General features: G+C 52.0%; 103 protein-coding genes, 3 rRNA genes and 1 pseudogene (2 of these 107 running past the window's edge). 66 read left to right on the forward strand and 41 right to left on the reverse strand.

Features of this window, described 5'->3' with window-relative positions; all coding sequences use genetic code 11:
* The 4 genes from REH51_RS15455 to REH51_RS15470 all read left to right on the forward strand — a co-directional run.
* On the forward strand, positions 1-307 hold the final stretch of the coding sequence (locus tag REH51_RS15455) for a beta-ketoacyl-ACP synthase III (RefSeq protein WP_009722738.1). 815 nt of this gene lie to the left of the window's left edge; only the last 307 of its 1122 coding nucleotides appear in the window; the start codon falls outside the window, past its left edge; its stop codon occupies positions 305-307.
* Positions 308-383: 76 nt separating this feature from the next.
* Positions 384-1184 carry an MlaA family lipoprotein gene (locus tag REH51_RS15460; protein ID WP_498936246.1) on the forward strand — a complete coding sequence of 267 codons (801 nt, stop codon included), beginning with the start codon at positions 384-386 and terminating at the stop codon, positions 1182-1184.
* An 8-nt stretch (positions 1185-1192) separates the two neighbouring features.
* Positions 1193-2386, forward strand: coding sequence for a PP2C family protein-serine/threonine phosphatase (locus REH51_RS15465; protein ID WP_009722740.1), 1194 nt, complete (start codon positions 1193-1195; stop codon positions 2384-2386).
* Entirely contained in the window at positions 2376-2891 is a 516-nt protein-coding gene (locus tag REH51_RS15470) for an STAS domain-containing protein (RefSeq protein WP_009722741.1), read from the forward strand. Before REH51_RS15465 ends, REH51_RS15470 begins: the two co-directional genes overlap by 11 nt.
* Positions 2892-3028: 137 nt before the next feature.
* On the opposite strand, the gene tal is transcribed toward REH51_RS15470, so the two are convergent.
* A complete protein-coding gene (gene tal, locus REH51_RS15475) occupies positions 3029-3967 on the reverse strand; it encodes a transaldolase (RefSeq protein ID WP_009722742.1) in 939 nt (312 codons plus the stop codon).
* A gap of 192 nt (positions 3968-4159) precedes the next feature.
* Between tal and REH51_RS15480 the strand changes: the two genes are divergently transcribed.
* From REH51_RS15480 to REH51_RS15520, 9 genes are all read left to right on the forward strand, one after another.
* Positions 4160-5353, forward strand: coding sequence for a Bcr/CflA family multidrug efflux MFS transporter (locus tag REH51_RS15480; protein WP_009722743.1), 1194 nt, complete (start codon positions 4160-4162; stop codon positions 5351-5353).
* Positions 5354-5432: 79 nt separating this feature from the next.
* Positions 5433-6164, forward strand: a complete 732-nt coding sequence (locus REH51_RS15485) for a sulfite exporter TauE/SafE family protein (RefSeq protein WP_009722744.1) — start codon at positions 5433-5435, stop codon at positions 6162-6164.
* Positions 6165-6293: 129 nt separating this feature from the next.
* Positions 6294-7307 (forward strand): substrate-binding domain-containing protein, encoded by a 1014-nt coding sequence (locus REH51_RS15490; protein ID WP_009722745.1) that lies wholly within the window; start codon positions 6294-6296, stop codon positions 7305-7307.
* Positions 7308-7458: 151 nt separating this feature from the next.
* Positions 7459-8709: a phosphate ABC transporter permease subunit PstC gene (gene pstC / locus REH51_RS15495; protein WP_009722746.1), complete on the forward strand. Its 1251-nt coding sequence runs from the start codon at positions 7459-7461 to the stop codon at positions 8707-8709.
* A gap of 18 nt (positions 8710-8727) precedes the next feature.
* Positions 8728-9894, forward strand: coding sequence for a phosphate ABC transporter permease PstA (gene pstA / locus REH51_RS15500; protein WP_498936248.1), 1167 nt, complete (start codon positions 8728-8730; stop codon positions 9892-9894).
* A gap of 26 nt (positions 9895-9920) precedes the next feature.
* Positions 9921-10760: a phosphate ABC transporter ATP-binding protein PstB gene (pstB, locus tag REH51_RS15505; protein ID WP_009722748.1), complete on the forward strand. Its 840-nt coding sequence runs from the start codon at positions 9921-9923 to the stop codon at positions 10758-10760.
* Positions 10761-10881: 121 nt separating this feature from the next.
* Positions 10882-11928: an ArsJ-associated glyceraldehyde-3-phosphate dehydrogenase gene (locus tag REH51_RS15510; protein WP_009722749.1), complete on the forward strand. Its 1047-nt coding sequence runs from the start codon at positions 10882-10884 to the stop codon at positions 11926-11928.
* Between the two features lie 10 nt (positions 11929-11938).
* Positions 11939-13150 carry an organoarsenical effux MFS transporter ArsJ gene (gene arsJ / locus REH51_RS15515; protein ID WP_498937761.1) on the forward strand — a complete coding sequence of 404 codons (1212 nt, stop codon included), beginning with the start codon at positions 11939-11941 and terminating at the stop codon, positions 13148-13150.
* Positions 13147-14307: an MFS transporter gene (locus REH51_RS15520; RefSeq protein WP_009722751.1), complete on the forward strand. Its 1161-nt coding sequence runs from the start codon at positions 13147-13149 to the stop codon at positions 14305-14307. Before arsJ ends, REH51_RS15520 begins: the two co-directional genes overlap by 4 nt.
* On the opposite strand, the gene REH51_RS15525 is transcribed toward REH51_RS15520, so the two are convergent.
* Genes REH51_RS15525 through arsH form a run of 5 tightly spaced genes read right to left on the reverse strand, consistent with a single transcriptional unit; the run spans position 14272 to position 17527 of the window.
* The gene (locus tag REH51_RS15525) at positions 14272-14580 is read right to left on the reverse strand and encodes a CC/Se motif family (seleno)protein (RefSeq protein ID WP_009722752.1); all 309 of its coding nucleotides are present in this window, start codon (positions 14578-14580) and stop codon (positions 14272-14274) included. The genes REH51_RS15520 and REH51_RS15525 overlap by 36 nt on opposite strands.
* Positions 14581-14607: 27 nt before the next feature.
* Entirely contained in the window at positions 14608-15015 is a 408-nt protein-coding gene (gene arsC / locus REH51_RS15530) for an arsenate reductase (glutaredoxin) (RefSeq protein WP_009722754.1), read from the reverse strand.
* A 19-nt stretch (positions 15016-15034) separates the two neighbouring features.
* On the reverse strand, positions 15035-15709 hold the full coding sequence (locus tag REH51_RS15535) for an NADPH-dependent FMN reductase (protein ID WP_009722755.1): 675 nt from the start codon (positions 15707-15709) through the stop codon (positions 15035-15037).
* A 15-nt stretch (positions 15710-15724) separates the two neighbouring features.
* Entirely contained in the window at positions 15725-16792 is a 1068-nt protein-coding gene (arsB, locus tag REH51_RS15540; protein ID WP_498936250.1) for an ACR3 family arsenite efflux transporter, read from the reverse strand.
* Between the two features lie 15 nt (positions 16793-16807).
* A complete protein-coding gene (gene arsH / locus REH51_RS15545) occupies positions 16808-17527 on the reverse strand; it encodes an arsenical resistance protein ArsH (RefSeq protein WP_009722757.1) in 720 nt (239 codons plus the stop codon).
* 154 nt (positions 17528-17681) lie between these two features.
* Here arsH and REH51_RS15550 point away from each other — a divergent pair, with 154 nt between their 5' ends.
* Both REH51_RS15550 and REH51_RS15555 read left to right on the forward strand, forming a co-directional pair.
* A complete protein-coding gene (locus tag REH51_RS15550) occupies positions 17682-18107 on the forward strand; it encodes an arsenate reductase ArsC (protein ID WP_498936252.1) in 426 nt (141 codons plus the stop codon).
* 8 nt (positions 18108-18115) lie between these two features.
* Entirely contained in the window at positions 18116-19798 is a 1683-nt protein-coding gene (locus REH51_RS15555; protein ID WP_498936254.1) for a methyl-accepting chemotaxis protein, read from the forward strand.
* Between the two features lie 33 nt (positions 19799-19831).
* On the opposite strand, the gene REH51_RS15560 is transcribed toward REH51_RS15555, so the two are convergent.
* Positions 19832-21019, reverse strand: coding sequence for an acetyl-CoA C-acyltransferase (locus REH51_RS15560; protein WP_498936256.1), 1188 nt, complete (start codon positions 21017-21019; stop codon positions 19832-19834).
* Between the two features lie 128 nt (positions 21020-21147).
* Here REH51_RS15560 and REH51_RS15565 point away from each other — a divergent pair, with 128 nt between their 5' ends.
* The 8 genes from REH51_RS15565 to rlmM all read left to right on the forward strand — a co-directional run bounded on the left by REH51_RS15565 (position 21148) and on the right by rlmM (position 33548).
* Entirely contained in the window at positions 21148-21711 is a 564-nt protein-coding gene (locus REH51_RS15565; RefSeq protein ID WP_009722761.1) for a TetR/AcrR family transcriptional regulator, read from the forward strand.
* 191 nt (positions 21712-21902) lie between these two features.
* Positions 21903-23573 (forward strand): AMP-binding protein, encoded by a 1671-nt coding sequence (locus tag REH51_RS15570; RefSeq protein ID WP_498936257.1) that lies wholly within the window; start codon positions 21903-21905, stop codon positions 23571-23573.
* Between the two features lie 16 nt (positions 23574-23589).
* Positions 23590-24357 carry an SDR family NAD(P)-dependent oxidoreductase gene (locus REH51_RS15575; RefSeq protein ID WP_009722763.1) on the forward strand — a complete coding sequence of 256 codons (768 nt, stop codon included), beginning with the start codon at positions 23590-23592 and terminating at the stop codon, positions 24355-24357.
* A gap of 253 nt (positions 24358-24610) precedes the next feature.
* Positions 24611-26416: an acyl-CoA dehydrogenase C-terminal domain-containing protein gene (locus tag REH51_RS15580; protein WP_498936259.1), complete on the forward strand. Its 1806-nt coding sequence runs from the start codon at positions 24611-24613 to the stop codon at positions 26414-26416.
* 679 nt (positions 26417-27095) lie between these two features.
* Positions 27096-28628: ribosomal RNA gene (locus REH51_RS15585) — 16S ribosomal RNA — on the forward strand.
* A 321-nt stretch (positions 28629-28949) separates the two neighbouring features.
* A 23S ribosomal RNA gene (locus tag REH51_RS15590) occupies positions 28950-31842 on the forward strand.
* A gap of 144 nt (positions 31843-31986) precedes the next feature.
* Positions 31987-32102: ribosomal RNA gene (gene rrf, locus REH51_RS15595) — 5S ribosomal RNA — on the forward strand.
* Together the 16S, 23S and 5S rRNA genes form the textbook arrangement of a ribosomal RNA operon.
* Before the next feature lie 378 nt (positions 32103-32480).
* Entirely contained in the window at positions 32481-33548 is a 1068-nt protein-coding gene (rlmM, locus tag REH51_RS15600) for a 23S rRNA (cytidine(2498)-2'-O)-methyltransferase RlmM (protein ID WP_009724919.1), read from the forward strand.
* A 27-nt stretch (positions 33549-33575) separates the two neighbouring features.
* On the opposite strand, the gene REH51_RS15605 is transcribed toward rlmM, so the two are convergent.
* Positions 33576-33863, reverse strand: coding sequence for an antibiotic biosynthesis monooxygenase family protein (locus tag REH51_RS15605; protein ID WP_009724920.1), 288 nt, complete (start codon positions 33861-33863; stop codon positions 33576-33578).
* Between the two features lie 28 nt (positions 33864-33891).
* Between REH51_RS15605 and tusA the strand changes: the two genes are divergently transcribed.
* Positions 33892-34143, forward strand: coding sequence for a sulfurtransferase TusA (tusA, locus tag REH51_RS15610; protein ID WP_009724921.1), 252 nt, complete (start codon positions 33892-33894; stop codon positions 34141-34143).
* Positions 34144-34218: 75 nt separating this feature from the next.
* Here tusA and REH51_RS15615 read toward each other — a convergent pair whose 3' ends face one another.
* The 3 genes from REH51_RS15615 to REH51_RS15625 form a co-directional block, all read right to left on the reverse strand.
* Complete coding sequence (locus tag REH51_RS15615; RefSeq protein WP_009724922.1) at positions 34219-34929, reverse strand: hypothetical protein; 711 nt, start codon at positions 34927-34929, stop codon at positions 34219-34221.
* Between the two features lie 112 nt (positions 34930-35041).
* On the reverse strand, positions 35042-36040 hold the full coding sequence (locus tag REH51_RS15620; RefSeq protein ID WP_498936261.1) for a DUF3080 family protein: 999 nt from the start codon (positions 36038-36040) through the stop codon (positions 35042-35044).
* A 3-nt stretch (positions 36041-36043) separates the two neighbouring features.
* On the reverse strand, positions 36044-37462 hold the full coding sequence (locus tag REH51_RS15625; RefSeq protein WP_498936263.1) for an MATE family efflux transporter: 1419 nt from the start codon (positions 37460-37462) through the stop codon (positions 36044-36046).
* Between the two features lie 164 nt (positions 37463-37626).
* On the opposite strand from REH51_RS15625, the gene REH51_RS15630 reads away from it, so the two are divergent.
* Positions 37627-38211 carry an elongation factor P hydroxylase gene (locus REH51_RS15630; RefSeq protein ID WP_009724925.1) on the forward strand — a complete coding sequence of 195 codons (585 nt, stop codon included), beginning with the start codon at positions 37627-37629 and terminating at the stop codon, positions 38209-38211.
* On the opposite strand, the gene REH51_RS15635 is transcribed toward REH51_RS15630, so the two are convergent.
* Together REH51_RS15635 and REH51_RS15640 are read right to left on the reverse strand one after the other, a co-directional pair.
* On the reverse strand, positions 38208-38687 hold the full coding sequence (locus REH51_RS15635; RefSeq protein ID WP_009724926.1) for a hypothetical protein: 480 nt from the start codon (positions 38685-38687) through the stop codon (positions 38208-38210). The genes REH51_RS15630 and REH51_RS15635 overlap by 4 nt on opposite strands.
* A 12-nt stretch (positions 38688-38699) precedes the next feature.
* Entirely contained in the window at positions 38700-39551 is an 852-nt protein-coding gene (locus tag REH51_RS15640) for a TatD family hydrolase (protein ID WP_009724927.1), read from the reverse strand.
* A 269-nt stretch (positions 39552-39820) separates the two neighbouring features.
* On the opposite strand from REH51_RS15640, the gene REH51_RS15645 reads away from it, so the two are divergent.
* The 5 genes from REH51_RS15645 to REH51_RS15665 all read left to right on the forward strand — a co-directional run bounded on the left by REH51_RS15645 (position 39821) and on the right by REH51_RS15665 (position 46738).
* Entirely contained in the window at positions 39821-41053 is a 1233-nt protein-coding gene (locus tag REH51_RS15645) for an ABC transporter substrate-binding protein (protein WP_009724928.1), read from the forward strand.
* A 44-nt stretch (positions 41054-41097) separates the two neighbouring features.
* On the forward strand, positions 41098-42654 hold the full coding sequence (locus REH51_RS15650) for a fatty acyl-CoA synthetase (protein WP_009724929.1): 1557 nt from the start codon (positions 41098-41100) through the stop codon (positions 42652-42654).
* Between the two features lie 2 nt (positions 42655-42656).
* The gene (locus tag REH51_RS15655) at positions 42657-43799 is read left to right on the forward strand and encodes an acyl-CoA dehydrogenase family protein (protein ID WP_009724930.1); all 1143 of its coding nucleotides are present in this window, start codon (positions 42657-42659) and stop codon (positions 43797-43799) included.
* Positions 43800-43862: 63 nt separating this feature from the next.
* Entirely contained in the window at positions 43863-45050 is a 1188-nt protein-coding gene (gene bktB, locus REH51_RS15660; RefSeq protein ID WP_498936265.1) for a beta-ketothiolase BktB, read from the forward strand.
* 35 nt (positions 45051-45085) lie between these two features.
* Positions 45086-46738, forward strand: coding sequence for a fatty acid--CoA ligase (locus REH51_RS15665; RefSeq protein WP_498936267.1), 1653 nt, complete (start codon positions 45086-45088; stop codon positions 46736-46738).
* 3 nt (positions 46739-46741) lie between these two features.
* On the opposite strand, the gene REH51_RS15670 is transcribed toward REH51_RS15665, so the two are convergent.
* The gene (locus REH51_RS15670) at positions 46742-47755 is read right to left on the reverse strand and encodes an AraC family transcriptional regulator (protein WP_009724933.1); all 1014 of its coding nucleotides are present in this window, start codon (positions 47753-47755) and stop codon (positions 46742-46744) included.
* Between the two features lie 153 nt (positions 47756-47908).
* Between REH51_RS15670 and REH51_RS15675 the strand changes: the two genes are divergently transcribed.
* Positions 47909-49828, forward strand: a complete 1920-nt coding sequence (locus REH51_RS15675; protein WP_009724934.1) for an ATP-binding cassette domain-containing protein — start codon at positions 47909-47911, stop codon at positions 49826-49828.
* A 52-nt stretch (positions 49829-49880) separates the two neighbouring features.
* On the opposite strand, the gene REH51_RS15680 is transcribed toward REH51_RS15675, so the two are convergent.
* Positions 49881-50333, reverse strand: a complete 453-nt coding sequence (locus tag REH51_RS15680) for a universal stress protein (protein WP_009724935.1) — start codon at positions 50331-50333, stop codon at positions 49881-49883.
* 131 nt (positions 50334-50464) lie between these two features.
* Between REH51_RS15680 and REH51_RS15685 the strand changes: the two genes are divergently transcribed.
* Entirely contained in the window at positions 50465-51004 is a 540-nt protein-coding gene (locus REH51_RS15685; protein ID WP_009724936.1) for a preprotein translocase subunit YajC, read from the forward strand.
* A gap of 8 nt (positions 51005-51012) precedes the next feature.
* On the opposite strand, the gene slyA is transcribed toward REH51_RS15685, so the two are convergent.
* Positions 51013-51465 (reverse strand): transcriptional regulator SlyA, encoded by a 453-nt coding sequence (slyA, locus tag REH51_RS15690; RefSeq protein WP_009724937.1) that lies wholly within the window; start codon positions 51463-51465, stop codon positions 51013-51015.
* Positions 51466-51536: 71 nt separating this feature from the next.
* Positions 51537-52694, reverse strand: coding sequence for a DUF5924 family protein (locus tag REH51_RS15695; RefSeq protein ID WP_498936269.1), 1158 nt, complete (start codon positions 52692-52694; stop codon positions 51537-51539).
* A 271-nt stretch (positions 52695-52965) separates the two neighbouring features.
* Here REH51_RS15695 and fadB point away from each other — a divergent pair, with 271 nt between their 5' ends.
* Both fadB and fadA read left to right on the forward strand, forming a co-directional pair.
* The gene (gene fadB / locus REH51_RS15700) at positions 52966-55140 is read left to right on the forward strand and encodes a fatty acid oxidation complex subunit alpha FadB (RefSeq protein WP_498936271.1); all 2175 of its coding nucleotides are present in this window, start codon (positions 52966-52968) and stop codon (positions 55138-55140) included.
* Positions 55141-55163: 23 nt separating this feature from the next.
* Complete coding sequence (gene fadA, locus REH51_RS15705) at positions 55164-56342, forward strand: acetyl-CoA C-acyltransferase FadA (RefSeq protein ID WP_009724940.1); 1179 nt, start codon at positions 55164-55166, stop codon at positions 56340-56342.
* A 58-nt stretch (positions 56343-56400) separates the two neighbouring features.
* Here the strand turns inward: fadA and REH51_RS15710 are convergent, their stop codons facing one another.
* Positions 56401-57489, reverse strand: a complete 1089-nt coding sequence (locus REH51_RS15710) for a histone deacetylase family protein (protein ID WP_498936273.1) — start codon at positions 57487-57489, stop codon at positions 56401-56403.
* Between the two features lie 149 nt (positions 57490-57638).
* Positions 57639-58100 (reverse strand): flavodoxin family protein, encoded by a 462-nt coding sequence (locus tag REH51_RS15715; protein ID WP_009724942.1) that lies wholly within the window; start codon positions 58098-58100, stop codon positions 57639-57641.
* A gap of 72 nt (positions 58101-58172) precedes the next feature.
* Here REH51_RS15715 and REH51_RS15720 point away from each other — a divergent pair, with 72 nt between their 5' ends.
* The 11 genes from REH51_RS15720 to REH51_RS15770 all read left to right on the forward strand — a co-directional run bounded on the left by REH51_RS15720 (position 58173) and on the right by REH51_RS15770 (position 67186).
* On the forward strand, positions 58173-58547 hold the full coding sequence (locus tag REH51_RS15720; RefSeq protein WP_009724943.1) for a thiol-disulfide oxidoreductase DCC family protein: 375 nt from the start codon (positions 58173-58175) through the stop codon (positions 58545-58547).
* Between the two features lie 28 nt (positions 58548-58575).
* On the forward strand, positions 58576-59130 hold the full coding sequence (locus REH51_RS15725) for a hypothetical protein (protein ID WP_498936275.1): 555 nt from the start codon (positions 58576-58578) through the stop codon (positions 59128-59130).
* A gap of 69 nt (positions 59131-59199) precedes the next feature.
* On the forward strand, positions 59200-59676 hold the full coding sequence (locus REH51_RS15730) for a YbhB/YbcL family Raf kinase inhibitor-like protein (RefSeq protein ID WP_009724945.1): 477 nt from the start codon (positions 59200-59202) through the stop codon (positions 59674-59676).
* A gap of 88 nt (positions 59677-59764) precedes the next feature.
* Positions 59765-60106, forward strand: coding sequence for a zinc ribbon domain-containing protein YjdM (locus REH51_RS15735; protein WP_009724946.1), 342 nt, complete (start codon positions 59765-59767; stop codon positions 60104-60106).
* Between the two features lie 290 nt (positions 60107-60396).
* Complete coding sequence (locus REH51_RS15740; protein ID WP_009724947.1) at positions 60397-60855, forward strand: SUF system Fe-S cluster assembly regulator; 459 nt, start codon at positions 60397-60399, stop codon at positions 60853-60855.
* A 62-nt stretch (positions 60856-60917) separates the two neighbouring features.
* A complete protein-coding gene (gene sufB, locus REH51_RS15745) occupies positions 60918-62360 on the forward strand; it encodes a Fe-S cluster assembly protein SufB (RefSeq protein WP_498936277.1) in 1443 nt (480 codons plus the stop codon).
* Between the two features lie 73 nt (positions 62361-62433).
* Positions 62434-63183, forward strand: a complete 750-nt coding sequence (gene sufC, locus REH51_RS15750) for a Fe-S cluster assembly ATPase SufC (protein ID WP_009724949.1) — start codon at positions 62434-62436, stop codon at positions 63181-63183.
* Positions 63180-64520, forward strand: coding sequence for a Fe-S cluster assembly protein SufD (sufD, locus tag REH51_RS15755; protein WP_009724950.1), 1341 nt, complete (start codon positions 63180-63182; stop codon positions 64518-64520). The genes sufC and sufD overlap by 4 nt, the downstream gene beginning before the upstream one ends.
* Before the next feature lie 31 nt (positions 64521-64551).
* Positions 64552-65817: an aminotransferase class V-fold PLP-dependent enzyme gene (locus REH51_RS15760; protein WP_009724951.1), complete on the forward strand. Its 1266-nt coding sequence runs from the start codon at positions 64552-64554 to the stop codon at positions 65815-65817.
* A 22-nt stretch (positions 65818-65839) separates the two neighbouring features.
* The gene (gene sufT / locus REH51_RS15765) at positions 65840-66409 is read left to right on the forward strand and encodes a putative Fe-S cluster assembly protein SufT (RefSeq protein ID WP_009724952.1); all 570 of its coding nucleotides are present in this window, start codon (positions 65840-65842) and stop codon (positions 66407-66409) included.
* A gap of 18 nt (positions 66410-66427) precedes the next feature.
* Positions 66428-67186: a SanA/YdcF family protein gene (locus tag REH51_RS15770; RefSeq protein WP_009724953.1), complete on the forward strand. Its 759-nt coding sequence runs from the start codon at positions 66428-66430 to the stop codon at positions 67184-67186.
* Between the two features lie 19 nt (positions 67187-67205).
* Here the strand turns inward: REH51_RS15770 and REH51_RS15775 are convergent, their stop codons facing one another.
* The 4 genes from REH51_RS15775 to REH51_RS15790 all read right to left on the reverse strand — a co-directional run bounded on the left by REH51_RS15775 (position 67206) and on the right by REH51_RS15790 (position 70272).
* A complete protein-coding gene (locus REH51_RS15775; RefSeq protein WP_498936279.1) occupies positions 67206-67652 on the reverse strand; it encodes a hypothetical protein in 447 nt (148 codons plus the stop codon).
* Between the two features lie 87 nt (positions 67653-67739).
* A complete protein-coding gene (gene rimK, locus REH51_RS15780) occupies positions 67740-68648 on the reverse strand; it encodes a 30S ribosomal protein S6--L-glutamate ligase (RefSeq protein ID WP_009724955.1) in 909 nt (302 codons plus the stop codon).
* Between the two features lie 40 nt (positions 68649-68688).
* Positions 68689-69129, reverse strand: a complete 441-nt coding sequence (locus REH51_RS15785; RefSeq protein ID WP_009724956.1) for an ATP-dependent zinc protease family protein — start codon at positions 69127-69129, stop codon at positions 68689-68691.
* Between the two features lie 90 nt (positions 69130-69219).
* Positions 69220-70272: a DUF3549 family protein gene (locus REH51_RS15790; RefSeq protein WP_009724957.1), complete on the reverse strand. Its 1053-nt coding sequence runs from the start codon at positions 70270-70272 to the stop codon at positions 69220-69222.
* A gap of 285 nt (positions 70273-70557) precedes the next feature.
* Between REH51_RS15790 and REH51_RS15795 the strand changes: the two genes are divergently transcribed.
* Positions 70558-70890, forward strand: a complete 333-nt coding sequence (locus REH51_RS15795; RefSeq protein ID WP_009724958.1) for a YqcC family protein — start codon at positions 70558-70560, stop codon at positions 70888-70890.
* Between the two features lie 135 nt (positions 70891-71025).
* Here the strand turns inward: REH51_RS15795 and REH51_RS15800 are convergent, their stop codons facing one another.
* The 8 genes from REH51_RS15800 to REH51_RS15835 form a co-directional block, all read right to left on the reverse strand.
* Complete coding sequence (locus REH51_RS15800) at positions 71026-71652, reverse strand: OmpW/AlkL family protein (protein WP_009724959.1); 627 nt, start codon at positions 71650-71652, stop codon at positions 71026-71028.
* A gap of 280 nt (positions 71653-71932) precedes the next feature.
* Positions 71933-73423, reverse strand: a complete 1491-nt coding sequence (gene putP / locus REH51_RS15805; RefSeq protein WP_009724960.1) for a sodium/proline symporter PutP — start codon at positions 73421-73423, stop codon at positions 71933-71935.
* A gap of 147 nt (positions 73424-73570) precedes the next feature.
* Entirely contained in the window at positions 73571-77236 is a 3666-nt protein-coding gene (putA, locus tag REH51_RS15810) for a bifunctional proline dehydrogenase/L-glutamate gamma-semialdehyde dehydrogenase PutA (protein WP_498936281.1), read from the reverse strand.
* Positions 77237-77397: 161 nt separating this feature from the next.
* The gene (putP, locus tag REH51_RS15815) at positions 77398-78891 is read right to left on the reverse strand and encodes a sodium/proline symporter PutP (RefSeq protein ID WP_009724962.1); all 1494 of its coding nucleotides are present in this window, start codon (positions 78889-78891) and stop codon (positions 77398-77400) included.
* Between the two features lie 161 nt (positions 78892-79052).
* Positions 79053-82244 carry a bifunctional proline dehydrogenase/L-glutamate gamma-semialdehyde dehydrogenase PutA gene (gene putA, locus REH51_RS15820; protein ID WP_498936283.1) on the reverse strand — a complete coding sequence of 1064 codons (3192 nt, stop codon included), beginning with the start codon at positions 82242-82244 and terminating at the stop codon, positions 79053-79055.
* Between the two features lie 248 nt (positions 82245-82492).
* Positions 82493-83374: an AraC family transcriptional regulator gene (locus REH51_RS15825; RefSeq protein WP_009724964.1), complete on the reverse strand. Its 882-nt coding sequence runs from the start codon at positions 83372-83374 to the stop codon at positions 82493-82495.
* A 26-nt stretch (positions 83375-83400) separates the two neighbouring features.
* The gene (locus tag REH51_RS15830; RefSeq protein ID WP_009724965.1) at positions 83401-83760 is read right to left on the reverse strand and encodes a hypothetical protein; all 360 of its coding nucleotides are present in this window, start codon (positions 83758-83760) and stop codon (positions 83401-83403) included.
* Positions 83761-84043: 283 nt separating this feature from the next.
* A complete protein-coding gene (locus tag REH51_RS15835; protein ID WP_009724966.1) occupies positions 84044-84451 on the reverse strand; it encodes a CBS domain-containing protein in 408 nt (135 codons plus the stop codon).
* Positions 84452-84643: 192 nt separating this feature from the next.
* Here REH51_RS15835 and REH51_RS15840 point away from each other — a divergent pair, with 192 nt between their 5' ends.
* The 8 genes from REH51_RS15840 (at position 84644) to REH51_RS15875 (ending at position 90982) form a co-directional block, all read left to right on the forward strand.
* Positions 84644-85189: a YqaE/Pmp3 family membrane protein gene (locus tag REH51_RS15840; protein WP_009724967.1), complete on the forward strand. Its 546-nt coding sequence runs from the start codon at positions 84644-84646 to the stop codon at positions 85187-85189.
* Positions 85190-85274: 85 nt separating this feature from the next.
* On the forward strand, positions 85275-86144 hold the full coding sequence (locus REH51_RS15845) for a carboxylate/amino acid/amine transporter (protein ID WP_498936285.1): 870 nt from the start codon (positions 85275-85277) through the stop codon (positions 86142-86144).
* A gap of 200 nt (positions 86145-86344) precedes the next feature.
* Positions 86345-87223: an NAD(+) kinase gene (locus tag REH51_RS15850; RefSeq protein ID WP_143759807.1), complete on the forward strand. Its 879-nt coding sequence runs from the start codon at positions 86345-86347 to the stop codon at positions 87221-87223.
* Between the two features lies 1 nt (position 87224).
* Complete coding sequence (locus REH51_RS15855; protein WP_498936286.1) at positions 87225-88211, forward strand: metallophosphoesterase; 987 nt, start codon at positions 87225-87227, stop codon at positions 88209-88211.
* A gap of 207 nt (positions 88212-88418) precedes the next feature.
* Complete coding sequence (locus REH51_RS15860) at positions 88419-89270, forward strand: rhomboid family intramembrane serine protease (RefSeq protein WP_498936288.1); 852 nt, start codon at positions 88419-88421, stop codon at positions 89268-89270.
* Between the two features lie 11 nt (positions 89271-89281).
* Entirely contained in the window at positions 89282-89566 is a 285-nt protein-coding gene (locus tag REH51_RS15865; RefSeq protein ID WP_009724972.1) for a YeaC family protein, read from the forward strand.
* On the forward strand, positions 89550-90416 hold the full coding sequence (locus tag REH51_RS15870) for a DUF2797 domain-containing protein (RefSeq protein ID WP_498936290.1): 867 nt from the start codon (positions 89550-89552) through the stop codon (positions 90414-90416). The genes REH51_RS15865 and REH51_RS15870 overlap by 17 nt, the downstream gene beginning before the upstream one ends.
* 140 nt (positions 90417-90556) lie before the next feature.
* The gene (locus REH51_RS15875) at positions 90557-90982 is read left to right on the forward strand and encodes a HemJ family protein (RefSeq protein ID WP_009724974.1); all 426 of its coding nucleotides are present in this window, start codon (positions 90557-90559) and stop codon (positions 90980-90982) included.
* A 40-nt stretch (positions 90983-91022) separates the two neighbouring features.
* Here the strand turns inward: REH51_RS15875 and REH51_RS15880 are convergent, their stop codons facing one another.
* Complete coding sequence (locus tag REH51_RS15880) at positions 91023-91490, reverse strand: DUF2231 domain-containing protein (RefSeq protein ID WP_009724975.1); 468 nt, start codon at positions 91488-91490, stop codon at positions 91023-91025.
* An 85-nt stretch (positions 91491-91575) separates the two neighbouring features.
* Between REH51_RS15880 and coxB the strand changes: the two genes are divergently transcribed.
* From coxB to REH51_RS15900, 4 genes are read left to right on the forward strand one after another with little or no spacing between them, the layout of a single operon-like run.
* Complete coding sequence (coxB, locus tag REH51_RS15885) at positions 91576-92643, forward strand: cytochrome c oxidase subunit II (protein ID WP_009724976.1); 1068 nt, start codon at positions 91576-91578, stop codon at positions 92641-92643.
* Positions 92640-95165 (forward strand): cytochrome c oxidase subunit I, encoded by a 2526-nt coding sequence (gene ctaD, locus REH51_RS15890; protein WP_498936292.1) that lies wholly within the window; start codon positions 92640-92642, stop codon positions 95163-95165. The genes coxB and ctaD overlap by 4 nt, the downstream gene beginning before the upstream one ends.
* Positions 95165-95521, forward strand: coding sequence for a hypothetical protein (locus REH51_RS15895; RefSeq protein WP_498936294.1), 357 nt, complete (start codon positions 95165-95167; stop codon positions 95519-95521). Before ctaD ends, REH51_RS15895 begins: the two co-directional genes overlap by 1 nt.
* 23 nt (positions 95522-95544) lie before the next feature.
* Positions 95545-97743, forward strand: a complete 2199-nt coding sequence (locus tag REH51_RS15900) for a heavy metal translocating P-type ATPase (protein ID WP_009724979.1) — start codon at positions 95545-95547, stop codon at positions 97741-97743.
* Between the two features lie 8 nt (positions 97744-97751).
* Here REH51_RS15900 and REH51_RS15905 read toward each other — a convergent pair whose 3' ends face one another.
* From REH51_RS15905 to REH51_RS15920, 4 genes are all read right to left on the reverse strand, one after another.
* Positions 97752-98048, reverse strand: coding sequence for a winged helix-turn-helix domain-containing protein (locus REH51_RS15905; RefSeq protein ID WP_009724980.1), 297 nt, complete (start codon positions 98046-98048; stop codon positions 97752-97754).
* 43 nt (positions 98049-98091) lie between these two features.
* Entirely contained in the window at positions 98092-99168 is a 1077-nt protein-coding gene (locus tag REH51_RS15910) for a PA0069 family radical SAM protein (RefSeq protein ID WP_009724981.1), read from the reverse strand.
* Between the two features lie 86 nt (positions 99169-99254).
* Entirely contained in the window at positions 99255-100874 is a 1620-nt protein-coding gene (locus REH51_RS15915) for a methyl-accepting chemotaxis protein (RefSeq protein WP_498936296.1), read from the reverse strand.
* 135 nt (positions 100875-101009) lie between these two features.
* Positions 101010-102464, reverse strand: a complete 1455-nt coding sequence (locus tag REH51_RS15920) for a uracil-xanthine permease family protein (protein ID WP_009724983.1) — start codon at positions 102462-102464, stop codon at positions 101010-101012.
* Positions 102465-102991: 527 nt separating this feature from the next.
* Between REH51_RS15920 and uraH the strand changes: the two genes are divergently transcribed.
* The 8 genes from uraH (at position 102992) to REH51_RS15960 (ending at position 111933) form a co-directional block, all read left to right on the forward strand.
* Positions 102992-103345, forward strand: a complete 354-nt coding sequence (gene uraH / locus REH51_RS15925) for a hydroxyisourate hydrolase (RefSeq protein ID WP_009724984.1) — start codon at positions 102992-102994, stop codon at positions 103343-103345.
* Between the two features lie 92 nt (positions 103346-103437).
* The gene (locus REH51_RS15930; RefSeq protein ID WP_498936298.1) at positions 103438-104637 is read left to right on the forward strand and encodes a urate hydroxylase PuuD; all 1200 of its coding nucleotides are present in this window, start codon (positions 103438-103440) and stop codon (positions 104635-104637) included.
* Positions 104638-104819: 182 nt separating this feature from the next.
* Entirely contained in the window at positions 104820-105617 is a 798-nt protein-coding gene (locus tag REH51_RS15935; RefSeq protein ID WP_009724987.1) for an IclR family transcriptional regulator, read from the forward strand.
* 352 nt (positions 105618-105969) lie between these two features.
* The gene (gcl, locus tag REH51_RS15940; RefSeq protein WP_009724988.1) at positions 105970-107757 is read left to right on the forward strand and encodes a glyoxylate carboligase; all 1788 of its coding nucleotides are present in this window, start codon (positions 105970-105972) and stop codon (positions 107755-107757) included.
* 68 nt (positions 107758-107825) lie between these two features.
* The gene (gene hyi / locus REH51_RS15945; protein WP_009724989.1) at positions 107826-108602 is read left to right on the forward strand and encodes a hydroxypyruvate isomerase; all 777 of its coding nucleotides are present in this window, start codon (positions 107826-107828) and stop codon (positions 108600-108602) included.
* Between the two features lie 109 nt (positions 108603-108711).
* Positions 108712-109596: a 2-hydroxy-3-oxopropionate reductase gene (locus REH51_RS15950; protein WP_498936300.1), complete on the forward strand. Its 885-nt coding sequence runs from the start codon at positions 108712-108714 to the stop codon at positions 109594-109596.
* Positions 109597-109755: 159 nt separating this feature from the next.
* Positions 109756-111078: a glycerate kinase type-2 family protein gene (locus tag REH51_RS15955; RefSeq protein WP_498936302.1), complete on the forward strand. Its 1323-nt coding sequence runs from the start codon at positions 109756-109758 to the stop codon at positions 111076-111078.
* A 123-nt stretch (positions 111079-111201) separates the two neighbouring features.
* Positions 111202-111933 (forward strand): GntR family transcriptional regulator, encoded by a 732-nt coding sequence (locus tag REH51_RS15960; protein ID WP_009724992.1) that lies wholly within the window; start codon positions 111202-111204, stop codon positions 111931-111933.
* 140 nt (positions 111934-112073) lie between these two features.
* On the opposite strand, the gene aceF is transcribed toward REH51_RS15960, so the two are convergent.
* The 5 genes and pseudogenes from aceF to REH51_RS15985 all read right to left on the reverse strand — a co-directional run.
* Positions 112074-113756, reverse strand: a complete 1683-nt coding sequence (gene aceF / locus REH51_RS15965) for a dihydrolipoyllysine-residue acetyltransferase (RefSeq protein ID WP_498936304.1) — start codon at positions 113754-113756, stop codon at positions 112074-112076.
* A 58-nt stretch (positions 113757-113814) separates the two neighbouring features.
* Complete coding sequence (locus REH51_RS15970; RefSeq protein WP_498936306.1) at positions 113815-114012, reverse strand: hypothetical protein; 198 nt, start codon at positions 114010-114012, stop codon at positions 113815-113817.
* The gene (locus REH51_RS15975) at positions 113946-114446 is read right to left on the reverse strand and encodes a transketolase-like TK C-terminal-containing protein (RefSeq protein ID WP_498937763.1); all 501 of its coding nucleotides are present in this window, start codon (positions 114444-114446) and stop codon (positions 113946-113948) included. Before REH51_RS15975 ends, REH51_RS15970 begins: the two co-directional genes overlap by 67 nt.
* A pseudogene (aceE, locus tag REH51_RS15980) lies at positions 114441-114984 on the reverse strand (pyruvate dehydrogenase (acetyl-transferring), homodimeric type); the annotation flags it as partial. The pseudogene aceE and the gene REH51_RS15975, both read right to left, overlap by 6 nt.
* Positions 114963-115343 carry the 3' portion of a hypothetical protein gene (locus REH51_RS15985; protein ID WP_498937775.1) on the reverse strand. 285 nt of this gene lie beyond the right edge of the window, so 381 of the gene's 666 nt are visible here — the last part of the coding sequence; its start codon lies beyond the right edge, outside the window; its stop codon occupies positions 114963-114965. The pseudogene aceE and the gene REH51_RS15985, both read right to left, overlap by 22 nt.

The following is a 115343-nucleotide window of genomic DNA, read 5'->3' on the forward strand; positions in this document are numbered from 1 at the left end:
CATGGTGGCTCAACTGATTTCGAGTCATTTGGCCTCTTTAGAACTCTCTGGAAGTGATTTGAAACGCATGTGGCTGCATCAGGCTAATCAGCATATGAATGACCTGATCGCGCGGAAAGTACTAGGTGTTGAGCCCAGCGAAGCGCAAGCGCCAATTATTCTTGATCGCTATGCTAATACCAGCTCAGCGGGATCGATTATTGCCTTTCACCTGCATCGTGAACAGTTAGAAAGTGGCGATATTGGTGTGATTTGTTCGTTCGGCGCAGGTTACAGCGCCGGTAGTGTTGTTGTACGTCGTCAATAACAGTGCTTTCTGTTCATTGTCTTTAGGCGTGAAATGCGACGAGCTACACGCCACACATGTTGAAAGAGGAACTACCATGCTTGGGTTGTTAGCAAAGCACAAAAGCGCATTTAGTTGGCGCTACAAGGGATTGCCTGTCTTGCTGCTAGCCGTATTAAGCATGAGTGGGTGTGCCAGTTCAGGGGCAAATATTGGCGAACAAGCCCATCCTGAAGATCCTTGGGAAGGGTTTAACCGCCGCGTGTTTGCGTTTAATGACGTGTTAGACCGCTATACGTTAAAGCCAATAGCTAAAGGTTATCAGACGGTTACTCCCGATCCTGTGCAAACTGGGGTAGGTAATTTTTTCTCCAACCTCAGCGACGTGCGTACCGCGTTAAACAGTTTGCTCCAAGGCAAGCCCGCTAATGCGGGGCTTGCCACTTCACGCTTTTTAATCAACTCGACCGTTGGTATAGGCGGGCTGTTAGATTACGCTACGTTGATGGAAATCAATGCCGATAAGGAAGATTTTGGTCAAACACTGGCGGTGTGGGGGGGGGATGAGTCGCGTTATTTGGTATTACCGTTGCTCGGTCCTGGAACATTAAGAGACACCACTGGGTTACCCTTTGATATTGCTGCCCATCCTATTACTTATATGGATGACCATACACTTAGGGCTGGTTTGACGGCACTGGATATTATTCATATTCGCGCAGGGCTACTTGATCAAGAAGCGTTAATTAGTGGCGACCGTTACCGCTTTATTCGTGATGCCTACTTACAACGCCGTCAGTTTGAAATTAATGATGGTGAGCTTGGGGATGACCCATTTGCCATGGACGATTTTGAATTCGACGATACCGACTTTGGTGACGACGATTTCGCCGATTGAGGCTTAATATGGATCATTCCAAGCAGTTGATCGCGGTGATCGATGAGCCGGGGCAAGAGCGTGACGCGCTAGCAGAAGCGATTACGTGTGATGGCTTATGGGTATTTGCAGCGGAAAATATTGACAATTTGCCCGCTGACACCGCGCTTATCGTGGCTCATGCAAGAGCAGTGCCGCGCCAGCAGTGGTCGCAGCTAACCCATCGTTTGCCTACCTTAGTCGTCAGTGATTCTCGTCAGGACGCGGACTTAATCAAAGCCGTTGACGTTGGTTTGGTTGACTATATTGTCCACCCGCTGCGCCACGCAGAATTGTTGCGCCGGATGATTCGCAAAGCCATTGAGCTGCACACATTGGCTCAGGAGCGAGATCGAGACCGAGAGCGGCTGGCTGAATTAAACGAAAGCCTTGAAACGCACTTGGCCTTGCTGAGGATGGATCAACAGAGCGGTGGGCATATTCAGCGACGTTTACTGCCTGTTCATCCCAAAATAATCAACGGTGTGTACTACGATTACTGGTTTGCCCCATCGCTATATTTGTCAGGAGATTTCCTTGACTATCAGCGCTATAACGATCGCTATAGCGCGTTCTACTTTGCCGATGTATCGGGTCATGGTGCGTCATCTGCGTTTGTTACCGTGTTGCTCAAGTATCTGTGTAACCGGTGGCTTAATGAGTGGGATGGTCAATCGCCAGAACGGTTGGCACCCAACTGGTTGGCGGCATTAAACCGAGAATTGCAGGATACTGATATTGGCAAACACGCGACCTTGTTTGTTGGTGTTATTGACCACGAGGCGCGAACACTTCACTATTCGCTCGGTGCACAGCTTCCTATGCCATTGCTAGTGTCTGGTGGTAAGCTAGTGCGTCTGGCAGGGGAAGGAATGCCAGTAGGTCTTTTTCCAGATGTAGAGTATCCTTCGCTCAGCTGTACTTTACCGGCCGATTTTCATTTATGGCTGTGTTCAGACGGTGTATTGGAATGCTTGCCGGGTAAGACGCTCGACACGCGGCTCAAGGAACTTGAGCAATTAGTAAGCGAAAGTGTCACGCTTGAGCAGTTGCGCGACCGGCTAGCCAACACCAACTCCCTCCTTATAGAAGGCGATGCGGATAATGAGGCGAACCAAGACCGCGATGCTTTACCCGACGACCTGACAATCATGATGGTGAGCGGATTTGGTCATGCTGATTGAAGAAGGCCGCATTAAAGCGGCGTTCGACTCCGGTGTTTTTGTTTTAAAATTATGTGGTGACGTGCGCTTAACGCTGTGCGCCACGCTTGATACCCAAGCGCAGCGCCTTGCTGAAACGCCTGGGCTAATGGCAGTGATGATCGACCTGCGCGAAGCAACGAATGTTGATTCGACAGCGTTGGGCTTTCTTGCCAAAGTTGCTATGGCGGTGAAAGGGCGTTTAGAGCATCCACCCACTATCATTGCTGATAATCCAGATGTACGAAAAATGCTGGATGTGATGGGGTTTGCGCGCTTTTTTACGTTGATGGAAGCGCCTTTGCAGCAAGCGTCGAAACTAACAACGGCGCTAGAAGAGTTGCCTGCTGAGCCTGCTGACGAGGAGGGCCTGCGCGAACGTATTTTAGAGGCTCATCGAATTCTGATGCATATGAACGAGCATAACCGCGAGCAGTTTCAACCGCTGGTGGAAATGCTCGAAGCGCAAAACTCAACGATTCACTAATGCGCTTCATCAACATGTAAGTTTAAAGAGCAAAGCATCAACTAAAAAAGGCCCCCTAAGAAAAAATCCTAGAGGGCCTTTTTGATTTTGTTGCCGGTTATTTTTATGTCAATAGGGCAGCGTAGTTAGCAATCGAATTAGTCGCTGCGAAGCTTACTGAGCAGTTCTTCGAGCTTGCGTTGGTCGGCCATAAACTTGCGAATACCTTCTGCCAGTTTGTCCGTCGCCATCTCATCTTCATTCATCGCCCAGCGGAAATCTGCCTGCGATAACGCTTCACTCGGTGCGCTGCTAGCCGCCTGAGGAATGAGCTGTTGCGGCAACTCGCCTTTTAGTTCGTCTAACTCGTTTAGTAGTGCGGGGGATATCGTCAAACGATCACAGCCGGCGAGTGCCTGAATCTCACCCACGTTTCTGAAGCTTGCGCCCATAACGATGGTGGGGTAGCCATGGCCTTTGTAGTAGTCGTAAATGCGCTTAACAGACCGCACGCCTGGATCATTGGCGCCACTAAAATCCGTGTCAGGATCTTTGGCTTTATGCCAGTCGAGAATACGGCCTACGAACGGTGAAATAAGTGTTGCGCCAGCATCTGCACAGGCCTGCGCCTGGGCGAAGCCAAATAACAGAGTTAAGTTAGTGCGAATACCATCGCGTTCAAGTTGGCGAGCGGCTTGGATACCTTCCCATGTCGACGCCATTTTGATCAAAATACGCTCTGGGCCTACTCCATGCTGGGCGTATCGCTCAATCAATGAGTGCGCTTTGGCAATGGTGGCATCACGGTCAAACGATAGTCGGGCACTGACTTCAGTCGAAACGTAGCCAGGTACCAGTTCACTGATTTCGCTACCAATATCGACAGCCACGCGATCTACCGCGTCTTCAAGGTCGGTGCTTTCTTTGGCAATGCTGGCAAGTCGTGCGCGTCGGTCTTCTTGCTGGGCAGCTTGCAAGATAAGCGAGGGGTTGGTTGTGGCATCTTGCGGTTGAAAGCGGCGGATAGCCTCAAGGTCGCCGGTGTCAGCGACAACCGTGGTCATCTCTTTTAATTGAGTTAGTAGGCTAGTGGCCATGCATCGTTCCTTGTTGTCGTTGAGCTAGTTGTCGTTGAGCTAGTTGTCGTTGTGACAGTTGTCATTTGGCTACTTTAGCAAGGGCATTGCGCGACGAACAGTGACCGACAAATGAATTGAAATCGATTATGATTAGCGGCCTATCAATTCAGCGGCATTCTCCGCTGTCTAATGCCTACTTCAAGGATGTTTATGGAACTTAATCCTCGTCGGGTGGCGCTGTTGGTGGCGGCCAATACAGCGCTTGCGCCGTTTGCAATTGATGCTTATTTACCGGCCATGGGGATACTGGCAGAAAACATCAACGCGAGTATTCACCATACTGAACTCTCTATCAGTATGTTTTTATTTGGGTTCGCAATAGGTCAGCTGTGCTTTGGGCCGCTATCGGACAGGGTGGGGCGTAAGCCTGTTTTGCTCAGTGGCTTGGTGGTGTTTATGCTCGCGAGCTTAATGATCACCACCGTCGATAGTTTGACCTCTTTGCTGGTGTGGCGATTTATTCAAGCACTGGGCGGCGGCGCTTGTGTGGTGAACTCAGCGGCGATTGTGCGCGACTGTTTCAGCGGACGTGAAGCCGCTAAAGTCATGTCAACGATGGCTATGATCATGATGCTTGCGCCATTGGTGGCACCTGCCGTGGGTAGTGTCTTGCTGCACATTGCGGGTTGGTGGCTGATATTTGTATTTTTGGCCGCTTACGCAGGGTTTTTGCTTTGGCTGCTAGGTACGCGTTTACCCGAAACACGAGATACTAACTTACCCGCAGCTTCGCCCCGCCAAGTTATACGCAATTACGCCAGTGTGCTACGTCATAAAGAGGGGATGGGCTACATTTGCGCTGTCGCAGCTTCATTCGCTGGGCTGTTTGCTTTTGTAACCGCCTCTCCATTTTTATACCTAGACTACTTCTCGCTATCGCCTAGCGTTTACCCAATGGTATTTGGCGTCAATGTGCTCGTGATTGCGCTGTCTAATCGCGTCAATATTCATTTGCTGCGTAAGCGCTCGCCACAACAGAATTTACGATTGGGGTTAACGATTCAGTTAATTGCAGCGTTGGGGCTGGTTATCGCGACAGCGCTTAATCTGGCGTCGCTATATGTTGTGGTTCCCTTGATCATGCTGTTTACCGGCATGATTGGTTTGATCACGCCTAATGCCATTTCTGCGTTATTGGATCATTTTGGACATATCAGTGCCACGGCAACTGCATTGTTGGGTGGCATCCAGTTTAGTTGTGGGGCAATTGCTGGGGTGCTGGTGGGCTTGTTCCAGGTAGAGCACCTGTGGCCAATGGTGCTCACTATGCTAGGGGCCGCGCTACTAGGTAATATTGGCGTCCGAAAGCTGACAAGAAAGCCCGCGTTCGGTGACTCGTATTGATGGTTGGTATTGATGATTCGTACTGATGACTCGTGCTAATGATGTGTTCCAACTCGAAAGGCTAGGATGATCGGTTTAGATGAATAGCCTACTGGCGTGGGTTAACATGCCACTTGGCGTATGGCTAGCCTGTTCAGCTGTATTGATGCTGGGTGCTTTCGTACAGCGTGCGACAGGTTTCGGTTTGGCGGTGGTAGGGGCGCCGCTACTATTGATGCTAGAGCCGCGCTTGGTGCCGGTTGTTCTCGTACTGTTTGGATTCACTGTTTCGTTGCTGATGGTGCGCCACTACTGGCAAGAAATACGCATGGATGCTATTGGCATTGCATTGATTGGACGCTTGCCGGGGAATGCGCTGGGCATTTGGTTATTGTTAACTGCTCCGTTAGTGGTGCTCGAAAAACTGATCGCCGCTATCGTGTTGTTTGCTGTGATAGTAACGCTGTTTCGTTTTCATCCCCCCGTGAACCGTGTGACGCTGTTCCTGGCAGGCGTGCTGTCAGGAATCTTCGGCACGGTGGCTGCCATCGGTGGCCCTCCCATCGTTTTGCTAATGCATGGTTTTCCACCGGATCGCCTGCGCGGCAATTTAGCCGCTTTCTTTATTTTGACGTCTCTTTTAACGCTCACCACATTAGCGTTCGCAGGCCAAGTGTCCGCTTGGCATTTTAAATTGGCATTGACGTTTCTACCTGCCGTGTTGATCGGTAATGGGCTGGCAGACGCGGTTGCCCACCGGTTGGATAGGCGGTTACTGCAAGGCGCCTCGCTTGGGTTATGTACGTTGGCTGCGTTGGGGCTGTTAATTTAGTACTAGTGTTATGCGGTACCTCGGATTAAAAATTTTTGTGATGTCACGTCGTGTCACAAAGTTGTCATCGAAGCGGTGCAAAGTACGTCTTGCGAAGGCCAAAACCTTACATCGACAGGAGTATTTCGCATGAACCGTATTCTAAAAACGACCGTGATAGCGGCTGCCGTAATGAGCGTTGCCGGTGTTGCCCAGGCTCGTGACCAGATCCGCATCGTAGGTTCCAGTACCGTTTATCCGTTTGCCAGCTACGTTACTGAAGAGTTCGGTGCGACTACCGGTAACCCTACACCTGTGATTGAGTCGACAGGTTCGGGTGGCGGTTTGCGCTTGTTCTGTAATGGTGTAGGTGAAGGCACGCCCGATATCACCAATGCTTCACGTCGTATGAAGCCATCTGAATTTGAGCGCTGTGAAGAGAACGGCGTTACCGATATCACCGAAGCTAAAATCGGTTCTGACGGTATCGTTCTTGGACAATCAGTTGAAAACGACGCAGCAGACTTTACCCTAGAACATATTTTCCTAGCAGTTGCCGCTCAGGTCCCCGTTGATGGTGAGCTGGTTGATAACCCTTACACCAACTGGAGTGAAATCGACGATTCTCTACCGGATCGTGAGATCTCTATCTATGGGCCGCCCACGACCTCTGGAACCCGCGATGCTTTTGAAGAGCTGGTAATGGAAGTTGTCTCTGAAGAGATGGGTGCCTACGGTGACGAAGGTTATACCGAAATCCGCTCAGACGGCGTTTATATCGATGCAGGCGAAAACGATAACTTGATCGTTCAGCGTTTGTCTGAAGATACTAAAGCGTTCGGTATCTTTGGATACTCTTTCTTGACTGAAAACCCGGATACTATCCAGGGCGCGTCTATCAATAGCGTTGAACCAGAAGTTGAAGCTATTAGTTCTGGCGAATACCCGGTTGCTCGCTCACTGTGGTTCTACCTCAAGAACCAGCACGCTGACGAAGTGCCACCAATGTATGACTATGCCAACATGTTTATGGAAGAGCTTATGATTGGTAATGATGGCTATCTAGTTGACATCGGACTAATCCCGCTGCCCGAAGCTGAGCGTGAGCAAGCTCGTCAGCGCGTTGCTGATCGTGCCCAGTTAACTGTTGAAGACCTGAAGTAAGTTAGAACGCTTAATATAAGAGGCCGGTAGCACAAGCTACCGGCCTTTTAGTTTGAGTTGGCTTTAACTTGGCGTTTGTCACATTGCTGTCATGTTTTTACTCCAAAGTGGTCGCCAACACGATTTCATTAGGTGATGCGAGAGAAATTCGATGCAAACTAACCAGCTACTTCTACTCTTTTGCACTGTGCTCTTGCTGCTTGGGCTAGTGGCCTTCTTTATTGGCCGCGCAAAGGCTTCCCGTGTACGCGCGTCAGGTACTGCGATGTATGCGCAGCCAGATCAGTATGCATGGTTTGCTGTCCTCTCAACGGCAGGACCAGCAGTGTTAGTGGGTGCGGTCGGCTCTTTGCTTTTATTACTGCTAGGCGCTGATATTCCCCCGTTGTATTTGTTTGCCGCTAGTCTTGTGGTGGCCGCCGCCGGTCTCGCCGTAGGTGTTGCTCAGGTAAAACCTCAGTTCCACGCGCGCCAAGCCATTGAACGCGTTATCCGGTGGATTCTAGCTGGCGCGGCTCTAATCTCGATTTTCACAACCTTCGGAATACTGTTCTCAATTATTTCAGAAGCTTTACGCTTTTTTCAGATGCATAGCTTCTGGGAGTTCATTACCGGCACAACATGGAATCCAGGTGCGAGCTTTTTAGCATCGGCAGGACGTGGTGACGGCAGTGGTGCAGAGTTTGGTTCAGTGCCGCTATTTGCGGGCACCTTTATGATCACCGCTATTGCGATGTTGGTGGCAGTGCCGGTCGGACTGCTCTCTGCTATTTATATGTCGGAATATGCGCCTGCTAGGGTTCGAACTGTCGCTAAGCCTGTACTTGAAGTGTTAGCGGGCATTCCAACCGTGGTGTATGGCTTCTTTGCTGCCATTACCGTTGCCCCAATTATAGTAAACATTGCGGGGTTCTTTGGTTTAGATGCCTCTTATAACAATGCCGTCGCACCCGGTGTAGTGATGGGAATTATGATTATCCCGTTTATCTCATCACTTTCTGACGACGTCATTAACTCTGTACCAGACAGTATGCGCCAAGGTTCGCTCGCATTGGGTATGACCAAAGGTGAAACCATCCGTGATGTTGTGATACCTGCTGCCTTACCAGGAATTATCTCCGCGTCATTGCTTGGTATGTCACGAGCGCTGGGCGAAACGATGATTGTGGTGATGGCCGCGGGTATGCGACCGAATCTGACAGCTAATCCATTAGAGGACATGACGACGGTGACTGTGCGCATTGTGGCGGCTCTCACTGGTGATCAGGAATTTGAAAGTGCCGAAACGCTCTCAGCGTTTGCCCTGGGCTTGGTGCTGTTCGCGGTGACACTGACGCTCAACCTAGTGTCAGTCTTAATGATTCGCCGCTTCCGTGAAAAATACCGCGTAAATAACCTGTAACGCCGAGGAACTGATTCGATGAGCCATACTTTTGACGAGATCAGCCAGCAGCTTAAGCGGCGTCACCGTAAGTCGGCACGCCTGAAGTGGGTATCCATGGGGGCGCTGGGTTTAGCAGGTCTGTTTTTGGTGCTGTTCTTTGCTGATATGTTGAGTAAAGGGTTGCCCGCTTTTCAGCAGGCGTATATCAATACGGAAATTCGTTATTCAGAAGAAGCTAGCCGCGATGGCCGCCAAGCATTTGATGAAGATTTGATACCGCTGATTAGCCGCACTGTGGTGCGAGTTATCCCGCTTCAACTGCGTAATAACCCTGAGTTGATCGGCACGTCAGAACAGCGCTGGATGTTGGCAAATAGTGAAGTGGACCAATACCTAAAAGGGCATCGAAACCGCCTTAGTGATCAAGAAAAGGCGGAAATTGACGAACGCGTAGCAGCAGGTCAAGTCGATTTACGCTTTAATAAAACGTTCTTCGGCTCTGGTGATTCAAAAATTGCCGAGAATGCTGGTATTTTATCGGCTGGTGTTGGCACGGTGATGACGATGATCGTCACCCTGTTGATTGCGTTTCCCATCGGCGTAATGACCGCGATTTATTTAGAAGAATTTGCGCCAGATAACCGCTTTACCCAAGCGATTGAAATCAATATCAATAACCTAGCCGCAATACCTTCGATTTTATTCGGTTTGTTGGGCTTGGCGATTTTTATCAACTTCTTTGGAGTGCCACGTTCTTCGCCTCTCGCAGGTGGTATGACCTTGGCGCTAATGACACTGCCGGTGATTATTATTTCTACGCGTACGGCGCTGCGCAGCGTGCCGGATTCTATTCGTCATGCGGCGTTTGGGGTAGGGTGTTCACGTTGGCAGGTAGTTCGTGACCATGTTCTTCCCTTGGCGATGCCTGGCATCATGACCGGTTCCATCATCGGTTTGGCACAGGCGATGGGTGAAACAGCTCCTCTGATTATTGTTGGTATGGTGGCATTTATCCCTGATGTGGGGGCCTCATTTACTAATGCTGCAACGGTAATGCCAGCTCAAATATTTACCTGGTCAGGTGAGCCAGAGCAGGCGTTTGTGGAAAAAACCGCCGGCGGTATTTTAGTGCTGCTCACCATACTTATCTCACTCAACGCCTTTGCCGTTGTACTACGTAAGAAATTTGAGCGTCGCTGGTAGGCCAGCACGTCATAGAGGACATTACTATGAACAGCCATGCACCTGTAATGAACCAGCAGAACCTGCCCGACGTGGGGCAGCCTTATACGCGTAATGAAAAGGCTTGCCATGATTTAAGTATCCGCGTTCGCGATTTGAACCTGTGGTACGGCAAAACCCAAGCGTTAAAAGGACTGAATATTGATCTGTTTCAGAAGAATGTGACCGCGCTGATTGGCCCTTCGGGGTGCGGTAAATCGACCTTTTTGCGCTGCCTTAACCGCATGAATGACCTGATTCCTAGCGTTCACACCGAGGGGCTGGTCGAAATGGATGGGCAGGACGTCAATGCTTCTAAGATGGATGAAGTGGCGCTGCGACGTCGCGTTGGCATGGTCTTTCAGAAGCCGAACCCTTTTCCTAAGTCGATCTACGAAAACATTGCCTACGCACCGCGTATGCATGACCTAGTAAGTCGCAAGGCAGATCAGGACGAGCTTGTTGAGAAAGCACTGCGTGATGCAGGCCTGTGGAACGAAGTGAAAGATAAACTTCAGGAGCCAGGTACCTCATTATCCGGTGGCCAGCAGCAGCGTCTGTGTATTGCCCGGGCGATAGCCGTTCAGCCGGACGTTATTTTAATGGATGAACCTACCTCTGCATTGGATCCGATCTCTACAGCAACGATCGAAGATCTGATGGATAAACTGAAAGAGCAGTTCACCATTGTTACCGTGACGCATAATATGCAGCAAGCCGCACGAGTAGCCGACTACACGGCATTTTTCCACTTAGGAGAAATCATCGAGTACAACGATACCAAAGTGATGTTCTCAACCCCTGCACAGAAAAAAACCGAAGACTATATCTCCGGTCGTTACGGTTAACCAAGCACTGCCTGCAGACTAGTTTTTAGCTAATCTGCAGGCAGTTTTTTTAGCCTTTAATATATGTTTTTCCGTATATTAGGGCTAGGTTTTTTGTACTGTTTATCTAGAAGGAGACCCCATGGGATTACGTATCGGTATTAACGGATTTGGTCGTATTGGTCGTCTGGCACTGCGCAGCCTGTGGGCTGAAGTGGAAGCAGGGGTAGTAGAGCTTGTGCGTATTAACGACCCCGGCGGCGATGCAGCAACGTTTGCCCATCTGCTTGAATTTGATTCGGTACACGGCCACTGGTCTCCTGGCAAAGGGGTTGCCGCTTCCGATGATGCGATTGTTTTAGATGGTAAAACGGTTGCGTTTAGCGCCAATAAAGCGATTGCCGACAGTGACTGGTCTGCCTGTGACGTGGTCATCGAGTGCTCGGGTAAAATGAAAGAAACCGCCAAGCTCCAGGCGTACCTTGATCAAGGCGTTGCGCGCGTAGTGGTGAGTGCACCGATTAAAGAAGAGGGCGTGCTGAACGTTGTGGTAGGGGTTAATGATCATCTTTATAACCCCGCTCAGCATCGAATCGTGACTGCCGCTAGCTGCACGACCAACTGTTTGGCACCGGTGGTTAAAGTGATTCAGGAAACCTTTGGTATTCGCCATGGTTCGATGACCACGGTACACGACATTACCAACACTCAAACGATTCTGGATGCGCCGCATAAAGACCTGCGTCGTGCCCGTGCCTGCGGTATGAGCTTGATTCCGACAACAACAGGCTCTGCAAAAGCAATTACTGCCATCTTTCCCGCATTGGAAGGCAAGTTGAATGGTCATGCCATTCGCGTACCGCTGGCCAACGCATCGCTCACCGATATGGTGTTTGAGCTTGAGCGCGCGGTCACGGCGGAAGAAGTTAATCTGGCGCTGAAGGCGGCCGCGGAGGGAGAGCTTGCCGGTATTTTGGGTTATGAAGAGCGCCCGCTGGTATCGATTGATTACCGCACCGACCCGCGCAGCTCCATTATCGATGCGCTTTCTACCATGGTGGTCAACGGCACCCAGCTTAAGCTTTACGCCTGGTATGACAACGAGTGGGGCTACGCTAACCGCACGGCTGAGTTGGCTCTGATGGTAGGTGGTGAGCAGATAGCTAGTGAGCAGGTGGCTCGTGGCTGATTCGCTGAAGATGTTCGCGCGCGTAAAGGCGCTACCTTTCGAGGTGCGTCAATACATGCTGATCACTGGCAACTACTGGGCGTTTACCATTACCGACGGCGCGCTGCGCATGCTGGTGGTGATGTATTTCCATCAGCTAGGTTACTCGCCGCTGCAAATTGCCATGCTGTTTCTGTTCTATGAAGCGTTTGGCGTAGTGACCAACTTGGTAGGTGGCTGGCTTGGTGCGCGGTTAGGCTTGAACCGCACGATGAATGTGGGGTTGGGGCTGCAAATTGTTGCGCTTGCCATGCTGATGGTGCCCGCAGGGATGCTCACGGTTGTTTGGGTGATGGCGGCGCAGGCGCTGTCTGGCATCGCCAAAGACTTAAATAAAATGAGTGCTAAAAGTGCGGTCAAAGTACTGGTGCCTAAAGACAGTGCCAACGCCAATAGCTCTCTCTACCGCTGGGTAGCGATGCTGACTGGCTCTAAAAATGCATTGAAAGGTCTAGGCTTTTTTATCGGTGGGGTGTTGCTAACGCTGATTGGTTTCCGTGGCGCGGTGATTGCTATGGCGGGGATGCTGAGCGCGGTATTACTGGTCTCTTTATGGCGCTTAAAAGCAGACTTAGGGCGCCAAAAAGTAAAGCCTAAGTTTTTGGAGATTTTCTCCAAGTCTCGTGCCATCAACGTGCTTTCAGCGGCGCGCTTTTGCCTGTTTGCTTCTAGGGATGTCTGGTTTGTCGTGGCGTTGCCGGTGTTTTTATATGACCAGCACGGCTGGACTCATTGGACAGTGGGGGGATTACTGGCAGCATGGATTATTGGCTACGGTGGGGTACAAACCCAGGCACCTAAACTTACCCGATTGATTAAAGGGGATGCCCGCGCGCTAACCGCGGGGTGGCCAGCCGCTTTAGCGGTACTAGCGATTTTGTTGGCGTTACTACCGCTGGCGCAGGTAGGTTGGCTGGTGGTCGGGCTTTTAGCGTTTGGTGTGCTGTTTGCGATTAATTCCAGCTGGCATAGTTACCTGATTGTTCATTATGCCCGTGCCGATGGCGTCTCGATGGATGTTGGCTTCTACTATATGGCCAACGCCATGGGGCGTTTGGTTGGAACGCTGCTGTCAGGCTGGTTGTATATGGCTTACGGGCTGAGCGCCTGTCTTTGGGTATCGGCGGCCTTAGTGGCAGCCAGTTCATTGATGGCACTGGCGTTGCCTAGACAAGCCACATGATTCGCTCGCCCAGGTTTGGTTTAACACTCACATTAGGCAGTGCGCAAACCCTCGCCTGGGCTTCTAGCTATTATCTGCCCGCCATTCTTGCAGTGCCGATGGCGCGTGAATTGGGCATTTCAATCAGCTGGGTCTTTGGCGCGTTCTCAGCAGCCCTGCTGCTTACCGCGATGCTCGGGCCTAGCGTTGGTCGATGGATCGACAGGCAGGGCGGGCGAGGCGTGTTGATGGCTTCGAATGGCGTAATGGCGCTAGCACTTGGCATGATGGCCATGTCTCAGGGCATACCCTCGTTAATGCTCGCCTGGCTGGTGACGGGTATTGGGATGGCGATGGGGCTATACGATGCCGCTTTTGCCACCTTAGGCCGGTTGCTGGGGCGTCAAGCCAGGGCATCGATTACTGGTGTCACGCTGGTCGCTGGATTTGCCAGCACAATTGGTTGGCCGCTTACCGCATGGCTAGAAAATGAATGGGGCTGGCGCGTTGCCTGTGCCAGTTGGGCATTGGCGCATTTATTGATAGGTGCTCCTTTGAATTTCCGTCTGCCTAGAGCGGCCAGCAGTGGCGCCTTTAGTGAGGCTGATCAAAATGCGCCGATGCCTGGCCGCCCCCGCTTAACCATGCTGCTATTAGCTTATGTGTTTGCTGCCGGGTGGTTTGTATCGACGGCGATGGCGGCGCATCTTCCCAGGCTATTACAAGAGGGTGGTGCGTCACTTCCAGTCGCGGTTGCGGCAGCTGCACTTGTGGGGCCTGCCCAGGTAGCGGCTCGCATGGGTGAGTTTATACTACTCAGGCACTGTCATCCTTTGGTGGCGGCACGTGTGGCAACCACGCTCCATCCGTTAGGCGCAGCATTGTTAACGGTAGCCGGTATGCCTGCAGCCGGTTTTGCGTTACTGCATGGCGCGGGCAACGGCATGATGACCATTGCTTCCGGTACATTGCCTCTGGCGTTATTTGGTCCTAAAGGGTTCGGGCAGCGGCAAGGGCTTATTATTGCCCCAGCTCGTGCTTCACAAGCGCTCGCGCCGTTGCTGTTTGGCCTGCTAATTGAGCAAAAAGGTGCCGGTGCGCTGTGGTTGACGGCACTGCTAATGCTGGGAGCGACGCTAGTACTATTGATTGTTCGCGTGCCCCGGTTGCAAGGTTGAGCCATCCACATAAAGATGGCGCAGTTTCCACCAGCCTTCAACGCCAATGCGCAGCCCCTGAGCAGCCAGTTCAGGGGTAATATAAATCGAAATACTATCTTGAGTATGATGTTGATAGTGGTGGGCGTCATCTGGATATCGCGCTTCGGCTACCGCTAGATTGGTCAGCCCTCCGCAGCAGCCGTGGCGGGTGGAAAGACGAACAGTGACGACACCGCCTTGTTGTGTGATGAAGTCCACTGCGTTGCTGTCGACATCAATGACATGACTCATTGTTTACCCCGTACCATGGTTCCGGTATTAGCTCGCTGGAAAGTAGATGGTTTCGCCATCCTCTTTGGTAAAGAGTGCAATGGGCTGCTCAAGCAGTTCCAATACCCGTTCGGATGGACGGCATAGTCGTGCGCCTTTGGGGGTAATGACGATAGGGCGATTGATCAGAATCGGGTGCGCTATCATGGCGTCAATAAGTTGATCATCGTCTAGCGAAGGATCATCCAATTTGAGCTCATCATAGGGCGTGCCCTTTTGGCGTAGCAGTTCTCGCGGTGATATCTTCATCATCGCTAGTAGCGCCACTAAGCTCTCTCGGCTGGGCGGTGTTGCTAAGTAGTGAATCACCTCGGGGTCTTCGCCTGACGCTTTTATCATTGCCAGCGTATTGCGCGAAGTACCGCAGTTAGGGTTGTGGTAGATCGTTACTGACATGGTGAGTTATCTCTCTTCCTTAGGTGGAAGGGTCGGTTTTAGGCGTATTACGCTGAGCAGGCGATTTATTAAACGCAGGTGATAGCGTTGCGGGGTCTTGCTCGGCTTTGTGAGCCTTGGCCGCTTCTGCCCACCACGTTAATTGGCCCAACGTGCGCCCAAAATAGCTTTCCCAGCGTTCTTGCTCCTGGGCAAATTGCCCATCGTCGTTCAGCGCTTCCTGGGCTTTGGGTATATGAACCATGGCGGACACTGGCAGGCAGCCAAGCTCAGATAGAAATGCGCGCATGCTAACGGCGGCGCGTGCGCCTCCCCATTGCCCCATGGAGTAAGTCACGATGGCGCTAGGCTTAAACGCAAACAGTGACGCGCCAAAATGATTCAGCAAATGGCTCAGCGCCGGGCTCATGGCGTGGTTATATTCGGGGCTGACCATCACGTAGCCATCGGCTTGTTCAATTTTGCCAGCAAGGGTTTCAAGATCATCGGGAACCGCTGTTTTTGCGTAGGCAAAGTGCGGTTTAAAAGGGCCGTTAAGGTCTACTAACGTTAGCGGGTCTATAACCTCTGCCGTTGTATCGGGTAGCGAGCTAAGTAGGCGTTTGCACGCCTGGGATACCCGCTCGCCTAAGCGAGCAGGGGCGGGCGGCGTAGAGGTTCGAGTTGAACCGAGAAAAACTAAGTAATGTGCCATCCGAGTATCTCTTTATTATGCGTTTTCAGGAAAATGCTGACGCGTTTTGTTGGCAATGCGTACTAGCGCGAGCATAAGTGGTACTTCAACTAAAACACCAACTACCGTGGCTAGCGCGGCGCCTGACTGTAAGCCAAACAGTGCAATGGCAGCTGCGACCGCCAGTTCAAAAAAATTGCTGGCGCCGATCATTGCGCCAGGAGCAGCGATGTTGTGCGGCACACTCCACGCTTTGGCCCAGCCATAGGCGATAAAGAAGATCAAAAACGTTTGAATAATCAGCGGAATGGCGATTAATACGATATGCAGGGGATTATTCAGAATAACGTCGCCTTGGAAGGCAAATAGTAGTACCAGGGTAACGATTAACCCGATGGGCGTGATGGGACCGACGCGCTTCATAAACACGTTGTCGTACCATTCGGCACCGCGCTTGGCGATCAGTGTTTTACGGGTGATGTAGCCAGCCGCAAGTGGAATCACGATGTACAGCACCACGGATAAAATAACCGTGTCCCATGGCACTTGGATATTTGAGATTCCTAGTAACAGCACCACAAGCGGTGCGAAGGCAAACAGCATGATCAAGTCGTTCAAAGCCACTTGAACAAGGGTGTAAGCCGCGTCGCCTCGGGTCAGGTAGCTCCATACAAATACCATCGCGGTGCAAGGTGCTGCCCCTAGTAGTATGGCACCGGCCAGATATTGGCTGGGCAGTTCCTCAGGAATAAATGGCCGAAAAATCACCATGAAAAACAGCCAGGCCAAAGCGAACATCGTGAAGGGTTTAATCAGCCAGTTGACTGTGGTGGTAATAGTCAGTCCCTTTGGCTGGCGGGGCACTCCTGCAATAGCACTGAAGTCAATCTGCGCCATCATGGGAAAAATCATCGCCCAGATTAATACGGCAATCGGAATGGAGACCTGGGCATACTCAAACCGTGATAACACCTCTGGCACGGCAGGGGCGAACTGCCCAAGTGCAATCCCGGCAACAATGGCAATCGCTACCCATACGGAAAGGTAGCGTTCAAACAGCCCCATGTCGGCGCTGGTGGGTGAAGAGTTGCTCTGGGTCGTCATAAAACCACTCCCTGATCAAATAGCGCGTTGATTGACGCGTTTGGAGACTTCTTCGGCACTCTCTTTACGTTCAGAGTAGCGGTCGGTTAGCAGATCGCTACGCTCACGAACCAGCAGGGTGAATTTCACCAGCTCTTCCATGACATCAACAATGCGGTCATAAAAGGGTGAAGGTTTCATGCGGCCGTTGTCATCGAACTCCATAAAAGCCTTAGGCACCGATGACTGGTTAGGAATCGTCACCATACGCATCCAGCGGCCTAAAATGCGCAGCTGATTCACCGTGTTAAACGACTGGGAGCCACCGCACACTTGCATCACGGCAAGGGTTTTACCTTGGGTGGGACGAACACCACCTAGCGCAAGAGGAATCCAGTCTATTTGTGCTTTCATAATGCCGGTCATCGCACCATGGCGCTCAGGTGAGCACCACACCATGCCATCGGCCCACTGTGCCAGTGCACGCAGCTCATCCACTTTAGGATGGCTCGCATCTTCCGCATCAGGCAGAGGTAAGCCACGGGGATCAAAAATTTTTGTACTAGCCCCCATTGCATTGAGTAGCCGAGCGGCCTCTTCAACTGCCAAACGACTGAACGAACGTTCACGTAGTGAGCCGTAGAGCAGCAGAATTTTGGGCGCAGGCTGATCACTAGGGGGAAGCAGCAGCGTTTCTTGATTGGGTGCTTTAAACAGACGGCTGTCCACGTTAGGTAAATCGTTAAGCAATGCCATGGGCGGTGTCCCTTTTGCATCGAAGGAGAGATTAATGTCACTTATGATATATGTTTTTTCGTATATTTCTACCGGTAACCAGCAGACTGCAATAAAGACGTCATCTTGAGGACGTAGATTGTTGAAATTACACTCATCAAGAGGTCGTTTATTTATGCCAAAGCGCCGCGTGCTGTTTCTTTGTAATGCCAATTCTGCACGGTCTCTGATGGGGGAAGCGCTGCTTCGCCAGATGGCAAGTGATCGCTTTGATGCTTTTAGCGCAGGCTCCGAGCCAGATGAACCTCATGCGTTAACGTTAGAGGCGCTGCACAAACAAGGGCTTTCTACTGAAGGATTGCGTAGTAAGTCATTAGATGAGTTTGAAGACGAGTACTTTGATTTTGTCATTGTGCTATGCGACAAGGCGCAACAGGTTTGCAGAGACTGGCAAGGGCGCGCGCGAGAAGTGCTTTTTTGGGATATTCGTGATCCGCGCTTAATCAGTAAGTTAGATGCATATGAGCAAGCGCTATTAGAGATCCGTCGGCGTCTACAGTTGTGGCTGGCCCTACATGCTGACGACCAGTCACGTGGTTGAGAGCTTTTATGCGCATGATTAATAATTTAAGCGTTAAAGCGAGCTGGGCTCTGGTGTTAGTGACCTTCACCTGTCTTATATTGGCGATTGGTGGGTTAGGGTTGTTTGCTAATCACTTTGGTCGTGAGGCATTTACGTCGCTGCAGCAGCGAGATATGAATCAGGTACGTGAGCTTAACGGAGCCTATACTCAGCTGCTGCGAGCCCGCATACAAATGAACCGGGCTGCAGAGCTAATTCGCACCCCATCTTTTGATCGTCCAGAACCTTTGCTAGAAGAAGCAGGAAGTTTATTGAGTGCGGCTTCAGCCCGGGTTAACGATTTCCACTCGAGTTTTGCGGAGGAAGAGCGACTTGAACTCGTGGATCAGTTAGCGAATGATTTCCGCTCGCTGGTTGATAATAATTTAAGTTTGCAAATGATGATGCTGGAAGAGCGCGATGTTCGAGGCTTCCTTTCTGGCGAGTCCCGCGTGGATGAGAGTAGCCAGCAGTTCGTGAGTACTGTCGAAGCTTTCTACGGTTACTCGGTCTCCCGGGGGGCTGGGCTGCTTGATCGCTTTCAAAAAGTATCATCACTCCTGTTTTGGGGAGTGCTTGGCGTTGTTGTGGTGGCAATGCTGGTCATAGCGTTAGTGGTATGGGGCGTGCGTAACAATGTATTGCAGCCTCTGCGTGCAATAACGCAGCACTTTAAACGCATTGCCAAGGGAGATTTATCAACGCCTGTTGAAGCCCATGCCGCTAATGAAATTGGTCTGTTGTTTAGTGAATTGGCGAACATGCAAAATTCGCTGACGTCGACGGTTAACCATCTTAATAACAGCAGTCAGCAGGTTTACACCGATAGCCAGGTAATGGCAGCTCAAAGCCAACAATTGGCAGGTCAAACGGACTCGCAAGTGTCAGCGCTTGTACAAATGGCGGCAAGTCTTGAGCAGTTAACCGCAACCGTAAATCAGAATGCAGAAAGTGCGGCGCATGTGAGTCACGCAACGACGGGTGTTGCCCATAAAGCGCAGCAAGGCGATCAGGTAATTGCCCAGTTCATTGCGACTATGCAGGCCATTAACGAGCACTCCGAAGAAATACAAAGCATCATTTCAATGATTGAAAGCATTGCCTTCCAAACGAATATTCTTGCTTTGAACGCCTCTGTTGAGGCGGCGCGTGCTGGTGAACACGGGCGTGGCTTTGCGGTGGTAGCCAGCGAAGTGCGAGCGTTAGCAACGCGTAGTGCTGATGCTGCACATGAAATTCGGTCACGTATTGAAGCATCTCGTCAGAGTGTTGAAAAGGGGAGTGAGTTATCTCAGCAAGCGGGTGAGCATACGCGCGATATCATGCAGTCGGCTACTCAGGTAGAGCAGTTGATGGCGAGGATCGCCAGCGCGTCTGAGGAGCAGCGGCGTGGTATTGAGGAAGTGAATAGAGCGGTCACGCAAATTGATGTGACAACCCAAGATACGTTGAGGCTGGTCAATCAAGCGGCACAAAGTGCGGAAGGACTAACTCAAGAAGCTCTGCAAATGCGTGAATATGCTGGCCAATTTCGCATGGCTGAGGATCAGCGTAGCAGTAATCTTGATGATGTCAGCGATGCTGCAGAGACACTCAAGTCGTTGGACTGGCAGACATTAGCGACTTCAGAAGCCTATGGCACTAAGGAGGATGGGCGCGCCTTGGCATGACCAGCATGCCAAGGCGGGGAGGAGTTGATTTTATTAATCGATGAGTTCAACGGCCACGGCGGTGGCTTCGCCACCACCAATGCACAAGCTGGCAATACCACGTTTGCCGCCTTTGGTGCGTAAAGCATGGATAAGCGTTGCAATCACCCGTGAACCTGTTGAGCCAATCGGATGCCCTTGGGCACAAGCACCGCCAAATACATTCACCTTATCGTGAGGTAGCCCTAAGTCATCCATGGCCATTAACGTGACGACCGCGAATGCTTCGTTAATCTCAAAGAGATCAACGTCGTTAACGCCCCAGCCAAGCTTTTTCATCAGCTTTTCAATCGCACCTACCGGCGCAATGGTGAATTCGCTTGGATGGCGGGAGTGGGTGGGATGGCCGGGCATTTTGGCTAAAGGCTTCACGCCATGACGCTTAGCGGCTTCATGGCTGGCCAAAATAAGCGCTGATGCGCCGTCGGAAATTGAGCTGGCGTTGGCAGCCGTAATAGTCCCGTCTTTGGCAAACGCTGGGCGCAGCTGGCGAATTTTATCCAGTTTGGCTTGGAAGGGCTGTTCGTCATGTTCGACCAGCGTTTCACCTTGGCGGGTGGTTACTGTTACCGGTGCCATTTCAGCCGCTAAGTGGCCGTTATTGGTGGCGTCCATGGCACGCTCTAGAGAGGCAATGGCAAAGTCGTCCAAGCGCTCGCGCGTGTAGCCACGCTCTGATGCAACATCCTGAGCGAAAACGCCCATCAATTTGCCGGTTTCGGCATCTTCTAAGCCGTCTAGGAACATGTGGTCTTTCAGCTCGCCATGACCTAAACGGTAGCCGCCACGCGCTTTAGTAAGTACGTGTGGGGCATTAGACATTGACTCCATACCGCCTGCAAGCAGGATTTCGCCAGTCCCTGCTTTGATTAAATCGTGGGCTAGCATGGTGGCTTTCATGCCAGAACCACACAGCTTATTGATGGTGGTAGCACCATTGGCATCGGGAATGCCAGCCTGACGCATGGCCTGGCGGGCTGGCCCTTGTTTCACGCCGGCGGGCAGTACACACCCCATGATGCCTTCTTCAATAACGGATGCTTCGATACCTGCTCGCTCTATGGCAGCGCGGATTGCAACGGCCGCAAGTTCGGGAGCCGTCATGCTGGAAAGACTTCCCATCATGCCGCCCATTGGCGTGCGGGTGGCAGATAAAAATACAACCTCGGTGGCATTACTCATTTGTGCGTCTCCTGACGGATTTATTGTGATTATCTTGCTGTGAGCTTAGTGATGCGTTGACCCGTTGGCGGGGCTGTGGTCTTCTCCTAAGTAACCAAGCAAGCGCTAGTGTAAATGACATGAATGTAATGAATGCTTCCCCTCGCCGCAAGGAATTGACACGTTTAGCGGCTCAGCTATTCGTCCAAGAAGGCTTTGACCGCACCACGGTGCGTATGCTGGCGCAAGAAATGGGTATCAAGTCTGGCAGCTTGTTCCATCACTTCAAAGATAAGCAGGAAATCTTAGCTGCTGTAATAGAGGAGGGCACCCAGAATGCTCTCAGTATTGCTAAAGCAGCACTTCAAGAATGCGATGATGATCCTGAGGCGCGTTTGCATGCTATGGCCCGGGCGCACTTAGAGACGCTTTTTGCTGATCGTAACGCCCATGTGGTCGCGCTATTTGAATGGCGACGGTTAGATCCTGATGCGAGTGCCCATTTAAGTCACCTTCGGGACGCCTACGAAGCACTGTGGGTAGACGTTATCGACGATGCGCTGGCAGCGGAGCTTATTCACGGTGACCGCTTTCTGGTGTCGCGGTTTATTTTGGGTGCGTTGAATTGGACAGTTCGCTGGTACGACCCAAGTGGGCCGCGTACTCCCGATGATCTAGCCGATGAACTTGTTGCGATGATTATGGTTCGTTAATACCCCCGCTCGACCAACGTCTAATCCATTTACGACGAGGATTGCTTGCGCTCCCGCGTAAATGCTTTTAGCGTTAGTTTAACTGCAAGGTTTCCGTTAACGTAAACGGACAATAATAAAACGTAAGATCGGAACCCTGGCCTGTCTGTTTGCGTACCACTGCTCACGACTAACAACATAAGAGAGCCATCATGACAGCAACATCAGCGTCACTACCCACATATTCGACCTTCCTGGAAGACTTTACGGTTGACACCATGATTGCCCGGTTGGATGACCATCAGGATGGTTGTTTCAATGCCTTTGAAGCATGCTGCGGTCGTCATGTGCGCCAAGGGCGAGGCGATGTGCTTGCGCTCGTGCAGGAAGACATCAATGGGCAAACCCATACGCTGACGTATGCAGAGTTGGACGAACTGAGTGGCAAGCTTGCAGGTTGGTTTAAGGCCCAAGGGCTTGGTGAAGGGGACCGTATTGCCTGCATGCTGCCGCGCTCAACAGCGCTGTTAGTGGCTGGGCTCGCTACTTGGCGAATTGGTGCGGTTTATCAGCCGTTATTTACTGCTTTCGGTCCTGATGCGGTGGATTATCGACTGGGGCGCGCTGACACCAAGCTAGTGATTACCGATCACGCTAATCGCTTTAAGTTTGATGGGCTAAGTCAGTGCCCACCTGTTTTGGCAGTAGGTGGAGCCACTGGCGAGCATCCTAATGATCATGATTGGCAGACTGCATTGACGTATACGTCAATGAGCGACAAGCCACCTCGTCTTGCCCCTGAAAAACCTTTTCTTCAAATGTTTACTTCGGGCACGGTAGGCAAGCCAAAGGGAGTGGCTGTGCCGCTTTCTGGTATGACCGCGTTTGCTCTCTATATGGAGCTAGCAGTCGATCTTCGTGACGATGACCGCTTTTGGAATATGGCTGACCCAGGCTGGGCATACGGGCTATATTACGCGATCGCTGGACCGCTGCTGCTCGGTGTTACCACGCACTTCTGTGAAGCGGGTTTCAGTGCAGAAGGTGCCTTAGCGTTCATGAAGCGTCACCATATTACTAACTTCGCCGCAGCGCCCACGGCATATCGTTTAATGAAAGCGTCAGGGCTGTTCGATGATGCCCACCAAACCTTAGAGCTTCGCGCGGCGAGTTCGGCAGGCGAGCCACTGAATACAGAAGTAGTGACCTGGGTGGAGAAGTCGTTAGGTTGTCCGGTCATGGATCACTATGGTCAAACAGAAACCGGCATGACCTGTAATAACCATCACTCCCTTGACCACCCTAAACATGTGGGAGCGATGGGGGTGCCAATGCCTGGCTACCGCTTGGCCATTTTGGACGCAGAATATAACGAGCTGCCTCCTGGTGAGCCGGGTGTGCTTGCGGTTGACATTAAAAACTCACCCGCTCATTTCTTCCAGGGATATACCTGGCAAGAAAAAGATCCCTTTGTAAATGGTTACTACCTGACTGGTGACGTGGTTATCCGCAATGATGACGGCTCGTTTCAGTTTGCCGGACGCGATGACGACATTATTACCACTGCAGGCTATCGGGTTGGTCCCACGGATGTTGAAAACAGCGTGATGACGCACCCCGCAGTTGCTGAGTCTGCTGCGGTTGGTCAGCCGGACGAGATCCGCGGTGAAATTATTAAATCTTATATTGTGTTGCGTGATGGGTATGAGGCTAGCGAAGCGCTTGCTGATGAAATTCGCCAACAAGTGCGTGAGCGCCTTTCTACTCATGCGTTTCCCCGGGTTATCGAATTCGTCGATGAGCTGCCAAAAACGCCTAGCGGTAAGATCCAACGCTTCAAACTTCGTGCCCAAGCAACTGAGCAAGTACGCAACGACAAATAATTAAAGGAAAGTTGAAATGCAGGTAAAGGATTGTACGTTTTTGATTACAGGGGCCGCTTCAGGGCTAGGCGCAGCAACCGCAGAGCGTCTAGTAGCTGCTGGTGGCAACGTTGTGCTGTGCGATATGAATAATAGCGTGACAGAACACGCTGAGCGCTTAGGTAAATGTGCAGCGGCCTGTATCGCTGACATTACCTCTGCTGAGCAGATGCAGCAGGCGATTGACGAAGCGGTTTCGATGGGAGGTGAAAGCGGCCTTTCAGGTGTTATTCATTGTGCTGGCGTAGTGAGCGTGGCCAAACTGATTGATCGTAACGGCAATCCCGCAGATCTGGAAAGCTATGCAAAAACGATCAATATCAATCTAGTGGGCACGTTTAATGTGATGCGTTTGGCGGCCGCCGCCATGGCTAAAAATACCCCCAGCGAAAGCGGTGAGCGGGGCGTGATCATTAATACGGCTTCTATAGCGGCATTTGATGGGCAGGTAGGGCAGTGTGCTTACAGTGCTTCGAAAGCCGGCGTTGTAGGAATGAGCTTGCCCGCGGCGAGGGAGCTTTCGCGCCATGCTATTCGCGTTATGGCGATTGCTCCGGGCGTTTTTGAAACACCCATGATGAGTGAGATTCCTGATGAAGCGGCTCAAGCCTTGGCCGCCGCGGTGCCTTTTCCCAAGCGGTTGGGTAAGCCTGATGAGTTTGCCCAGTTGGCTGAGCAGATTATCACTAACCCAATGTTGAACGGCGAAGTGATTCGGCTGGATGGTGGCATTCGAATGCAGTAATTAGGCTGGAAAATAAGTAGAGTCTGATAACCTGCCAGTGCTTTGCTGGCAGGGTTTTTTTGTTTATAAATCAATTTTCTGCCGTAAGGGCGACCAAAGTTGTAGCGGTTTTGGGTGTTATATTCAAACGACCGCTTGACTATGAGGCGGGTGCGCGCTAGTTTTCAAACATGTGTTTGAAAGCGGTTTTTTTGAAACTCAAACCGTATTAAAAACGTGAGCCGCTTTCAGCCCCCTGTTCAGGAGAAGTGACATGCCCAGCTATCAAGCCCCTCTACGTGATATGCGTTTCGTTATGGACGAAATGTTTGATTATCCTAGCCACTATGCAGCGTTGCCGTGTGGCGATGATGCGTCTCCAGACGTCGTGAGTGCGATTCTTGAAGAGGGTGCGCGCTTTGCTCGTGAGGTGCTGCTTCCGCTCAACCAAAGCGGTGATGAAGAGGGGTGCTTGTTAGAAGGTGGCGAAGTGAAAGCGCCGCAAGGTTTTAAAGAGGCCTATCAGCAATATGTTGAAGGTGGCTGGCCAAGCTTGGCAGCAGACCCTGAGCAAGGCGGGCAAGGTCTTCCGCCCTCATTGGCGATGATGCTGTCTGAAATGATCTGCGCAACTAACTTAGCGTGGGGTATGTATCCAGGGCTTTCCCATGGTGCTGCCGATGCGCTTCGGCACCACGGGACTGACGAACAAAAGGAAGCTTACCTTACCAAACTGGTAGAGGGTGTTTGGACGGGCACCATGTGTCTCACCGAGCCGCACTGCGGTACAGACCTAGGATTAATTAAGACCCGCGCAGTGCCTGATGCAAGCGGCGCTTATACCATTACCGGTACCAAAATCTTTATCTCTGCTGGTGACCATGATCTGGCCGAGAATATCGTTCATCTTGTGTTAGCAAAGCTGCCTGACGCTCCTGAGGGCTCGAAAGGTATTTCTCTATTTGTTGTGCCCAAGTTTATGCCTGATGCCCAAGGTAACCCAGGCGACCGTAATGGCGTTACGTGCGGCTCGCTCGAACACAAAATGGGTATTCACGGTAATGCGACCTGCGTGATGAACTTTGACGGAGCGACTGGCTATTTAGTTGGGGCACCTAATAAAGGCTTGGCGTGCATGTTTACCATGATGAACGCCGCACGTCTCGGGGTGGGCATTCAAGGCTTAGGCTTAATTGAAGCCAGTTTCCAAAATTCTCTGAGCTACGCCCGTGACCGCTTGCAAATGCGTGCGCTTTCCGGCCCTCAGGCGCCGGAGAAAGCGGCAGATCCTATTATTGTTCATCCGGATGTGCGCCGCATGTTGCTAACCCAAAAGGCGTTTGCCGAGGGTGGCCGGATGTTAGTGCTATATACCGCTCAAATGCTCGATATCGTTGAGCACGGTAAGCCCGGTGATGAGAAAGAGCAGGCTGAAACCTTGCTTGGTTTATTAACGCCTATCGTGAAAGCGTTTCTCACTGAAGTTGGTTTTGAATGCACCAATGAGGGTGTGCAGATTTTTGGTGGGCACGGCTTCATTAAAGAGTGGGGTATGGAACAGCTGGTGCGTGATGCGCGTATCACCCGCCTTTATGAAGGTACTACCGGTATTCAGGCGTTAGACTTACTTGGCCGAAAGGTGTTGATGAGTCAGGGTGAGTCGCTAAAAGTATTCACCAAAGAAATCCATAAATTCTGCAAGACGAAAGCCGATAACCCTGCGTTAAAAGAGTTTGTTGAGCCGCTAGCAAAGCTGAATGCTGAGTGGGGCGAGCTGACCATGGGCGTAGGCATGAAAGCCATGCAGGATCGTGAAGAAGTAGGGGCGGCTAGCGTCGATTACCTGATGTACTCCGGTTATGTCACCTTGGCGTACCTTTTTGCCCGCGCGGCGAAGCAGTCGTCTGTGGCGTTAGAAGGTGATGATAAGGCGTTTTATGCTGCTAAATTGAACACTGCACGCTTTTATTACCAACGTCTGCTGCCGCGTACTAAAGCGCATGCTCAGATGATTCAGGCGGGTGCGGGAAGTCTTATGGCGATGTCGAGTGAAGACTTTGGTTTAGGTTTTGAAATTTAAGCTTTTGAAATTTAAGCTTTTGAAATTTAAGTACGAGACCTAGCTAAGCAGGAACCGTTATTCTGCAAAAAAGATTCATCTGTAGGTGTAACTGAGCACTCTCTGGTCAGGGGACTGATCGGTGGTTTGCGGCAGGCTTGTTCTATGAACAACGCCTGTCGCTTTTTTTTTAGATTATTTCACAAACCCCCTTGCCAAGTCGGCAGCGAATCCGTAAAGTACGCATCCGCTGCCGGGGACGCACAGCGTTACCAGCGGTGATTGAAGGTGAAAACCTTCGGTTTGTCAGAGAGTTAGAAGAACTCAGCAGCATGCTTCGATGTCTTCCAACCCTTTTTGAAACGAGCCACGCCAGAAAGCATCGTTATCTCGCCTTCTTCGCTCACTCGCTTCACTCACTTAAAACAGTGATTGACAAACACCAGGAAATGCGTAGAATACGCCTTCCTCGCTGAGGCAAACCAGTTCAACGGTTAGCCAGTTTTATCCAGCGAAAACAGCTCTTTAACAATTTGATCAGGTAATTCATGTGGGCGCTTGCCGATGAGGGTGATAAATCACCAAATATCAAGGCAAGCGGTCATGACAATGTAAATTGAAATGAATTCGTTTGAACCTTGAGCCAAGTTTGATGCACTTATGTGACTTTCGAGTGACATGTAAGCATCACAATGATTTTAAACTGAAGAGTTTGATCATGGCTCAGATTGAACGCTGGCGGCAGGCCTAACACATGCAAGTCGAGCGGTAACAGGGGTAGCTTGCTACCCGCTGACGAGCGGCGGACGGGTGAGTAATGCATAGGAATCTGCCCGGTAGTGGGGGATAACCTGGGGAAACCCAGGCTAATACCGCATACGTCCTACGGGAGAAAGGGGGCTCCGGCTCCCGCTATTGGATGAGCCTATGTCGGATTAGCTAGTTGGTGAGGTAATGGCTCACCAAGGCAACGATCCGTAGCTGGTCTGAGAGGATGATCAGCCACATCGGGACTGAGACACGGCCCGAACTCCTACGGGAGGCAGCAGTGGGGAATATTGGACAATGGGGGCAACCCTGATCCAGCCATGCCGCGTGTGTGAAGAAGGCCTTCGGGTTGTAAAGCACTTTCAGCGAGGAAGAACGCCTAGTGGTTAATACCCACTAGGAAAGACATCACTCGCAGAAGAAGCACCGGCTAACTCCGTGCCAGCAGCCGCGGTAATACGGAGGGTGCAAGCGTTAATCGGAATTACTGGGCGTAAAGCGCGCGTAGGTGGCTTGATAAGCCGGTTGTGAAAGCCCCGGGCTCAACCTGGGAACGGCATCCGGAACTGTCAAGCTAGAGTGCAGGAGAGGAAGGTAGAATTCCCGGTGTAGCGGTGAAATGCGTAGAGATCGGGAGGAATACCAGTGGCGAAGGCGGCCTTCTGGACTGACACTGACACTGAGGTGCGAAAGCGTGGGTAGCAAACAGGATTAGATACCCTGGTAGTCCACGCCGTAAACGATGTCGACCAGCCGTTGGGTGCCTAGCGCACTTTGTGGCGAAGTTAACGCGATAAGTCGACCGCCTGGGGAGTACGGCCGCAAGGTTAAAACTCAAATGAATTGACGGGGGCCCGCACAAGCGGTGGAGCATGTGGTTTAATTCGATGCAACGCGAAGAACCTTACCTACTCTTGACATCCTGCGAACTTGTGAGAGATCACTTGGTGCCTTCGGGAACGCAGAGACAGGTGCTGCATGGCTGTCGTCAGCTCGTGTTGTGAAATGTTGGGTTAAGTCCCGTAACGAGCGCAACCCTTGTCCTTATTTGCCAGCGGGTAATGCCGGGAACTCTAAGGAGACTGCCGGTGACAAACCGGAGGAAGGTGGGGACGACGTCAAGTCATCATGGCCCTTACGAGTAGGGCTACACACGTGCTACAATGGCCGGTACAAAGGGTTGCGAGCTCGCGAGAGTCAGCTAATCCCGAAAAGCCGGTCTCAGTCCGGATCGGAGTCTGCAACTCGACTCCGTGAAGTCGGAATCGCTAGTAATCGTGAATCAGAATGTCACGGTGAATACGTTCCCGGGCCTTGTACACACCGCCCGTCACACCATGGGAGTGGACTGCACCAGAAGTGGTTAGCCTAACGCAAGAGGGCGATCACCACGGTGTGGTTCATGACTGGGGTGAAGTCGTAACAAGGTAGCCGTAGGGGAACCTGCGGCTGGATCACCTCCTTAAACGATGCATCATCCTCGCGGTAAGCGCTCACAATGAATTACCTGATCAGAATGCTGTTGATACGCAGTGATAAGCGTTTTCTTCCTATTGAAAGAAGAGAAAAGAGCTTTTTTAAGATCGTCTTTAAAGACCTTTCTTTTCCTTTTAATGTGAAAAAAGCAACCGCTTATCACTGCGCATAGCAGTCGCTCTTTAACAATGTATATCATGCTGACATAAACGCTTCTTTGAAGTGTTTATACGTAATTGTTTTGTGATACGTCTCAAGCGTATCCGGCAATCGTTATCATTGCGAGACACCAGACTCCTTCGGGTTATAGGGTCAAGCAATGAAGCGCACACGGTGGATGCCTAGGCAGCCAGAGGCGATGAAAGACGTGGAAGCCTGCGATAAGGCTCGGCGAGGTGGCAAACAACCTGTGACCCGGGCATTTCTGAATGGGGAAACCCACTCATCATAAGATGAGTATCTTGCGCTGAATATATAGGCGTAAGAGGCGAACCAGGGGAACTGAAACATCTAAGTACCCTGAGGAAAAGAAATCAACCGAGATTCCCCTAGTAGCGGCGAGCGAACGGGGACCAGCCCTTAAGCATGTGACTGATTAGGCGAATGAGCTGGGAAGCTCAGCCGTAGCGGGTGATAGCCCCGTAGTCGAAAATCTGATCATGTGAAATCGAGTAGGTCGGGGCACGAGAAACCTTGACTGAAGACGGGGGGACCATCCTCCAAGGCTAAATACTCCTGGCTGACCGATAGTGAACCAGTACCGTGAGGGAAAGGCGAAAAGAACCCCGGAGAGGGGAGTGAAATAGATCCTGAAACCGTGTGCGTACAAGCAGTAGGAGCAGACTTGTTCTGTGACTGCGTACCTTTTGTATAATGGGTCAGCGACTTATATTCAGTGGCGAGGTTAACCGTTTAGGGGAGCCGTAGGGAAACCGAGTCTTAACTGGGCGACACAGTCGCTGGATATAGACCCGAAACCGAGCGATCTATCCATGAGCAGGGTGAAGGTTGAGTAACATCAACTGGAGGCCCGAACCAGGATCTGTTGAAAAAGATTTGGATGACTTGTGGATCGGAGTGAAAGGCTAATCAAGCTCGGAGATAGCTGGTTCTCCTCGAAAGCTATTTAGGTAGCGCCTCACGTATCACCGCCGGGGGTAGAGCACTGTTTCGGCTAGGGGGTCATCCCGACTTACCAACCCGAGGCAAACTCCGAATACCGGTGAGTGCGAGCGTGGGAGACACACGGCGGGTGCTAACGTCCGTCGTGAAAAGGGAAACAACCCAGACCGTCAGCTAAGGTCCCGAAATCCTGGTTAAGTGGGAAACGATGTGGGAAGGCTCAGACAGCTAGGAGGTTGGCTTAGAAGCAGCCATCCTTTAAAGAAAGCGTAATAGCTCACTAGTCGAGTCGGCCTGCGCGGAAGATGTAACGGGGCTAAACCAGGTACCGAAGCTACGGGTTCACACTTAGGTGTGAGCGGTAGAGGAGCGTCGTGTAAGCCGATGAAGGTGAATTGAGAAGTTCGCTGGAGGTATCACGAGTGCGAATGCTGACATGAGTAACGATAAAGGGAGTGAAAAACTCCCTCGCCGGAAGACCAAGGGTTTCTGTTCGACGCTAATCGGAGCAGAGTGAGTCGGCCCCTAAGGCGAGGCCGAAAGGCGTAGTCGATGGGAAACAGGTCAATATTCCTGTACCGGACATGATTGCGATGGGGGACGGAGAAGGCTAGGTGAGCCAGGCGTTGGTTGTCCTGGTGAAAGTGAGTAGGCTTGCATCTTAGGTAAATCCGGGATGCTCTAAGGCCGAGACACGAAACGAACTGACCACGGTCAGGAAGTCATTGATGCCACGCTTCCAGGAAAAGCCTCTAAGCTTCAGATCATGTGCGACCGTACCCCAAACCGACACAGGTGGTCAGGGTGAGAATCCCAAGGCGCTTGAGAGAACTCGGGTGAAGGAACTAGGCAAAATGGTGCCGTAACTTCGGGAGAAGGCACGCCGGCGTAGGGTGACGAGACTTGCTCTCAGAGCCCGAACCGGTCGAAGATACCAGGTGGCTGCAACTGTTTAGTAAAAACACAGCACTCTGCTAACGCGCAAGCGGACGTATAGGGTGTGACGCCTGCCCGGTGCCGGAAGGTTAAATGATGGTGTTAGCCGCAAGGCGAAGCTCTTGATTGAAGCCCCGGTAAACGGCGGCCGTAACTATAACGGTCCTAAGGTAGCGAAATTCCTTGTCGGGTAAGTTCCGACCTGCACGAATGGCGTAATGATGGCCACGCTGTCTCCACCCGAGACTCAGTGAAATTGAAATCGCCGTGAAGATGCGGTGTACCCGCGGCTAGACGGAAAGACCCCGTGAACCTTTACTATAGCTTCACACTGGACGCTGATGTTGCCTGTGTAGGATAGCTGGGAGGCTTTGAATCTCGGACGCTAGTTCGAGGGGAGCCAACCTTGAAATACCAGCCTGGCATCATTGGCGTTCTCACTCAGGTCCGTTATCCGGATCGAGGACAGTGTGTGGTGGGTAGTTTGACTGGGGCGGTCTCCTCCCAAAGAGTAACGGAGGAGCACGAAGGTACCCTCAGCACGGTCGGACATCGTGCAGTGAGTGCAAGAGCATAAGGGTGCTTGACTGCGAGACAGACACGTCGAGCAGGTGCGAAAGCAGGTTCTAGTGATCCGGTGGTTCTGTATGGAAGGGCCATCGCTCAACGGATAAAAGGTACTCCGGGGATAACAGGCTGATACCGCCCAAGAGTTCACATCGACGGCGGTGTTTGGCACCTCGATGTCGGCTCATCACATCCTGGGGCTGAAGTCGGTCCCAAGGGTATGGCTGTTCGCCATTTAAAGTGGTACGCGAGCTGGGTTTAGAACGTCGTGAGACAGTTCGGTCCCTATCTGCCGTGGGCGTTGGATGTTTGAGAAGGGCTGCTCCTAGTACGAGAGGACCGGAGTGGACGCACCTCTGGTGTTCCGGTTGTCACGCCAGTGGCATTGCCGGGTAGCTATGTGCGGACGGGATAACCGCTGAAAGCATCTAAGCGGGAAGCCCCCTTCAAGATGAGACATCCCTGAGGCCTAGAGCCTCCTGAAGGGCCCAGCGAGACCAGCTGGTTGATAGGCACGGTGTGGAAGCGCTGCAAGGCGTTGAGCTAACGTGTACTAATGGCCCGTGAGGCTTGACCCTATAACACCCAAGGGGTCTGGTCGCAGTGATAACGAAAACCGGATACGCGACTCAAGCCCAACGTGACACACGGAGGGCGTGAGACGAAAGAGACGCCACAAAACATCGATTACACGTTCAGCATGATATACATGACCAGTTACGCCTGACGACCATAGCACGCGTGAACCACCTGATCCCTTGCCGAACTCAGAAGTGAAACCGCTTAGCGCCGATGGTAGTGTGGGGTCTCCCCATGCGAGAGTAGGTCATCGTCAGGCACTTATTGAGAAACCCCGGCCATTTGGTCGGGGTTTTGCTTTTTAGGGGGCTCCCCTGGACCCCGTTTGTCGGGAACAAACGGGAACCGCTTTAGCGGGCCCGAAGGGCGAGTCTCAGGATGAGACGAGTAGAGTAGCGGAGCGCCGCCCGGATCATCGTCAGGCACTTATTAAGAAAAACCCCAGCTTCATTAGAAGCTGGGGTTTTTTGTTGGTTGCTAATAATGTTTTAAGCTAATCAAGTAGATAAATTCTCGCTGCTGTTCTCACTACTTAGAAAGCATTTGAAAGAAAGTGATATGATGCGGCGATTAACGGGGGCATTTTATTCTGAATAGATGTTCACCTATGACATGAAATTACTTTCGAGGTGAAAGGGTGAGTGAAACAGTACCCACGTCGTGGCTTGTCTATTGCCGCCCAGGGTTTGAAAGCGACGCATTGGCTGAAATGCAGTACCATGCCAAGCAGCAAGAAGTAAGTTGTGAACCTGCGCAAGGCGAAGGTTGGGCAAGTTTAACGCGCTTGGATGAAGAGCCAATTAATGAATTGCATCGGAAGGCTGCATTTAAGCGGCTCATTTTTGCTCGTCAAAGTTTAGCGGCTATGCCTGCTCTAACACTGTCTCGAGATGACCGTCTCACCGCCATTTTAGATCAGGTGAAGGCAAGTCGTTGGAGCTTTGAAGAAATTTGGCACGAAACGCCAGATACTAATGATGGCAAAGCATTGGCAGGCTTAATTAAAGCGCTGACTAAACCATTGCAAAGTATGCTAAAAAAAAGGGGTGCTCTGCGCGGGAAAGCCGGTGCACGTCGCTTGCATATTTTCTGGACGGATGGTGATCGTGTTCAGCTTGGCATGAGTTTTCCTGATAATCGAAGTGAACTGATTAATGGTATTCGTCGCCTGCGTTTCCCTTCTCGTGCACCAAGCCGCTCAACACTGAAGCTAGAAGAGGCATGGCATGAGTTTATTCCCCGAGAGGAGTGGGATACACGGCTTGCAGATCATATGCAGGCAGCGGATTTAGGGGCCGCTCCAGGTGGTTGGACTTGGCAGCTAGTCCAGCGCGGCATGTATGTTTATGCGATCGATAATGGACCAATGGACAAGCAGCTAATGGCTACTGGGCAGATAGATCATCTTAAAGAAGATGGATTTACTTGGGAGCCGCCGCAGCGAATGGATTGGCTGGTGTGCGATATCGTCGATAAGCCTGTGCGCGTGCTAGCAATGGTGGAGCGGTGGTTGACTCGAAAATGGTGTCGAGAGGCGATTTTTAATTTAAAGCTACCCATGAAGAAACGCTGGGACGAAGTTACTCGCTGTATTAGTACCCTGGAAGAAGCTTTGGAAACGGCGGGTGTGCGAGCAAAGATTACATGTCGCCACCTCTACCATGATCGGGAAGAAGTGACGGTTCATGTAAGGCTTGCTCACTAATTTAAAGGCAGGGCTAGCGTAAGGAGGTTAACAGCCAGGCTCGTATACACGGATTGTTTCGTCCTCTGTTAATAGAGGTAGTATACGTTGCATGGCCGTTGCACGTGCGTCACTTGAATGCCACTCTTTCCAAGCGCGAAGGTCGCGCCATTTGGTAATCATAAGGCGGCGATCAGTATGGCCGAGTTCAACAAGCGTTTCACCACCGACAAACCCCCGTACACCGAGTGAAACGCGCATAGCTTCGCGGGCAGCTAGTTCATACTCTTCTTCCAGGCCAGGCATAATACGCCGTTCAATGATTACTTTGATCATGCTGTCTGTTTCCTAAACGAGATTGTAGATGACTGATAATACGTATGACCCATGTGCCTTTGATGCATCGTTAGACACAACGGGTTTATATTGCCCCGAACCTATCATGCTAATGCATAACAAGGTGCGTGATATGGCGCCTGGGCAGGTGTTGAAAGTAATAGCGACAGACCCTACAACGACTCGCGATGTGCCAAAATTTTGTCAATTTTTGGGACACCAGTTATTGCTGCAAGATGAGTCTGATGACCACTACGTGTATTTTCTTCGCTTAGCGTAAGTTTCTGCAGCTATGCGAGGCTAGTCATCAATTTAAGCTTAAGTTCTGGCTTTGGATGGATAGCCTCGCAAGTGCTTATTTAAGATCATCCTCGCTGTTTGGAATAACCATCATCGCCAGGGCTTCCAGTGTCGCAGGATCTTCATCTATTATGCGACTAGCGATATGGCGTTGAAAAAAGTAAACCGTACGATGGCGGGAGTGAGCATCATAAAGGCACTTGTCTCCAAGGAGGATGGGGGTCATCGTGGCTCGCTGTTCATCAGCAAGCACTGCTTCGACGCTTCCATCGCTATAGAGACGCCATCCATAGACTTGCTTCATATTCCAAGGTGCATTGGGATGATTCATGCATAAAGCATGAGTACCTAGGGTATCTGGAAGCTGCTGAATCAGCGTAACCTCTCCAGAAGCTTCATACTCGAAGTAACTAGCCGAAGCCGTTAGCTCGTCGTATTTGTGATCAGGAGGAAGGGCGAAAATTTCTTCGGTTTCTGGATCACGATAGCCAATAAACTGGCCATTTTCATGGCTGTCGAGTTCGTGGCAAGCGGCGAGTGTCTCCATCCACGGGACAAGGCCAATAACGTTACCGTTCTCTTGTAGCCCCCAGGCCAAAACAGGCAGGCCGTAATACGTGTCGGGACTCGCAGCGAGCTGGTAGACCATCTCTAACCCATCTAGCTCTGGGGCTAAGCGGATTAAACATTTCTGCGCCTGCTGACGCTGACGCACGGTTTCCAGGTCGATGACCTGGGCAGAGCGGGGTGACAGGGATGCGCCCATAATGTCCCTCCTTGTGCTGCGTGGTCACGACATCGGTAGGTAGCGTTTGCTGCCTACCACTTAGTTCACCAATAGCACAGGTTGCCCAGAAGGTTAAGAGGGTTTGTGATTTTTAATTATCAGCACAGCTAGTAAATTGATTTCGCAACGCTTGGTGTTCTGCTTTTACTCGTTGGAGTTGCTGCCAGGGAGCCTGAGGGTTGTTCAATGATAACCAAGTGTTCTGGTAGTTTTGAACCGCTTCAGGTGGCGTTATTTCATGAGCATTAATCAGTCGATTAATTGCCGTAAGCCATTGGAGGGAGACTTGTTCAACAGGGGAGAGCCATGCTGGGAAATTATCCCGTAAGCATTCGCGAGACGTTAAATATGTTGACTCAAGTGCTTCGTTAGCCTCCGTCAAACGCTGGTGGGCAAGCAACAGTGTTCGTAAGACTTCTGCTGTTAAAGGCCTTTCTTGCAGCGCTTTAAGGTGGTTTTCAAGCGCTGAAGAGTCTTCCTGCCACTGTTGGCTAAATTGGTGTGTCACCATTTGCTCAAGGTAATTAACTGCAATCAGTTGATTGTTAATATTGGGTAGCTCAACGCTGTTTAGGGGGGCGCTCGCTCTGGAAAAGCTTTTTTCCCACTCTTCAGAATCAAAAATGGCATTCCAACTGACAGCCGGTAACTGCTCTGTCTTGAGCTCAGTTAGTTCAGCCAGCCGAGCTTTATTGTCATCACTTAAGCCGTCAGGAATGTCACTGTTCCAGCAAGCGCTCAGGCGTTGCCATAATGCGCGTTCGTAAAGCCAGTGTTGGCTAGGAGGGGCAACGCGGCCCAGCTGATTGTTCCGCGCTGCGATTAGCGACGTTATTTGGCACTCACGTAACGCATAGATATTGAGCATACCCTCTCGGGTTTCTGGAATGTCGAATAGCCGCTCTCGACGTTCAGGAAACTCACCAATATTAGGTGGAGGATGACGCTCAATAGCAGCAATTGAAAGATCGCTGGTAAGCTGTTGGTGATAGTCTACCCAGGACTGCTCAGCACTATTGTTACCACAGCCCGCTAGAACCAAGCTGGCACTGATGCCCAGCCATAAAATATGTTGTGGGTAGGGTGTCATTGATTACTCCTGTTGACTGATCCGCTTTAACCGCCAAGCAAGTAACAGTGCAGCTGTGCTGAGCCCAGCAATAAGGCCTATCCAGTAACCATGTACACCCATCGGGTCAGACATACCACCTATACCGTAAGTTCCTAGCCAGTGGCCACCACCTAAGCCGACAATCCAGTAAGAAAGTACGGTAATGACCATCACGATTCGGGTGTCTTTATAACCACGTAATGCACCAGCTAGGTTGACTTGAAGAGAATCTGATAGCTGGAAAATCACTGCCAGGGATATGATGGTGAGCGCTAGAGCCTGAATCTCAGCATTGGAGGTATACAGCGAAATCACCGGCACCGCTGTAAACCACAGTAATGTACTGTTGATGACGGCGACAATGACGCTGATGACAATACCGTTCCAAGCAACGGTGCGCGCCATGGCTGGACGTTGTTGGCCCAATGTATTACCAACACGTACGGTAAGCGCCATGCTCAATGACATTGGCAACATAAACAAAATAGTCGTGAAGCTAAGCGCGATTTGGTGAGCCCCTACTGTGACCTCTCCAAAGCTGGCAATAAACAGGGCTATCAATGTAAATAACGTAACTTCCACAAAAATGGCCACACCGATGGGTACACCGACCACCACAAGTTCGCGGATACCGGCCAGCTTTGGTGGTGTTAATTTTTGCCAAAGGGAAACGCTGCGGTAAGTGCGTCCTTTACGGGTATAGAGTGCCATTGCAACGGCCATCGTCCACATCGAGAGCGCTGTGGCGATACCACAGCCGAATGCACCTAATGCAGGCAGTTGTTGCAGGCTGCTGGGTATCCCGCCACCTAGTAAATTAACCAGGCCATCACCGCCATAGATAAGCAGATAGTTACTGGGAATATTAACGGCTAGCCCTACCAAACTAATCCATAGTGCTGGCCGGGTATGGTTCATGCCGTCTGAAAAAGCTCTGAGCGCTTGAAATAGGGCGATTCCCGGCATGCCAAAGGCAACGGCAGTAAGATAAGCAGCAGATTCGCGTGCTACGGCTGGGGGCACCTTCATAAGCTCGAATATAGGTGTGACGACTGTCCATAGCAGGGCAGCTGCAATAAACCCAAGCACTAATGCGACCCACAATGCTTGGTGAACGGCTGGGCGAATATCAGCATGTCGCTTGCCGCCCAAAAGGTGCGCCACGATTGGCGTAAGGCCCATTAACGTACCAGTCATAAACAGCATCAGCGGCATCCATAAGCTTGAGCCAACCGAAACGGCAGCTAAGTCGGTGGCGGTGTGTCTGCCGGGCATGATGACGTCGACCACGCTCATGCCCGCTTGTGCCAGCTGAGCGCCGCAAATGGGGAGCGCCAAGGCCATCAGCGTACGGGTTTCTGGCCAATAGATAGATTTGATATTGCTAGTAAAGCCGCCCACGGTATGTTCCCTGTTTAGCAAAGTGACCCAAGAAAAGCGGATAGAGTAGCAGGAGTTGCTGTGCCGTCGGTAGCTGTCAAAGAAGCTGTCGTCTCTTTAGCTTATGGGCAAGGCGCAGGTATACTTTATGAAATGAACAGTTAAATGAATGGCGATGTAGGTATATGGTGACTCAAGAGCAGGAGCGTTGGACGCTCCACGACATAACTGCATTGTTTGATGGTGTGTTTTCAGCGCGTTATCAGACGCGATTGATTAAGGGCGGTGATGAACCCCTATATCGCCCAGCCACATCTGAAACTCCTTACCATCAAGTGATCTTTGCGCGCGGCTTTTTTGCTAGTGCACTGCACGAGATCAGCCACTGGTGCATTGCTGGGGAGAAGCGTCGGCTGCTGGAGGATTACGGTTACTGGTATTTACCTGATGGACGTGACGCCCAGCAGCAGCAGGCATTCGAAAAAGCGGAGATTGCCCCACAGGCGCTGGAACAGTTATTTACCCGCGCCTGCGGGCGCACGTTTCACGTTAGCGTAGATAACTTGGGTGGAGACGTTGAGGTGGATCGTGATGCGTTTGCCAGCAACGTAAATGCCCGGGCAGCACGCTATTTGGAGGAGGGGCTGCCATTGCGTGCCAACGCCTTATTTGTCGCGTTGACACGCTATTATCAGCATCAGGAGACCTTAGCGCAGGCCGTTAAGCAGGGGCAACGAGAACTTGACGTAGCGTTGGTCGAAGCGGTTTAGTCTTTTTCGGTAAGTTGCTTGTGTAGCGTCAGCATGACCTCGATTTCATGTTCAGGCCGCATCGGCTCAAACCCTAGGTCATTAAACGTTTCACTACGTAGGCGGTGCCAATCTCTCGCGCTAATCGCTTCATAAAGCACCTGTGCAGGTGCTAACTCAACAAAAGGATCTAAGCCGTAGGTGTCAAAGAGTCGAGCCAGTGCTGCTTCATCCTCACCGTTATCGCTGGTATACAGCGTAGCCGAGAAGTGATCGGTCTCTAGTTCACGTATGACATCCAACGGGCTGACGCCGAGGCTTTCTAGCTCTTCAATGCTATAAGAACCCATCACGTTCGTGTCTTCACTGATCCAGCTATCGTCAGGCTGAATGAGTGTCTGCTTAATACGCCCATCAGGTAGAGACCAGGCAATAGCCAGCGGCAAGCCGTCATCTTCGCCCGTCTCAATGGCAATAAATCCTGGGTAATCAGCCACGCTTCGCTCCTTTTAAGCTTCCGCATCAAGGCGGAAAAAACGCTGGGCAGTGCGGGTTGTTGCGTTCCCCAGCTCGGTTTCAGTCACGTCATGCCACTGGGCAATCTCTCTTACAATCCATGGTAGCAAGGCTGGCTCGTGACGGCGCCCTTTTAGTTTAGCTGGAAGGTTGCGAGGCAGTAGATAAGGGCAGTCAGTCTCCACCATTAGCCTTTCCAACGGAATATCTTTCACTATTGAACGAAGGTGATGACCTCTGCGCTCATCACAAATCCAGCCGGTTAACCCGATATGAAGATCTAAATCGAGATAGCCGTGCAGCGTATCTCGGTCAGCGGTGAAACAGTGAATAACGGCTTGGCTGATATCATCTCGCCAGCTATGTAGCATTTCACGCATTCGCTGCCCCGCGTCGCGTTCGTGCAAAAATAGCGGTAAGCCACTTTCAGCAGCGAGCGCCAACTGAGCTTCAAACGCTCGCTCTTGCTCGTGAGGCGTTGAAAAATTGCGATTAAAGTCCAGTCCACACTCGCCCACGGCAACCACTTCAGGTTGTTGATGCAGCGCTCTCAATTGGCGCGCCACATCACTATTCCACCCGCTAGCATCGTGAGGGTGAATCCCGGCAGTGGCATATATCCCCGGGGTCTGTTTAGCCAGCTCTACAGCGTGCTCAGCGTGTTCAATATCAGTCCCCGTCACAATAAGGGTAGCCACATTGGCCGCTTTCGCTCTGGCAATGACATCAGCTAAGTCACGCTGAAAACTCTCGTGAGTCAGGTTAGCGCCGATATCCACCAATGGGGCACCAGGGCGAAATTGCAGCGCCTCGGGTAAAAAGCTATCCACAGCACTTGTCGCCAAACGTCACACTCCCAGCGTCAGTTAAAAATTTGGTAACAAACATTACTCGCCAACTATTTAGTCAGCTGTAAAGCGCCATTGTAACGCTGGTGGGTAACAACGACTAATGGTCTATCACGGGTAGGTATCATAATCGAATGGCACGAATTGCAAAAAAACTGGCTCGATAGGGAAACAGTAAAGCGGTTTTTACTTTTAACATGAGGATGAAGCGTGAAATAAATCGGGCTTAAGGCTCTTTTAATAACAACAATAGACAGGTGAAAAACATGCAGCTATCACGTCATTTCGCTATTTCTGCGCTATCGGCAGCGGTCATTGCAGCTGGCTATGCTCCCAGCGTGGCTGCCAATGACGGTATTTCAGATAATGAAATCCGTATTGGTTATCTAGCTGATATGTCAGGGGTTTATCGTGATCCAATAGGCCCATTAGGACAAGATGCCATTGAGATGGCGATTGAAGATATTGGCGGCAGCGTACACGGTGCTCAAGTTGTCGTCTTTAGTGCTGATGATCGTAATAGCCCTGATGTTGGCTCAAGTGTCGTGCGTGAATGGATTGATGAGCGCAATGTCGACATGGTCACTGGCCTAGTGGCTTCATCGGTTACATTAGCAGCAGTAGGATTGTTAGAAGAGGCAGACAAACTTGGCTTAGTGAACGGCGCTGTTTCTTCTAGCGTCACTAACGAACACTGCTCTCCCAACCATATTCACTGGGTTTATGATACCTGGGCTATGTCAAATGGCACGGCAAAAGCAATTACGCAGGAAGGCTATAAAAACTGGTATTTACTGAGTGCCGACTACTCGTTTGGTCATGCACTTGAGGCGGATGTAGAAAGAGTGGTTACCGAAAATGGTGGAACGGTAGTGGGGCGGGCGCGTCACCCCTTCCCGAATAACGATTTTTCCTCTTTTATGCTGCAAGCACAGGCATCGGGCGCCGATGTTATTGCCCTCAATAATGCTGGTGGCGACACCATTAATGCGGTTCAAACGGCAGGCGAATTTGGCATTACTCAAGCCGGACAGATTCTAGCGGGCATGGTGTTGTTCAGTACTGACATACGCAGCATTGGGTTAGAAAATGCCCAAGGGCTGCAGTTCACAAAGGCATGGTATTACGACTTAAATGACGAAACGCGTGCCTGGGCAGAGCGTTTCCGTGAGCGTACCGGCAGCATGCCAACCATGGTGCACGCAGGTCTTTATTCCAGTACCCGCCACTATTTAGAAGCCATTGAGGCAACGGGAACAGACGATACGCAAACCGTTCGCCAGCAGATGGTTGATACCCCCATTAACGACGTGTTTGCGACGGGCGGTTATATCCGTGAGGACGGTCGTATGGTGCATGACATGTACCTCGTTGAAGTGAAAACACCGGAAGAAGCGGCCGATGAGGATGACCTCTTCAGAGTTGTGCGTACCATCCCCGCTGAGGAAGCATTCCGGCCACTGTCTGAAAGCGTCTGTCCACTCGTCAACAATTCGTAAAACGCTGATGCCTTATCAACAACACATAACAATAAGGACTTGGCATGGAACATACACACTTAATTCATCGTAATACGATTGGCGCTGCGTTAAACCGCAGCGCCCGCAAATATTCTCACCAGCTTGCGCTAACGTTTGGTGAGCGAACATGGAGCTATCAGTCGCTTAATGACGCCGCTAACAGCGTGGCCAACGGCTTGTTAGCGGCCGGCCTTTCTCCTGGAGACCGGCTGGCGGTATACGGTAAAAACTCAGATGCTTATGTAATAGCTTGGCTTGCCACCACTAAAGCGGGCTTAGTACATGTGCCTATTAATTTCGCACTAAGTAGTGACGAACTGCGCTATATCCTTGAGCAGTCAGGGGCGAAAGGGCTGCTAAGCGATAGTGCGTTAGCCGACAAAGTGCACGAGGCAACCCAAGGTTTCGGATTAATAGTCAACGGCACTCTTCATGCCGATCAACAAGATAGTCAGTTAGGTAGTTTTGATGTCTTGGCTTGTGTGCGTTCCTTGCTATCAACAAGTGAGCCAGCGGTTGCTCTAGAGGGAAGCAGTCTTGCACAGCTGCTCTATACCTCTGGCACGACGGCAGCACCTAAAGCCGCCATGATGACCCACCAAGCGCTGATGGCGGAATATATGGCCTGTATGGTGGAGTTGGATATCAAGGGAAGTGACGCCATGTTAGCCGCTCTTCCGCTTTACCACTCCGCACAAATGCATGTTTTTTTGATGCCCGCTCTGCTACTGGGTGCTCCCGTTTATCTGCTCGAAGCGCCGTTACCAGATGGCTGCCTGTCGGCGATTGCTGAACAAAAAATCGTATCGTTCTTTGCGCCACCCACGGTGTGGATCAGCTTGCTGCGCCATGCTGACTTTGATCAGTTTGATTTAACCACACTCAAGAAAGCGTACTACGGCGCCTCGATCATGCCGGTGCCTGTTTTGGAAGAAATGCAGCAGCGTTTCTCTGGTGTTGGTTTATATAACTGCTACGGGCAGAGTGAAATTGCCCCCTTGGCAACGGTATTACGCCCAGAAGAGCACGCTGAGCGTCCCGCGTCGGCGGGACGGCCGATACTCACGGTAGAAACGCGCATTGTTGATTTAGAAATGAACGATGTTGCCCCTGGTGAACATGGTGAGATTATCCATCGCTCGCCGCAGCTAATGACGGGCTACTGGGATAAGCCTGAGATGACCTACGAGTCCTTCCAGGGCGGCTGGTTTCATTCTGGCGATGTGGGCTACTTCGATGAAGCAGGCTACTTATACGTCGTGGACCGGATTAAAGACGTTATTAATACGGGGGGAGTGCTGGTCGCCAGTCGTGAAGTGGAAGAGGCGCTGTTTAAGCACTCAGCCATTTCGGAAGTAGCGGTGGTGGGGCTGCCAGACGAAAAGTGGATTGAAGCGATTACCGCCGTTGTGGTGGTGAAAGAGGGGCAAACGGTGAGTGAGGATGAACTCATCCATCATGCAAAAAGCTTGATCGCACCCTATAAAGTTCCTAAACGCATAGTGTTTGCAGAGGCACTGCCAAAAAGTACTGCCGGTAAAATTCTTAAGCGTCACCTGCGCCAAGACCTAAAGGAGTGAGCATGGACGAGCAAACACAGTCGCTATTTCATGACATGATCAGCCGCTGCTTAGCGCAGGAAGTGGCGCCTTTCTATGAGCACTGGGAAGCGGCCGGTGAAATACCGCGCTCCTTATGGTTAGCGCTTGGAGCCGCCGGTCTACTGGGGATTGACCTTGATGAGACCTATGGCGGTTCAGGAGCCGATATTGCCATTACCCAGCTGGCACTGGAGGAGATTTCTCGGCAGGGGTTTGGTGGGCTGGCCAGCGCTTACAATATTCACGCTAATATCGTGATGCCTTACCTGCAAAATTTAGGCACTGATGAGCAGCGCGAAACATGGCTACCCCGCATGGCAAGTGGGGAGTGGCTGGGGGCGATTGCCATGAGCGAGCCTCATGCGGGCAGCGACTTAGCAGCGATGAAAACCCGCGCCACCAAAACAGCCGCTGGATGGTTACTAAGCGGTAGCAAGCTGTTTATTACCAATGGCCAAGTAGCAGATCTCGTTATTGTCTGTGCAAAAACAGACCCCAGTGCAGGTGCAAAAGGGGTCTCGCTGTTTTTGGTCGACACGTCCCTTACCGGTTTTTCCCGTGGTAAACCCATTAAGAAAATCGGCCAACATGCCAGCGATACGGCAGAACTGGCGTTTGATCAGTTGCAACTGCCTAGCAGTGCCTTGTTAGGAGAAGAGGGCGCTGGGTTTCGCTATCTCATGCAAGAGCTTCCCCGGGAACGCTTAGGCGTAGGTGCCCAAGCACTTGGCGCGGTAGAGGGCGCTTTGGCATTAACGCTTGATTACGTCACCCAGCGTCACGCATTTGGCCAGCGCGTGGCCGATTTTCAAAATACCCGCTTTACGCTGGCTGAGATCAAGGCCCAGCTGGATGTCGCGCGGGCCTACTTTGATCAGTGCGTTAATAAGTATCGCCAGGGCACGATGACAAGTACCGATGCCGCGATACTTAAATTACAGCTCAGCGAGCTGCAGTGTCGCGCTGTTGATCGGTGCCTTCAGTTGTTTGGCGGTTATGGCTACACCCATGAATATCCGATTTCACGGTTCTACTTAGATGCGCGGGTGCAAACGATTTACGCCGGTAGTTCTGAGATTATGAAAGAAGTGGTCGCACGCTCGCTGTTGGGCAAAGTGGCTTAAGCCCTTTTCTTAAGCCCTTTTCTTAAGCCCTTATCCACTGTGCGTCATTACTAAGGAGAGACTATGCAACTGGATAGCGTTGTTATTGTAAGCGGTGCTCGCACCGCCATTGGTGGGTTTGGTGGGTCGCTCTCATCTTTCGCGCCCCATGAGTTAGGCACTATCACTGCCCAGGAAGCATTGCGCCGTGCGGGCATTGCTGGCGCTGATATCGACCACTCTGTGTATGGCCATATTATTACCACTAGCCCAGAAGATGCCTATCTTGCCCGTCATATCGCGTTGAGTGCGGGAGTGCCGAAAGAAGCGGGTGCCTTTAATGTTAACCGGTTATGTGGTTCTGGCGTGCAGGCGGTTATATCGGCGGCGCAGCAAATCGCTCTGGGCGACAGCCGCTTAGCACTAGCGGGTGGGGCTGAGTCGATGTCGCGAGGTGCTTATCTACTGCCGCCCCAAGCACGCAATGGGATACGCCTAGGCGATGCCAATATCCAGGATCTTACCCTTGGCATTCTTAGTGATCCATTTGGCAGCGGGCATATGGGGATGACCGCTGAAAATATCGCCAAGCAGTATGGCTTAAGCCGCGAGCAGCTAGATCAGTTTGCGGTGGATAGCCATCGTAAGGCGGCAAAAGCGATTGCAGAAGGGCGTTTTGACGAGCAAATCGTGCCTGTTGAAGTGACAAAAGGAAAACAGACGGTTTCCTTTGCCCGTGATGAGCATGTGCGTGAAGGCGTTGAGTTAAGTGATTTAGCACGGCTTAAGCCGGCCTTTAAAAAAGAAGGAATAGTAACGGCAGGAAACGCCTCTGGGATCAACGATGGCGCAGCGACCTTGGTGCTGGCGCATGCCGATGAAGCACAGCAGCGCAATTTAACGGTTAGGGCGCGACTTCGCGGGGCAGCCACCGCCGGTGTGGAGCCTTCGGTAATGGGGTTAGGACCAATCCCCGCGGTGAAACGCTGCCTCCAACAGGCAGGGCTGACGATCAATGATATTGATGTGATTGAGTCCAATGAAGCGTTCGCGGCACAAGCGATGGCCGTTGCCGATACGCTGGGCTTCCCATTGGAAAAACTGAACCCGAATGGTGGCGCCGTGGCGCTTGGTCATCCGGTAGGAGCGACCGGTGCCATCTTGATCCTAAAAGCCTTACACGAATTGGAGCGACGTCAGGGCCGCTATGGTTTGATCACGCTGTGTATTGGCGGTGGGCAGGGCATTGCGCTGTTAATAGAACGCGAATAACAACCGGTTTCCCAATAACAATCGAGGTGTGTTTTATGTCTACGATAACGCCAAAAATACTTCCTTCTACGCCGTCTGCGACTAGCTCGCCTCTGTTAATCAGAGAATTGCTGGAGTCAGGTGTTCGAATGGCGGGAAATAACCAGATTGTTTATCGAGACCAGAGCCGTCATGACTATCGACGTTTTCGTGAGCGGGTACACCAGCTTGCCCATGCGCTAACGGCACAGGGCGTTCAGGCGGGTGATGTGGTGGCAGTCTTGGACTGGGACAGCCATCGCTACTTAGAGTGCTTTTTTGCCATTCCCATGATTGGTGCCGTGCTGCATACCGTCAACGTACGTTTGGCGTCTGAGCAAATTCACTACACGATGGAGCACGCTGAAGATGTCTTTGTGCTAGTGCATGAGGATTTCGTGCCGTTACTGGAGCCACTCGCTGATCAACTACCCAACATACGCGGTTACCTACTTTGCCAAGAAACACAAAGCACCGTCAGCACGTCGCTTCCGCTAGTTGGTGAGTTTGAGGCGTTGCTAAGTGAGCAGCCAACTCATTACGAGTTTCCTGTTTTTGATGAGAATGCGGTGGCCACGCTGTTCTACACCACGGGCACCACCGGTAATCCGAAAGGGGTGTTTTTTCCCCACCGCCAATTAGTTCTGCACACACTAGGTGAAGCCAGTACCTTCCAAGCACCGGGGTTTGAGCTGCTCAACCGTGACAAGGTATACATGCCCATCACGCCGATGTTCCATGTGCATGCGTGGGGCGTGCCTTACCCCGCCACGTTGATGGGAGCGACCCAGGTATACCCTGGCCGCTATGAGCCGGAAATGTTGGTCAAACTGCTGGTGAATGAAAAGGTCGATTTCTCCCACTGCGTGCCAACGCTGTTAAATATGGTGGTGAGCGCTGACGCTATCGCATCGAAAAAAATTGATTTAACCGGTTGGAAGGTGCTTGTGGGCGGCAGTGCGCTAACCCAAGCCCTGGCTAGCCGTGCTTGGTCACTCGGCATTGATACACGTAGTGCCTACGGCATGTCAGAAACCTGCCCGCTGCTAACGGCCGATATTTTACCTCAGGATGTTGCTGAGGCCGATTTTGAAACGCAGCTTCCTTGGCGGTGTAAGGCTGGTTTGCCCGTGCCCCTGGTGAAGTTGCAGGTGGTTGATGCTAATGGAGAACCGCTACCCCATGATGGCGTCAGCGTGGGCGAAGTGCGTGCCCAGGCGCCCTGGCTAACTCAGGCATACTACAAGGAAGAAAAACGCAGTGAAGAGCTTTGGCGGGATGGGTGGCTACATACCGGTGATGTTGGCTCGATTGATGAGCATGGTTTCTTGGCCATTAGCGATCGTATTAAAGATGTCATCAAAACCGGCGGTGAGTGGCTCTCTTCACTTGAGCTGGAAAGCTATATTAGCCAATGCCCAGGTGTCGCTGAAGTGGCGGTGATCGGCGTCGCGGATGATAAATGGGGCGAGCGGCCAGCGGCGCTCGTCGTACCCAGCGATTTAAATAACCCGCCCACTGCAGAGAAGGTACAAGCATTTATGGAGCAGTTCGTAGAACAGGGCAGCATCAACCGCTGGGGCATTCCATCGTTGATTCGCTTCGTAGATGAAATTCCTAAAACCAGTGTCGGTAAGCTGGATAAAAAGCGCATTCGCACTGAGATCTGAACGCTAACGTTTAAGTCCCGCCGTTTGCGCCTTGCGGTAGGCGGCGGGCGAGTTTCCTGTCCATTGTTTAAACGCTCGGCTAAGGCAGGCAAGGTCTTCGAAGCCGAGTTTTTCTGCAATTGCCGTCAGTGGTTGTGTGCTGCGAGTGAGTGCTTGAATGGCATAGTCGCGACGGTATTCGTCTTTAACCGCCTGGAAATGGGTGCCTTCGAGTTTCAAGTGTCTTGAGAGTGTACGCACGGACATATGTAACGCATCTGCCACATGCTGAACAGTGCATGAGGCGGGCAAGTGGCGGCTTAGGTGTTCGCGAACGCGGTGAGTCACTAAACGATCTTCAAAAGAGACGTAGAACCAGTCAGCCGGTGCGCGTTGTAAAAATGCGCCAAGATGCTGTTTAGTCTGTCGTATAGGGTGGTTTAGAAACGCCTTATCAAAGTAAACAGCTGTTTGTGGTTGATCGAATCTTACTTTGCCGGGATAGAAGTAGAGATAGTCAGCGCTGTGAGCGGGTTGGGCATAGCCGCACTCCATTAAAATAGGTGGGATTTTGCGAGCGATCATCCATGAGGAAATGCCGTGAAACAGCTTCAGCATCAGCTCATGAATCAATATTCTGCTACCTTGAGGCGGGGCGCGTTCTTCCAGCGCCACTCGGGCGAATCCGCCTTCAATAGTAAAACCGTAGCCAAAATCATCTAATAGAATTCGAAAAAATTGCGTATAGCGGTGAAGAGCAACGTGCAGTGTAGGCGCATCTAGCAAGCTTAAGCACAACAGCTTTAGCGTTCCACAGCGTAGCGGCCTGGAGAAAAAGCACGGTGTCTCATCATCTAGCTCAAGGGCGAGTAGGCGGTAAAGCTCGGCAAACTGCTCAACAGTGACTCGCCCATTCGGTGCGCTAAGCAGAAAGGGGGAAATTCCAGCAAGTTCCAAGTAGCGAACAGGAGAATGCTCAGTAGCGGGTAAGCCACACAAGAGTTCGTTCACAAAGTGCATTGAGACGGTAACGGTCACGATGTCAGCCCTAAACGAGTAGCTTGGCACTACCTTGTTATTATCACGTGATGATGGGACGTTAGCACGATGTGTCGTTTGGCTCTATAAGGGCTCTCCTTAACGTGAGTGCATGCGTTACACTGTGCGCCTCATGATGAAGGAGGACACTGCGTGACCTTGTTACGACTCGAACAGCTGCAACTCGCTTACGGCACCCAAGTACTGCTTAACCGCGCCGACCTAACGGTTGAAAAAGGCGAGCGGCTGGCGCTGGTCGGGCGCAACGGCACCGGTAAATCAACGCTATTAAAACTAGTGGCGGGCGATATTCATGCCGATGACGGCTCTATTTGGCGAGCGCCGGGCTTGAAAATTGGCGTACTGTCTCAGGAGTTGCCTGAATCCTCAGGCATGACGATTTTTGACATGGTTGCTCAGGGGCTGCCCGAAGCGGGGGAGCTGCTATCCGAATACCAGCACCTAATCAATGACCCTGACCCCGATATGAACCGCATGGCCAAGTTGCAAACCCGCATCGAAGCCATCGACGGCTGGTCTTTCCATCAGAGCATTGATGTCGTACTCACTCGTTTAGGGTTACCCCCTGAAGCTGAAATGAGTGCGCTTTCTGGTGGCTGGCGCCGTCGTGTTGCACTGGCACGAGCACTAGTTTCAGAGCCTGACTTACTGCTCCTTGACGAGCCCACCAACCATCTTGATCTAGACACGATTGCTTGGTTGGAAGAGCAACTGCTGGCCTTTAATGGCGCGGTATTACTGATTACCCACGACCGTGCTTTCTTATCTAAGCTGGCCACCACGATTCTTGAGCTAGACCGAGGTAAGCTTGGCCGTTATCCCGGTAACTATGCAGAGTATCAAGAGCGAAAGCAGCATGAGCTGGAAGTAGAAGCCCGTGAACATGCGCTTTTCGATAAAAAGCTCGCCCAGGAAGAAGTCTGGATTCGTCAAGGCGTCAAGGCACGGCGTACCCGCAACGAAGGCCGTGTGCGAGAACTTGAACAGATGCGTTTGGAGCGCAGCCAGCGCCGTGAACGTCAGGGCACTGCTAATCTCAACGTTGACAGCGGCGAACGTACTGGTAAGCGGGTAGTCGAGCTGAAAGGCGTAACACAGCGCTTCGGCAATGATGTCATTCTGCGTGATGTGAACCTTGAAGTGATGCGTGGCGACCGTATTGGCTTCCTAGGTCGCAACGGTGCCGGTAAAACAACGCTGCTGAAAATCTTGCTAGGCGAGCTTGCCCCTACGGAAGGTAGTGCTCAGTTGGGTACCAATTTGAAGGTCGCTTACTTCGATCAGCTACGCGCTGGCTTGGAACTGGAAAAAACTGTCTACGACAACGTCGCCCAGGGCAGCGATCGGGTAACCGTTGGCGGAAAAGATCGCCACGTGATGAGTTACCTTCAGGATTTTCTATTCACACCTGACCGTGTTCGACAGCCGGTGAAAGCGCTTTCCGGCGGAGAGTCCAACCGTCTGTTGTTAGCCAAGCTGTTTACCCAGCCTGCCAACGTACTGGTGTTGGATGAGCCTACCAACGACTTGGACATGGAAACCCTTGAGCTGCTTGAAGAGCTGCTGTTGGACTTTGACGGCACGCTGCTACTGGTCTCTCACGACCGGACATTTATGGATAACGTCGTGACCAGCATGCTGGCCTTTGAGGGTGAGGGCTATGTGCGTGAATACGTGGGTGGCTACACGGATTGGATTCGCCAAGGAGGTAAACTGCCGCCAGCACCTTGGGAAGGTGCCGCTCGCCAGAACACTGAACCGACTAGCGTTGTGGTTGAAAAAACGCCAGAGAAGCCGGTTGTAGAGCCCGCTAAGAAAACCGTTAAGCTCTCTTATAAAGTGCAGCGAGAGTTAGACGCGTTACCTGCACAGATTGAGCGCCTTGAGAGTGAGGTAGAGGCGTTAGAGCAAGAGATTGGCGATCCTGCCTTCTATCAGCAAGAAGCCAGTGCCGTCACTGCTAAGTTGCAAGCGTTAGAAAATGTACAGCAAACGCTTGAGACGGCAATGGAGCGTTGGATGGAGCTTGAAGCAATGGCCAACGGTGACTGACATCAGCATCGAATGAGTAAAGGCACCCGGCTGGGTGCCCTTTACTCACGGCTTACTCGTCGCTCTGTTCACCTTTTTTGCCGACCCTAACGGCCAAAACGTCACACTGCGCGCCGTGAAGTACGCCGGTAGAGGTAGAGCCAAGTAGCAGGGCAAAGCCATGACGCCCATGCGAGCCAACAACGATTAGATCGACGTTGTGTTCTTCTGCGAAGCGGTGAATCTCGGTGTCTGGCATACCGACCACGACATGTTGATCCGCAGGTTCGACATGAGGGATGGCAATTTCAGCCAGCCGCTTTTTTGCGTGGTCATCCAGTTGGTCTTGAATGCTGGTGAGATCCATTGGAATGTCGCCGCCGTAAGCGAAGCCCAATGGTTCGAGGGTGTGCATAATAGAAATTTTGGCATCGTTGTTGCGCTCAGCAATCGCGACTGCGCGCTCTAAGATTTTATGGGAGTCTTTAGTTAGATCAACGGCTACTAATATGTGGTGATAGCTCATGGCTAATCTCCTTATTGATAATTAACAAAGAAAACGCTTTGTTAGATGACCTTTACTTTAGGCTGCAAGCGCAATCTTAACAACGATCTATGTCATGCTTTTTTAAGTTAAAGAATAGGAGAGACGCCGGGATGGAATGGTTAATTATTATTTTTATTTTAATGTTTGTTATTGCTCCGGTGATGTGGCTGAAGCCTAGCCCCCAGCAAAAGCGCCAAATGGCGCTGCGTTCAAGTGCCAAGAAGCAAGGGGTAACGGTCAAGATGGAGAAGCCGCCCCTGCATCATTTCCGAGGCACGATGCCCGCCTATCGTTGGTATTTTTCCCAGCAGGCGCCAGGTCCCGATTTTGTGCTAGTTCGTGAATCGAACGCAAGTGAGGCGCTGGAGCTTTATCATGCCGGGTGGCGTTGGCGTATTGCGCCATTACGGCCACTGCCAGAAATCGCAAGCGCCTCTTTGAAAGCCTTGCTAGAGCGCCTTCCACAAGATGCTTTGGTGATCGAGTCGAATTCTACGGCGTTAACACTATGGTGGTGGGAGTCACAAACTGCCGAGCGTTTCTCGACCTACGGAGACGATTTTCAGACGCTAAAAGAAACGCTTAGTGGGTTGTCAGACCGCCCTGCTGTAAAGCCGCTAAATGGGACCGGCGAAACAGCAGGGCATTAATGGAAGTCTTATGCCGGGGGGCCGTCTTGGTCTCTTGACTGAATCGCCATGCCATTGGACTCTATCAGCGCCAGCCACTTGTCTAACTGGTCTAAATCACTCTCACTTAGGCCAGCCAACATCTCTTTGCGCGCCACCTGGACAACGCTGTCAATTTGTTCAAGTAGGGGCATTGCCGCCGGCGTTAGATAAAGCCGCTTGCTACGGCGATCATTATCGCAGGCCCGTCGCTCAACTAGCCCTTGTGCCTCGAGTTGCCCTAGGGTTCTTACTAAAGACGGCGCCTCTACGCCAATCGCCCTAGCTAAATCACACTGTGGGTTGCCTTCACCTAACTTCCATAGATGGTAAAGCGTCACCCAGCGCGTTTGTGTTAACCCTAAGGGGGCAAGCCTTCGGTCCAGAATAGAACGCCACAGGTGGGGCAGGCGTGCAATGCGAAAACCAATTGTTGAAGCCATAGTAAACAGCTACCGAAAAGTGTAAGTAGGCGAATTGTCATAAGCTGCGCCGCTGAATGCAAGGCGTTATGTTATTCGTCCGTTGATGAATCGTTTTCAGAGCTGTCGTTTCCAGGTATAAAGCGGCGCAAATTTAGCGCACTCAAGCCGTTCGGTTGGATCTTGCTGTCCGCTATCGTGGCTTTTTCCAGATCGTCCGAAACAGTAAACCGGATCAGCCCTAGCCGTTGTCCGCTATCCGTCATAATGTCGATACGCCACTCTCCCGACGGCGCTTCAGGAAAATTCTGCTTATGGCTCCATGCCCGGTAGCCCTGTTCCCGTCCACCGTTGATAGCAAGTTCTACTTCGTCTAACAATTCACCGTTGTGGTGCCATACATGATGAATTGTCTCGCTTAATCCACGCGGTGCACGAATAGCGGTGTAAACGTAAAGGCCTTTAGAGCGAATCGCATCTGGCGTAAGTGCCATTGTCCCGTGAGGTGCGCGGCTTTGAATATCAAGAGCCGGGGAAAGTGCGCTGTTTGTCATCCACAAACTGGCTGGGGGCACCCATATTTTGCCGAGCCAGGCTGCATACGCCAACATGATAGTGAGAGCAAAAAAAGCGAACCAGCGTGTTAATGAACGTTTTTTAAGCAAGTGCCAAAAACTGGGCAGTGCAACAAATATGGTAATCACCAGCGCAAGGATTAGGCTTTGGCCAGTCGTCAGTTGAAGCATGATAGGCAGAATCACCAATACCACTAAAAAGACACACTGGGCATGAAAGATAAAATAGAGGCTTTGCCAGCGCTCGGCGAGCTTGTAATAGAGTGGATCTACGATCGACAGTATTGCCATTGTTATCACTAACAATGCAAACAGCGTCTGCCCACTATTCCACACGGTTGTAACCAGGATAAATGGCAACGTAAAGAACAGTGTTTCCTGGTGAATCATTTGGGCGATAAAGGTGGTGACCCCACGGGGCAGTGTGGGGTGGCCGCGTTTAGCAAGCCAACGTCCTATGAAGCTCTCAGTGAGTAGTAGCAGCCAGGCAAAAAGAAGTCCCAACGCTAACGCGGCTCCTAGCCATTGTTGGCGATCCACCAGAAAAAAGCTGCCCAGCCCAGCGCCAAACGCGATAGGTGGCCACAGCCAGCTCCAGGGTTTTAGACGCTCGACGGTACGTTCAACCCGTGCTTGTAGTGCCGTGATACGAGTGGGAGTAAAGAAACTACCCATGGCGATGTTGGCTCATAAATGAAAACAGCATGATCGTTGGATTAATCGGGAAAGTCGATGCGTTCTCTATCTTGTCTATAAAAAGCGCAAAAAATGTGCGCCTGTTGTAAGTTGATTTGTGTAAGTGCACTTGAGAGATAAGCGCATTAGCCAAAAGTCAGGGCTTGACGTTCCTCACTATCTCAACCAAGCTTACGCAATCAAACGACCGTATGAAATGCGTGGCGGGTCCGATTAAAGGTGCCAGCCCGAACTTGTGGAGAGAGCGCGGATGATCTATCAAGGCAATGCCATCACGGTGGAGCGTCGTGACACCCAAGGTGGCAATGACATCGCTAAGCTCACTTTCGATCTGAAAGATGAGTCCGTTAATAAGCTGTCCAGTGCTGTTGTGGCAGAGTTGGGCGAGGCAGTAAAAGCGCTTCAAGCTGAAAGCGGCCTACAGGGGTTGATGATTAGCAGTGGCAAAGATGCATTTATTGTCGGCGCTGACATCACCGAGTTTCACAGCCTTTTTGACAAAGGCGAAGAGTATCTCGTCGAGATGAACCTTAAGGTTCACGACATCTTCAATGCGATTGAAGATCTGCCTTTCCCAACCGTGACGGCCATTAATGGCCTGGCCCTTGGTGGCGGCTGTGAAGTCCTGTTGACCACCGATTTCCGGGTAATGAGTGAGAAAGCCAAAATCGGCTTACCTGAAACCAAGCTAGGCATTCTGCCAGGCTGGGGTGGTTGTGTACGTTTACCTCGCTTGATTGGCGCAGATAACGCGATTGAATGGATTGCTGGCGGTACTGAAAACCGTGCTAATGCGGCACTTAAAGTCGGCGCAGTCGATGCTGTTGTTACTCACGAGCTTCTTGAAGAAGCCGCATTGGATATTCTAGACCGTGCCAATGCCGGTGAGTTGGATTACCAAGCGCGTCGCGAAGAGAAGAAATCACCGCTTAATCTCAACGCCATTGAGCAAATGATGGCGTTTGAAACCGCCAAAGGGTTTGTAGCTGGCAAGGCCGGCCCTCACTACCCCGCGCCGGTAGAGTCGATCAAGGTGATTCAGAAAGGCGCTGGCGAGACGCGTGCCCGTGCCCAGGCGATTGAAGCGAAAGCATTTGCCAAGCTAGCACTCAGCAGTGTTGCCTTTAACTTGGTTGGCCTGTTCCTTAACGACCAAGTCGTGAAGAAAAAAGGTAGCAAGTACGAGAAGCAGTCGCAGCCAGTTAAGCAGACCGCCGTGCTGGGCGCAGGCATCATGGGTGGTGGTATCGCCTACCAGAGTGCCAGCAAAGGTACGCCCATTGTTATGAAAGATATCAATGAGGAAGCCATTGAGCTGGGCCTGAAAGAAGCGCGTAAGCTGTTCTCCAAGCAGGTAGAGCGTAAAAAGCTGACGACCGAGCAGATGGCCGAAAAGCTGACCAACATTCGCCCCACGCTCTCTTACGGTGATTTCGGCAACGTCGACCTAGTGGTCGAGGCGGTGGTTGAAAATCCCAAGGTCAAAGACGCCGTACTGACCGAAGTCGAAGGCATGGTGAGTGAAAGCACCATCCTTACCTCTAACACCTCGACGATTTCTATTAATCGCTTGGCTAAGAATCTTAAGCGTCCTGAAAACTTCTGCGGTATGCACTTTTTTAACCCTGTGCACCGTATGCCGTTAGTGGAGGTTATTCGTGGCGAGAAGACCTCAGATGCGGCGGGGGCAGCAACAGTTGCCTACGCACGTGCGATGGGCAAAACCCCGATCGTTGTGAATGACTGCCCCGGCTTTTTGGTTAACCGCGTATTGTTCCCTTACTTCGGCGGCTTTAGCTTCCTGGTAGAGCAGGGCGCTGATTTCCAGCGCGTTGACAAAGTGATGGAAAAGTTTGGCTGGCCTATGGGGCCTGCGTATCTGCTGGACGTAGTCGGTCTTGATACTGCGGTACACGCTAACGAAGTGATGGCAGAAGGCTTCCCGGATCGCATGGCGCGTGACGGCAAAACCGCTATTCAGGTGATGTACGACAATAAGCGTCTGGGCCAGAAGAACGATAAAGGCTTCTATGCCTATGAAGAAGATAAGAAAGGCAAACCTAAGAAAGTTACCGACGAGCAAGCCTACGCGCTGGTGAAAGACGTCGTGAAAGAGCAGAAAGAGTTTTCTGATGAAGACATTATCGCTCGCATGATGGTACCGCTTTGTCTGGAAACTGTTCGTTGCCTTGAAGATGGCATCGTGGAACCCCCAGCTGAAGCCGATATGGCATTAATCTACGGCATCGGTTTCCCTCCCTTCCGCGGTGGCGCGCTGCGCTACATTGACGCGATGGGTGTTGCCGAATTCGTGAAGCTAGCCGAAAACCTTGCGGAAGAGTTAGGCCCGCTTTACGCGCCCACTGAGAAACTGCGTCAGATGGCTCAAAATAACGAGCAATTTTATTCTGGCACTCAGGCCTAACCACCACGCATAGGAGATAGAAGATGAGTTTGAACCCAAGAGATATCGTGGTGGTTGACGGTGTACGTACCGCCATGGCGAAAGCTAAAAATGGCGCGTTTCGTAATGTGCGCGCTGAGAATTTGTCAGCAGCTGTCATGCAGGCGCTGTTTGATCGTAACGCTAATCTAGATCCGTCCGAAGTTGATGATGTAATCTGGGGGTGTGTTAACCAGACCCTTGAGCAGTCCATGAACATCGCGCGTAATGCGGCGATCATGACCGGCATTCCCCGCTCGGTGCCTGCGCAAACCGTTAACCGTCTGTGCGGCTCCTCAATGACGGCACTGCATATTGCGGCGGCTAACATTAAAGCGGGTATGGGCGACTTTTACGTGATCGGTGGGGTAGAGCACATGGAGCACGTGCCCATGGCTCACGGTGTTGATGTTAACCCAGCCGCCAGCAAATACGCCGCGAAAGCTGCCATGATGATGGGGTTGACTGCTGAACTGCTGGGCAAAATGCACGGTATTTCCCGTGAAGACCAGGATAAGTTTGGCGTGCGTTCCCACCAGCGTGCCCAGGCTGCGATGGAGAAAGGCTACTTCGATAACGAAATCATTGGCGTTGAAGGCCACGATCAGCGCGGCTTTAAAATTCTGTTCAAAAACGATGAAGTGATTCGTCCTGAGGCGAGCCTTGAGTCGATGGCCAGCCTTAAGCCGGTGTTTGATCCTCGCAACGGTACCGTTACCGCTGGCACGTCGTCTGCATTGTCGGTAGGCGCTTCAGCAATGGCCGTTATGAGCTACGAGCGCGCCCAAGCGTTAGGGCTTGAGCCGATTGCGAAAGTGCTTTCAACGGGTGTAGCAGGCTGTGATGCCTCTATTATGGGTTACGGCCCGGTGCCTGCGTCTAAAAAAGCCCTGAAAGCCGCTGGCTTATCGGCAGCAGATATTCAAACCGTTGAGCTCAACGAAGCGTTTGCTGCGCAAGGCTTGCCTGTCTTGAAAGATCTTGGCTTCCTAGATGCCATGGATGAAAAAGTGAACCTACACGGCGGTGCCATTGCGCTAGGCCACCCGCTGGGCTGTTCGGGTTCGCGGATCTGTACAACACTGCTTAACGTTATGCAGCAGCGCGATACCACCCTCGGCCTTGCCACTATGTGTATCGGTATGGGGCAAGGGGTAGCGACCGTGTTTGAACGACTCAAATAAACACAGCGCTTACCGACAAAACGGCACCCCCGCGGTGCCGTTTTTTATGGCAGTGCTGTTAACTGGTTGGAAACGCACTGCGATGAAAGTCAGCCGCCGCTTGGACTTCTGCGATACCGCAAGTATCAGGCACTGGGATGGTGTTTCCCGCAAGTACTGCAAGCACCGCTCGGGTGCCGTTGGCCAGTGATTCCAGGTTATAGCCGCCCTCTAAAACAAACACTAAACGGCCCTCGCAGTGTTGTTCAGCTAGCTGTTGTAAGAACCCCGTCAGGGCACCAAAGCCCTCATAAGAAACGTTGAGCGCTAAATCATGCCAATGTGGGTCAAAGCCTGCTGAGACTAAAATAATATCCGGCTTAAACCAATGGGCAGCAGGCGCCAAAATGTCACGAAACGCCTTGAGATACGCCTCATCGCCGGCGCCAGCGGGGAGTGGGACATTGATGGTAGTTCCTTCACCCAAACCCGCGCCGACTTCTTCTAAATGACCTGAGCCTGGGTAGAAAGGTGCGGCGCGGTGTATGTCAAAAAACATCACGTCGGGGTCGGCCCAAAAGATATCCTGTGTGCCGTTACCGTGGTGTGCGTCCCAATCAATAATTAGTACTCTTTCGCAGCCTAAGGCGCTGCGCGCATGGGCGGCAGCTACTGCAACATTGTTGAATAAGCAAAACCCACGGGCGCGAACGGGTTCCGCATGATGGCCAGGCGGCCTAATAAGTGCAAACGCACTTTGGGTGCGTTTATCCATGACGGCTTCTACGGCGGCAATAGCCGTGCCTGCGGCGACTTCTGCCGCGTCAATGCTACCTGGTGACACCGCTGTGTTATCCACATCCAACCATGCATTTTTTCCGCGCAGGCTAAAGATGTCGCTGAGATAAGAGGTGGTGTGTACACGGGCTAACTGATCGTGTGTCGCGGCCTTGCCTCCTTCAATCTGCAGACCATCAATCGGTGCTTTCTCAAGCAGTTGTTGGATTGCTTGTAACCGACCAGGGTGCTCGGGGTATTTCCACGGAATAGGTAGCCCTGCCAACAAGTGTCGAATGCGTTTATCAATTCGCTCGGGTAAAAAATCCGCGTCGATATTAGGCTCGTGGTCAAGTACGCGATCGTCATAAAAAGCGATGACTTTATGCATAATGGCTACCTGAAATACATGCGTTGGGTTATGGCAAGGCGACGGGTGGAGTGGGCAGGTGCCTCTATGGAATACCGGCGCGACATGCTTCTTTATAGTAAGGCAGGCTTAACAGCGTTATACAATTTGATTTTTCACGACTACTCACATCAGATGATGCCTGCTTCCAGGCTAGCGGCTATGGACAGCCCTAGCTCCTCACATTGGTCGATGAACCCTGTTTGGAAATCACCCCTGCAGATAAGTGGGTCTTGCACCAATCTCCAGCGCAATCCCTTGGTGATACACTCAATTGCTCGGCGAGTGCCGGTTCCGTCGTGGCCAGCTCGAATATAAAAGGCAAAAGGCAGTCCCTCGTTTTTATCCAGGCATGGGTAATAGCACCGGTCGAAGACATCCTTCATCAGGCCTGCCATATATCCTAAATTTTCAGTCGTCCCCAAAATGATGGCATCGGCGGCGTTAATGTCTTCGGGGTGTGTTTCGAGTGGGGGGAGAGAGAACACTTCCACATTCTCTATGTCGGGGTGAGAAGCGCCATTGATAACGGCTTCGAGCATTTTTTGAGTGTTCTTAGAAGGTGCGTGAGCAATGATGAGTAGACGTTTCATGAAAAAGCCTGCTGAGTTGCGTCGCCTAGAGGAAGTGCCACACTATTAAGTACAGCCTTAACGAGAGCCTATATGTCTGATAACACCCCAATCAACGTCTTTTACGATGCGGTTTGCCCTGGCTGCCGCAAAGATCGTCGTCGTTTTGAGCGTTGGGCTGGCAGGCATGGTCATTCCATTGTGTGGTGCGATGTCACTGAGCATCAGCAGCTATTACGAGACAAAGGAGTGGCGCCAGAAGCCGCTTTACGCTCGCTGCATATCGAAAAAGTCGATGGCACTGTTATCGAAGGCATTGATGCCTATCGTGTGTTGATAGCGCGTATTCCATTTCTGGCGCCTATTGCATGGCTGATTGGCCTGCCAGGCATTAAAAACGCGTTACGCTGGTATTATGACCGTTGGGTAAAGCAACGTCTTAAGCGGGAAGGGCGTTGGTCTGAATAGATGTGGACATCGATATAGGGAATTTATCATGAAGCAACGAGCTCCTTGGCTACTGTGGGCAGGCGCAATGGGTGTCATATTAGCTGGATGCGCCGGTCAGCCAACCGCCTCTCAAACACCGGATAACACCGCTCAAGCGGTGTCGCCTAGCATGGCTCAGGTATCCCCAGGAGCGCAGTCTGGTAACGTTACTAACCGCCAGGTAACCGACTGGGTGCCGCCACTGTTAACTAGCCCAGAAGAGAAGGCGGCCTACTATGTTAGCCGATTAGCAGACAGGCGTTTTGTTTCGCAATATGGAGGGCAAGACAATCCGCGCGTTTGGTATATTGCGGCAGAGCGGCTAGGCGAAATTGGCTTGCCCGCCGTCCCTTTGCTGTTTGCGCGTCTAAATACGACCGATGACTATGAGTTGATGTTAGCCCTGTATGCCCTTCAGCTGGCCACTCAAGATCCGCTTTTAATGGCGAGAACGCGAGGTGACTATATACAGTTGCCCACAGTGTTAGATTCGGCTGCGAATGCAGGCAATGTAAGCATTGCAAATGAGTGGTGGCAGCGGCATTCCGCTAAACTGAATTAATGTTGACTTCTTATCGCTATTCGACAAGGCTAAAAATGTTTTTTTGTTTTGTCCCTATAGGAGAGCAGCATGGCATTTGCACTATCCTCTATGCATGTGACTAGCAGCGCGTTTCTCAACCATCAATCTATTCCTACTAAGCACACCGGCGAAGGCGAAGATGTTTCGCCTGCCTTAACCTGGGAAGGTGTGCCAAAAGGCACCAAGGGATTTGCAGTAATTTGTCACGACCCTGATGCACCATTGGTAAAAGAAGGAAGTTACGGGTTTGTCCACTGGGTGCTCTATAACCTTCCTGGTGATATTCAGGAGCTGGCTGAAAAGACGCCGTTAGGTACGACGGGAGTAAATGACAAAGGAAGTAATGGTTATTGTGGACCGATGCCGCCAGAAGGACATGGCAACCATCTTTACTATTTTTGGGTGTTAGCGTTGGATCATCAAACCTCACTACCTGAAGGGTTAACGCTTCAAGAGTTGCTCAATGAAGTTGAGCCACACCTGCTGGGTATGAACCGACTAGTAGGCATCTATCAGCGTGGTTAAGACACCAATTCTGGACATTTTGCAGAACCCGTGTAGGCTCCATCGCTTTCTAAATCCTGTGAATTAGATTGATGTGATGGAGCCTGTTATGAGTGATCTACCCAATTGTCCTGCCTGTGCCTCTGAATTTACCTACGATGATGGTATCCAGTATGTCTGCCCGGAATGCGGCAACGAATGGTCAAAAGTAGCAGAAGAGGGCGCTGAAGAGGCTGGCTCTGGGATTCGTGATGCTAACGGTAATATGCTGGCTGACGGCGATAGCGTTACCGTCATAAAAGACCTCAAAGTCAAAGGCAGCTCATTGGTGGTTAAAGTAGGCACCAAAGTTAAAAATATCCGTTTAGTGGATGGCGATCACGATATTGATTGTAAAATCGACGGTATTGGTCCCATGAAGCTTAAATCGGAGTTTGTCAAAAAAGCATAGCGATTCAAAGAAATAGCGCACCTTCACCACAATGTACTGCTCTGTCTATGTCTAGTCCCAAAAGCCTGCGAAATTCTCGCAGGCTTTTTTCGTTAAGCACTTTGAGAGTTTTGTTGATAGTTTTTTCAAATGATAATGATTGTTGTTTTTGATGCTATCAGAGCCGAACGTGCTGTTATTTTGCATAAATTGATAACGATTTTGCTCTAGGGCTTCACATCAAATTTATACAGGACTAAAATGGTACCAATTAACGGGTAAGCCAACTGTAACGGCGAACGGGAGTCAACATGCTCAAGCTTTCTCGGCTGACAGATTATGCCGCTGTAGTGATGGCGCAAATTGCTCGCCATCCACAGGCGTCACATGCGGCGGCTGATTTGGCTGAAGCGGTGCAGCTGCCTCACCCCACTGTCAGTAAGACGCTGAAGATGCTGGTAAAAGCTGGGCTTCTGGAGTCGCAGCGTGGTGTTCAGGGTGGTTATCGCTTGGCGCGACCGGCATCACACATTACCGCAGCCGATATTATTGCTGCTATTGAGGGGCCAGTAGCGATGACTGAATGCAGCCAAGCTGAAGGCGAGTGTGATTTAGCAGCTACTTGCGGTGTCGCGGACAACTGGCAGCGCGTATCGCTGGCGATTCGCACGCTACTTGAAAGCGTCACGCTGGCCCATTTGGCCGACACGACCCCTATCAAATTACCCGTACAGTTACCGATTCAAAGCATCAGCCTGGCATCAGCTTAGGCAGTGCTATCCCTATTGACGGCGAGCTAACCTCGCCACCCAACTGCCCGGAGGGTATCACCATGGCAAGCGAAGAAATGGAACAGTTGGTTCGTCGCGAATATAAAGATGGTTTTGTAACCGATATAGAAAGCGACACCCTGCCACCTGGCTTGGATGAAAACACCATCGCCTTTATCTCTAATAAGAAAGGTGAGCCGGAATGGATGCTGGAGTGGCGCCTAGATGCCTATCGTCAGTGGTTGAAAATGAAAGAGCCGTCCTGGGCGCATCTTGATTATCCGCCAATTGATTATCAATCAATCTCTTATTTCAGTGCGCCAAAGCGCCCTGAAGATCGCCCTCAGAGTCTGGATGAAGTTGATCCTAAGCTTCTCGAAACATATGAAAAGCTTGGTATTCCTTTGCATGAGCGTGCAGCGCTTGCAGGCGTGGCGGTTGATGCCGTATTTGACTCAGTATCGGTGACGACCACCTTTAAAAAGGAGCTGGGCGAAGCAGGCGTTATTTTCTGCTCGATTTCTGAAGCAATCCGCGATTATCCAGAACTCATCAAGCAGTATTTAGGTACCGTCGTTCCCGTTGCTGACAACTATTTCGCCGCGTTGAACTCGGCAGTATTCACTGATGGTTCATTTGTATTTGTTCCTGAGGGCGTGACTTGCCCAATGGAGCTATCGACCTATTTCCGTATTAACGCGGCTAACACAGGTCAGTTCGAGCGTACCTTGATTATCTGTGAGAGCCGTGCCCAGGTGTCTTATTTGGAAGGTTGTACGGCGCCAATGCGTGATGAAAATCAGCTTCACGCAGCAGTCGTAGAACTCGTTGCCCTGGACGACGCCTACATTAAGTACTCCACCGTGCAGAACTGGTATCCCGGTGATGAAAACGGTAAAGGCGGTATTTACAACTTCGTTACCAAGCGTGGCGACTGTCGTGGTGATCGTTCACGCATTAGCTGGACTCAGGTAGAAACCGGCTCAGCGATTACCTGGAAATACCCTTCCTGTGTACTGCGTGGCAAAGACAGCATCGGGGAGTTCTACTCCGTGGCGGTTACCAACGGCCGTCAGCAGGCCGACACCGGTACCAAAATGATCCACATTGGTGAAGGTACTCGCTCCTATATTGTTTCCAAAGGCATTTCAGCGGGTAAGAGCGATCAATCCTACCGTGGTCTGGTTAAAATTGGCCCCCGTGCCAAAGGGGCGCGTAATTTTACCCAGTGTGACTCGTTGCTAATTGGCGATAAGTGCGGTGCGCACACGTTCCCCTACCAAGAAATCGGTAACAGCACCGCCACGATTGAGCATGAAGCCACCACGTCTAAGATCGGTGAAGATCAGCTGTTCTACTGCCAAAGCCGCGGGATTTCTGAAGAAGATGCGGTCAGCATGATTGTTAACGGCTTCTGTAAAGACGTTTTCCAAGACCTGCCGATGGAGTTCGCGGTAGAAGCCGAAGCGCTTCTGAGCGTGACGTTGGAAGGGGCGGTGGGCTAATAGCTCCGACACTTTACAATTTATCTTATTGGCGTCGCGCCAGCGATTCGCAAGCATTTAAAAGGTTATCACTATGTTGCAAGTTAACGATTTACACGTCACCGTCGACGGCAAAGAAATTTTGAAAGGCTTAACGCTTACCATCAAAGCAGGTGAAGTGCATGCCATCATGGGCCCCAACGGCGCGGGTAAATCTACCTTGTCGGCCGTTATCGCCGGTAAAGATGGTTACGAGGTGACCCAAGGCAGCATTACCTTTGAAGGCCAGGACGTTCTCGAAATGGAAATCGAAGAGCGCGCCCAAGCAGGCCTGCTACTTGGCTTCCAGTACCCGGTGGAAATCCCTGGGGTCAAAAATATCTACTTGCTGAAGGCCGCCCTCAATGCCCAGCGTGTAGCGCGCGGTGAAGCAGAAATGCCCGCCCCTGAGTTTATGAAGCTGGTAAAAGAGAAGTTGGGCTTTATGAAGATGGATGCCAGCTTCCTGCAGCGTGCTGTCAATGAAGGTTTTTCGGGCGGTGAGAAAAAGCGTAACGAAATTCTTCAGATGCTGGTGCTTCAGCCTAAGCTTGCCATGCTCGATGAAATTGATTCCGGCCTTGATATTGATGCCATGAAAGTTGTCTCAGATGGCGTTAATAGCCTGCGCGCTGAAGATCGCGCCATTTTACTGGTCACTCACTATCAGCGCCTGCTGGACTACATCGTGCCGGATAAGGTGCACGTTTTAGTTGATGGCCGCATTGTGAAGAGCGGCGACGCTGAGCTTGCTAAAGAGCTGGAAGCCAACGGCTATGAAGGCATTGAGGAGTCTGCGGCATGAGCGATACGCAAACGTTTTTGGACACGCTAACAGCGCGTAGCCAACAGCGCGGTGCGGAACCCACCTGGATTGCGGCTCGCCGCCAAGCGGGAGCTGCACGCTTTGAAGCCATGGGGTTTCCTACTCGCCGCGATGAAGAGTGGAAATACACCGACGTACGTACGATTGCCCAGGGAAACTTTGCGCTGGCTGAAAATGCGGACTTTTCTCAGGCGCAAGCGGCCGCACTTACATTGCCGTTGGATGCGTATCGGCTAACGTTTGTAGATGGTGTATTCTCTGCAGCACTCTCGGACTTAGAAGCACTGCCAAGTAGCGTTCAGGTGATGCCGCTCTCTAAGGCGCTGGCTGATAACCACGAAGCTGTGGGTGGGCCACTGGGGCGCCTGACGGGGGTTGATTTCTCCCCGTTCGCAGCGCTGAACACCGCGTTTATGGAAGAGGGTGCTGTGGTGCGCATCGCGCCGGGTACCGTTGTGGAAAAACCCATTCTACTGCAGTTTATGTCTCGTGCAGGCACGCCAGTGATGTGCCATCCGCGCATCTTGGTAGAAGCAGCAGGGCGCAGCGAAGCGACGTTGATTGAGCACTATGTCGGTGAAACCGAGGCGGCTAACTTTACCAACGTGGTTGCCGAGCTGATGCTTGATCGCGGAGCGATCTTGAATCACTACAAACTGCAAGAAGCGCCCTTGGGCGACATGCATGTCGCCAGTATTCATGTTGAACAGAGCCGAGATAGCCGCTATAGCTCCTACAATCTGAATTTGGGTGGTGCGCTGGTGCGCAACGACCTTATTAGTGACCTGAACGGCCAAGGAGCGGAAACCAATTTCTATGGCTTGTTCTTCGGCCAGGGGCGCCAGCATATAGATAACCACACCAAGGTTAATCACAATGCGCCGCTGACGTTCTCAAATGAGAATTACAAAGGCATTTTGGATGACCGCGCTCATGGCGTCTTTAACGGCAAAGTGTACGTTAAGCGCGATAGTCAGAAGATCGAAGGTTTTCAAAGTAACCAAAACTTATTGCTTTCCGATCGCGCGCGTATCGATGCCAAGCCTGAGCTCGAAATTTATGCTGATGACGTGAAGTGCTCTCATGGCACCACCACGGGACAGTTGGATGAAGATGCGATCTACGCGTTACGTACCCGCGGTATCGACAAAGCGACCGCGCGTGGCCTGTTAACGCTTGCATTTGCTGGTGAGGTGCTTGAGCAGGTAGCGCTTGATGTGATTGCCGAACGGGTAGAGTTGGCGGTGGCGGGGAAGCTGCCGGAACGTTTCAACCTCGCTGGATTGGTAGAAGCGGCGGCTGCGCTTAACGACTAACGCACTCAACGATTAGGCCAAGGAGTCATCGATGCCCCATAGCGTGATTGAGAAACCCACCGTGCTCGCACCCACAACGTTTAACGTCGAGGCGCTGCGCAACGATTTCCCGATACTAAAACGGGAAGTGCACGGAAAGCCGTTGGTATATTTAGATAATGCCGCGACAAGCCAGACGCCCCAACAGGTTATTGACGTGTTCAGCGACTATTATTCGCGCTATAACGCCAATATCCACCGGGGCCTGCACACGTTGTCAGATGAAGCGACAGCAGCGTTTGAAGCCACACGGCATCGCGTTAAGGCGTTTCTCAATGCGGAAGATGCGCGTCAGATTATCTTTACGCGGGGCACAACTGAAGCGATTAATTTGGTGGTTCAAAGCTGGGGACGCCAACAGCTTGCTGCTGGCGATGAAGTGCTAATTTCAATGCTGGAGCACCACTCCAACATTGTGCCTTGGCAGCTGTTGGCGGCTGAAATTGGCTTTACCATCAAGGTCATTCCCGTTGAGGCCAATGGGGCGCTAGATATGACGGCGTATCGCGCGCTGCTCAGCGAGCGCACTAAACTGGTGGCGGTTAATCATGTCTCTAATGCGCTGGGCACTATTAACCCAGTAAAAGAGATGGCAACGCTTGCCCATCAGCACGGTGCGCTTATTCTGGTGGATGGCGCCCAGGCAACACCGCACCAGCAGGTTGACGTTCAGGAGATCGATGCTGATTTCTATGCGTTCTCTGGGCATAAAATTTATGGCCCTACTGGTGTTGGTGTGCTTTACGGTAAGCAGGCCTTATTAGAAGCGATGCCGCCTTGGCAGGGTGGTGGCGAGATGATTAAAACGGTCTCTTTTGACGTCGGTACCACCTTTGCGGAACTTCCCCATAAATTCGAGGCTGGCACTCCTGCCATTGCTGAGGTGATTGCTCTGGGCCGCGCTATTGAGTGGCTAGAGGGTGTTGGTGTAGAGGCAATCGGTGCTTGGGAAGCCGTACTGCTGGAACATGCCACCGCAGCGGTGAGTCAGATAGATGGCCTGCGCATTCTCGGCACTGCGCCGCATAAAGCCGGGGTGCTGTCGTTTGTGGTCGATGGTGCTCATTCTCAGGACATCGGGCTGCTGATTGATCAGCTAGGCGTAGCTATTCGTACCGGGCATCACTGCGCGCAACCGCTGTTACATCATTTTGGCGTAGATGCCACGTGTCGTGCATCATTTGCGGCGTATAATACGCTGGAAGAGATAGATACGTTCGTTGCGGCGCTCAACCGTGTGATTGGCATGGTACGTTAAGGGCCGTCATTTAAGGACAGTTATGGATATTGAGCAAGTGGCCAGCCTTGAACGTGGTCAAAAACTGCCGCTTCAGCGTGATGTCGACGCCATTGCAATTCCGTTTGGAAAGACGGAGACACTGGCCGAAGATAGCGTTGTCAGCGTGATGCAAGCGAAGGGAAGCTCGGTAAGTGTTGGCTTTGAAGGTCGGCTTTTCCTTATTGAAGGGCGTAATTTAGATGCATTAGGGCTCGAACCATTGCCGCGCCCAACATTGCCCGAAAGTGCCAGCGATGCAGAGATTGAGCAGTTTGTTTGGGAGCAGTTGCGCACCTGTTTTGATCCCGAAATACCGGTTAATATTGTTGATCTAGGACTGGTCTATGGTTGCCGTCTTGAGCGCTTGATCAGTGGCGAGCGAATGGTCACTATTCGTATGACGCTGACAGCACCAGGCTGTGGAATGGGCGATGTCATTGCAGCGGATGCGCGTAATAAAATTCTAGGCGCACCTCAGATCAACAAGGTACATACTGACATTGTCTTCAGCCCGCCCTGGAGCCGTGACATGATGAGCGACGAAGCCAAGCTTGAGCTCGGCATGTTTTAACCCCTGCTGGGGAGCTGGATGCGCAGCCTGCTATTACGTTACATAAAGCGTTTTTTAATGTCGCTTGGAGCATTGATGCTGCTGGCGACATTGCTGTTTATAGTTGGTAATTTTTGGGTGGTTGCCAGTACGGCGCGCTATATTGATGACAGTTTTGCCGAGTGTCGCCCTACTGATGTGGCGATCGTCTTTGGCACCTCTAACTGGACCCGCAGCGGCTTTCGAAACCCTCACTTTCACGCCCGTATGCGTACCTCTGCGCGTCTGATTGCTGATAAGCGGGTTCGCCATCTACTAATCTCTGGGGATAATCGCACACAGGCCTATAACGAACCTCGCGCCATGTGGCGTGATCTTTATCGGCGCGGTGTGCCAGCAGAGCAACTCACCATGGATTTTGCTGGATTCAGCACTTACGACACACTTGTGCGAGCCAGAGATGTCTTTCAGCTAGATAAGGCGTTGCTGGTTACTCAGAGTTGGCATCTTCCCCGCGCGGTTTTTATTGGTCGCGCATTAGGAATGGAGGTGACTGGCTGTGTAGCGGAAGAGGAGTCTGCTGCTGGTGAGTGGCGTTTGAGAATTCGCGAATGGGTTGCGCGGGTTGCTACTTTGGGTGATCTATATATCTGGGGAAGAGAGCCGTACTTTTTAGGCTCTCCAGAACCTATCGAATTAAAAGATGCTAATAGCAATTTTAGCGAAGCATCTCGTCCATCTTTTAACCTTGATGCTTACTATTACACTGCGAGATTGGTGCAGCCGCCACAAGAGTAGGCGGCGGGTAGTCGATAGATCAGCGGTGCGTTTTGCGCTTTTGTAAGCTATATAATTCGCGTATTAACTTACGGCAACCTTGCATGCATTCTTCCACCACAGGCTCGATGGGATCGGGCAGGGGGTGGGTGAACAGCGTTGAAAGGGCCTGCATCAGTACACGCTCTTGTTCCAACAGCTCATTGATTAATACCTGACTATCATTGCCCACAAAGCTTTTTAAACGGCTCCATAGCCATAAAAAGTCGTCACGCTCTACGTCAGCATCCGGGGGCAGCATTTTTAAGTGCGCACGGGCTAACTCTTGAAGTTTACGCATCTGTTTTAACCGCTCTGTGTAGTGCGGTTTCAGTGCGTCACGCAGCGTGGGTCGCAGGCGTTCAATATTGTCCTGGAAATAATCAATGCTATCGGCCAGCGCTTCCAGCACGCTGTCCATCGCCACTTGGCGATTGTCGAGAAACATGAGCGTCTACCTCCTTCGGTGACGCAGATTGTGGGGGGGGCAGCGCTAATTTGCCACCCCTAAAGCGGATTATTTTTGCATTCAGCCTTAGCCTTTAGGCTTGGGTGGTGCTTTACGCACTGGCATGGCATTTTTTTCGATATGTTCGATGATCATACCAGCAATATCTTTACCGGTTGCATTCTCAATACCTTGTAACCCAGGCGATGAGTTTACCTCCATAATCACCGGCCCATGGTTAGAGCGCAGTAAGTCGACACCTGCAACGCGGAGCCCCATGGCTTTTGCCGCTCGAATAGCAGTTGAGCGCTCTTCCGGTGTAATTCGAATGACGCTGGCGGTGCCACCACGGTGCAAGTTCGAGCGAAACTCTCCTTCGGCAGCCTGACGCTTCATGGAGGCGACCACTTTATCGCCAATCACCAGGCAGCGTATATCAGCACCACGAGCTTCTTTTATGTACTCCTGCACCATAATATTGGTCTTCATGCCCATAAAGGCTTGAATAACCGACTCAGCTGCTTGGTTAGTTTCGGCAAGTACAACACCGATACCTTGTGTACCTTCCAGCAGCTTGATCACTAACGGTGCTCCTTTGACCATGGTGATAAGGTCAGGAATATCGTCAGGAGAGTGGGCGAAACCCGTGATTGGCAAGCCCAGTCCTTTCCGAGAGAGAAGCTGTAACGAGCGCAGCTTATCCCGCGAACGAGTGATGGCAACAGAGTCGTTTATGACGTAGGTGCCCATCATTTCAAATTGACGCAGTACGGCGCAGCCATAAAATGTAACCGATGCCCCAATACGTGGGATGACAGCATCGAAGGGCTCAATTTCAGCGCCCTTGTAATGAATCGACGGATGGTGGGAGGCGATGCTCATATAGCAGCGCAGCGTGTCTACCACGCGAGCGGTGTGCCCACGCTGCTCGGCGGCCTCAATAAGGCGACGAGTAGAGTATAGATTGCGATTGCGCGAAAGCAGGGCAATATGCATGCAGGGCTCCGGGGCCAAAAAAAGTGGCTAATAAGTTAGTTTAAGGCTCGCCGTGCAAAAATGCAGCTCCAGGCGCTATAAGCAAGCGCCGCATAGCGCGGCGCCCAAGCAGCATGGGGTGGCGCATATTGCTACGGTCAGTCAGGGTTAGTTCAACCGGAAAATTAAGTTCACCCAATTGCATCGGGGTGCGAATAACATAGCGCCACTCACTGTGCCCATTAGAACTGGTAACGCGCCGCCTGTCGTGCAAATGGAGCTGATAGCGGTGAGCAGGCGTTTGTGGGCCGCCACTGTGGGTAATAAAACTGACCCACAGTTGCCCATCTTCATCTTCATGGGTGTCAATCTCTTCTGCATGCAAAGCAGAGGTGCGCGCGCCAGTATCGGCTTTGCAGCAAAGGTGAAGCCCTAATTCAGGTAACGTCACCATTTCACGGCGGCCGATGACTGCTTTGGCCTGATAGGGTAATTCCTTCACGGCTTACTCCTGGCAAATATATCCATACAATGAAACAAGCAAAATAGCGAAACAAATCAATTAATCGCTAAGCGTTGCACGAAAGAGGGCTTACTTTCTAGCTTGGGACATTATTGCACTTAGTCGCTGCTGTATAGCAGAGCCTGGCGGTGCGTCACGTAGTGTCAGCATAACGGGTAGGCGAAGTCTGGGAATCAGTGCAAGGTCACGTACCACCGCATTAAAATTGGTACGTTTGTCTTCTGCCAAACGCTGTAGAAAAAGCGGCAAACGATCAGCGTCTTCTAACAGTAACCACCCGCGGCCCGCGATGGCGGCGACAATGTCTGGGCCGCAAGCAGCAGGGTCATCTAATAGGCTTGAATACCATTCACCAACACTCGCTGACGGTGTGCTGCCCACGGCGCGAACACAGGCGCACAGGGTTTCCATATCGGCATCGCTGGCTGCCTGTTCACCTCGCGCCCGCAGTGCACTTACCAGTGGCTCTGCAAGCGGCCTATGCTCCAGGCAATAGCACAGCGAGTGAGCGACATTAGTAGGCAAGTGGGGCAGACGTAGCGCTAGCGCTTCTGATGTCTGTAGATCAAGGCGCACCACGTAATCAGCGATGCCCTGTAATCCCAAAGCTTGCCAGTCAATAGTCTGCTGACCGCTAAGATATGCTTCTACAGGCTCTAGGTGTTGACTAGCGGCTAGCCTTAATGCATGGGTGGCTTGAGCATTAAGCATTGCCTGAAAGGTAACATCAGGCGAAAAAGCGAGCGGATTATCCTTCATTAGATGATCCACGTCTGCAGTTTCTGTCTGTCCCAGCGGTTTATTTTCCACTTGCGCAACATTTCGCCCAAGGGTTTCGAGCAAGCGATTAATAAAACCGTCCCGCTGAGCGGGCGAGAGCATGCCCTGTTCGTCTAGCGGCAGCGCTAAAAACCAAATGGCTGGTTCAGGCATGTCACCCATACGAAATACTACGCCAAGTCGTGCCTGTTGCTGCCAGGGCTCTGGCCAAGCAATTTCACCACTTTCGAATGTACGCAGCGTTTCTCGTGGGCAAGCTGTCACCCGCCGCCCCATATGGTAAAGGGAAACGTCTGCGCCGCTACGTGTAAAAAACTCATCAAGTGTCTGGATTGGTTGCATGACATCCTTCCGCATTTCAAGCCTGCACTCTACCTTGCTGATGTGCCACTGTCAGCCGCAAACGCTGATTAATCCGTGCTTTATTGTCAAAGTGGTTAAAAATTGCACAACATGGTGTAACCCGCATGAGAGTAACAGTAGCGACATCTTTCCATAGTTTATCCACAGCCTCTTGCAGGTTTTCTGTGAATCTGTGAATAACGCACAAATACCGCTAGGCGGTTGGCAACTTACCCACTGTGCTGGGATAATAGTGGCTTACTGATCTAAATGAAAAAGGTGTGTATGAGCGTCCATCAACAGCTTCAAACCGCGCTTCTTGAGCTTGAAGCCACTATGAAGGCCGCTAACTTATGGCGTATGCCAACGCCTGAGGTTTCTGCATTTGATAGCCAGCAACCCTTCTGTATCGACACTATGTCGCTGCCCCAGTGGATTCGTTTTGTCTTTATCGCTCGACTAAATGCACTGATTGATGCCCAGGCCGCTATGCCTGCCAAGTGCGATGTAGCACCGGCAGTGGCTGCTTACCTAATGCAGGAAAAGGTTCGTGCTAGTGACCAGCTATTGGTCGTTCGAGCCGTCGAAAGGATTGATCAGCTTGTTTCTGATAACTAGATCACGATAATGCCCTGCCGTTCCTAGCATGATGATAGCTTCAGCAAAGACAATGCCCAGCACCGCAAGCAGCGGTACTGGGCATTTTTCATGTGATTACACGGCCTGCAAGCCGTTTTCACAGGGGGAGTGGTATTAGAAGCGGTAGCTTAAGCCTGCCATAACCACCATGGGATCAATCTCCACCGTGCCGGCAGCAGCACCGTTAACGGTCGCGTCAGTATCGATATCGATGTACCACGCTGCTGCGTTAAGTGCCCAGTTCTCATCAATAAGCAAATCGATACCCACTTGGGCAGCGGCGCCCCAAGAGTCGTCCAGCTCCAACTCTCCAATAGCGAGCTCTTCATCAGAGAAAATGGTGTAGTTAATACCTGCGCCGACATAAGGCTGTACGCGCGCCTCAGTGCCACCTAATGGGTAGTACTGGAGCGTCAGCGTGGGGGGAAGGTGTTTGGTAGAGGCGAGATTGTCACCGTTCAGCGCAATGTCGTGCTTAAACGGGAGGGCCGCCAATAACTCGATGCCCATCTTGTCATGAAAGCGATAGCCTAAAGTAAACGCGAAATCGGTTTTATCCTGAACATCAACCGCGAACGCGCCGCCAGCTAATGAACCGTTGTCGTTTTTCGGTTCAACTTTTGCAACACCTACACGAGTGAAGAAATCACCAGCGCCGTAAGCTAGAACTTGGCTGCTTGCCATCAATGTGGCTGCTGCAAGTCCAGTGGCAAGCAGTGTTGAAAGAGAGTTATGGCGCATAGCATCGCTCCTGACCATTAATGTGAGTCTTTACAGTGAGTGGTTAACGTGAACCGTCGTTCGATATGATTGCGAACCGTGTAGAGAGTGTATCGGGTAGAAGAGGGGAGGTTATTGACCTGGGGCAAAGAGTGGAGCCCGTCGTTAATTAATGGGCTTATAAAAGAGGCTATCTGAACTGAAAAAGACCTTCCCGCGGAACGGGAAGGTCTTAATGATCAACTGATTCTTTGACTAGTTCAATTCACGCATTCATGTTGAGTGCGAGATTGACGCTCGTCTAGCGATCAATATGCTGATATTCACCAGAATCGGTAGTCATGTTGCTCACCACTAGGATGGCAATGAAGGACGCGATGAAGCCAGGAATGATCTCGTACACACCAGGGCCACCCATGAACTCACCGTTCCAGCCCAGTGAGATCCAGATCATAACGGTAAGAGCACCTACCACCATGCCTGCGATCGCACCATTGCCATTCGTACGTGGCCACATTAGCGACAGAATGATCAACGGCCCAAACGCCGCACCGAAGCCTGCCCAAGCATTACTGACCAGCCCCAGTACCTGAGAATTTTCGTCAGATGCAATGACAGCGGCCACAATGCCCACCAGGACCACGCAGACACGGCCTACGGCGACACACTGCACCTCAGTTGCGTTTTTGTGTAGGAACAGACGATAGAAATCTTCAGTCAGTGATGAAGATGCCACTAGAAGCTGGCTGGAAACGGTACTCATAACCGCAGCCAGTAGCGCCGCGTAGAGGAAGCCGGTAATCAACGGATGGAACAGCAGATTCGCCAGGATAATAAATATTGTTTCCGGGTCCTGGACATCTAGGCCATTGCGGATTGCATAGGCCCGACCAAAGATACCCAGAGAAACGGCACCAATCAGGGAGATAAGCATCCAGCCCATACCAATGTTGCGGGCAATAGGTACATCCTTGAGCGTCCGAATAGCCATGAAGCGCACGATAATGTGCGGCTGTCCGAAATAACCCAGACCCCAGGTAACCGCAGAAAGCCACCCGATAAAGGTTAGCCCCGATGTCCAGGATAGCAGGGTAGGGTCGACCTCATTCAGCGTCTGTGAGGCTTGGGAAAAGCCGCCGCCACCTTCACCAAAGAGTACCACCGCTGGCATGATCACCAGTGCCAGCATCATGATGCAGCCTTGCACGAAATCGGTCATGCTCACAGCCAGGAAACCGCCAACAACAGTGTAAATAAGCACCACGCCCAGGGTGATCATGACACCCATGGCGTAGTTGCTCATGTCGCCGAAGTTGTAAATGCCGGAAAACGCACTTTCAAACAACTTACCGCCAGCCACTAAGCCTGATGCCGTGTAGACCGCAAAAAAGATCACGATGACAATAGCGGAGACTGTCCGCAGTGACATTGACCGCGTTGGGAAGCGGTTTGCCAGGAAAGCCGGAATGGTAATCGCATTGCCATAGTGAACGGTCTGTTCACGCAGGCGCGGAGCAACCAGAATCCAGTTGAATAACGCCCCTACAAGCAAGCCAATGCCGATCCAGGCTGACCCCAAGCCAGATACAAACATTGCGCCGGGTAAACCTAGCAGCAACCATCCGCTCATATCCGAAGCACCCGCCGATAGGGCTGCCACTTTCGGGCTGAGGGTACGGCCACCCAGCATGTAATCTTCGGATGAAGAGGTAGATTTGCGCATCGCATAAATACCAATGCCGACCATGAGCGCAAAGTACGCAATGAGACTGATCCAAACACCTATAGCCATGTAACTTCTCCAATTATTCAGGACGGAGCAAGCTCCGACAGGTTAGCGCGCTTTCCGTTAAGGAGACGCCAGTGCTGGCCGTCTCCCTAGAGCTCGTTGCTTATCTACGTTCAGTGGCGCAATGAGCCGTCGATAAAGCTAGCGGGCCTATTCGGCCGTTGCCAACAGACTGGCGTTGCCGCCCGCTGCGGTCGTATCGATGCACAGATGGCGTTCCACCACATAGCGGTCTGGTGAAATAGTCTGGGTCTCGAGCGGTACGATGGCACCGTCGCGCTTGGCGAGTGCAAGCCGCAGTTCATAGGTCCAGTCACTTTTCCCTGCCGCGGCTACCGCTGCAATATCTTTAACTTCGCTCAGCGTCTCGGCTGTGATGCTTCCATCGAGTCCAACCACCGGCGCTCCAGCATCGATCAGCGGCTGAACGGCTTGAACTGCACCTGGCGCGATCACGATTGCCGAGCAGCCCGCGCCAAGCGCCTGTACTGCTTGGGCAGCGGCGATATCCAGCGTTGGCCCAAGGCAGAGAACCGCTCCCTTCGGATACATCGCCAAGCGGTTGCTTTCCCCTGTGGGGCCAGGAAGTGTCTGCGGCGTCATGTCGAGGGCCGCTGTCTCATTTAGCGCTCTGCGGACCACACCTCCTTTACCGGAAAGCGACTTGCGTAGCACCTCGACCCGGTTGGGTCGCGCTGCCCAGTTACGCGCATCCAGCCCGTCTAGGGCTGATTGGAGATCACCGAGTGACACGGTTTTTCCCTCAGGCTTTTCGTGGCGTTCGGCAGCGGAAGTGCGGCGGAAGCGAGTGACATAGAGCGGGCCACCGGCCTTGGGGCCGGTGCCGGAGAGGCCTTCGCCACCGAACGGCTGAGAGCCGACAATGGCACCGATCTGGTTACGGTTAACATAAACATTGCCGACATGGATACGCTCGACGATCTGCTGCACGCGGTCGTCGATACGGGTATGCAGGCCGAAGGTCAGCCCATAACCCTTGCCGTTGATGGAGTCGACTACTTTGTCGATATCTCGCGCTTTGAAGGTGGCCACGTGTAGAACTGGGCCGAAGATTTCGCGCTCGAGATCTTCAATGCCCCCGACCTCAATCACCGCCGGGGTGACAAATGTGCCAGTTTCCGGCGCGGATAGCTTCTTCAGCACTTTGCCGGCCTTCTCGTGTACCGCCACATAGTCGCTTATCTCGGCTTGGGCGTCGGCGTCGATCACCGGTGAGACATCAGTGTCAGTATTCCAGGGGTCGCCGATGGTGAGCGAGTCCATTGCGCCATAAAGCATGTTGAGCAATCGGTCGCGAGCCTCTTCCTGCACATACAGCATCCGTAGCGCTGAACAGCGCTGGCCGGCTGATTGGAAGGAGGAAATCAGGATATCGCGCACTGCCTGCTCTGTCAGCGCTGTGGAGTCCACGATCATGGAGTTGAGCCCGCCAGTCTCGGCGATCAAGACGGCATCGGGCCCCGCGTTTTGCGCCAGAGCCTTGTGGATAATCTGTGCCACAGGGGTCGAGCCAGTGAAGCAGACACCAGCAATGCGGGGATCGCTGGTCAGTGGGCCGCCCACTGTCGGTCCGTCGCCAGGCAACAGTTGCAGCGCCGCTTCCGGCAGGCCAGCCTCACGCATCAGCTCGACGGCGCGGGCGGCGATCAGGGGCGTTTGCTCGGCGGGCTGGGCAAGTCCCGCGTTCCCAGCCACTAAGGCGGCAGCGATCTGTCCAGTGGTGATGGCCAGCGGAAAGTTCCACGGGCTGATACAGACGAAGATGCCGCGGGCGCTGCCGGGTTCTTCCGCTCCCAGCCGCTCGCCTTCATTGGCGTAGTAACGCAGGAAATCTACTGCTTCGCGTACTTCGGCAATGCCATCGAACATCATCTTGCCGGCTTCGCGGGTGGTGATCACGGTCAGCTCAGCGATGTGTTCTTCGTAAAGATCGGCGGTACGACGCAGCACTTGGGCACGCTCGGCCACGGGACGCGCTGACCACTCGCGAAAACCCTCTTCAGCGGCGTCAAGAGCGGCGGCTACCTCTTCAGGAGTGGCCTCATGTACCTTGCCGATCACGCGCGAGCTGTCGGCGGGGGAGACTGCGTCGCGAGCCGGGCCCTGGGGGGCCGGGTTCCCCGCTAGCATGGGGCCTGCCGTCCAAGTCTTGTCGGCAAAGGCTTCACGCGCATCGAGCAGTGGTAGGACTGAGGCAGGCTCATTGATACGGTAGCCCTTGGAGTTCTTGCGATCGGGCGCGAATAGCTCGCCGGGCTGGCGGATTAACGGACTTGAGATGGTATCGCCAAGCTGCTGGAAACCGTCTACTGGATCCCTTGATACTTCGCTTGGGGGAATCGAACTATCCACCACTTGATTGACGAACGAAGAGTTTGCACCGTTCTCCAGCAGGCGGCGTACCAAGTAGGCTAGCAGGTCGCGGTGCGCGCCAACCGGGGCGTAGATGCGGCAATGCGTGCCTTCCGACTGTTTGACAATGTGGTGCAGCGATTCGCCCATGCCATGCAGGCGCTGAAACTCGTAGCTGTCCTTGTCGTCCCCCGCCATGGCGGCTACTGCAGCGCAGGTGTGAGCGTTGTGAGTGGCGAACTGCGGATAGATGCGGTCACGCCGGTCGAGTAGCATCTGGGCGCAGGCCATGTAGCTGACATCTGTATTAACCTTGCGGGTGAAAACCGGGAAGGTTTTTACGCCCATCTCTTGGGACAGCTTGATCTCGGTATCCCAGTAGGCGCCTTTGACCAAGCGCACCATGATCTTACGGTTGAACCGCTCGGCAAGCTCGTAGAGTGTCTCGATTACCGGCGCGGCGCGGCGCCCGTAGGCTTGTACAACGACCCCGAAGCCATCCCATCCATCCAGGCTGGGGTCAGACATCAGTGCCTCGATTACGTCGAGCGACAGGTCTAACCGGTCCTGCTCTTCGGCGTCGATATTGAAACCGATATTGGCTTTGGCCGCTTGCTGCACCAGTTCCAACGCACGTGGTACTAGTTCCGCCATCACCGTGTCGCGGTGGGTGTATTCATAACGCGGATGCAGGGCTGAGAGCTTCACTGAAATGCCGGGGCTCCCACGGACGTCGCCTTTGGCCTGCTTGGCGATCGCGGTGATCGCCTTGGCATAAGCCTCGTGATAGCGGACGGCATCTTCGTCTGTGCGCGCCGCCTCGCCCAGCATGTCGTAGGAGTAGGTGTAGCCTTGCTTCTCAAGTTCGCGGGCATTCTTCATGCCCTCTTCGATGGTCTGACCGAGTACGAATTGACGGCCAAGAATCTTCATCGACTGACCAACGGCCTTACGTACCACCGGCTCGCCCATGCGGCGCACTAGGCCGCGTAGCGCCCGTGTCGGGCCTTTAGGATCTTCTTCCAGCACCTTGCCGGTCAGCAACAGCGCCCAGGTCGAGGCGTTAACCATCGATGAGGATGATTTGCCCAGGTGTGCGCCCCAATCGGACGGCTCGATTTTATCGTGAATCAGGTCGTCGATGGTTTCCGCATCAGGCACGCGTAGCAGAGCTTCTGCAAGGCACATCAGACCGACGCCCTCGGTGGTAGAGAGTCCGTACTCAGCGAGGAACGCCTCCATCATCGAGGGTGATCTTTCCTTGCGCACACGCTCCACGTAGTTGGCACCGACGGCAGCTACCTTGCGGCGATCGTCTTCTGACAGCTTGATACGCTCGATCAGTTCATGCAGCACCGCTGCTTCATCGGCGTCATAGTTGGTGCGGATGCGCGAGCGTAGATCACTCACGTCGCTATGCAAATGAAGATTGGCTTTGTTCATAATGGGTCTCTCCTCGCTAGTCGACACGTAGCGTTGATGTGTCGGCTTAGATGTCGTCTTTCCATGGCCTTGAAAGGCCACTTCCTGGGGTGGCCTTTCGTCATGGGCGATGAATATCGGATGACATAGTGGGTTATATAGTTGATGACAGTGCGTACTGCTTATGAACGATCAATATGCTGATATTCACCAGAATCGGTAGTCATGCTACTCACCACCAGGATGGCAATGAAGGAAGCAATGAAGCCAGGAATGATCTCGTACACGCCAGGGCCTCCCATAAACTCACCGTTCCAACCCAGTGAGATCCAGATCATGACGGTGGCAGCACCCACCACCATGCCTGCGATGGCACCATTGCCATTCGTACGCGACCACATCAGTGACAGAATAATTAGCGGGCCAAACGCCGCGCCGAAGCCAGCCCAGGCGTTACTTACCAGCCCTAGAACCTGAGAGTTTTCGTCAGACGCAATGAGCGCTGCTGCTAAGCCAACCAGTACGACACAGACTCGGCCGACGCGTACACACTCTTTGTCCGTTGCCTCTTTACGCAGGAACAAGCGATAGAAGTCCTCAGTCAGAGATGACGACGACACCAGAAGTTGGCTGGAAATAGTACTCATGATCGCAGCTAAGAGAGCCGCATAGAGAAAACCAGTGATCAGCGGGTGGAACAGCAGCTCCGCCAGGATAATAAAGATCGTTTCCGGATCTTGAACATCCAACCCATTACGGATTGCATAGGCTCGGCCGAATATGCCTAGCGAGACCGCGCCAATCAGAGAGATAAGCATCCAGCCCATGCCAATGTTACGGGCAGTAGGGACTTCCTTCAGCGTCCGGATGGCCATGAAGCGCACAATGATATGCGGCTGTCCGAAATAGCCCAGGCCCCAGGTAACGGCAGAGAGCCAGCCGATAAAGGTCAGCCCTGACGTCCAGGATAGCAATGTGGGATCGACTTCATTCAGGGTCTGTGACGCCTGGGAGAACCCGCCGCCGCCTTCACCAAAGAGCACAACTACCGGCATGATCACCAGTGCCAACATCATGATGCAGCCTTGCACGAAGTCCGTCATGCTCACGGCTAGGAAACCGCCAACAACGGTGTAAATAAGCACTACGCCTAGGGTAATGATGACCCCCATGGCGTAGTTGCTCATGTCACCAATATTGAAAATGCCGGAGAATGCGCTTTCAAACAGCTTGCCCCCTGCCACTAGGCCTGACGCTGTGTAAACCGCAAAGAAGATAACGATAACGATGGCGGACACCGTGCGCAGGGAAAGCGCACGTGTTGGGAACCGGTTTGCCAGGAAGGCCGGGATGGTAATCGCATTGCCGTAGTGAACTGTCTGTTCACGAAGGCGAGGGGCAACTAGGGTCCAGTTGAAGAACGCACCCACTAGTAGGCCAATACCGATCCAGGCTGACCCCAAGCCGGATACAAACATTGCGCCGGGCAACCCCAGTAGCAACCAGCCGCTCATGTCCGAAGCACCAGCCGACAGGGCCGCCACCTGTGGGCTGAGGCCTCGTCCACCCAGCATGTAATCTTCGGATGAAGACGTCGCTTTGCGCATGGCATAAACGCCGATGGCGATCATGAGCGCAAAATATGCAATAAGACTGACCCAAACACCGATAGCCATAAGAACTCCTTCATTACATTAGGCCGGACGTAGCGCCGACAGGTTTGTGCGCTTACCAAAAGAATCTAGTAATGACGCAGCCTTGTTGTTGTTAAGCGTTGCTGTTAACCCCTTTTCCTCTTCATGTAACTGGCCCCAATGAGAGCCTACCCAGAATCTCGTTACTCATCGCCGAGCGCCAGAAGCGACGCGTTGCCACCTAAAGCGGCGGTGTTATTGGTAATCGTTTTTTCAGTCACAAAGCGCTGTAGGTAGTTCGGGCCACCCGCTTTGGGGCCAGTGCCAGAGAGGCCTTGCCCACCGAAGGGTTGAACGCCAACCACTGCGCCGATGATGTTACGATTGATATACACGTTGCCCACTCGCATTTTCTGCGCTATTTCAGCGGCAAATGACTCATTGCGGCTGTGCACCCCAAAGGTTAGGCCATATCCGCGACCATTAATGTCATTGATCACGCGGTCAAGGTCGCGAGCCTTGTAACGAACAATGTGCAATATAGGGCCAAACTGCTCTCGGGTAAGCGAGTCAATGCTGTCGATGATAAAGGCGGCGGGTGCAACGAAGGTGCCGTTTTGAGTATGCTCAACTGCCATCGGTGTTTCCGCGACTAAACGGTTTTCGCCCTTCAGCTTTTCAATATGCGCCACTAGGCCTTTACGTGCGTCTTCATCAATAACCGGACCCACGTCGGTGCCTAAATCTCGTGGGTCACCAATACGCAACTCGTTCATGGCGCCTTTGAGAATTTCAATGACGCGGTCGGCAACATCGTCTTGTAGATAAAGCACCCGTAGCGCGGAACAGCGCTGACCGGCACTTTGGAACGCAGACTGAATCACATCCACGACTACCTGTTCAGGCAGAGCAGTCGAGTCGACAATCATGGCGTTCATGCCGCCTGTTTCAGCAATTAGTGTCGGCAGTGGTGCGTTTTCCCGGGCCGCGAGTGCACGGTTGATTATCTGCGCCGTGTCAGTGCCGCCGGTAAATACAACACCCGTAACGCGTGGGTCAGAGGTTAAGACGCTACCCACTGTTGGGCCGTCGCCAGGTAGCAACTGAACCACATCACGTGGCATGCCCGCTTCATAGAGCAGCTCAATAACGCGGTGGGCAACAATCGAGGTTTGCTCAGCGGGTTTGGCTAGTACGGTGTTGCCGGCAACGGCGGCGGCAACAATTTGGCCGCAGAAAATAGCCACCGGGAAGTTCCAAGGGCTAATAGCTGCAAATACGCCCTTACCACTCATCATCAAGCGGTTAGACTCACCGGTAGGGCCTGGCAGCTCAATTGGCTGACCAAACGCTTCTTCGGCACGCATAGCGTAATAGCGACAGAAGTCGACGGCTTCTTTGATTTCATCGACACCGTCGGTGAGCAATTTGCCACCTTCACGCGAACAGAGCGTCATCAGCTCTGGCATGTGTTCTTCCATCAGGTCGGCCAGGCGGCGCAGGATATCAGCGCGCTCGGTTACCGGGGTCGTTTCCCAGCGTGGGAACGCTTGCCAAGCTGCATCGAGTGCTTTGGTGGCTTGCTCCTTGCTGGTCCACTGAACGCTGCCTACAGTTTTGCGACGGTCGAAAGGCGAGGTGACTGTGTGGGTGTTCGCGGTATCATCCGCAACATCAAAGGCCAACAGCGGCTTCGCTGGGTACTGCTTATCCATAAACATGCCCATCTTTTCCATTAACGGATCGAAGTGGCTACGGATATTAAGATTAACCCCACGCGAGTTGCGGCGTTTTGGCCCATAGATATCTTTCGGCAGCGGAATGCGCTTATTGGCGAACGTTTTCTGCTGATGCAGCGTTTCAATAGGGTGTTGGCACAATGATTCTACGGGGACTTCCGGATCAACAATTTGATGGACGAAAGAGGAGTTAGCACCATTTTCAAGTAGGCGACGTACCAAGTAGGGCAGCAGGTCTTTATGAGCACCAACGGGGGCGTAAATTCGACAGTAAGTCCCGTTTGGTGCGCGTGTCAGCGCTGCGTCATAAAGGGCTTCGCCCATGCCATGTAAACGCTGGAATTCAAACGGACGGCTATCGTGGTTGGCTAGCTCAAGTATGGTCGTGACAGTGTGGGCATTGTGTGTCGCGAACTGAGGGAAAATACGTCCACGAGTATCGTTGGATAGCAGGAACTGCGCGCACGCCAAGTAAGCCACGTCCGTACACGCTTTACGGGTAAATACGGGATAGCCATCAACACCAAGTTGTTGGGACTCCTTGATTTCGCTATCCCAGTAAGCGCCCTTCACTAAACGCAGCGGAATTTCGTCGCCTTGCTGTTCGGCCAGACGGTTAATGTAGTGCAGTACCGGTAAGGCGCGTTTCGAATATGCCTGAACGACGAGGCCAAAGTGTCCCCATCCTTTCACTGCGTCGCTTTCATATATTGCGCGGAAAACATCGAGAGACAGCTCTAATCGATCAACTTCTTCAGCATCGATAGTTACCGCCACGTCAAGCTCACGGGCTTTAGTGACTAACTTAATAACCGTGTCGACTAGCTCGGCAAGCACCTGCTCGCGGCGACCAAACTCATAGCGTGGATGCAGTGCAGACAGCTTGATGGAGACCGAAGGCGCAGGGGGTTTATCGCCCAGGGATTGACAGGCTTTGCCGACCTGCTCAATTGCGCGTGCGTAGTCATCATAGTAGCGCTTGGCGTCAGCACGGGTGCGTGCTGCCTCGCCCAGCATATCGTAGGAGTAGGTGTAGCCTTTGTTGAAGAGCGGTTTAGAGCGCTTTAGTGCTTCATTAATATCGCGTCCCAAAACGAACTGTTTGCCCATGATTTTCATCGCTTCCATCATGGCGCGACGAATTACGGGTTCACCCACTTTATTAACCATGCGGTTAATAAAGTGGGCAGGTTGACCCTCTTTGGGGTGATCGAGCTTCAATACATGCCCGGTCATCAGTAGGCCCCAAGTAGAAGCGTTTACCATCCATGATTCGCTTTTACCTAAGTGGGACTGCCAATCTGCGGGGCCAAGCCTATCTTCAATCAACGCATCGGCGGTCGCTTTATCGGGGATGCGCAGCATGGCTTCTGCCAAGCACATCAGCATTAAGCCTTCATGGGTGTCCAGGCTGTATTGCTGCAGCAGTTCGTCAATCGTATCGACAGCCGTATCCATTTTGCGCACATCACGCACTAGCGCTGCGGTATTCGATTCAATCCGTGCGAAATCGTCACTGTCAGCATTGAGAACCTTGATTAGCTCACCGACGAAGGCGTCCTCATCTACAAGATAGTGATCACTAATACGCTGCATAAGCGTATCAAGATCGGTTTGCCAGATGGCAGGGTCACGCATTTTCTTGGCATTGAGCATTGAGAGCCCCATAAGTCTGAACAGAAAGCGAAAAGCTGAATCAAATAACCGAAATAAAGAGACAGTAGGGCATCGTGCCCAAGATAACGGACGAATGTAGAGCGAGCTGCCATTAGGTGTATGTCGTTTTCATGGCAAAACGTGTCAATTTCTCGGTAAGAAACGCTTTTTAAGACTTTAGTTTAGTTTCAAAATGGCTGCCAACACGCAAAATTGCGCGGTATGTGACCAAGCTAACTTCTTCATAACTAGCGAGATGAGAGTGCACCAGCCCTAATACTTGCTCCTGATGGGGACGCGGTGGGTGCTAATGGCGTTGAATAAGACGTTGAAGGCGTCGCTGAATCGAGCGGTGGATTCGCTACCCCCACTCCTTGGCGTAACTGGCGGGGGGATAAGCCATAACTACGCCGAAAAGCATGAGAAAGAGCGCTCTGGTTAGCAAAACCTGTTTGAATGGCAATATCGGTGAGAGGTAAACGGCTTTGTAATACAAGCTGCCGAGCCGCATGCAGGCGTTGGCGTCGCACATACTGCCAAGGTGATAGGCCCGTTTGAACGCGAAAGCGCTCTGAAAAGTGCGCTTCACTAAGACACGCTAGCTTCGCCAAATCAGCCACTCTTAACTCATCGGCCAAGTGGAGGCGAATAAACCGATCAATTTGGTCTAGATTGAGACGCCGCTGTGATGTGCTCTCTGATGCCCCCAGGCGAGCTTTTAACGAACCTAACAGTGTGGCGGCAAGCCGATCTTGTTGAAAGGACATTGCCGACGTGTCAAATCCTTGGACAAGTTCGCTTTCAACGAAAGCAAGGTAATGCCGCAATGGATTGTCGAGTGCAAAAAAACGCGGCGCATCAAATAACGCTACCAACTCGCGGTGTTCACCCGTTAAGGCTGGAGCATCTTCAGGCAGATCTAGAATCAGTTGGCGATTGTAGCCGTTACCTGAATAGAAGTGTTCGTGATTCGCGGGAACAATGCAGCCTGAAAATGCGTTTACGCGACCACCGAGGCCTTCAATTTCAAATTCTGAAGAACCACACAGCGTAATGACTATTTGGTGAAAGTCGTGCGAGTGATGTTTTGTGGCGCTTTCTAAAGGGATTTGACGAATAGTACTCGGCATGGGGTCTCCTCGGCACTGCTGGCCTGTTACCGCTGGCGCAGCGCTGTATGTGCCGCTAAATGATCACGTAATGCTTTCAGTTCCGCGTAACCCTCCTGGTTAAGTAACGGCTTGCTTCGAGCAATTTGCCAATGGCGCCCGTAGGTGTCCATTAAATGCGATGCGCGACGGCGCACACTATCTAGATACTCATCGTGGCGAATGGGGTAACCAATGATGGCATTCCATTCCGTTTCACTGATGTTGCTTTCCAGCGCCTTGTCGAACAAATCGATTAGGTCGTTAGGCTCAGTACGGTAGCGTGGCGTACCCACGGTCATCAATATCAGTACTACGGCACCTATTACCAGCAAACAGACGCCAAACACCAATAGGTACAGCGCCATACTAAACTCCCTGCAAAATCAGCATCAGACTTCGTTTAACAATGATTGACAGTATACGCTTGCTGCTCCCCAAGACGAAAATTTTGCTGTTTTGCGAACTTTTCCTGTTCAGGGTGTCAGAGTGTGTACAGGCAACATCGCGATAGCAGTCGTTAATAGTGTTGTTCTGGCTATTGTTTTCGATCCCTTGCTTCCGCTGCTTATCAAGCAGCGGTTTTTTTTGCTTTTAAATCGGTCGCATCTCTGAAGATGAACGATTGCATGTGTGGTTGATGGCCGATGGCTAGTGGCGGCGAATGGTCAGCAGTGCCATTAAGATATCGCGGCGCGTGACAATCCCGACTAAGCGTTGTTGTTCGACGACGGGATAAATCTTAGGTTTCGCTCCGAGCATTTCCTGTGCTAAATCGGTGATGCTTTTATTGGGCGTTGTTGTGAGCACGTCTTGGCGCATTAACTCGCGTACCAGCGGCGCTTCATCATCGTGATAGATGCTGTCCAATACGCGGCCCATCACATCCTGCTCAGATATAAAACCAATCAACCGATCAGACGCATCTACTACTGGGGCGCCTGGTAAACGGTGCAATGCCAAACCTTGAGCCAAATTAGTGATAGAGGTTTGGCCAGTGACACGGTAGCAGTCCCGTGACATGACATCGCGTACGGTATCGGGGGTTTTTTTATTCATGTTGACACTCCTTGACGTAATACGCGCAGCTTCACTCTGCAGGAGAATAGAGCAATAACCGCTTGCTGCATGAAAGCCATGAATCACAAGATCTATAATTCATTAATGTAGAAGATTTAACTCGCCCTGCGTTGTCCTTATTATTGATACATTCAACGCTTTGCTTCATTTCAGACGCTGTAAGGAGTCATTATGGACGCACGTGAATACCTCAATCGCAAAGGCGTTGGCTTAGAACGAGACCCTGAACGGCCTAATACATTAGAAGAGAAAGCGTGGGAACGAGCTCGCGGGGCAGGCAGTCAACGTCCAAAATCCGGTACGCCACATGATTGGGAAGATTGGGAGCGTCATCACGATGATTTGGCAGACGGCGCGGAAACGTTAGAGCAGAAAATTGACAAAGAAGCTCATCAAAACGCGCTTGCTAAAGAGAAGCAGCAAGCAGAACAAGCGCAGTCAGCGGTAGAGCATTTTACGCCTCCAGTGCAAACAAATGAGGCCACCAACACGCTGAAACAACAAGCCTCTTCACCCATGGTTTCAGGGGAAGTGTCGGTGCCGTCTCAACCTACTTCGCTACTGTTTGCCTATCGTGCGTTAGCCATTTTGCTACCACCTTTGGCCGTTGGGTTAACAGCAGGTGGGCCAAAACGTATTGCCATTAGTGTTGTTTTGACGTTACTGGGTTGGATTCCTGGTGTGGTACATGCGTTTACATGGTTAAAAAAGCACTAAGCTAACGATTCCTCGTCTGTCCCATTGGCAGTTGTTGTTAAGCGCGTATAATCCCTGTCAACTTTTCTTTTTTATGGGGTTTACGATGGGTTATCTTGTTGGCGTAACGGCGTTGTGGGCGTTCTCCTTCTCGTTGATTGGCGTGTACCTGGCAGGTCAAGTAGATAGCTACTTTGCAGTGCTTGTCAGGGTAACTCTCGCCATGCTGGTTTTTCTGCCGTTTTTACGCCCCAGCTTGCTACGTGGCAAACAGCGCTTAGCGTTGATGGCATTGGGTGCAGTACAGTTAGGTGTGATGTACACCTTCTTCTATCACTCTTTTTTACTACTATCGGTACCTGAAGTTCTGTTATTCACGATTTTTACACCGGTTTATATCGCACTCCTAGATGACCTAATGTTTAAGCGCTTCACGCCTATTTACCTAGTAACCGCAATATTGGCGGTGATCGGGGCGGGCGTTATTCGTTACGACGGCATTGATAGTGGATTTTGGCTAGGGTTTTTGGTGGTGCAGGGGGCAAATCTCTGTTTCGCGTTAGGCCAGGTAGGTTATCGTCGCCTTGCCGCTGATTTACCACCCACCTTAGCGTGGCATAACGTCTTCGGCTGGGTTTTTATTGGCGCAATGCTGGTGGCACTCCCTGCCTTTTTGCTCTTTGGTAATACAACAGCGCTGCCCAGTACGCCAGTGCAGTGGAGCGTGTTGGCATGGCTTGGGCTAGTCGCTTCTGGCGTAGGTTATTTCGCTTGGAACCAGGGAGCCACTAAGGTAGATGCCGGAACACTGGCAATAATGAACAATGCGCTAGTGCCCGCTGGCTTGGTGGTTAATCTGGTGATTTGGAACCGCGATGCGGATATCGGCAAGCTGCTGCTAGGCGCGGTTATCATGGCCGCTTCTTTGTGGCTGAACCACTGGTGGTTACAGCGCCGTCGCGCTATATCTGCCTAACTAATTTAAGCCATTGTTTTTGCCCAGAGTAGCCAGCCGCTCTGCGTTACGCTGGGCAATTTGCTCGACACCCTCATACTCTCCATAATGTGGGCTGATGCTAGCGAGAGTCGTCCATGTCTAACACCCCATCGTCAGGTTTAGCACCCTTGAGCCAGGCCAAACGCACGCAGCCTTTCAAAACGACGTCCTTTAAAACGATGCCCTTTAAAACGATAGGTCTAATCGGTCGTTTAGGCAGCGACAAAGTGGTCGATTCGCTTCAGCGGCTGGTCAGCTATTTAGTTGCCCACGACTACAGAGTTCTTGTTGAAGACCGCACGGCAACGGCACTGCCGAACCATGGATTGCCTGAAGCCAGCCGCCGCATGCTCGGCGAACTGTGCGATCTGGTCATCGTCGTGGGTGGTGATGGTAGCCTGTTGGGAGCTGCCCGTACGCTTTGCCTCAGCGGTACGTTGATGTTAGGCGTCAACCGGGGGCGGTTAGGCTTTTTAACTGATATTTCTCCCGATGAACTGGAAAGTCGCGTTGGCGAAGTGCTGGCGGGGGAGTTTGAAGTTGAAGAGCGTTTCTTGCTAGATGCTGTGCTGTATCGAAACGGCAAGGCGGTGGGGAGTGGTGTCGCGCTCAATGAAGTGGTGGTTCATCCAGGCAAAGCGGTACGCATGATTGAATTTGAGCTGTTTATTGATGGGCAGTTTGTTTATAGCCAACGTAGCGATGGACTGATTATTGCCACGCCTACGGGCTCAACCGCCTATGCACTTTCTGGAGGCGGACCGATCATGCATCCCAAGCTTGATGTGGTGACATTAGTGCCCATGTTTCCTCACACGCTTTCAAGTCGTCCTATCGTAATTGACGCAGCCAGTGAGATCCGTGTTCACATTGGTGAGACTAATCAAACCTATCCCCATATCAGTTGCGACGGACAAACCCGTGCAGTGGCTAAACCTGACGATGTGCTCGTCATTCAACGTAAACCGGAACGCGTTCAGCTAGTGCATCCTATTGGGCATAACTTCTATGAAGTGTTGCGCAGTAAACTCGGCTGGAGCCATCGGCTAGGGGACTAACATGGAGGGCTACGATTTAATCGGTGATGTACATGGGTGTGGTGCAACGCTCGCAGCGTTACTAGAACGGCTTTGTTATCATCAGCGAGGTGGTGTGTACCGACACCCACGCCGAAAGGTGATCTTTTTAGGCGATTTAATCGATCGCGGCCCCCGTATTCGTTTGGCCGTTACGATCGCGCGCCGAATGGTAGAGGAGGGCGAAGCGCATATTGTCATGGGTAATCATGAATACAATGCGCTAGCCTATACGCACCCTGCACCCCCTGGCAGCAAGAAGCGCTGGCTGCGCGAACATACGCCGCGTCATAACCGCATTATTGAAGATACGCTAGCTCAGTACCGCGATTATACCAATGAGTGGGAAGACACCTTGGCGTGGTTTAAGACTATTCCGCTATGTCTGGAGCTGGACGGGATACGCGTAGTGCATGCCTGCTGGGATGAAGAGCTGATTCAACAGCTTAAGCAACGTGCCCCCAACGCCTGTATGGACAACCGCTTTTTGGTTGAGTCCACTGACCCCTCAACTCAAGCCTTTCGTATACTTGATCGTTTAACACGCGGCCCACATATACCGTTACCAGAGGGCATTGCCATACACTCAGGTGATGGTTTCACCAGACAGAGTTTTCGTGCTCACTTTTGGTCAGCTAACCCTCAGCAGTGGGGGGATGTGGTATTTCAGCCAGATAACCTTCCTGGTGATTTAGAGACCAGAACGCTTACTGACACTGAGCGTCAGCGCCTTAGTTATTACGGGCCTGAGCAGCCACCGCTGTTTATCGGCCATTACTGGTGTGAGGGTATTCCCGCCCTACCAGCACGCAACATTGCCTGCCTGGATTATAGTGCGGTGAAATTTGGCCGTTTAGTCGCCTATCGCTGGAGCGGAGAAACGCGGCTGAATGCGGATCATTTTGTGTGGATACAGGTGCCAAAAGAGGAGCGTGCGCTGCCTAAACCGTGGGAAATTGATTTTGATTAACAGCGATATTTTTTAGCTTTACATATGGTTACATATTTTTTTCAAAATAGCTGAACTAACGGTGTTGCCGGTTATCAGAGTAAGTGTTCCCTTGAATGATCCCTTGCTTTTTTATCCGGCGGCCCCCTCCGCCGGATTTTTTTCGTCTATCCGTTGGTGACGCGGCGTGTCGTCGCGCTAATACTTATTGGTTGAAAGGAACCTGCCATGCATCCAGTAATGCTTTTACCCACGGGCGCGGACACAAAAGAACTGCGAAAGGCGCTATGGCACTACCGCATTGGTCACCGTATTACCGATGAAACAGATGGCCAACTGCTGTGGGTTGCCGACCCGCGCCAGCATGATGACATGAAATCGTTGGTTAGCCGTTGGGAGCGAGGTGAGCCACTGATTACTAATGCTACACGACCTAGTCGCCAGCTCGGGGGGCGCCACTTGGTAGCAATGTTACGCCAAGTGCCTGTTACAGCACTGATGATTGGTATTAGCCTGTTTATTTTTGCGCTAACTGGGGTATTCGGTGACCTGCTGATTGTAGGGCTCACTATCGTACCTGTGGGGGTTTCAGGTGGGCAGCTAGTATATGGCAACCTCAGTGACACGATAATGTCTGGCCAGGTATGGCGCTTACTGTCGCCTGCGTTTTTACACTTTGGCTGGATGCATTTGATCTTCAACCTGATGTGGGTGTGGTACTTCGGGCGTCAAATTGAGCAGCTTCAGGGTAGTCGTACCATGCTGCTACTGCTAATGGTTGCCGGTATTGGCGCTAACCTTGCGCAATATGTCACTGGCACGGTGCTGTTTGGCGGTATGTCTGGCGTGGGTTACGCCTTGCTGGCTCATGTGTGGCTGATGTCCTATCGTGCTCCGAAAAGCGGATTTTTCGTCCCCCAGATGCTAGTCGTCTTCATGCTGGGCTGGATGGTATTCACCATGACTGATATTGCCGGTAGCGTGGGTTTTGGCAACGTAGCGAATGAAGCGCACTTGGGTGGGCTGCTCGTGGGGCTGGTCACAGGCTGGGATTATTCATCCAAACGAAGCAAACATTAAAGGTGCCTACGATGAGTGACATGACCTTCGATAAAATGATTAACCAAATGACGCCTGCCATTTACGAAAGCCTTAAACAGGCGGTTGCGTTGCGGAAATGGCCCGATGGCCGATATTTAACGCCAGAGCAGACCGAGCTATGTCTGGAAGCTGTGATGCGTTTTGAGATGGAAAATAACGTTCCTGAAGAGAACCGCGTCGGTTATCTGGAACGGCGTACCTGCGGTGCTGGCGCGACCGGTGCCGGTGTTTCCCCTGAAATGGCAGGCCTTGCTCGGGATGCCACGCGTGACTGATGAACTGTTTGCTTCAACAGCACCCTCAGTGCAAGGGTGTTTGCAAAAAATGGCCGCTGACTTACCTAGCCGCCAAGATGATCAGGTGGTGTATCACCTTCGTGCGGGCGAACACCGGATGCCACTGAATGAGCGTATCGGCTCGCCGATGCGCCTTGCCTGGAGTGGTGCGATTGCCTGTACCCACTGCGGTCGTGCAACCAAAAAAAGTTTTGCCCAAGGCTACTGTTACCCCTGCTTTAAGCGACTAGCCCAGTGTGATACCTGTATTATGAAACCCGAGACCTGCCACTATCATCAGGGCACCTGTCGGGAGCCTGAATGGGGTGAAAAACACTGCTTCCAACCGCATATCGTTTACTTAGCGAACTCATCAGGCTTGAAGGTGGGCATCACCCGTAAAACTCAAATGCCCACCCGATGGCTAGACCAAGGAGCCATTCAGGCGCTGCCTATTCTTGAAGTAAATACCCGACAACAGTCCGGGTTTGTTGAAATGCTCTTTAAAGAGCAAGTGGCCGACCGAACTAACTGGCGTGCCATGCTAAAAGGTGAGGTGGAGCCACTGGACTTATGCGCTGAGCGCGACCGTCTTTTCAACCTGTTAGCCAGTGGGTTAGGGCAGCTACGTGACGTGCACGGTGCGGATGCCATTCGTACGCTGGATGAAACGCCGTTGGACTTTCATTATCCCGTCGCGACCTTTCCGAGCAAGGTGACGTCCCATAACTTTGATAACCAGCCGCTGATTGAAGGCATTCTTCAAGGCGTAAAAGGGCAGTACCTAATCTTTGATACTGGGGTCATTAATCTACGAAAGTTCACCGGTTATGAAATCGCTGTGGGGTGAATCTCGCTATATCTCCTAACGGTTCTCTTAACTGATCACAACTGCTTATCTTAGCTATCCTGCCTAGCCAGAGTCGCTTTCGTTAACTAAGGTTACTAGGGTTGAGCCCATTTTGCCTTACGCAACGCAAGGAAGCTTCGATGCCATGGCTAAAACTGCTGCACATCGCCGCGCTGGTCATCTGGTGCGGCGCACTTCTGTATTTGCCCGCGCTGCTTTTGCATTCGCTTCAGCTGCGTAAAGACGCTGGATTCGCGCAAGGCACGCCACCCATACCGCGATTTTTTTATAACTCGATTGCAACGCCTGCTGCATTGGTTGCCATCGCGTCCGGCACACTGCTGTTCCTGTTGCACGGTCTTCTCGGTGGGTGGTTAATCCTTAAGCTGGGTGCCGTGGTGCTAATGGTGGCTGCCCACGGCTGCTTCGGCTGGCTGATTTTGCGGCTGGAAATGGGTATTTTCAAAGGCGTAAAGGCCGCCAGCCTGTGTGCCTTAATACTCGCGTTAACGGGTATGTTTGGTGTGCTTGGGTTTGTGCTCTCCAAACCGCTGGCGTGGAGCTAACGCGATGACGATTATTACCTTCATTGTCGCCACTATGCCGCTAGGACGACTCCTCAACCTCGACGCCGACAGCATGTTCGTATACCAATTGGCCGCCCAGCCAGCCGGTCAGTGCAATCAGACCGCCAGTAACCAGAGAAATGGCCAGCCCCCAGGGCAGTACCGCGCTAGGTTCATTAAATCGCAGCAGCCAGTTAAGCGATGCCAGCGACAACATGACGACTGCCACAATGGCGTGGCTCCAGCCAGTGATCAGGCGCCGGATACGCGCCACGGTGACCAAGTCGATAATGCCTGCCACCGAAGCGATCCAGCCGCCAAACGCGCCTACTCCTGCCAGCCACAAGCCGCTGCGCAGCCAGAAGGGGTCTTGGGTATACCAGTAGGCCAGGTCGCTGGCGACCAGAGCCATCAGCGCGGCCACAGGAAAGTGAATCATTACTGGATGAAGCGGGTGGCCAGCCAGCGAAGCGCGGCTTTTTATCGAACGTCGGGGCGTATGTGTCATGGTCACTTCCTGTGTGTAGACAAAGTAAATGGGTAGACAAAGCGAAACAGTCGCTCAGATAAACAGTACGATAGGGAAACTGCTAATGAGGGAACGTAACAGCGCAACGTCTATTGCGAGTATTCAACGCTTATCATGCCGATGGGTCAATCGCATGGTTTGCTTACTATGGGCTGTCATGGTGATAGGTCTTGCTGGCTGTACAGGCGATACCTCCATCTTAGACCCTGCCGGGCCTGCTGCGCGAGACGTGCGGCTAATTTGGTGGGTAATGCTCGGGTTTGCCACCATTGTACTGATCGGAGTGACAGTACTTTGGCTTTACGCCTTCAAACCAAGAAACGTAGAACGCACACCTGCCCAGGAGCGCCGTATCGCTCGTCGCTGGATTATTGGTGGCGGCATTATGTTGCCTGTGGCCAGCATTACCGCGCTGCTACTGTTTGGTGTCCCTGCTGGCCAGCGGATGCTAACGCTACCCATGAGCGAGCCGCCGGAAGTCATCGAGGTGATTGGTCATCAGTGGTGGTGGGAAGTGCGCTACCCCGGTGCGGAAGGTGGTGAAGTTGTCACTGCAAATCAACTGGTTATGCCCGCGGGCGAGCCGGTAGACTTTCACGTCAGTGGCGCCGACGTGATTCATGCGTTTTGGGTGCCTCGGCTAGGGGGGAAAATAGATATGCTGCCGGGCCGAGTAAATAAAATTCGTTTAGAAGCCGATGAGCCAGCGGTGTTTGGTGCTCAGTGTGCTGAGCTTTGCGGCGTGGGCCACGCCCATATGCGGTTGCATGTGGAAGCCGTACCTCGCAGCGAGTTTGAGGCGTGGTTAACCGCAAGGCAAGCGACATCGCTTCGCGAACTCGCCCTTAGTGATGACGCTTACGATGGCGCACGAGATGCCTTTATGACGCACTGCGCCAGTTGCCACCAGGTAGCCGGGATTAGCCAAAGGGGCGTTGGCCCAACGCTTTCCGATGTGGGCGGTCGCGCCATGCTGGGAGCGGGGGTGATTGCCATGGAAGAGGGGGCGGTTAGCCACTGGTTGCAGCATCATCAAACGCTGAAGCCCGGTAATAGAATGCCTGCCCACAATGGTATTGAAACGGACACCTTGGATGCCCTGGGTGCTTGGCTGGAGGCCTTGACCCCATGAAGAGCGTAAATCAAGAGGCCATTGAGCATGACCCGCAGCAGTTGCATGAAGACTTGCACGCGATTTGGGGCAATCCCAAAGGTTTAAGATCTTTAACTATCGTCAACCACACCACGCTTGGCCTGCGTTTTATGGTCACTGGGATGGTGTTTTTCCTTATTGGCGGCATTTTGGCAATGCTGGTGCGAACCCAGTTGGCGATGCCCGACCAAGATTTCATGTCGCCAGATATTTATAATCAGGTCACCACCATGCATGGCACGGTGATGATGTTTCTATTCGCTATTCCTATGCTGGAAGGACTGGCGATTTATCTGATTCCAAAAATGATCGGTGCCCGTGACCTGGTGTGCCCTCGGCTAACGTCACTCGGCTATTTTTGCTATTTGTTTGGCGGGATTATCCTTACTTCCAGCCTGATTATTGAAATGGCACCTTCCAGCGGCTGGTTTATGTACACCCCCCTTAGCAGTAAAGAGTTCGCTCCTGACTTGGGCTCAGATTTTTGGCTGCTGGGGATCACCTTTGTGGAAATTTCCGCGGTGTCTGCGGGTGTAGAGTTGGTGGTGTCAATTTTGCGCACCCGCACCCAGGGTATGGCGCTGCATAAAATGCCGCTGTTTGCTTGGTATATCCTGGCCATGGCGCTAATGATTGTGGTGGGATTTCCACCGCTGATTCTCGGCAGCATACTGCTTGAACTTGAGCGCGCGGTTGGTATGCCATTTTTCCAGATTGCAGGCGGTGGCGATCCTTTACTATGGCAGCATCTGTTTTGGCTGTTTGGCCATCCTGAGGTGTACATCATCTTTTTGCCTGCAGCAGGCATTGTTTCCACACTAATACCGGTTTTTGCCGGGCGGCCCATTGTAGGTTACGGCTGGGTGGTAGCCGCTATCACTATTATGGGCTTTATCAGTTTTGGGCTTTGGGTACATCACATGTTTACGGTGGGTATACCACAGTTAGCTCAGGCATTTTTCTCGGCGGCTAGCATGCTGGTGGCGGTGCCAACGGCGATTCAAGTGTTCGTTTGGTTGGCTACCTTGTGGCTGGGTAAACCTAAAATGAAACTGCCCATGCTTTGGGTAATGGGCTTTTTGATTATTTTCGTTTGCGGTGGTTTAACAGGGGTGATGCTAGCGCTAGTGCCGTTTAACTGGCAGGTGCACGATACCCACTTTGTGGTGGCTCACATGCACTATGTCCTGGTCGGTGGCATGTTCTTTCCATTGATTGCAGGGCTTTACTACTGGTTGCCGCTATTTTCCGGACGTATGCCGTCAGAAAACCTGGGGCGTTGGGGTTTCTGGCTGACCTTTTTAGGCTTTAACGGTACTTTTTTGATCATGCATTGGACGGGGCTTTTAGGCATGCCCAGGCGTGTTTATACCTATGAGGCTGGCTCCGGCTGGGAGATTTATAACCTGCTCTCATCGGTAAGTAGCTTTGTGCTATCGGCGGGTATTGCCATGGTGCTGCTGGATATTGCGCTGCACTTTCGTTTCGGGAAACCGGCTAAACACAACCCCTGGAATGCCGATACGCTGGAGTGGGCTAACACGATGCCCCCCAGTGCCTATAACTTTGTAAGCCTGCCTAATGTGGAAAGCCGCCATCCACTGTGGGATGACCCAAGTTTGCCGCGCACTATGGCGGAAGGTAAGCACGGCTTAGCGGTGCCTTCCCACGGTCGGCGTGAAATGTGGGGTACCGACCCGATTACTGGCAAAGTGCGCGAAATCATTCACCTGCCCGGTAACTCATGGTGGCCGCTGTTTGCCGCAGCAGCGTTGGCGGTAGTGTGCATTAGCTTATTAACCCGTGTATACGCGCTAGCGGGTATCTTTGTAGTGATTGCCGGCATATTTCTACTGCGCTGGTCGTGGGAAAACGGTGTGCACCCTAACGCCGCGCCGGAAGCCGGTGTGGCCCCAGGAGACCCACCGCTGCACTCACGTACGATGGATGGCCCTGGGCTTTGGGCTATGGCCGTTTTCCTAATTGCCAACGGGTCGTTCTTTCTTTCCTACCTGTTCGGTTGGTTCTATCTATGGACGGTTTCACCAGAGTGGCAAATGCCTGATACCTCACCGCTTTCTTTAATGGCGATGGTGGTTGCAGGTTTAGCCATACTGGCAGGCAGCCTAGTGATAGAAAAGCTAGTGCGTGGGCTACGCCAGCAGCACGATAGAGGCCTGGGAGCGGGGCTTTATCTATCAGGTGCCTTTGGCGCTATCCAGGTGGCACTAACCGGTTGGGCTTTTTTCAATGCGGAGCTTTCACCCACCCAAACCACCCACGATGCAGTGATGCTGGTAGGGCTTGTGTATGCGCTTTTTCACGGTGGACTGGCGGTTATCTTAACGGTGCTACAAGGCCTGCGCGTTGGCTATGGCTATGTGGGTGCGCATGCGCCGTTTGACCCTGCCGTAGTGGCGTTACTGTGGCGCTATAACGTGGTCACGTTCTGGTTGTTAGTGGGGGCGTTGGCGATACTGCCTCGGGTGATAGGAGGGTAATGGCGATGGTGCTGACACGACTTCATTTTACGCACCCCATTCACTTAATTATCGGACTAACGCTGTGGAGCCTATGGTTTGTGGCGGTTTACAGCGGCCTTTCAGTGGCCTGTGCAGTGGTGCCACCGCCGCCAGAAGCGGGTGCCCTCACTGGGCTTAATGCCGTATTAGGCGGCGTTAGCTTCATCACTGCCGTGGGGCTTGCGGCGCTTGCCTGGGGGAGTTGCCAAGTGGCGAAGCAGCATCAAGGACGCCAGCGCTTTCATGCCACTGTCTCGGCGTGGCTGGATTTGTTTTCTGCTTTCGGCGTGGTGTTTGCAGGTATGCCGATTATCAGTGTGCCGCCTTGCCTATAAGTCATAGCGCCCACGTTAACTCGATGCCAGAAGACAATGAGACTTCTGGCCATAACACTCCCCTTTACACTTTACATGGTATGTGGTGTACCAGCTGTGCTCTGGCGGTAGAGGGTGCGCTAACACGTCTGCCTGGGGTCATCGACGCTAGCGTTCATTACCCCACGGCAACCGTGTGGGTGAAAGGTGCGCGAGAGGCAGTCGATCTGACGGAGCTTGCGCCGGTAGTCAAACGGTTAGGCTATCGGCTAACTGAATTAGAAGCCGTTGATGATGCCCATGAACGTCTTGAACAGGAGAGCCGCTACCTTACCTTGCGGTTGTTAGTAGGCGCCGTATTCGGTATGTGGACGATGTTGGCATCATTGCTTATTTATGTGGGAGCGCTACCGAGCGCATCGATAGAGCAAGTGGTGGCCTGGATATCGGGTGCCTTTGCACTGCCAGTGGTGGTGTATTCGGGCCTGCCGTTTTACCGAGCGGGCTGGCGCACGTTACTTGCCAAACGCCCAGGGATGGATGTGCTGGTTAGCCTTGGCGCGATCGGTGCAGTGAGTGTGTCGATTGGGTTGTTGTGGCGGGGCTCGGCGGAGGTGTATTTCGATACGGCGGTTATGCTGATAGTGCTGTTGCTCGTTGGGCGACTGGTAGAAACGCTGTGCCGCCAACGTGGACTGAAAGCGCTGGATGCACTGGCGTTGCCAGATGCAGCTATAAGCGCTTGGCAAAAGGGGGGCTGGGTCTTACTACCTGTCAATGATGTGGTCGCGGGTACGCGCGTTAAGCTAGCGCCGGGGGAGTTAGTGACGCTAGATGGCATTCTTGATGCTCCCGGTTGGATTGATACCGCCTCACTGACCGGTGAAAGCTTGCCACGTCACTTCAATGTAGGGCAGAAAGTGTACGCCGGCTGTCGCTACTTAGGCACAACGCCACTGGTAATACAGGTCACTGCGGGGGTTGGTAAACGCCGATTGGATCGACTGCGTCATGAAATGCGCCGCTATCAGGCCCAAAAAGGGGAACTGCAGAAACTAGCCGACCGTTTTGCCGCTTGGTTAAGTCCTTTGGCACTTGTGCTCTCGCTAGTGACGTTGCTTGGTACGCTACTCGTTGGATTGGGGTGGGAGGATGCATTGGTGCGTGCGCTCTCAGTGCTCGTGGTGGCATGCCCCTGTGCCGTTGGGCTGGCGGTGCCGTTGGCTAGTCTTGCGGGTAGCGGTCAGGCTATGCAGCAAGGTATCGCGCTGCGCGATCCCGCCGCGCTAGAAATCTTGGCGCGTATTCGTTCAGTAGCGCTGGATAAAACCGGAACCTTAACGACAGGATGCCATGCGGTACTGCACTGGCAAGCACGGGGTGGCATGGATGAACACATGCTGCAGCACAAGCTCACCAGCGCCGTTGCCGGGAGCGAACATCCGTTGGCGCAAGCATTGGCGCGTTGGTCGGGTGGCCAAGATCAACAAAGCTTTCAGCCTTCCATAGAAGACATTGATGAATTCCCCGGGGAAGGACGCCGTGTTCGCCTTGTAAACGGTGAATGTCTGATGATAGGTAGCGCCGGTTGGCTGACACGACAGCAGGTTGATGTTCCTTCCCAAGCGGAAGAGGCCACGCTGGCTTTTGCTTCCCAAGTAATGCTGGCGGATGATTCAGGCTGGCTGGCGACGTTCTACCTGACCGATCAACCCGTCGACGGTGCGGAGCTAAGCGTGAAGCACTTGCTCGCGTCAGGTTATTTGGTTGCAATGATCAGTGGTGATCGACAGGGTGCGGTTAGTTGGTTAGGCGAGCGTGTTGGTCTGGTGCGCGAAGCTTGCTATGCCCAGCGCTCACCGGAAGCCAAGGCACGGCTATTACGTGGGTTACCATCGCCAACACTGTTTGTAGGAGATGGCCTAAACGATACGCTAAGCTTGGCGGCAGCAGACGCTGGCATTGCCCCACTGAGTGCCAGCGAAGCTGCCCGCGAGGGAGCATCCGCCCAACTCATGACGCCAGGGATTGGTGGGGTAGTGAAATTGCTCAACATCGCCAAGCGTACGCGGCGCGTTATGGAGCAAAATCTTGTCTTTTCGGCACTTTATAACACCTTGGCACTTGGCGTGGTGGTCGTCATGGCGATACCACCGTTGATCGCAGTACTCGCCATGGCAATAAGCTCGCTCAGCGTGACGCTTAACGCCGCACGATTCGCATGGTCTGAGCCGGAACAATGAGCCAGTGTTTAAGCGTAACCAAGAGACTGCTTTAGCCGTTCCGCATGAGTAGCAACCCAGTGAGGATCTATCGCCCCCCAGTCACGTATCTGGTAGTGGCCAATATTATGGCGCTCACCTTCGCCTTTCTCGAATACACACTCGATATCCAGCTCCGCAAGTGAGGTGATAGTGTCTTGCGCGGTACGACGAGGCATACCGGTAGCCTCGATTAACGCTGGTACGCTTGCGACGCCTTGCTCAATTAAATGCGCGACATACAAGCGGCGGTAAAAACTTGATTTGGTCTTGCTAAGCGATGTCATTGAATTTCCTTTGGCGGGAAGCTACTAGATCAAGAGGCTTAGCTTAAATGAATAAATCCCCTTGCGCCTGGGGTGGTCGAAAGTCGTGGGTGTTCAGGCCCTGTTCGGTGCGTGGCTGCATGTTCCACTGGCGGCTGGCGCGATTAAAGCGCTGGGCGATCAAGTCGGCAAATACACCTTCACCCCGGAAGCGTTTACCAAATTGTGCATCGTAGTTTTTGCCGCTTCGGCATTGGCGAATCAGGCTCATTACCTTAGCAACTCGCTCTGGGTAGTGGGCTTGTAGCCATGCTTCAAACATTGGTGCGACCTCGTGGGGAAGGCGTAGCAGCATCCACGTTGCTGTGCGAGCGCCAGCGCGGCTGGCCGCTTCAAGAATGCGTTCAATTTCGTGGTCAGTAAGGCCAGGAATAATCGGTGAGACCAGCGTACCCACTGGAATGCCTGCGGTGTTGAGCTCGCGGATCACTTTCAAGCGCGCCTGAGGCGAGGCCGCCCGGGGTTCCAAGGTACGCTTTAGGTTGGCATCCAGGCTTGTCAGGCTAACAAACACCCGCACTAACCGGTGCTCGGCCATCTCTGCGAGCAGGTCTAAATCCCGCAGTATTAGTGTACTTTTAGTGACTAGGGTGACCGGATGCCTGCATGCCAGTAGCAGCTCTAATAAACGACGAGTTGTTTGATATTTTGCTTCCAGCGGCTGATAGCAGTCGGTGTTGCCGGAAAGGTTGATAGGACGACATACATAATGTGGGTGGCTAAGCTCGTCTGTTAAGTGCTCAACTAGTCCTGTGCGGGCGATTAATTTAGTTTCAAAATCGAGCCCCGGTGATAAATCCCAGTAGGCGTGGGAAGTGCGAGCGTAGCAGTAGATGCAGCCATGCTCGCAGCCGCGATATGGATTGAGTGAGCGGTCAAAGGGCAAATCCGGCGACCGGTTCCAGGAAAGTGCGCTCTTGCTGGGTTCCTCGCGTACTTCCGTTGCCAGCGTTGTCGTGGCTTCTTCATGCCACCAGCCATCATCCTCTACCACGCTGCAGGTTGGCGCGAAGCGGTTATGTGGGTCGTATGTCGCACCGCGTCCTTTATATACGGTAGCGCTGGAAGGGGAAGAAGCCATTAGTTGCCACCTCTGCACGGACTAGAGTTGCCATATATGTTTATATATACAGTATATGGCGTTTGGCTCTATGTGCAAGGTGTGGCTTAGTTAGTTAACGCAGCTAGCCGAACACTTGATTGGGTGTTTTCATCGCCGGAGTTGAGTTTAAACCTAAGTACCACCTCGGTTAACCGTTCAGCCTCATGTTCTAACTGAGTCGCAGAGGTGCTGGCTTGCTCCACCATGGCAGCATTCTGCTGAGTCGTCTGCTCCATTTCGCCAACGGCACTATTAACTTCGTTGATGCCGATGCGTTGCTCCTCGCTAGCCACCGCGATCTCATCCATTAAGGTGGTGACACGTTTAACAGATTCCATAATGGCGACCATTGACTCACTGGCTAAGTCAGCTTGTTGAGTGCCTGCTTCTATCTGACTTACTGACGTTGCAATCAATTGACGGATATCCGCAGCGGCATTAGCGCTGCGTGTCGCAAGCAGGCGAACTTCCCTCGCTACCACTGCAAATCCACGTCCATGTTCACCCGCCCGGGCGGCTTCAACTGACGCGTTAAGCGCTAAAATATTGGTCTGAAAAGCGATTGAGTCAATTAGGCCAATTATGTCAGTAATCTGTTGCGAGCTATGACGTATCTCATGCATTTTACTAACCACATGAGTCACGACATCACCACCTTGTTGTGCATTGCGCGCGGCCTCTTGAGCAACGTGGCTAGCCTGCGCTGCGTTGTCACTGTTGCGTTCCATGGTGGCCGTCATTTCTTCAATGCTTGAGGCGGTTTGTGTTAATGACGCGGATTGACGTTCGGTTCGCGAGGCGAGATCTTGGTTGCCTAACGCAATTTCCCGTGCACCTGCAAAGACCTCTTCACTGCTATGACGCACGGTTGCGACTGTCTCCAGCAGATCTTTTTGCATGTTGCGTAGCGAGTTGAAGAGAATGCCGATTTCATTTCGGCCATGCACTTCAATTCCTCTAGAAAGATCGCCTTTAGCAATATGTTGAAAGTGCTCGTTGATGCGTTGCATTGGGCGAATTAAGTTGACGCTTACGCCCCAGTAGACAATGGCAGTGATGATTAACGCGATGATGAATACAGTAACAATAGTTGAATTAGCTAAGTTGACCACTGAAGAGAAGTTATCCAAACGCTTATTACCTTCGTCTTCTACCGTATGAAAAAAATTAACGGCATCTTGATAAAAAGTGTCATAGGCATCATGGGTACCATTGCGCAGGCGTTGGTAGCCAGCAGTGTCCCCTTGGTAAAGCGAGTCAAGTTGAGGAAGTAGTTGGTTACCCATCATGTTATTGAAGCTACTATCTATTTCACGAATGAAATGCTCATGAGAAGGGTTGAATGATAAAGAAAGGAATTCAGCGAACACATTGTCTGCGTTTTCAAGCAGACTACGCATTTCATCAGCTCGTTGGCGTCTTTCAACGGCAGTAAGAGAAGGGGATGCCTCTAGCAGCTCTTCGTACAGACGGCCCATTTGTAAACGTACATTTTGTATCGACGAATTGGTTCTGTTAAGTGTTGATTGTTGATTGACATTGACGTTGGTGAATTGCTCGATGCTTTCCTGGCTATGATTGACCGCGTAGAGGCCGGTGCCACTCAGCAGTAGCAGTAATGTCAGAAAAGAGAATAAAACGAGTGACCAGCTCATTCTCATTGTCAGATTGTTTAAGCGATGCATGTGTCACTCCATTAGTCTCATTATTATGTTCTGCATAGAGAAATAGAACTGCCGGGCTAGCGGCAGTTCTAAAGCGTCGTATATGTTTTAAATAAAGGCTTTTAAATGATGATCTTGTTGCTAATTAACACATCATTATTCGGCATGAACGCTGCGTTGACTAAGATTATCACCCTGGTTGTTGGCTTCTTCCTTAGTGTCTTTATCTTCGTTAGCAATCTTTTCTCTTTCTTTAGCCTCATCTGAAAGAGATTTTTTGGGTAGGACGATATTCAGCGTGAAAGCCGTAATAGCGGCCACAACGATGGGGGCACCACCAATCAAATCTCTTAATACCGCAGGAAACTGTTCGATAGCTGATGGCTCTGCAGCGATGCCTAAGCTTAGTGCTAGGGAAAGGCCGACGATGGTCATATTGCGCGCAGACATCTCATCTTTAACCAGCAACTGGATGCCGGTCATGGTAATCATGCCAAACACGGTAATTGTTGCACCACCTAGAACGGGGTAAGGAATCGTCGTGATCATTGCGCCGAATTTCGGACTGAGACCCGCCAGAATCATAAAAATCCCTGCCAGCGCCAGTACGTATCGGCTAATTACCTTGGTCATGGCTACGATGCCAACATTCTGGCTGAACGTAGAGGTGGGCAGGGCGCCGAAGAAAGAGCTGACGGTAGTGGTTAAACCATTGCCGAGTAGGCCGCCGGTAAGCTCTTTTGTTTTTAGCTCACGGTTCATGCCGCCAACGGTCGTGGCAGATAAATCACCAATGGTCTGAACAGAGTTGATAATACAAATGACGACCATAGAAGCGATGGCTGCTGCGTGAAACTCCATTTCAAATGGCATTACTTTGGGAACGGCTACCCAGGATGCATTGGCTACGTTGTCGAAACTAACCAAACCCAGCGATAGGGAAAGTAAATAGCCCACCACAATGCCCACAATAATGGCTGAGAGCTTAATCACCCCTTTACCAAATTGAGCCGCAATTAAAACAGTGAGTAACGTGACGACAGCGACGATCCAATTAATGGGGTCACCAAAATTGGCAGCATTAACGTTTCCACTGCCCGCCATATAGCGAATAGCGATGTCATATAGCGATAGACCGATTACCAATACCACTGTTCCTGCCACGACAGGGGGGAACAGGTGGCGTATATATTGGATGAAGTAGCCCACCACGACCATGGTCATACCGCCAATCAACTGGGCGCCGAGTATTCCTTCAATCCCATACTGAGCGCCAACCGCCACAAGTGTCGGTACGTAGGCAAAGCCGACACCAAAGATAGCAGGTAAGCGCGCACCGAATTTCCACACACCGTATAGATGGAACACGGTACAGACACCTGATGCCAGTACCGCTATCTGGATAAGCAGGAGCTTTTCTTCGACGCTCGCGCCAACGACTCCGGCAACGATAATAGGTGGTGTTATCACGCCAGCAATCATGGCCAGTAGGTGCTGAAGAGAAAGCGGCAGCACCTTTAGGAATTTAGGTTTTCCATAAAAATCAAAGAGGGAGGTGCTCTTTCCATCTATTCGCGCTCGCTCTTCCGACGAGGCAATTGCGTCACTCATAAGGGACTCTCCATTGTTGTTGTATTCAATGATTTGAAATTATTGTTCATTATTGAGGTTGGTACTGTACACAAAAAATCTGCTGAAAATAAATCATTTTGCCCTATTTATGCTTATCACTTTGGCTAATACCGTCTTTCAAAACGACAAGTAGCGTGGATAAAAACTAAGCTGCATCAGGCCTTTTGATTGTTTTTTTGAATTTAAGTCATTGATTTAATTTTTATTTTCTGCCGATCTGCCTGTTAGGCGAGCGTATTTTTATGGTTGGTTGTCGCCCAGAAAAGAAAATATAGCCAGCTGACGCGGCGTCCAAATCGGGGCGTTAGATGGAGTGAGCAGCGATGCCCAATAAAAATGTATACAAAAATTCTTTGAAATGTGTCGATTTTTTATATAAAAATGTAGTCATGAGGGTTTGGGCTGCGTCGAGTGTTACCCATTTGTGAGCTGCTTTCTGATAGCTGTGACATATGGCAGGGGCGCAGCAACAGTAGTAATTACATTAAAAAGTATAGGAGAAACCGATGGGTTACGTGACGACTCATGTTCTAGATACTGCGCAAGGCTGCCCAGGCAAGGGGATCAAAATTGATCTGTATTGCGTGGTTAATGGCGAACGCAGATTTCTCAAAACGGTAACCACCAATGATGATGGCCGCTGTGACCGCCCCATATTAGACGGCGCTGAGTTACAAGAAGGGGAGTACGAGTTGGAATTTCATGCAGGGGCTTACTTCGCAAGCCGGGGTGACCGGGTTAAGGAGCCAGCATTCTTAAACGTGATACCGCTTCGCTTCGGGGTTAATGACGCCACACAGCACTATCACGTGCCATTACTGCTATCGCCCTATGCTTACTCGACGTATCGCGGCAGTTAAAGAGACTTGAAAAATAGTCCTGATAAAAATAGCCCTGATAAAAAATCTAATGCTGCCGACTAACAACAAACAAATGAGGCGAGGAAGCCGACATGCTGTCCTACTTAATTGATTTTTCTAATTTTATGCTTCGCTGGCTACACGTTATTGCCGCGATTGCCTGGATTGGTGAGTCTATCTACTTTGTCATGCTAGATAACGGCTTAAAATCCCCTAAAGATGAAAACTGCCGCAAAAAAGGCGTGTTTGGTGAGATGTGGGCCGTGCACGGTGGCGGCTTCTATCACAATCAGAAATATGCCACCAGTCCGGAAAAGCTGCCTGATGACCTCCACTGGTCCTTCTGGAAGGCTTATACCACCTGGTTATCAGGTTTCGCCTTATTCATTATTTTGTACATGGTCAATCCCGGCTTCTATCTGGTCAATCCGAACAGTAACTGGGAGTGGCCTGCCAATATGACGGGCTGGCAGGCCAATGTTTTGGCGCTGACCTTTTTGTTATTGGGTTGGGTGGTTTACAACGAAATGTGTAAGCGCATCAGCCCCAACATGGAGCGCGATGGCCTATTAAGTATTGGTGTTGCGATCATGATGGTGGTGGTGGCGTACCTGAGCACTCAAATGTTCTCAGGCCGTGCCGCATTTTTATTGACCGGGGCTGTTATGGCCACGGCGATGTCTGCCAACGTGTTCTTTTGGATCATTCCTGGGCAACGCCGCATTGTTAAAGCGATGAAAGCAGGCGAAACACCAAATCCGTTAGACGGCAAACGTGGTAAGCAACGTTCGGTACACAATACGTACTTTACGTTACCCGTTGTCTTATTAATGATCAGTAATCACTACTCTTTCGCCTACTCTCATGCCCATGCGTGGGTAATCATGGCGCTGTTGATTTTTGCGGGTGCGTTAATTCGTCAGTACTTCGTGTTGATGCACGCTGGGAAAATACAGCCTGGTTATCCTGCAGTAGGCGTTCTCTTGATTATGGTGGCGTTCTGGATAGGGATGCCGAGTAGCCAGCAGATTAATTCCAATACAGAAAGTGGGCCGGATATTGCCGATGTGCAAATGGTTATTGAACAGCGCTGTGTCGCGTGCCATGCCCAGTCGCCTTCCCAGCCTGGTTTCTCTGCACCCCCTGCTGGCTTTGCTTACGACAATCTTGATCAAATTTTGCATCACAAAGAGAGCATTCAGCAGGTGGTGGCCAGTGGTTACATGCCCCTTGGCAACATGACCAATATGAGCGATGAAGAGCGCGCATTAATTCAAGCGTGGTCTGAGTAGCCAGCTCGTTCGTTGTGACGTCAGCAGCTAGCACCGCTAGCTGCTGTATCAACGGAGTTCCTCAACGAATGCCCAAGGTTGCTTTATAGCCGTAATGGCAATCGGCCAATGATAGATTTGCGCAGGCGTTGGGGGTTTTACGTTATCTCGATAATACAAATAACGAAGTGAGTTACCCCGCCATGAGTGATAAGGAAAAAAAGCATTTAATTCCCGCGCTTGAACGAGGGCTGACGATTTTAATGGAACTCAATCGTCATCATCGTGAGATGAGTTTTGCCGAGATCGTTAAACGCGTTGGCTATCCCCAGTCGACTTCGTATCGTGCAGTACAGACCTTGGAACATATGGGGTTTCTTCGTCATCACCCGGTAACCGGATTGTACTCGCTGGGTGTTAACGTGCTGAAGCTGGGCTTTGAATATGTGGCCTCATTAGATGTTGTACAGGTAGGCCATCCGGTTATTGAGTCGCTATGCGAGCAGACTGGCTGCTCAAGTCACATTGCCGTTAGGGATGGAAGGGATGCAGTTTATGTGGCCCGTGTGGGTGCCACTAACGCCACGATTCGTCGCGTTAGCGTAGGAACAAGAATTCCACTGCACTGCACTTCATTAGGGCGGCTGCTTCTGACAGACCTCTCAAAAGAGGAATTTGAATCGCTCTACCCTGATGATCAACTGCTTAATAAAGAACTCGGTGCACCCATCCGGCGTGATGTTCTGTGGGACTTAGTTCAGGAAGACCGTCAGCGTGGTTATGTCATTGCAGATTCTTACTATCACTTTGGTATTTCATCGATCGCCTACCCGCTCTACAACCATGATGGGGTAGTGGAGGGGGTCGTTAGTATTATGGTGCCTGTGCATGAATTTGCCGAGGATGAGCGAACCAAGCTGCAAGCGCTGGTGCAAGAGGCCGCGAGAACAATCTCCGACATGCTAGGACACGACCAAGCCCTTGCGAAACGCGATGGTTAGGCGTTGCAGGCGGCAATAGCACTCTGCATGCGGGGTTAAATCTACAAAATGTTTACCACTGTATGGACTGGATGCAAAAGCACCGGTCCGATTGGCATGCCTGTTTTTACCAATACCGAGAGCGTTTCGTTAGCAACGCTTGTGCTCCCTTATACGTATTTATACGCAATATAGTGGCTTTCAAATATCTGATTTTAAATGTTTTTTATTGCGTCTTCTGATTTTAATGGAAATATTTTCCATTAAATATTGACAGTGCGTTGGATGGCGCATACTTTGAATATTGTCTCGTATACAAAATTAAATACAAAAATGAATACTAAATGTATTCAATCTTCGAGGAGAAGTTGTGATGGCCAAAATGACAGCTGCAGAAGCCGCCATTCACGTCCTGAAAAAAGAAGGTGTTGATGTTGCCTTTGGTGTTCCAGGTGCTGCGATCAACCCTTTCTACGCTGCGATGCGTAAAGTGGGTGGGGTGGACCATGTGCTAGCACGCCACGTGGAAGGTGCTTCACACATGGCGGAAGGGTATACCCGTACAACTGCTGGCAACATTGGTGTGTGCATCGGTACCTCTGGCCCCGCGGGCACGGATATGATTACGGGGTTGTATTCTGCCAGTGCTGATTCAATTCCGATTCTATGTATCACTGGCCAAGCTCCCCGCGCCAAGATGCATAAAGAAGACTTCCAGGCCGTCGACATTCAGACGATTGCTGGCCCAGTGACCAAATGGTCCGTGACGGTGATGGAGCCTGCTCAGGTGCCGCGTGCTTTCCAGAAAGCCTTCCAGATCATGCGTTCTAGTCGCCCTGGACCGGTACTGATCGACCTGCCCATCGATGTACAGATGAGCGAAATCGAGTTCGATCCGGACACCTACGAATCACTTCCGGCTTATAAACCCTCAGCATCACGTGCCCAAATTGAAAAAGCACTGACGATGCTTAACGAAGCCGATAAGCCGCTGATCGTTGCCGGTGGTGGCATCATCAACGCCGATGCTGCCGAGCAATTAGTTGAATTTGCCGAGCTAACCGGTGTGCCAGTCATCCCGACGCTGATGGGGTGGGGAACGATCCCGGATGACCACCCGTTAATGGCAGGCATGGTAGGGCTCCAAACGTCGCATCGATACGGTAATGCGACCATGCTGGCCTCTGACTTTGTCATGGGAATTGGTAATCGTTGGGCCAACCGACACACTGGTAATGTAGAAACGTATACAAAAGATAGAAAATTTGTTCACGTTGATATTGAGCCAACGCAAATAGGTCGTATTTTCGGGCCTGACTACGGCATCGTTTCTGATGCAAAGCTTGCCCTAGACCTGTTTATCGACGTCGCTCGTGAAATGAAGGCCAGCGGACAGCTGAAAAATCGTAGTGCCTGGGCACAAGAGTGTCAGGAACGTAAACGCACACTACTGCGCAAAACTCACTTCGATAACGTGCCGGTGAAACCCCAGCGTGTTTACGAAGAGATGAACAAAGTTTTTGGTAAGAATGCACGCTATATCAGCACCATCGGTTTGTCTCAGATTGCCGGCGCTCAGTTCCTGCATGTGTACAAGCCCCGGCACTGGATTAACTGTGGCCAAGCTGGGCCGCTAGGCTGGACAGTGCCTGCGGCACTGGGTGTTTGCCGTGCCGACCCTGATGCCGAAGTGGTTGCGCTGTCTGGCGATTACGACTTCCAGTTTATGGTAGAGGAGCTAGCGGTTGGGGCACAGTTTAACTTGCCGTATATCCACGTGCTGGTGAACAACTCCTACCTCGGTTTGATTCGTCAGGCCCAGCGTGGCTTCGACATGGATTACTGTGTCCAGCTCTCGTTCAAGAACATCAACTATACCGACGAAGAAGCGGCGCTCGCTGAGTATGGCGTAGATCACGTGTCGGTTGCTGAAGGCCTTGGCTGTAAAGCGCTACGTGTCACTACACCCGATGAGATTGCGCCTGCGTTAGAGAAAGCGCGTGAGCTAATGCGCCAATACCGCGTGCCGGTCGTGGTGGAAATTATTCTAGAGCGCGTTACCAATATCTCGATGGGCACTGACCTTGATGGGGTTAATGAGTTCGAAGCGTTAGCTGAAAACCTTACCGATGCACCGAGCTCTATTGCCAGCCTGACGTAACGCACCAAGGTGCTTCCAGGCAAGTCGCTGAAGTCGTTATTAAGACGCTAAAACGTTAGGAGAACACTATGGCTAAGTTTGCCGCGAATCTCAGTATGCTGTTCACTGAAGTCGATTTTCTTGATCGCTTTGAGGCCGCCGCAAAGGCGGGCTTTAAAGGGGTTGAGTACCTTTTTCCCTATGACTATGCGGCAGCTGACATCAAGCAGCGCTTGGATGCGAATGGCCTAACCCAAGTGCTGCACAACTTACCTGCGGGAGATTGGGGAGCCGGCGAGCGAGGCATTGCTTGTCATCCCGACCGGGTAGAAGAGTTTCGCGCCGGTGTGGATAAAGCGATCGACTATGCCACTGCGCTTGAGTGCAAGCAGGTGAACTGTCTTGCGGGTATTAAGCCTGAGGGCGTTAGTGATGCTGAGGCTCACCGTACCTTGGTCGAAAACCTTCGCTACGCTGCCGAAAAACTCAAAGCAGCCGGCATTTTGCTGCTTGCAGAACCTATCAACACCCGTGACATCCCAGGCTTTTTCCTTAATCGCACCGAACAGGCGTTGGCACTTTTTGACGAAGTCGGCAGTGATAATTTAAAGCTGCAGTACGACATCTATCACATGCAAATCATGGAGGGCGATCTTGCGCCCACTATTGAAAAGCATTTCGCGCGTGTCGCTCACGTGCAGCTGGCGGATAACCCAGGGCGCCATGAGCCAGGAACAGGTGAGATCAATTATCCCTTCTTATTTAGCCACCTACAGCAGCTTGGCTATGACGGCTGGATTGGCTGCGAGTACAAGCCCAAGACCACGACAGTCGAAGGTTTGGGTTGGTTAGATAAGGCGCGTTAACCCTGTGTGACTTAAAGCAGGCAAGTGAGTAGATAGTCGATAATTCAAGAAATCTAAATCATTTGGAAACAATAGGTTGGTTTCTGAAAGACGCGAATGGAGAACAATTATGAGTAAGATCGGTTTTATTGGTTTAGGCATTATGGGTCGTCCTATGGCGGGCCACCTGCTCGACGCTGGTCACTCGTTGGTGACCGTTAAACGCGGCACATTGGATGCTGCGCTTGCCGAAAAAGGCATGAGTGAAGTCGCTTCACCCAAAGCGGTTGCTGAAGCGTCTGACGTCATTATCACCATGGTGCCCGACACGCCCGATGTCGAAAGCGTATTATTTGGTGAGGAAGGCGTGATTGAAGGCCTGAAGCCCGGCACTCTGGTGATTGATATGAGCTCCATTGCCCCGATGCAGACTCAGGCATTTGCCAAGCGGATTACCGATGCAGGCGGGGAATTTGTCGATGCGCCGGTTTCTGGTGGTGAAGGTGGTGCGATTAACGCCGCGCTTACCATTATGGTGGGTGCAACAACGGAAGGGGTTGAGCGAGCCAAGCCATACCTGGACGTTGTTGGGAAGACGATTACCCACATTGGCGGCCACGGGGCAGGTCAGACGTGCAAAGTGGCTAACCAGATTGTGGTAGCACTGACCATTGAAGCAGTAGCAGAAGGGTTGCTGTTTGCCTCTAAAGCAGGTGCTGATGTTGCTAAAGTGCGTGAATCATTAATGGGCGGTTTAGCTCAATCGAAAATACTCGATGTTCATGGCGAGCGCATGATCAAGCGCACCTTTGAGCCTGGGTTCCGCGTTCGTCTGCACCAGAAAGATCTCAACTTAGCGTTAGAAGGTGCCAAAACGTTAAACCTGTCATTGCCAGGCACCGCCAATGCACAGCAGTTGTTCCAAGCGTGTGCCGCCAACGGGGGCGAAGATTGGGATCACGCAGGTATTGTGCGCGCTTTAGAAAAGTTGGCAGACCATGAGGTTGGCCAATAACGCGCCTTTGTCAGGCAGGCCAACGTCTGTTGGCCTGCCATTAAGTTCTTTTTACTGAGTTTTAAGTTCTTTTACTAAGCTTTCCAAGCTCTTTGTTTATGTTCTTTTCTAAGCTCCTTTCTGAGCCCTTTTCCTGATCCCTGCCCGAGGAGTCTTTTGATGAATTCCCTTGTTCGCTTGGCGCCTTTTACCAGTGAAGAGGCAACCCGCCAGTGGCTGAATCAACTGGCCGAAACGGCCATTGCTGCCGTACATCCCGATAGCTTATTAACTGCTCAGTTGCCTGAAAAACCGCCAGGCCGAACTGTCGTCGTGGGCGCGGGTAAGGCTGGCGCCGCCATGGCGCGCGCATTAGAGTTGGCGTGGGAAAAACGCGCTCGTGAGTCAGGCGAAGAGGTCGACTTAACGGGCGTAGTAGTGACCCGTTATCAGCATGGTGCAACCTGTCGCTATATCGATGTACTGGAAGCCTCTCATCCAATGCCTGATGCGCTGGGTGAGCAAGCCGCTAAGCGCATGCTTGATGAAGTGAAAAACCTGGGTGAAGACGATCAAGTGATCGCACTTATCTCAGGAGGCGGCTCTGCGTTAATGACCCTGCCGGCGGATGGTATTTCGTTAGAAGACAAACAGGCTCTTAATAAGGCGCTGCTTCGGTGTGGTGCACCGATCCGTGAAATCAACACCGTAAGGCGCCACTTATCGGCGATTAAAGGCGGGCGGTTGGCCACTGCTGCGCACCCCGCGCAAGTGGTGACGTTACTTATTTCGGATGTTCCTGGTGACGTGCCTTCATTAATTGCCTCAGGCCCGACACTGCCTGATAACACAACGTCGTTAGATGCGTTGGCAATATTAACCCGCCATGAGCTTGAGGTGCCTGAGCACGTGAAACGCCATTTAATGGCCGATCATCGTGCGCCTCAGACCTGGAATCAAGGATTTGCACGGGATAAATCGACTATCCTAGCCCGTGCGCGGGACGCACTGAAGGCCGCTCAACTCAGTGCCGAAGAGAGTGGTTTAGAGGTAAGAGTGTTAGGTGATGACCTTGAAGGGGAAGCAAGAGATTTAGGCATTGCCCAGGGGCGTATGGTGTGCAAGTTGCAGGCTGAAATTACTCGTCCGCTGCTGGTACTGTCAGGCGGCGAAACGAGCGTTACCGTGCGCGGTAATGGTCGAGGAGGGCGTAACGTTGAGTACCTGCTGGGGCTTTTTGATACGCTAAAAGGATGTGATGGCATTTATGCGATTGCCATTGATACCGATGGAATCGATGGCTCTGAAGATAATGCAGGCGCGTTAATTGGGCCTGAGTGCTGGCAGCGGGCTAAGGCATTAACGCTTTCTGCCCAGGATTACCTTGCCCGTAACGATGCGTACAGTTTCTTTGATGCTTTAGATGACCTCGTGGTAACAGGGCCAACCCGAACCAATGTTAACGATTTCCGAGCGATTCTTATTCTACCCAACCCGTCGTAAGGTTGTCGTTGTTCCCGCTTAACTATCCAATTACCCGTTAAGGCATTGTTTTGTGTGGTTCTGAGTGGTTGTCCGAGGGGTAAACATGATAAGTTTCGTCGAGGTTCATTAGAGAGTTAGGCCATGACCCTCGGCTGGCACAAGAAAGGTTTTACCAAAACGAAAGAAGGTCGCGTTAGCGATCAAGATATTGTTGAACACATCCGGTCTGCGGTACTGATGCAGCGACTGGCACCAAATACAAAACTGCCTGAAGTCACCATAGGCGATGTATTTGGCGTCAGCCGTTCAGTGGTGCGTAAAGCGTTAACACGGCTTGATGCTGAACATGTTATCGACCAACGACCGAATCAGGTCGCCCGCGTCAGAGCACCTTCGATTGACGAAACGCGAGAGACGTTTTCTGCGCGTAGGTTAGTGGAAGGTGAGATTGTCTCACTGTTGGCGGGTAAGCTGGATGTGGCGACTTACAAGGCGTTAGAGAAGCAGGTCGCCCTTGAAAAGCAGGCGTTTGAAAACAGTGACGAACCGTCACGCATTGAGCATTCCCTCAATATTCATCATCTCCTTGCCCAGCATGCCCCTAATCGTATTTTGGGCGCGATGTTGACCGATCTCGTCTTGAGAACGTCAATTGTCATCGCTCTCTATAAGCGTCCGGGCTTGTCTTCTTGCTACTTGGAAGGCGATCATGCGAACTTGCTTGGGCACTTGGCGAGTGGTGATGCACAGGCGGCTAAGCAGGCGATATACACTCACCTTAATAGCTTAGAGTCTTTGCTGGTACTGTCGTCTCAAGAGCCAGAAAACGACGATTTGATGACTATTCTAGGCGGTAAATCTGTTAGGGCGTGATTCGCTAGCCCTAGGTTTTCGATAACCATCGATTTTCGGTAACCCTGGGGTTTCGCGAACAATAGGTTTCAATGCTCCAAACTGATGTCTCAAACAAGCGGCGCCCTATTGGGCGCCGCTTGTGGCTTACTGTGAAACGATTACAGCAGTAATCGGCGAATATCCGTCAGCACATCGGCCAGGAAGGCCGTAAAGCGGGCGGCATCCGCACCGTTAATCGCCCGGTGATCGTAAGAGAGCGATAGCGGCATCATTAAGCGCGGCTGGAAGGCACTGCCATCCCATACCGGCTTCATCTGCGCTTTCGACACCCCCAGGATCGCCACTTCCGGCGCATTAACGATCGGTGTGAACGCGGTTCCACCAATCGAGCCAAGGCTCGAAATGGTGAAGCAGCCACCGGTCATCTCATCACGCTTAAGCTTCTTGGTTTGCGCTTTCTTGCCGAGCTCCGCCATCTCCTTGGCAATCTCAATCAAGGATTTTTTATCGGCGTTGCGCACTACTGGCACCATCAGACCATCAGGTGTATCCACGGCAATTCCGATATGCACGTAGTTTTTCCATACCAGCGTTTCGCCGTCGCCTTTCAGGCTAACGTTGAACTGGGGGAATTTACGCAGTGCAAAGGCACAGGCTTTAACCATAAACGGCAACGGTGTCAGCTTGGCGCCTTGGGCTTCGGCTTCAGCCTTCATGGCTTTACGGAAGCTTTCAAGCTCGGTAATGTCGGCCTCGTCGAACTGCGTCACGTGAGGCACATTGAGCCAGCTGCGGTGCAGATTGGTCGCACCCATTTTAAGCAGGCGACCCATCGGCTTCTCTTCCACGTCGCCAAACTGGCTGAAGTCGACTTCTGGTATCGCGGGAATGCCAGCACCACCACTCGCTGCTGGGGCAGCCGCTGTTTGTGCTTTACCTTGGCTGGCAATGGCCTGTTTCACGTAGGCCTGCACATCTTCTTTCAGCACCCGGTCTTTCGGGCCACTAGGCTTAACAAGACTAAGATCAACATTTAGTTCACGTGCCAGCATGCGTACTGCTGGGCCTGCATGTACCAGCTTACTATCCCGTGGCTGATCATCAGCGATTTGTGCTTCCGGACTCGGGGTGCCTTCAGGAGAAGGGGCTTGTTTTGCTGGTGCTTCAGCGACAGGTTTTTCAACGACCGGCTCTTCAGCAGCGGCTTGCTCTTGCGGCGCGTCTTCGCTGTTGTCGCCACCTTCACCAGCGATTTCCATCTGGCCGATCACGTCGCCTTCCGAGACGGTATCGCCTTCTTTGACCGTGAGCGCAACGATCTTACCACCGTGCGGGCTGGGTACATCCATCGAGGCTTTATCCGACTCGAGGGTGATCAAAGTGTCTTCGGCGTTGACGTCATCGCCAGCGCTGACCGCGACTTCGATGATTTCAACGTTGTCTGAACCACCCAAGTCCGGCACTTTGATGTCAACGGCCTGCTTCCCGCCACTGGCTTTCTTCGCTGCCGGTGCAGGGGCTTCTTCCTGCGTCGGTTTGTCTTCTTTCGCTGGCGCGTCGTTGGGCTGGCTGTCAGACGTCTCTTCGCCACCGCCTGTGCCGCCTTCAACCTCCAGCTCAACGATGTCGTCGCCTTCGGAGACGCTATCGCCTTCTTTGACCAGCACTTTGAGCACCTTGCCGCCTTTCGGGGCCGGGACGTCCATGCTGGCTTTGTCAGATTCCAGGGTGATTAGGGTGTCTTCCGCTTCAATGACGTCGCCTTCTGACACCGCAATCTCGATGATTTCGACATCGGTATCACCACCGATATCGGGAACTTTGATGATTTCGCTACTCAAGGTCGCGCTCCTTCCAAATCGGATCGAGCCGGCGGGCGTTTGCCCGCCGGGCAGCGGTTTAGCTGGTCAGCGGGTTCGGCTTGTTGGCGTCGATGCCATACTTCTTCAGCGCCTCGCCGACATGCTTGCGATCAAGCTCACCGCGGTCCGCCAGCGCACGTAGCGCCGCCACGGTGACGAAGTAGCGGTCTACTTCAAAGAAGTAGCGCAGCTTCTCGCGGGTGTCGGAACGGCCAAAGCCGTCTGTACCCAGCACGGTGTACTCGCTTGGCACCCAGGCACGCACTGGTCGGCGTAGAGCTTCATGTAGTCGGTGGAGGCAATCACCGGGCCGTCACGGCCTTCCAGGCACTTCGTCACGTGGGGCTTGTTGCCCTCAACGTCCGGGTTCAAGAAGGCTTCACGCTCCAACAGCAGCGCTTCGCGACGCAGCTCGTTAAAGCTGGTCACGCTCCAGATATCCGCGCCAATGCCCCAGTCGTTGGCCAACAGCTCTGCGGCGGCTTCGACTTCGCGCAGGATGGTACCGGAGCCCATCAGTTGCACGCGGCCCTTGTCGCCTTTCGTTTCGTTGAGCAGGTACATGCCTTTGACGATATCGTCGGTGGGCACGTTGTCGATTGCTGGGTGCTCGTAGTTTTCGTTCATCACCGTCAGGTAGTAGAAGCAGTTCTCTTTGTCGGAGAACATGCGCTTCAAACCATCCTGGAGGATGACCGCCACTTCGTGGGCGTAGGTCGGGTCGTAGCTGCGGCAGTTGGGATGGTGGAGGCTTGAATCAAGCTGTGACCATCCTGGTGCTGCAGACCTTCACCGTTGAGCGTGGTACGCCCAGCAGTGCCGCCGACCATAAAGCCGCGGGCTTGCAGGTCACCGCGGCCCAGGCCAAGTCACCAATGCGCTGGAAGCCGAACATCGAGTAGTAGATAGAACGGCAGCAGGGTAACGTTGTTGTTGCTGTAGGACGTCGCGGCGGCAATCCACGCGACATCGCGCCAGCCTCACTAATCCCTTCTTCGAGAATCTGGCCTTTCTGATCCTCGCGGTAGAACATGATCTGGCCTTTATCGACCGGCTCATATTTCTGACCTTCCGAGGTGTAGATGCCGAGCTGACGGAACATGCCTTCCATGCCGAAGGTACGCGCTTCGTCAGGAATAATCGGTACGACATGTTTGCCGAGCTTCTTATCCTTGACCAGACCGTTCAGGACGCGCACGAATGCCATAGTGGTCGAGACTTCGCGCCCTTTGGAACCACCATTTGCGAGGCAAAGGTTTTGTCGTCCAGGCTGGGGATCTCCAGCGCCTCAAAGTCACTGCGGCGGGCCGGCAGGTAGCCGTTCAAGCGTTCCCGCTGCAGGTGCATGTACTTAAGCTCGGGAGAGTCTTCTTCCGGCTTGTAGTAGGGCACGTCTTTGAGCTGTTCGTCGGTGATCGGAATACCAAAGCGGTCGCGGAATTTGCGCAGCGCTTCGTACTCCATGCTCTTGACCTGGTGGGCTTCGTTGGCGGCTTCGCCATCGCCGCTGCCCATGCCGTAGCCTTTAACGGTGTGCGCCAGGATGACCGTGGGCTTACCGTTGGT

This window comes from Halomonas bluephagenesis (genome assembly GCF_054790765.1).

What these genes read in the sequence shown, in the direction of transcription:
- REH51_RS15715 (WP_009724942.1), bottom strand. Translation starts at nt 58,100, where the DNA reads ATGAAACGTCTACTCATCATTGCTCACGCACCTTCTAAGAACACTCAA.
- rimK (WP_009724955.1), bottom strand. Translation starts at nt 68,648, where the DNA reads ATGCATATTGCCCTGCTTTCGCGCAATCGCAATCTATACTCTACTCGT.
- REH51_RS15655 (WP_009724930.1), top strand. Translation starts at nt 42,657, where the DNA reads ATGGACGAGCAAACACAGTCGCTATTTCATGACATGATCAGCCGCTGC.
- REH51_RS15490 (WP_009722745.1), top strand. Translation starts at nt 6,294, where the DNA reads ATGAACCGTATTCTAAAAACGACCGTGATAGCGGCTGCCGTAATGAGC.
- tal (WP_009722742.1), bottom strand. Translation starts at nt 3,967, where the DNA reads ATGGCCACTAGCCTACTAACTCAATTAAAAGAGATGACCACGGTTGTC.
- putA (WP_498936283.1), bottom strand. Translation starts at nt 82,244, where the DNA reads ATGCTCAATGCCAAGAAAATGCGTGACCCTGCCATCTGGCAAACCGAT.
- REH51_RS15875 (WP_009724974.1), top strand. Translation starts at nt 90,557, where the DNA reads ATGCCATGGCTAAAACTGCTGCACATCGCCGCGCTGGTCATCTGGTGC.
- putP (WP_009724962.1), bottom strand. Translation starts at nt 78,891, where the DNA reads ATGGCTATCGGTGTTTGGGTCAGTCTTATTGCATATTTTGCGCTCATG.
- fadA (WP_009724940.1), top strand. Translation starts at nt 55,164, where the DNA reads ATGAGTTTGAACCCAAGAGATATCGTGGTGGTTGACGGTGTACGTACC.
- REH51_RS15485 (WP_009722744.1), top strand. Translation starts at nt 5,433, where the DNA reads ATGAATAGCCTACTGGCGTGGGTTAACATGCCACTTGGCGTATGGCTA.
- REH51_RS15555 (WP_498936254.1), top strand. Translation starts at nt 18,116, where the DNA reads ATGCGCATGATTAATAATTTAAGCGTTAAAGCGAGCTGGGCTCTGGTG.
- REH51_RS15460 (WP_498936246.1), top strand. Translation starts at nt 384, where the DNA reads ATGCTTGGGTTGTTAGCAAAGCACAAAAGCGCATTTAGTTGGCGCTAC.
- REH51_RS15465 (WP_009722740.1), top strand. Translation starts at nt 1,193, where the DNA reads ATGGATCATTCCAAGCAGTTGATCGCGGTGATCGATGAGCCGGGGCAA.
- REH51_RS15910 (WP_009724981.1), bottom strand. Translation starts at nt 99,168, where the DNA reads ATGGCTTCTTCCCCTTCCAGCGCTACCGTATATAAAGGACGCGGTGCG.
- arsB (WP_498936250.1), bottom strand. Translation starts at nt 16,792, where the DNA reads ATGACGACCCAGAGCAACTCTTCACCCACCAGCGCCGACATGGGGCTG.
- REH51_RS15895 (WP_498936294.1), top strand. Translation starts at nt 95,165, where the DNA reads ATGGCGATGGTGCTGACACGACTTCATTTTACGCACCCCATTCACTTA.
- REH51_RS15790 (WP_009724957.1), bottom strand. Translation starts at nt 70,272, where the DNA reads ATGCAACCAATCCAGACACTTGATGAGTTTTTTACACGTAGCGGCGCA.
- REH51_RS15960 (WP_009724992.1), top strand. Translation starts at nt 111,202, where the DNA reads ATGACCCTCGGCTGGCACAAGAAAGGTTTTACCAAAACGAAAGAAGGT.
- bktB (WP_498936265.1), top strand. Translation starts at nt 43,863, where the DNA reads ATGCAACTGGATAGCGTTGTTATTGTAAGCGGTGCTCGCACCGCCATT.
- REH51_RS15565 (WP_009722761.1), top strand. Translation starts at nt 21,148, where the DNA reads ATGAATGCTTCCCCTCGCCGCAAGGAATTGACACGTTTAGCGGCTCAG.
- sufC (WP_009724949.1), top strand. Translation starts at nt 62,434, where the DNA reads ATGTTGCAAGTTAACGATTTACACGTCACCGTCGACGGCAAAGAAATT.
- REH51_RS15480 (WP_009722743.1), top strand. Translation starts at nt 4,160, where the DNA reads ATGGAACTTAATCCTCGTCGGGTGGCGCTGTTGGTGGCGGCCAATACA.
- REH51_RS15525 (WP_009722752.1), bottom strand. Translation starts at nt 14,580, where the DNA reads ATGAGTCATGTCATTGATGTCGACAGCAACGCAGTGGACTTCATCACA.
- REH51_RS15800 (WP_009724959.1), bottom strand. Translation starts at nt 71,652, where the DNA reads ATGCGCCATAACTCTCTTTCAACACTGCTTGCCACTGGACTTGCAGCA.
- REH51_RS15855 (WP_498936286.1), top strand. Translation starts at nt 87,225, where the DNA reads ATGGAGGGCTACGATTTAATCGGTGATGTACATGGGTGTGGTGCAACG.
- REH51_RS15535 (WP_009722755.1), bottom strand. Translation starts at nt 15,709, where the DNA reads ATGGCACATTACTTAGTTTTTCTCGGTTCAACTCGAACCTCTACGCCG.
- REH51_RS15775 (WP_498936279.1), bottom strand. Translation starts at nt 67,652, where the DNA reads ATGTTTCTCGACAATCGCCAAGTGGCGATGGACAGCGTGCTGGAAGCG.
- REH51_RS15950 (WP_498936300.1), top strand. Translation starts at nt 108,712, where the DNA reads ATGAGTAAGATCGGTTTTATTGGTTTAGGCATTATGGGTCGTCCTATG.
- REH51_RS15770 (WP_009724953.1), top strand. Translation starts at nt 66,428, where the DNA reads ATGCGCAGCCTGCTATTACGTTACATAAAGCGTTTTTTAATGTCGCTT.
- pstC (WP_009722746.1), top strand. Translation starts at nt 7,459, where the DNA reads ATGCAAACTAACCAGCTACTTCTACTCTTTTGCACTGTGCTCTTGCTG.
- tusA (WP_009724921.1), top strand. Translation starts at nt 33,892, where the DNA reads ATGACTGATAATACGTATGACCCATGTGCCTTTGATGCATCGTTAGAC.
- REH51_RS15630 (WP_009724925.1), top strand. Translation starts at nt 37,627, where the DNA reads ATGGTGACTCAAGAGCAGGAGCGTTGGACGCTCCACGACATAACTGCA.
- slyA (WP_009724937.1), bottom strand. Translation starts at nt 51,465, where the DNA reads ATGGCTTCAACAATTGGTTTTCGCATTGCACGCCTGCCCCACCTGTGG.
- pstB (WP_009722748.1), top strand. Translation starts at nt 9,921, where the DNA reads ATGAACAGCCATGCACCTGTAATGAACCAGCAGAACCTGCCCGACGTG.
- REH51_RS15725 (WP_498936275.1), top strand. Translation starts at nt 58,576, where the DNA reads ATGAAGCAACGAGCTCCTTGGCTACTGTGGGCAGGCGCAATGGGTGTC.
- REH51_RS15570 (WP_498936257.1), top strand. Translation starts at nt 21,903, where the DNA reads ATGACAGCAACATCAGCGTCACTACCCACATATTCGACCTTCCTGGAA.
- REH51_RS15550 (WP_498936252.1), top strand. Translation starts at nt 17,682, where the DNA reads ATGCCAAAGCGCCGCGTGCTGTTTCTTTGTAATGCCAATTCTGCACGG.
- arsC (WP_009722754.1), bottom strand. Translation starts at nt 15,015, where the DNA reads ATGTCAGTAACGATCTACCACAACCCTAACTGCGGTACTTCGCGCAAT.
- REH51_RS15840 (WP_009724967.1), top strand. Translation starts at nt 84,644, where the DNA reads ATGGACGCACGTGAATACCTCAATCGCAAAGGCGTTGGCTTAGAACGA.
- uraH (WP_009724984.1), top strand. Translation starts at nt 102,992, where the DNA reads ATGGGTTACGTGACGACTCATGTTCTAGATACTGCGCAAGGCTGCCCA.
- REH51_RS15915 (WP_498936296.1), bottom strand. Translation starts at nt 100,874, where the DNA reads ATGCATCGCTTAAACAATCTGACAATGAGAATGAGCTGGTCACTCGTT.
- REH51_RS15870 (WP_498936290.1), top strand. Translation starts at nt 89,550, where the DNA reads ATGCCACGCGTGACTGATGAACTGTTTGCTTCAACAGCACCCTCAGTG.
- REH51_RS15905 (WP_009724980.1), bottom strand. Translation starts at nt 98,048, where the DNA reads ATGACATCGCTTAGCAAGACCAAATCAAGTTTTTACCGCCGCTTGTAT.
- REH51_RS15730 (WP_009724945.1), top strand. Translation starts at nt 59,200, where the DNA reads ATGGCATTTGCACTATCCTCTATGCATGTGACTAGCAGCGCGTTTCTC.
- REH51_RS15830 (WP_009724965.1), bottom strand. Translation starts at nt 83,760, where the DNA reads ATGGCGCTGTACCTATTGGTGTTTGGCGTCTGTTTGCTGGTAATAGGT.
- REH51_RS15575 (WP_009722763.1), top strand. Translation starts at nt 23,590, where the DNA reads ATGCAGGTAAAGGATTGTACGTTTTTGATTACAGGGGCCGCTTCAGGG.
- REH51_RS15935 (WP_009724987.1), top strand. Translation starts at nt 104,820, where the DNA reads ATGAGTGATAAGGAAAAAAAGCATTTAATTCCCGCGCTTGAACGAGGG.
- putA (WP_498936281.1), bottom strand. Translation starts at nt 77,236, where the DNA reads ATGAACAAAGCCAATCTTCATTTGCATAGCGACGTGAGTGATCTACGC.
- REH51_RS15975 (WP_498937763.1), bottom strand. Translation starts at nt 114,446, where the DNA reads ATGTTCTCCGACAAAGAGAACTGCTTCTACTACCTGACGGTGATGAAC.
- arsJ (WP_498937761.1), top strand. Translation starts at nt 11,939, where the DNA reads ATGTTCGCGCGCGTAAAGGCGCTACCTTTCGAGGTGCGTCAATACATG.
- REH51_RS15645 (WP_009724928.1), top strand. Translation starts at nt 39,821, where the DNA reads ATGCAGCTATCACGTCATTTCGCTATTTCTGCGCTATCGGCAGCGGTC.
- sufD (WP_009724950.1), top strand. Translation starts at nt 63,180, where the DNA reads ATGAGCGATACGCAAACGTTTTTGGACACGCTAACAGCGCGTAGCCAA.
- REH51_RS15695 (WP_498936269.1), bottom strand. Translation starts at nt 52,694, where the DNA reads ATGGGTAGTTTCTTTACTCCCACTCGTATCACGGCACTACAAGCACGG.
- putP (WP_009724960.1), bottom strand. Translation starts at nt 73,423, where the DNA reads ATGGCTATAGGTGTTTGGATCAGTCTCATTGCGTACTTTGCGCTCATG.
- sufT (WP_009724952.1), top strand. Translation starts at nt 65,840, where the DNA reads ATGGATATTGAGCAAGTGGCCAGCCTTGAACGTGGTCAAAAACTGCCG.
- REH51_RS15930 (WP_498936298.1), top strand. Translation starts at nt 103,438, where the DNA reads ATGCTGTCCTACTTAATTGATTTTTCTAATTTTATGCTTCGCTGGCTA.
- REH51_RS15865 (WP_009724972.1), top strand. Translation starts at nt 89,282, where the DNA reads ATGAGTGACATGACCTTCGATAAAATGATTAACCAAATGACGCCTGCC.
- REH51_RS15470 (WP_009722741.1), top strand. Translation starts at nt 2,376, where the DNA reads ATGCTGATTGAAGAAGGCCGCATTAAAGCGGCGTTCGACTCCGGTGTT.
- REH51_RS15920 (WP_009724983.1), bottom strand. Translation starts at nt 102,464, where the DNA reads ATGAGTGACGCAATTGCCTCGTCGGAAGAGCGAGCGCGAATAGATGGA.
- gcl (WP_009724988.1), top strand. Translation starts at nt 105,970, where the DNA reads ATGGCCAAAATGACAGCTGCAGAAGCCGCCATTCACGTCCTGAAAAAA.
- REH51_RS15615 (WP_009724922.1), bottom strand. Translation starts at nt 34,929, where the DNA reads ATGGGCGCATCCCTGTCACCCCGCTCTGCCCAGGTCATCGACCTGGAA.
- REH51_RS15795 (WP_009724958.1), top strand. Translation starts at nt 70,558, where the DNA reads ATGAGCGTCCATCAACAGCTTCAAACCGCGCTTCTTGAGCTTGAAGCC.
- ctaD (WP_498936292.1), top strand. Translation starts at nt 92,640, where the DNA reads ATGAAGAGCGTAAATCAAGAGGCCATTGAGCATGACCCGCAGCAGTTG.
- arsH (WP_009722757.1), bottom strand. Translation starts at nt 17,527, where the DNA reads ATGGCATTGCTTAACGATTTACCTAACGTGGACAGCCGTCTGTTTAAA.
- REH51_RS15845 (WP_498936285.1), top strand. Translation starts at nt 85,275, where the DNA reads ATGGGTTATCTTGTTGGCGTAACGGCGTTGTGGGCGTTCTCCTTCTCG.
- REH51_RS15720 (WP_009724943.1), top strand. Translation starts at nt 58,173, where the DNA reads ATGTCTGATAACACCCCAATCAACGTCTTTTACGATGCGGTTTGCCCT.
- REH51_RS15680 (WP_009724935.1), bottom strand. Translation starts at nt 50,333, where the DNA reads ATGAGCTATCACCACATATTAGTAGCCGTTGATCTAACTAAAGACTCC.
- REH51_RS15740 (WP_009724947.1), top strand. Translation starts at nt 60,397, where the DNA reads ATGCTCAAGCTTTCTCGGCTGACAGATTATGCCGCTGTAGTGATGGCG.
- REH51_RS15685 (WP_009724936.1), top strand. Translation starts at nt 50,465, where the DNA reads ATGGAATGGTTAATTATTATTTTTATTTTAATGTTTGTTATTGCTCCG.
- REH51_RS15760 (WP_009724951.1), top strand. Translation starts at nt 64,552, where the DNA reads ATGCCCCATAGCGTGATTGAGAAACCCACCGTGCTCGCACCCACAACG.
- REH51_RS15520 (WP_009722751.1), top strand. Translation starts at nt 13,147, where the DNA reads ATGATTCGCTCGCCCAGGTTTGGTTTAACACTCACATTAGGCAGTGCG.
- REH51_RS15665 (WP_498936267.1), top strand. Translation starts at nt 45,086, where the DNA reads ATGTCTACGATAACGCCAAAAATACTTCCTTCTACGCCGTCTGCGACT.
- REH51_RS15620 (WP_498936261.1), bottom strand. Translation starts at nt 36,040, where the DNA reads ATGACACCCTACCCACAACATATTTTATGGCTGGGCATCAGTGCCAGC.
- coxB (WP_009724976.1), top strand. Translation starts at nt 91,576, where the DNA reads ATGAGGGAACGTAACAGCGCAACGTCTATTGCGAGTATTCAACGCTTA.
- REH51_RS15860 (WP_498936288.1), top strand. Translation starts at nt 88,419, where the DNA reads ATGCATCCAGTAATGCTTTTACCCACGGGCGCGGACACAAAAGAACTG.
- REH51_RS15560 (WP_498936256.1), bottom strand. Translation starts at nt 21,019, where the DNA reads ATGAGTAATGCCACCGAGGTTGTATTTTTATCTGCCACCCGCACGCCA.
- REH51_RS15880 (WP_009724975.1), bottom strand. Translation starts at nt 91,490, where the DNA reads ATGACACATACGCCCCGACGTTCGATAAAAAGCCGCGCTTCGCTGGCT.
- sufB (WP_498936277.1), top strand. Translation starts at nt 60,918, where the DNA reads ATGGCAAGCGAAGAAATGGAACAGTTGGTTCGTCGCGAATATAAAGAT.
- REH51_RS15605 (WP_009724920.1), bottom strand. Translation starts at nt 33,863, where the DNA reads ATGATCAAAGTAATCATTGAACGGCGTATTATGCCTGGCCTGGAAGAA.
- REH51_RS15835 (WP_009724966.1), bottom strand. Translation starts at nt 84,451, where the DNA reads ATGAATAAAAAAACCCCCGATACCGTACGCGATGTCATGTCACGGGAC.
- REH51_RS15650 (WP_009724929.1), top strand. Translation starts at nt 41,098, where the DNA reads ATGGAACATACACACTTAATTCATCGTAATACGATTGGCGCTGCGTTA.
- pstA (WP_498936248.1), top strand. Translation starts at nt 8,728, where the DNA reads ATGAGCCATACTTTTGACGAGATCAGCCAGCAGCTTAAGCGGCGTCAC.
- REH51_RS15510 (WP_009722749.1), top strand. Translation starts at nt 10,882, where the DNA reads ATGGGATTACGTATCGGTATTAACGGATTTGGTCGTATTGGTCGTCTG.
- fadB (WP_498936271.1), top strand. Translation starts at nt 52,966, where the DNA reads ATGATCTATCAAGGCAATGCCATCACGGTGGAGCGTCGTGACACCCAA.
- REH51_RS15825 (WP_009724964.1), bottom strand. Translation starts at nt 83,374, where the DNA reads ATGCCGAGTACTATTCGTCAAATCCCTTTAGAAAGCGCCACAAAACAT.
- hyi (WP_009724989.1), top strand. Translation starts at nt 107,826, where the DNA reads ATGGCTAAGTTTGCCGCGAATCTCAGTATGCTGTTCACTGAAGTCGAT.
- REH51_RS15580 (WP_498936259.1), top strand. Translation starts at nt 24,611, where the DNA reads ATGCCCAGCTATCAAGCCCCTCTACGTGATATGCGTTTCGTTATGGAC.
- REH51_RS15900 (WP_009724979.1), top strand. Translation starts at nt 95,545, where the DNA reads ATGCCAGAAGACAATGAGACTTCTGGCCATAACACTCCCCTTTACACT.
- REH51_RS15735 (WP_009724946.1), top strand. Translation starts at nt 59,765, where the DNA reads ATGAGTGATCTACCCAATTGTCCTGCCTGTGCCTCTGAATTTACCTAC.
- REH51_RS15710 (WP_498936273.1), bottom strand. Translation starts at nt 57,489, where the DNA reads ATGCATAAAGTCATCGCTTTTTATGACGATCGCGTACTTGACCACGAG.
- REH51_RS15955 (WP_498936302.1), top strand. Translation starts at nt 109,756, where the DNA reads ATGAATTCCCTTGTTCGCTTGGCGCCTTTTACCAGTGAAGAGGCAACC.
- REH51_RS15850 (WP_143759807.1), top strand. Translation starts at nt 86,345, where the DNA reads ATGCCCTTTAAAACGATAGGTCTAATCGGTCGTTTAGGCAGCGACAAA.